Source organism: Burkholderia plantarii (genome assembly GCF_001411805.1).
Lineage (GTDB): Bacteria > Pseudomonadota > Gammaproteobacteria > Burkholderiales > Burkholderiaceae > Burkholderia > Burkholderia plantarii.
Genome location: NZ_CP007213.1, coordinates 629,591 through 744,933 on the forward strand (window position 1 = coordinate 629,591; position 115,343 = coordinate 744,933).

Annotated in this window: 89 protein-coding genes, 2 tRNA genes, 3 rRNA genes and 1 pseudogene (2 of these 95 running past the window's edge); 63 read left to right on the forward strand and 32 right to left on the reverse strand. The window is 66.8% G+C overall.

The features are described from left to right. From bpln_RS20260 to bpln_RS20305, 10 genes are all read left to right on the forward strand, one after another. Window positions 1-524: the 3' end of a TonB-dependent receptor gene (locus tag bpln_RS20260; RefSeq protein WP_055139810.1), read on the forward strand. Its footprint begins 1,945 nt before the window's first position; 524 of the gene's 2,469 nt are visible here — the last part of the coding sequence; the start codon falls outside the window, past its left edge; the stop codon is at window positions 522-524. A gap of 93 nt (window positions 525-617) precedes the next feature. Next, a complete protein-coding gene (sbnA, locus tag bpln_RS20265; protein WP_055139811.1) occupies window positions 618-1,652 on the forward strand; it encodes a 2,3-diaminopropionate biosynthesis protein SbnA in 1,035 nt (344 codons plus the stop codon). Between the two features lie 7 nt (window positions 1,653-1,659). Continuing rightward, a complete protein-coding gene (gene sbnB / locus bpln_RS20270) occupies window positions 1,660-2,682 on the forward strand; it encodes a 2,3-diaminopropionate biosynthesis protein SbnB (RefSeq protein WP_055139812.1) in 1,023 nt (340 codons plus the stop codon). Further along, on the forward strand, window positions 2,679-4,595 hold the full coding sequence (locus bpln_RS20275) for an IucA/IucC family protein (protein WP_055139813.1): 1,917 nt from the start codon (window positions 2,679-2,681) through the stop codon (window positions 4,593-4,595). Before sbnB ends, bpln_RS20275 begins: the two co-directional genes overlap by 4 nt. Beyond that, window positions 4,592-5,815, forward strand: a complete 1,224-nt coding sequence (locus bpln_RS20280; RefSeq protein WP_055139814.1) for an MFS transporter — start codon at window positions 4,592-4,594, stop codon at window positions 5,813-5,815. Before bpln_RS20275 ends, bpln_RS20280 begins: the two co-directional genes overlap by 4 nt. A 5-nt stretch (window positions 5,816-5,820) precedes the next feature. Next, the gene (locus bpln_RS20285; protein ID WP_082465514.1) at window positions 5,821-7,659 is read left to right on the forward strand and encodes an IucA/IucC family protein; all 1,839 of its coding nucleotides are present in this window, start codon (window positions 5,821-5,823) and stop codon (window positions 7,657-7,659) included. Further along, on the forward strand, window positions 7,656-9,425 hold the full coding sequence (locus bpln_RS20290; protein WP_055139815.1) for an IucA/IucC family protein: 1,770 nt from the start codon (window positions 7,656-7,658) through the stop codon (window positions 9,423-9,425). The genes bpln_RS20285 and bpln_RS20290 overlap by 4 nt, the downstream gene beginning before the upstream one ends. After that, window positions 9,422-10,261: an HpcH/HpaI aldolase family protein gene (locus bpln_RS20295; RefSeq protein ID WP_082465373.1), complete on the forward strand. Its 840-nt coding sequence runs from the start codon at window positions 9,422-9,424 to the stop codon at window positions 10,259-10,261. The genes bpln_RS20290 and bpln_RS20295 overlap by 4 nt, the downstream gene beginning before the upstream one ends. Next, a complete protein-coding gene (locus bpln_RS20300) occupies window positions 10,258-11,466 on the forward strand; it encodes a type III PLP-dependent enzyme (RefSeq protein WP_055139816.1) in 1,209 nt (402 codons plus the stop codon). The genes bpln_RS20295 and bpln_RS20300 overlap by 4 nt, the downstream gene beginning before the upstream one ends. Further along, entirely contained in the window at window positions 11,463-11,909 is a 447-nt protein-coding gene (locus bpln_RS20305; protein ID WP_148654103.1) for a ParB N-terminal domain-containing protein, read from the forward strand. Before bpln_RS20300 ends, bpln_RS20305 begins: the two co-directional genes overlap by 4 nt. 12 nt (window positions 11,910-11,921) lie before the next feature. Here bpln_RS20305 and bpln_RS20310 read toward each other — a convergent pair whose 3' ends face one another. The 4 genes from bpln_RS20310 to bpln_RS20325 all read right to left on the reverse strand — a co-directional run bounded on the left by bpln_RS20310 (window position 11,922) and on the right by bpln_RS20325 (window position 16,346). Beyond that, a complete protein-coding gene (locus bpln_RS20310) occupies window positions 11,922-12,938 on the reverse strand; it encodes a flippase-like domain-containing protein (protein ID WP_055139818.1) in 1,017 nt (338 codons plus the stop codon). A gap of 226 nt (window positions 12,939-13,164) precedes the next feature. Next, on the reverse strand, window positions 13,165-14,430 hold the full coding sequence (gene hpnI / locus bpln_RS20315) for a bacteriohopanetetrol glucosamine biosynthesis glycosyltransferase HpnI (RefSeq protein ID WP_082465374.1): 1,266 nt from the start codon (window positions 14,428-14,430) through the stop codon (window positions 13,165-13,167). Beyond that, the gene (gene hpnJ / locus bpln_RS20320) at window positions 14,430-15,851 is read right to left on the reverse strand and encodes a hopanoid biosynthesis associated radical SAM protein HpnJ (RefSeq protein ID WP_055139447.1); all 1,422 of its coding nucleotides are present in this window, start codon (window positions 15,849-15,851) and stop codon (window positions 14,430-14,432) included. The genes hpnI and hpnJ overlap by 1 nt, the downstream gene beginning before the upstream one ends. A 96-nt stretch (window positions 15,852-15,947) precedes the next feature. Further along, complete coding sequence (locus tag bpln_RS20325) at window positions 15,948-16,346, reverse strand: hypothetical protein (protein ID WP_055139819.1); 399 nt, start codon at window positions 16,344-16,346, stop codon at window positions 15,948-15,950. Window positions 16,347-16,865: 519 nt separating this feature from the next. On the opposite strand from bpln_RS20325, the gene bpln_RS20330 reads away from it, so the two are divergent. Together bpln_RS20330 and bpln_RS20335 are read left to right on the forward strand one after the other, a co-directional pair. Continuing rightward, window positions 16,866-17,528 carry a response regulator gene (locus tag bpln_RS20330; protein WP_055139820.1) on the forward strand — a complete coding sequence of 221 codons (663 nt, stop codon included), beginning with the start codon at window positions 16,866-16,868 and terminating at the stop codon, window positions 17,526-17,528. 59 nt (window positions 17,529-17,587) lie between these two features. Continuing rightward, window positions 17,588-18,913 carry an ATP-binding protein gene (locus tag bpln_RS20335; protein WP_063891358.1) on the forward strand — a complete coding sequence of 442 codons (1,326 nt, stop codon included), beginning with the start codon at window positions 17,588-17,590 and terminating at the stop codon, window positions 18,911-18,913. A 303-nt stretch (window positions 18,914-19,216) separates the two neighbouring features. On the opposite strand, the gene bpln_RS20340 is transcribed toward bpln_RS20335, so the two are convergent. Next, window positions 19,217-20,578, reverse strand: a complete 1,362-nt coding sequence (locus bpln_RS20340; protein ID WP_055139822.1) for an MFS transporter — start codon at window positions 20,576-20,578, stop codon at window positions 19,217-19,219. A gap of 285 nt (window positions 20,579-20,863) precedes the next feature. Between bpln_RS20340 and bpln_RS20345 the strand changes: the two genes are divergently transcribed. Then, on the forward strand, window positions 20,864-22,441 hold the full coding sequence (locus tag bpln_RS20345) for an aldehyde dehydrogenase (NADP(+)) (protein ID WP_042627171.1): 1,578 nt from the start codon (window positions 20,864-20,866) through the stop codon (window positions 22,439-22,441). A gap of 586 nt (window positions 22,442-23,027) precedes the next feature. Continuing rightward, window positions 23,028-24,113: a tryptophan--tRNA ligase gene (trpS, locus tag bpln_RS20350; RefSeq protein WP_042627172.1), complete on the forward strand. Its 1,086-nt coding sequence runs from the start codon at window positions 23,028-23,030 to the stop codon at window positions 24,111-24,113. A 239-nt stretch (window positions 24,114-24,352) separates the two neighbouring features. Here trpS and kdgD read toward each other — a convergent pair whose 3' ends face one another. Beyond that, window positions 24,353-25,270 carry a 5-dehydro-4-deoxyglucarate dehydratase gene (kdgD, locus tag bpln_RS20355; RefSeq protein WP_042626816.1) on the reverse strand — a complete coding sequence of 306 codons (918 nt, stop codon included), beginning with the start codon at window positions 25,268-25,270 and terminating at the stop codon, window positions 24,353-24,355. 220 nt (window positions 25,271-25,490) lie between these two features. Between kdgD and garD the strand changes: the two genes are divergently transcribed. Further along, window positions 25,491-27,041 (forward strand): galactarate dehydratase, encoded by a 1,551-nt coding sequence (gene garD, locus bpln_RS20360; protein ID WP_055139823.1) that lies wholly within the window; start codon window positions 25,491-25,493, stop codon window positions 27,039-27,041. A 143-nt stretch (window positions 27,042-27,184) separates the two neighbouring features. Here the strand turns inward: garD and bpln_RS20365 are convergent, their stop codons facing one another. Both bpln_RS20365 and bpln_RS20370 read right to left on the reverse strand, forming a co-directional pair. Then, window positions 27,185-27,748 carry a hypothetical protein gene (locus bpln_RS20365; RefSeq protein ID WP_042627174.1) on the reverse strand — a complete coding sequence of 188 codons (564 nt, stop codon included), beginning with the start codon at window positions 27,746-27,748 and terminating at the stop codon, window positions 27,185-27,187. Between the two features lie 226 nt (window positions 27,749-27,974). Then, on the reverse strand, window positions 27,975-29,084 hold the full coding sequence (locus bpln_RS20370) for an acyltransferase family protein (protein WP_052498398.1): 1,110 nt from the start codon (window positions 29,082-29,084) through the stop codon (window positions 27,975-27,977). A 414-nt stretch (window positions 29,085-29,498) separates the two neighbouring features. On the opposite strand from bpln_RS20370, the gene bpln_RS20375 reads away from it, so the two are divergent. Next, window positions 29,499-29,933, forward strand: coding sequence for a DoxX family protein (locus bpln_RS20375; protein WP_055139824.1), 435 nt, complete (start codon window positions 29,499-29,501; stop codon window positions 29,931-29,933). Between the two features lie 128 nt (window positions 29,934-30,061). Here bpln_RS20375 and bpln_RS20380 read toward each other — a convergent pair whose 3' ends face one another. Continuing rightward, the gene (locus tag bpln_RS20380; protein WP_042627176.1) at window positions 30,062-31,357 is read right to left on the reverse strand and encodes an MFS transporter; all 1,296 of its coding nucleotides are present in this window, start codon (window positions 31,355-31,357) and stop codon (window positions 30,062-30,064) included. A gap of 639 nt (window positions 31,358-31,996) precedes the next feature. Next, window positions 31,997-33,139 (reverse strand): branched-chain amino acid ABC transporter substrate-binding protein, encoded by a 1,143-nt coding sequence (locus tag bpln_RS20385; RefSeq protein WP_042627177.1) that lies wholly within the window; start codon window positions 33,137-33,139, stop codon window positions 31,997-31,999. A 340-nt stretch (window positions 33,140-33,479) separates the two neighbouring features. Between bpln_RS20385 and bpln_RS20390 the strand changes: the two genes are divergently transcribed. The 5 genes from bpln_RS20390 to bpln_RS20410 all read left to right on the forward strand — a co-directional run bounded on the left by bpln_RS20390 (window position 33,480) and on the right by bpln_RS20410 (window position 38,029). Next, window positions 33,480-34,445, forward strand: coding sequence for a 4-hydroxyproline epimerase (locus tag bpln_RS20390; RefSeq protein ID WP_055139825.1), 966 nt, complete (start codon window positions 33,480-33,482; stop codon window positions 34,443-34,445). Further along, the gene (locus bpln_RS20395) at window positions 34,445-35,572 is read left to right on the forward strand and encodes an NAD(P)/FAD-dependent oxidoreductase (protein WP_042627179.1); all 1,128 of its coding nucleotides are present in this window, start codon (window positions 34,445-34,447) and stop codon (window positions 35,570-35,572) included. The genes bpln_RS20390 and bpln_RS20395 overlap by 1 nt, the downstream gene beginning before the upstream one ends. Next, window positions 35,565-35,849 carry a (2Fe-2S)-binding protein gene (locus bpln_RS20400; protein ID WP_042627180.1) on the forward strand — a complete coding sequence of 95 codons (285 nt, stop codon included), beginning with the start codon at window positions 35,565-35,567 and terminating at the stop codon, window positions 35,847-35,849. The genes bpln_RS20395 and bpln_RS20400 overlap by 8 nt, the downstream gene beginning before the upstream one ends. Then, complete coding sequence (locus bpln_RS20405) at window positions 35,846-37,123, forward strand: NAD(P)/FAD-dependent oxidoreductase (protein ID WP_055139826.1); 1,278 nt, start codon at window positions 35,846-35,848, stop codon at window positions 37,121-37,123. The genes bpln_RS20400 and bpln_RS20405 overlap by 4 nt, the downstream gene beginning before the upstream one ends. Before the next feature lie 102 nt (window positions 37,124-37,225). After that, entirely contained in the window at window positions 37,226-38,029 is an 804-nt protein-coding gene (locus tag bpln_RS20410; protein WP_042627182.1) for an AraC family transcriptional regulator, read from the forward strand. A 268-nt stretch (window positions 38,030-38,297) separates the two neighbouring features. Here bpln_RS20410 and bpln_RS20415 read toward each other — a convergent pair whose 3' ends face one another. After that, entirely contained in the window at window positions 38,298-38,558 is a 261-nt protein-coding gene (locus tag bpln_RS20415; protein WP_042627183.1) for a hypothetical protein, read from the reverse strand. Between the two features lie 349 nt (window positions 38,559-38,907). Continuing rightward, entirely contained in the window at window positions 38,908-40,800 is a 1,893-nt protein-coding gene (locus bpln_RS20420) for a bifunctional sugar phosphate isomerase/epimerase/4-hydroxyphenylpyruvate dioxygenase family protein (RefSeq protein WP_055139827.1), read from the reverse strand. A 272-nt stretch (window positions 40,801-41,072) separates the two neighbouring features. On the opposite strand from bpln_RS20420, the gene aroQ reads away from it, so the two are divergent. The 3 genes from aroQ (at window position 41,073) to bpln_RS20435 (ending at window position 43,814) form a co-directional block, all read left to right on the forward strand. Beyond that, complete coding sequence (gene aroQ / locus bpln_RS20425) at window positions 41,073-41,525, forward strand: type II 3-dehydroquinate dehydratase (protein WP_055139828.1); 453 nt, start codon at window positions 41,073-41,075, stop codon at window positions 41,523-41,525. Then, window positions 41,522-42,376, forward strand: a complete 855-nt coding sequence (locus bpln_RS20430) for a shikimate dehydrogenase (RefSeq protein WP_055139829.1) — start codon at window positions 41,522-41,524, stop codon at window positions 42,374-42,376. Before aroQ ends, bpln_RS20430 begins: the two co-directional genes overlap by 4 nt. Window positions 42,377-42,446: 70 nt before the next feature. After that, entirely contained in the window at window positions 42,447-43,814 is a 1,368-nt protein-coding gene (locus tag bpln_RS20435; protein ID WP_055139830.1) for an MFS transporter, read from the forward strand. Window positions 43,815-43,933: 119 nt separating this feature from the next. On the opposite strand, the gene bpln_RS20440 is transcribed toward bpln_RS20435, so the two are convergent. Further along, window positions 43,934-45,043 (reverse strand): 2-aminoethylphosphonate--pyruvate transaminase, encoded by a 1,110-nt coding sequence (locus bpln_RS20440; protein ID WP_042629256.1) that lies wholly within the window; start codon window positions 45,041-45,043, stop codon window positions 43,934-43,936. 261 nt (window positions 45,044-45,304) lie between these two features. On the opposite strand from bpln_RS20440, the gene phnS reads away from it, so the two are divergent. From phnS to bpln_RS20505, 13 genes are all read left to right on the forward strand, one after another. Next, the gene (phnS, locus tag bpln_RS20445) at window positions 45,305-46,387 is read left to right on the forward strand and encodes a 2-aminoethylphosphonate ABC transporter substrate-binding protein (protein ID WP_055139831.1); all 1,083 of its coding nucleotides are present in this window, start codon (window positions 45,305-45,307) and stop codon (window positions 46,385-46,387) included. A 19-nt stretch (window positions 46,388-46,406) separates the two neighbouring features. Further along, window positions 46,407-47,504: a 2-aminoethylphosphonate ABC transport system ATP-binding subunit PhnT gene (phnT, locus tag bpln_RS20450; protein ID WP_148654104.1), complete on the forward strand. Its 1,098-nt coding sequence runs from the start codon at window positions 46,407-46,409 to the stop codon at window positions 47,502-47,504. Beyond that, a complete protein-coding gene (phnU, locus tag bpln_RS20455) occupies window positions 47,482-48,414 on the forward strand; it encodes a 2-aminoethylphosphonate ABC transporter permease subunit (RefSeq protein ID WP_055141151.1) in 933 nt (310 codons plus the stop codon). The genes phnT and phnU overlap by 23 nt, the downstream gene beginning before the upstream one ends. Beyond that, on the forward strand, window positions 48,404-49,270 hold the full coding sequence (gene phnV / locus bpln_RS20460; RefSeq protein WP_055139833.1) for a 2-aminoethylphosphonate ABC transport system, membrane component PhnV: 867 nt from the start codon (window positions 48,404-48,406) through the stop codon (window positions 49,268-49,270). Before phnU ends, phnV begins: the two co-directional genes overlap by 11 nt. A 159-nt stretch (window positions 49,271-49,429) precedes the next feature. Beyond that, window positions 49,430-50,743 carry a phosphonoacetate hydrolase gene (gene phnA / locus bpln_RS20465; protein ID WP_055139834.1) on the forward strand — a complete coding sequence of 438 codons (1,314 nt, stop codon included), beginning with the start codon at window positions 49,430-49,432 and terminating at the stop codon, window positions 50,741-50,743. 77 nt (window positions 50,744-50,820) lie between these two features. Further along, window positions 50,821-51,378: a phosphonate degradation HD-domain oxygenase gene (locus bpln_RS20470; RefSeq protein ID WP_055139835.1), complete on the forward strand. Its 558-nt coding sequence runs from the start codon at window positions 50,821-50,823 to the stop codon at window positions 51,376-51,378. Window positions 51,379-51,953: 575 nt separating this feature from the next. Next, window positions 51,954-53,486 (forward strand): 16S ribosomal RNA (locus tag bpln_RS20475). Between the two features lie 64 nt (window positions 53,487-53,550). After that, window positions 53,551-53,627: transfer RNA gene (locus bpln_RS20480), tRNA-Ile, on the forward strand. 37 nt (window positions 53,628-53,664) lie between these two features. Continuing rightward, window positions 53,665-53,740 (forward strand) — tRNA-Ala (locus bpln_RS20485). Window positions 53,741-54,032: 292 nt separating this feature from the next. Continuing rightward, window positions 54,033-56,912, forward strand: a 23S ribosomal RNA gene (locus tag bpln_RS20490). 138 nt (window positions 56,913-57,050) lie between these two features. Further along, a 5S ribosomal RNA gene (gene rrf, locus bpln_RS20495) occupies window positions 57,051-57,164 on the forward strand. The 16S, 23S and 5S rRNA genes sit together here with 2 tRNA genes alongside, the layout of an rRNA operon. Window positions 57,165-57,492: 328 nt before the next feature. Then, on the forward strand, window positions 57,493-57,735 hold the full coding sequence (locus tag bpln_RS20500; protein WP_042627193.1) for a DUF3717 domain-containing protein: 243 nt from the start codon (window positions 57,493-57,495) through the stop codon (window positions 57,733-57,735). A 252-nt stretch (window positions 57,736-57,987) separates the two neighbouring features. Then, on the forward strand, window positions 57,988-59,412 hold the full coding sequence (locus tag bpln_RS20505; protein ID WP_055139836.1) for a DHA2 family efflux MFS transporter permease subunit: 1,425 nt from the start codon (window positions 57,988-57,990) through the stop codon (window positions 59,410-59,412). 113 nt (window positions 59,413-59,525) lie between these two features. Here the strand turns inward: bpln_RS20505 and bpln_RS20510 are convergent, their stop codons facing one another. The 3 genes from bpln_RS20510 to bpln_RS20520 all read right to left on the reverse strand — a co-directional run bounded on the left by bpln_RS20510 (window position 59,526) and on the right by bpln_RS20520 (window position 63,157). Then, complete coding sequence (locus tag bpln_RS20510; protein ID WP_082465375.1) at window positions 59,526-60,311, reverse strand: 2OG-Fe(II) oxygenase; 786 nt, start codon at window positions 60,309-60,311, stop codon at window positions 59,526-59,528. 123 nt (window positions 60,312-60,434) lie between these two features. Further along, a complete protein-coding gene (locus bpln_RS20515; protein WP_042627195.1) occupies window positions 60,435-62,015 on the reverse strand; it encodes an inorganic phosphate transporter in 1,581 nt (526 codons plus the stop codon). Between the two features lie 254 nt (window positions 62,016-62,269). Next, window positions 62,270-63,157 (reverse strand): DMT family transporter, encoded by an 888-nt coding sequence (locus bpln_RS20520; RefSeq protein ID WP_055139837.1) that lies wholly within the window; start codon window positions 63,155-63,157, stop codon window positions 62,270-62,272. Between the two features lie 197 nt (window positions 63,158-63,354). Between bpln_RS20520 and bpln_RS20525 the strand changes: the two genes are divergently transcribed. After that, window positions 63,355-64,713, forward strand: a complete 1,359-nt coding sequence (locus bpln_RS20525) for an aminotransferase-like domain-containing protein (protein ID WP_042629259.1) — start codon at window positions 63,355-63,357, stop codon at window positions 64,711-64,713. Between the two features lie 198 nt (window positions 64,714-64,911). Here bpln_RS20525 and bpln_RS20530 read toward each other — a convergent pair whose 3' ends face one another. Together bpln_RS20530 and speB are read right to left on the reverse strand one after the other, a co-directional pair. Continuing rightward, window positions 64,912-66,270, reverse strand: coding sequence for an MFS transporter (locus bpln_RS20530; protein ID WP_042627197.1), 1,359 nt, complete (start codon window positions 66,268-66,270; stop codon window positions 64,912-64,914). A gap of 37 nt (window positions 66,271-66,307) precedes the next feature. Further along, window positions 66,308-67,264 (reverse strand): agmatinase, encoded by a 957-nt coding sequence (speB, locus tag bpln_RS20535; RefSeq protein WP_042627198.1) that lies wholly within the window; start codon window positions 67,262-67,264, stop codon window positions 66,308-66,310. A gap of 156 nt (window positions 67,265-67,420) precedes the next feature. Between speB and bpln_RS20540 the strand changes: the two genes are divergently transcribed. After that, window positions 67,421-68,335 carry a LysR family transcriptional regulator gene (locus bpln_RS20540; RefSeq protein ID WP_042627199.1) on the forward strand — a complete coding sequence of 305 codons (915 nt, stop codon included), beginning with the start codon at window positions 67,421-67,423 and terminating at the stop codon, window positions 68,333-68,335. Between the two features lie 84 nt (window positions 68,336-68,419). Here bpln_RS20540 and bpln_RS20545 read toward each other — a convergent pair whose 3' ends face one another. Next, window positions 68,420-68,884 carry an Lrp/AsnC family transcriptional regulator gene (locus bpln_RS20545; protein WP_042627200.1) on the reverse strand — a complete coding sequence of 155 codons (465 nt, stop codon included), beginning with the start codon at window positions 68,882-68,884 and terminating at the stop codon, window positions 68,420-68,422. A gap of 260 nt (window positions 68,885-69,144) precedes the next feature. Here bpln_RS20545 and bpln_RS20550 point away from each other — a divergent pair, with 260 nt between their 5' ends. The 3 genes from bpln_RS20550 to bpln_RS20560 all read left to right on the forward strand — a co-directional run bounded on the left by bpln_RS20550 (window position 69,145) and on the right by bpln_RS20560 (window position 73,806). Continuing rightward, on the forward strand, window positions 69,145-69,774 hold the full coding sequence (locus tag bpln_RS20550; RefSeq protein ID WP_055141152.1) for a LysE family translocator: 630 nt from the start codon (window positions 69,145-69,147) through the stop codon (window positions 69,772-69,774). Between the two features lie 532 nt (window positions 69,775-70,306). Continuing rightward, on the forward strand, window positions 70,307-71,890 hold the full coding sequence (locus bpln_RS20555; protein ID WP_055139838.1) for a S53 family peptidase: 1,584 nt from the start codon (window positions 70,307-70,309) through the stop codon (window positions 71,888-71,890). A 239-nt stretch (window positions 71,891-72,129) separates the two neighbouring features. Further along, window positions 72,130-73,806, forward strand: coding sequence for a S10 family peptidase (locus tag bpln_RS20560; protein WP_042627202.1), 1,677 nt, complete (start codon window positions 72,130-72,132; stop codon window positions 73,804-73,806). Window positions 73,807-73,929: 123 nt separating this feature from the next. Here the strand turns inward: bpln_RS20560 and oxlT are convergent, their stop codons facing one another. From oxlT to bpln_RS20575, 3 genes are all read right to left on the reverse strand, one after another. Further along, on the reverse strand, window positions 73,930-75,204 hold the full coding sequence (oxlT, locus tag bpln_RS20565) for an oxalate/formate MFS antiporter (RefSeq protein WP_042627203.1): 1,275 nt from the start codon (window positions 75,202-75,204) through the stop codon (window positions 73,930-73,932). 97 nt (window positions 75,205-75,301) lie between these two features. Continuing rightward, window positions 75,302-76,915, reverse strand: a complete 1,614-nt coding sequence (locus bpln_RS20570; RefSeq protein ID WP_244132142.1) for a gamma-glutamyltransferase family protein — start codon at window positions 76,913-76,915, stop codon at window positions 75,302-75,304. A 194-nt stretch (window positions 76,916-77,109) separates the two neighbouring features. Then, window positions 77,110-77,856 (reverse strand): GntR family transcriptional regulator, encoded by a 747-nt coding sequence (locus bpln_RS20575; RefSeq protein ID WP_055139839.1) that lies wholly within the window; start codon window positions 77,854-77,856, stop codon window positions 77,110-77,112. Between the two features lie 555 nt (window positions 77,857-78,411). Between bpln_RS20575 and bpln_RS20580 the strand changes: the two genes are divergently transcribed. The 14 genes and pseudogenes from bpln_RS20580 to bpln_RS38440 all read left to right on the forward strand — a co-directional run. Next, window positions 78,412-78,963, forward strand: coding sequence for a sigma-70 family RNA polymerase sigma factor (locus tag bpln_RS20580; RefSeq protein WP_042629261.1), 552 nt, complete (start codon window positions 78,412-78,414; stop codon window positions 78,961-78,963). Continuing rightward, complete coding sequence (locus bpln_RS20585) at window positions 78,945-79,919, forward strand: FecR family protein (protein WP_042627206.1); 975 nt, start codon at window positions 78,945-78,947, stop codon at window positions 79,917-79,919. Before bpln_RS20580 ends, bpln_RS20585 begins: the two co-directional genes overlap by 19 nt. A 130-nt stretch (window positions 79,920-80,049) precedes the next feature. Next, window positions 80,050-80,514 (forward strand): Lrp/AsnC family transcriptional regulator, encoded by a 465-nt coding sequence (locus tag bpln_RS20590; protein WP_042627207.1) that lies wholly within the window; start codon window positions 80,050-80,052, stop codon window positions 80,512-80,514. Between the two features lie 303 nt (window positions 80,515-80,817). Beyond that, entirely contained in the window at window positions 80,818-83,208 is a 2,391-nt protein-coding gene (locus bpln_RS20595) for a TonB-dependent siderophore receptor (RefSeq protein ID WP_226993790.1), read from the forward strand. Between the two features lie 31 nt (window positions 83,209-83,239). Beyond that, entirely contained in the window at window positions 83,240-84,001 is a 762-nt protein-coding gene (locus bpln_RS20600) for an energy transducer TonB (protein WP_244132141.1), read from the forward strand. 23 nt (window positions 84,002-84,024) lie between these two features. Beyond that, window positions 84,025-84,759, forward strand: coding sequence for a MotA/TolQ/ExbB proton channel family protein (locus bpln_RS20605; RefSeq protein WP_055139841.1), 735 nt, complete (start codon window positions 84,025-84,027; stop codon window positions 84,757-84,759). 13 nt (window positions 84,760-84,772) lie between these two features. Continuing rightward, window positions 84,773-85,195, forward strand: coding sequence for an ExbD/TolR family protein (locus bpln_RS20610; protein WP_082465376.1), 423 nt, complete (start codon window positions 84,773-84,775; stop codon window positions 85,193-85,195). Next, window positions 85,192-86,973, forward strand: a complete 1,782-nt coding sequence (locus tag bpln_RS20615; RefSeq protein ID WP_055139843.1) for an ABC transporter ATP-binding protein/permease — start codon at window positions 85,192-85,194, stop codon at window positions 86,971-86,973. The genes bpln_RS20610 and bpln_RS20615 overlap by 4 nt, the downstream gene beginning before the upstream one ends. 78 nt (window positions 86,974-87,051) lie before the next feature. Then, complete coding sequence (locus bpln_RS20620) at window positions 87,052-88,275, forward strand: thioredoxin family protein (RefSeq protein ID WP_055139844.1); 1,224 nt, start codon at window positions 87,052-87,054, stop codon at window positions 88,273-88,275. A gap of 45 nt (window positions 88,276-88,320) precedes the next feature. Beyond that, complete coding sequence (locus bpln_RS20625) at window positions 88,321-89,679, forward strand: metallopeptidase TldD-related protein (protein ID WP_055139845.1); 1,359 nt, start codon at window positions 88,321-88,323, stop codon at window positions 89,677-89,679. 3 nt (window positions 89,680-89,682) lie between these two features. Next, on the forward strand, window positions 89,683-91,164 hold the full coding sequence (locus tag bpln_RS20630; RefSeq protein ID WP_055139846.1) for a metallopeptidase TldD-related protein: 1,482 nt from the start codon (window positions 89,683-89,685) through the stop codon (window positions 91,162-91,164). 2 nt (window positions 91,165-91,166) lie between these two features. Beyond that, window positions 91,167-91,631, forward strand: coding sequence for a hypothetical protein (locus bpln_RS20635; RefSeq protein WP_055139847.1), 465 nt, complete (start codon window positions 91,167-91,169; stop codon window positions 91,629-91,631). 19 nt (window positions 91,632-91,650) lie between these two features. Continuing rightward, the gene (locus bpln_RS20640) at window positions 91,651-92,673 is read left to right on the forward strand and encodes a DUF2891 domain-containing protein (RefSeq protein ID WP_055139848.1); all 1,023 of its coding nucleotides are present in this window, start codon (window positions 91,651-91,653) and stop codon (window positions 92,671-92,673) included. A 318-nt stretch (window positions 92,674-92,991) separates the two neighbouring features. After that, window positions 92,992-93,523 (forward strand): annotated as a pseudogene (locus bpln_RS38440) (transposase); the annotation flags it as partial. Between the two features lie 82 nt (window positions 93,524-93,605). Here bpln_RS38440 and bpln_RS34265 read toward each other — a convergent pair. From bpln_RS34265 to bpln_RS34270, 4 genes are all read right to left on the reverse strand, one after another. Further along, on the reverse strand, window positions 93,606-94,475 hold the full coding sequence (locus bpln_RS34265) for a phosphotransferase enzyme family protein (protein ID WP_158512048.1): 870 nt from the start codon (window positions 94,473-94,475) through the stop codon (window positions 93,606-93,608). Window positions 94,476-94,537: 62 nt separating this feature from the next. Further along, window positions 94,538-96,082: an asparagine synthetase B family protein gene (locus tag bpln_RS35825; protein ID WP_148654106.1), complete on the reverse strand. Its 1,545-nt coding sequence runs from the start codon at window positions 96,080-96,082 to the stop codon at window positions 94,538-94,540. Window positions 96,083-96,388: 306 nt separating this feature from the next. Beyond that, window positions 96,389-97,633, reverse strand: a complete 1,245-nt coding sequence (locus bpln_RS35830) for a hypothetical protein (protein WP_148654107.1) — start codon at window positions 97,631-97,633, stop codon at window positions 96,389-96,391. 274 nt (window positions 97,634-97,907) lie between these two features. Continuing rightward, complete coding sequence (locus bpln_RS34270; protein WP_158512050.1) at window positions 97,908-99,446, reverse strand: ATP-binding cassette domain-containing protein; 1,539 nt, start codon at window positions 99,444-99,446, stop codon at window positions 97,908-97,910. A 705-nt stretch (window positions 99,447-100,151) separates the two neighbouring features. On the opposite strand from bpln_RS34270, the gene bpln_RS20645 reads away from it, so the two are divergent. The 3 genes from bpln_RS20645 (at window position 100,152) to bpln_RS20655 (ending at window position 104,870) form a co-directional block, all read left to right on the forward strand. Beyond that, window positions 100,152-101,333, forward strand: coding sequence for an efflux RND transporter periplasmic adaptor subunit (locus tag bpln_RS20645; RefSeq protein ID WP_055139849.1), 1,182 nt, complete (start codon window positions 100,152-100,154; stop codon window positions 101,331-101,333). Window positions 101,334-101,337: 4 nt separating this feature from the next. Continuing rightward, window positions 101,338-103,332, forward strand: a complete 1,995-nt coding sequence (locus bpln_RS20650; RefSeq protein ID WP_082465378.1) for a MacB family efflux pump subunit — start codon at window positions 101,338-101,340, stop codon at window positions 103,330-103,332. Between the two features lie 71 nt (window positions 103,333-103,403). After that, on the forward strand, window positions 103,404-104,870 hold the full coding sequence (locus bpln_RS20655; RefSeq protein ID WP_158512051.1) for an efflux transporter outer membrane subunit: 1,467 nt from the start codon (window positions 103,404-103,406) through the stop codon (window positions 104,868-104,870). Between the two features lie 97 nt (window positions 104,871-104,967). Here bpln_RS20655 and bpln_RS20660 read toward each other — a convergent pair whose 3' ends face one another. The 3 genes from bpln_RS20660 to bpln_RS20670 are packed head-to-tail and all read right to left on the reverse strand — an operon-like array spanning window position 104,968 to window position 108,609. Next, on the reverse strand, window positions 104,968-106,074 hold the full coding sequence (locus bpln_RS20660) for a porin (protein ID WP_055139851.1): 1,107 nt from the start codon (window positions 106,072-106,074) through the stop codon (window positions 104,968-104,970). A gap of 52 nt (window positions 106,075-106,126) precedes the next feature. Beyond that, window positions 106,127-107,455, reverse strand: coding sequence for a uracil-xanthine permease family protein (locus bpln_RS20665; RefSeq protein WP_042629263.1), 1,329 nt, complete (start codon window positions 107,453-107,455; stop codon window positions 106,127-106,129). Between the two features lie 38 nt (window positions 107,456-107,493). After that, the gene (locus tag bpln_RS20670) at window positions 107,494-108,609 is read right to left on the reverse strand and encodes an aryl-sulfate sulfotransferase (protein WP_055139852.1); all 1,116 of its coding nucleotides are present in this window, start codon (window positions 108,607-108,609) and stop codon (window positions 107,494-107,496) included. Window positions 108,610-108,713: 104 nt separating this feature from the next. Here bpln_RS20670 and bpln_RS20675 point away from each other — a divergent pair, with 104 nt between their 5' ends. The 4 genes from bpln_RS20675 (at window position 108,714) to bpln_RS20690 (ending at window position 112,462) form a co-directional block, all read left to right on the forward strand. Then, entirely contained in the window at window positions 108,714-109,670 is a 957-nt protein-coding gene (locus bpln_RS20675; protein ID WP_055141155.1) for a LysR family transcriptional regulator, read from the forward strand. A gap of 408 nt (window positions 109,671-110,078) precedes the next feature. Next, window positions 110,079-110,396, forward strand: a complete 318-nt coding sequence (locus bpln_RS20680) for a co-chaperone GroES (RefSeq protein WP_042629265.1) — start codon at window positions 110,079-110,081, stop codon at window positions 110,394-110,396. A gap of 74 nt (window positions 110,397-110,470) precedes the next feature. Beyond that, a complete protein-coding gene (gene groL, locus bpln_RS20685; RefSeq protein WP_055139853.1) occupies window positions 110,471-112,099 on the forward strand; it encodes a chaperonin GroEL in 1,629 nt (542 codons plus the stop codon). A 108-nt stretch (window positions 112,100-112,207) separates the two neighbouring features. After that, complete coding sequence (locus tag bpln_RS20690; RefSeq protein ID WP_042627223.1) at window positions 112,208-112,462, forward strand: hypothetical protein; 255 nt, start codon at window positions 112,208-112,210, stop codon at window positions 112,460-112,462. A gap of 423 nt (window positions 112,463-112,885) precedes the next feature. On the opposite strand, the gene bpln_RS20695 is transcribed toward bpln_RS20690, so the two are convergent. From bpln_RS20695 to nadE, 3 genes are all read right to left on the reverse strand, one after another. Next, window positions 112,886-114,058 (reverse strand): porin, encoded by a 1,173-nt coding sequence (locus bpln_RS20695; protein WP_055139854.1) that lies wholly within the window; start codon window positions 114,056-114,058, stop codon window positions 112,886-112,888. A gap of 329 nt (window positions 114,059-114,387) precedes the next feature. Then, window positions 114,388-115,014 (reverse strand): LysE family translocator, encoded by a 627-nt coding sequence (locus bpln_RS20700; RefSeq protein ID WP_080937339.1) that lies wholly within the window; start codon window positions 115,012-115,014, stop codon window positions 114,388-114,390. 28 nt (window positions 115,015-115,042) lie between these two features. Continuing rightward, a protein-coding gene (gene nadE, locus bpln_RS20705) for an ammonia-dependent NAD(+) synthetase (RefSeq protein ID WP_055139855.1) crosses the window boundary here: on the reverse strand, window positions 115,043-115,343 show its end. 563 nt of this gene lie beyond the right edge of the window; only the last 301 of its 864 coding nucleotides appear in the window; the start codon falls outside the window, past its right edge — the gene reads right to left on this strand; the stop codon is at window positions 115,043-115,045.

A 115,343-nucleotide genomic window follows, 5' to 3' on the forward strand; every position in this document is an offset into this window, starting at 1 on the left:
AACTCGGCGACGTGCAGAGCTTCAACAACGGGCTGATCCTGACGCGCACCGCCGAGCGCATCGCCGGCGTGGAGGCCAGCGTCGATTACCTGTCGGTCAGCGAGAAGTGGGGCCTGGGCGGCAGCGCGACCTACATGCAGGGCCGCGAGCGGCCGCAGGGCAGCCCGAACTACCAGGACATGACGGGCTACCGGATTCCGCCGCTCAAGCTCACCGCCTACATCGAATACCGCCCGACGCCGCACTGGAACACGCGCCTGCAGGGCACGTTCTACGCGGCGCGCGACTATCGGCTCAACGGCAAGATCGGCTTCGGCCGCCTCGACACGAGCAGCTACACGACGCTCGACCTGATGTCCACCTGGCAGGTGACGAAGCAGGACAAGCTGACGATGGGCGTGGAGAACCTGCTGAACCGCTATTACCTGCCGCTCTACAGCCAGCTGATGCGCAACAGCAACAACACCAGCCGGCTGCCCGCGGCCGGCGCCGTGCTGAGCGCGAGCTACACGCATCGCTGGTAATCCGGCCGGGCGCCGGAGGGCGCCTTGCCATTTTGATATGGAATGAGACGCAATCTCATTTTCATGATTAGTTATCCTCAACAGGAGGCAAGGATGATCGGCAACGATATCGTCGACTGCATCGGCGCCACGCCGCTGGTGCGGCTCGACCGCCTGACCGGCACGCGCGGCCAGGTGTTCGCGAAGCTGGAGATGCTGAACCCGGCCGGCAGCATCAAGGACCGCCCGGCGCGCTACATCGTCGAGCGCGGGCTGGCCGACGGCACCATCGCGCCGGGCGCGCACATCGTCGAGAGTTCGTCGGGCAACCTGGCGATCGCGCTGGCGATGGTGTGCCGCGTGAAGGGGCTGCGCTTCACGGCCGTGGTGGACCCGAAGATTTCCTCCACCAACCTGCAGATCCTGCGCGCCTACGGCGCCGGCATCGAACGCGTGACGACGCGCGACAGCCAGGGCGGCTACCTGGAGACGCGCATCGCGCGCGTGCGCGAGCTGCTCGCCGCCGATCCCGGCTCGGTGTGGATCAACCAGTACGGCAACCCGCGCAACTGGGAGAGCCATTACCACGGCGAGGGCACGGAGATCGCGCGCGCGCTCGGCGAGCCGGCCGACCTGCTGGTGCTCGGCGTCAGCACCTCGGGCACCATCCTCGGCCTCGCGCGGCGCTTGCGCGAGGCGTGGCCGAAGCTGCGCGTGGTGGGCGTCGACGCGGTGGGCTCGGTGCTGTTCGGCGCGAAGCCCGGCCCGCGCGAGTTGCCCGGCATCGGCGCGAGCCGCGTGCCCGAGCTGCTGTGCCGCGACGACATCGACGACGTGATCCACGTCGACGACTACGACGCCGCGCTCGGCTGCCGGCGCCTGCTCGCGGCCGAGGGGATTTTCGCGGGCGGCTCGTCGGGCGCGGTGGTGGTGGCGATCGAGCGGCTGCTGGCGCGTGCCGCGCGCCCGCCGCGCATCGTCACGCTGTTGCCCGATCGCGGCGAGCGCTATCTCGACACCGTCTACGACGATGCCTGGCTCGCGCGTGTCGCGGCCGCGCGTCAAGCCGCGCCGGCGCCGGCCGTGCTGCAGGCCGCCGCGTCCGTGTCCTCCTCGTCCTCTGTTTCCCGCTCCGCCGCGATCCACTGAGATCATCATGACCCAGACCCAATCCGAAACCGGCCTGCTCTATCTCGGCCGGCAAGACATCGTCGCGCTCGGCGGCGACCGTTCGCAGCCCTACGTCGAGGCGATCGTCGAGGGCCTCGCGCTGCACGCGCGGCGCGCCTTCGTGCAGCCGCTCAAGCCCTACCTGCGCTGGCCCGGCGCCGACCATATCGCCGATCGCATCATCGCGATGCCGTGCTACGTCGGCGGCGACGATCCGGTGGCCGGCCTCAAGTGGATCGGCAGCCGCCAGCACAACCCGGCGCGCTACGGCCTCGAACGCGCGAGCGCGGTGATCGTGCTGAACGATCCGGACACCAACTATCCGGTGGCGATCATGGAAGGCGGGCTGATCAGCGGCATGCGCACCGCCGCGATCAGCGCCGTCGCCACGCGCCATCTCGCGCGCCGCGGCTTCGACGAGGTGGCCTGCATCGGCTGCGGGCCGATCGCGCGGATGCAGATCCAGACGCTGCTCGAGCAGTTCGATTCGATCCGCCGCGTGCGCGTGTTCGACCTGTCGGCCGACGCGATGCGCGAGTTCTCGCGCCAGCTCACCGCGCGCTTCCCGCAGGTGGCCTGCGAGGAAGCGCCGAGCGCCGAGCGGGCCGTGCGCGGCGCGCCGGTGGTGGTGACCTGCACCGTCGCCGATGCGCCGTATCTCGAGTACGACTGGCTCGCGCGCGGCACGTTCGTCTGCAACGTCTCGATCATGGACGTCCACAAGGATGTGTACGAGCGCGTGGAGAAGGTGGTGGTGGACGACTGGGATCAGTCGAACCGCGAGAAGAAGATCATCAACCAGCTCGTGCTCGAAGGGCGCTTCTCGCGCGAGCGGCTGCATGCCGAACTCGGCGAGATCGTGATCGGCGAACGGCCGGGCCGCGAGAACGACGACGAGATCATCCTGCTCAATCCGATGGGCATGGCGCTCGACGACATGGTCTGCGCGCGCCACTTCCACCGGCTCGCGCTGCAGCAGGGCGTGGGCACGCGGCTCGCGCTGTCATGACGGCGGCGATTGCCGACGCGTGGTGCGAGACCGACCTGGCTGATGTGGCTTCGGCGGCGCGGTTCGCTGACGAAGCCGGGCGGCGGCTCGCGCAGGATCTGTTCGACGCGCTGTGGATGGAGAATCCGCACGGCTTTCGCGAGCGCGCGCGCTGCTCGGCCGAGGCCGCGCCGGCTTCGCTGGCCGTGCCGCTCGGTGACGGCCGCGTGCTGGTCTGGCGCGGGCGGCGCGTGGAAGGCTGGCGGCCGTTGCGGCTTGCGCCGGAGCAAGCCGTGACTCTGGTGGGTGAGGCGGATGCGAGCGCCGTGCCGCTCGACGCGGACGCCACGCTCGATCATCTGCAGAGCGCGGCCTGGTGGCCCGCGCTGGCGCGTCCGCTGGGCGGCCTGCTGCGCGACGCGCGGCGCCAGTTCGCGCGCACGCTCGCGGCCGAGGCGCGCTGGCTCGCGCGCCTCGACGCGGCGCCGCGTGCGCTGCTGGCATGGGAGGCGCTGTGCTGCCTGCGCGATCGTCCGTTCCATCCGTTCGCGCGCGCCAAGGTCTGGCCCGGCGAGCCCGGCGACGCGTTCGACGTGGAGAGCGGCCAGCCGGTGGCGTGGCACTGGCTCGCCGTGCCGCGTGGGCGCGTCATCGCCGGCACGGCGGGCGGCCTGGAGGGCGCCGACGATGCCGAACGGCAGCCCTGCGCGCATGCCCTGCTCGATGCGCATGAGTTCGCCACGCTGGCTTACCGCGCGCGAGAAGCGGGCGCCGATGCCGACGCGCTGTGGCTGCCCGTGCATCCATGGCAGATCGCGCAACTGCGGCGGCGGCAACCGGCGCTGCTCGACGGCTGCGTCGATCTCGGCGCCGGCCCCGGCACCGGCACGCCGACCGCGTCGCTGCGTTCGCTCGGCGTGGCGCGCGCGCCGTCGCTGCATCTGAAGCTCGCGCTCGGCGTGCAGGCGCTCGGCGCCGAGCGCGTGCTGCCGCCGCGCTATCAGCACAACGGCGAGCTGGCGCAGCGCTGCCTGCGCACGCTCGCCGAGCGCGACCGGTGGCTCGGCGCGCATCTGCGCTGGTGCGACGAAAGCGCGTGGTGGGTGCTCGGCGCGACGCCGGCGCCGCACGACGAGGCCACGCTGATCGCCGAACGCGGCGATCTCGGTTGCCTGCTGCGCCGCTATCCCGACGCGGACGGCGACAACTGGCTGCTGCCGATGGCCGCGCTGGCGGTGTGTACCTCGGACGGCCGGCTGCCGGCGCTCGACGCCGCGGCCGGCGCGCGGCCCGCTTCGCGCGAGGCGCGCCGCGCCACGTTCGCGCGCATCGCCGGGCTCGTGATCGAACTCGGCCTGCGCTGCCTGCGGTATGGCGTGATGCCCGAGCTGCACGGCCAGAACGTGGTGCTGCGAATCGGTGCCGACGGCGCGACCGGCATCGTGCTACGCGATCACGACACGCTGCGGGTCTGTCCGGCGCGGATGCGCGAGGCCGGCATCGCGACGCCTGACTACGTGATCGATCGCGGCTCGCCGAACACGCTGATCCTCGACGATCCGCTCGAACTGCTCGCCTACTTCCAGACGCTGGCGGTCGGCGTGAACCTCTACGCGATCCTCGCCGCGCTTGCCGATGTCGATACCGACGGCGACGAGGGCGATGGCGAGGCGGCCGGCTGGCGGACCGTGCATGACGCGCTGCGCGAGAGCGTGGCACGCGTGTTCGATGAGAGCGACGGAGCCGACGCCTCCACCACCGCGCTCGGCGTACGCGTGGCCGAGGCGCTGTTCGAACGTGACGCCTGGCCGTTCAAGCAGCTCGTGATGCCGCTCGCGGGCCGCGCGTCGGTCGGCACCGGCATGCCGAGCGGGCTCGGCGCGATCGGCAATCCGCTGCATCTCGCGGCAGCCCGCGCGGACGCGCCGCGATGAGCGCCCGAACCGGTCCGGCCGTCGTCACGCTGGTGGCCTGCCAGGGCGTGATCACACTCGGGCTGATGGTGCTGGTGCCGATCATGCCGTTCTTCATCCGCGGCCTGCTTGGCGCGGACGCCTCGCTGGCCGATGTCGCGCGCTGGACCAGCATCGCGCTCGCCGCGCCCGGTGTCGGCGCGCTGGCGGCGGCGCCGTTCTCGGCCGGCTGGTGTGAGCGCTACGGCTACCGGCGCGCGCTGCTGCTGGCGCTCGCACTGTTCGTCGCGAGCCTGCTCGCGATGGCCTCGGCGCGGCACCCGGCGCTGTTCGTCGCGGGCCGCGTCGCGCAGGGCGCGAGCACCGTGAGCGTGATCGTCACCGCCTATCTCGCGCGCGTCAGCGATGCCGCCACGCGCGGGCGCGCGCTCGGCTGGCAGGAGTCGGCGGTGGCCGCCGGCGCGCTGGCCGGCCCCGCGCTCGGCGGCATCCTGCAGGACCTCTGGTCGGTGCGCCCACTGCTCTACGCGGTGGCGTGCGGCACCGGCCTCGCCACCGCGGCGCTCGCGCTGACGCTGCGCGAGCCGGCCCGCGAGGCCGCCGGCGGCGACCATCGCGCCGCCTCGGCGGCCAACCGCGCCGCGCGCCAGGCGCTGTTCGCCGACCGCGGCTTTCGCCGCTGGGTGCTGGCCGGCAGCCTGACGCAGGCCGGCGCGTTCGCGCTCGTCAACGTGTTCGCGCTGTTCATCGACGCGCGCTTCGCCGGCCGCGCCGAGCTGGCGAGCACGGTCGGCCTGCTGCACGCGCTCGGCTGGTGCGCGACGCTGGCGGCCGGGCCGTTCTGGGGCGCGCGCAACGACCGGCGCGATCCGGCCCGCCACTTCGTGGCCGGCGCGCTGCTGTGCGCGCTCGCGCTGGCGCTGATGCCGTTCGCGGCCTCGCTCTGGCTGATCGCGCTGCTGCGGATCATGCAGGGCGCCGCCTACGCGGCGCTCGCGCAATCGATGTTGCTGGTATGCAGCCGCGCGGCACCAGTCGCGCTGCAAGGGCGCGTGACCGTGACCGCCCGCAGCGCGATGGTGCTGGGCCAGCTGTTCGGCCCGTTCGCGGTGCTCGCGCTGCTGCCGCTGCTCGGCCCCGCCGCGACGCTGTGGCTGACCGCGGCGATGTTCGTCGCCGCGGCCGGCATCGCGCATCGCGGCGCGGCCGTGTCCTTTTCCTCCGTGACCGAACCCAGGTGATCGCCATGTCATCCCTTACCCTGCCGCGCGCTCCGTCCGCGCACGATGCAGTCCACCCGCCGGCGCTCGCCACCGGCGCCGAACGCCATCGGCTCGCGCCGCTCGACGCGCGGCTGCTCGAACAGTATTTCAATACCTATTGCCGCGAGACGGGCCGCTTCGACCCGCGCGTGAGCGACGCGCAGCTGCCCGACGACGCGGCCCGCGCGATCGCGCGCGGCTGGCGTGAGGCCGGCTTCGTGGTGGCCGGCGTGACGTTCCCGCACGATGGCGGCGCGGTGTTCGTCGCGCTCGCCCATCATTCGGCGATCGGCTTCCACCGGCTCGCGCCGCACGCGTTCGGCTGGACGCCCGGGCGCGGCGTGCAGCCGTTCGACGGGCCGGAGGCGTTCGCCACGCGCATCGCGCGCGCGCTCGCGCACCGCGCCGGGCTCGATGCAGCCGGCTGGCCCGCGCAGTTCGCGGCGCTGATGCACGACAGCATCGAGCGCGTGCGCGGCTTCCATCGCGAGGCGCCGGACTCGCACGACGGCTCGCGCGGCGCTGCGGGCGCGGTGCCGCGCACGCCGTTCGTCGAGGCCGAGCAGTCGCTGCGTTTCGGCCATGTGTTCCATGTGAGTTCGAAATCGTCGAGCGGCTTCAGCGACGACGACGTGGCCGCCTACGCGCCCGAACGCGGCGCGGCGTTCCGGCTGCATTACTTCGCGGTCGCGTCGCGCTGCCTCGACGCGGCGACGATCGACGCCGCGCAGCCGCCGATCGATCCCGAGGCGATGCGCGCCGCGGCGGCGCTGCTCGGCGACAGCGAATACCGGCTGCTGCCGAGCCATCCGTGGCAGGCCGCGTTCCTGCTCGGCCACGACGAGGTGAAGGCGCTGCTGAAGTCGGGCGACCTCGTCTCGCTCGGGCCGATGGGCGAGCCGGCGTGGCCCACTTCGTCGGTGCGCACCGTCTGGCTGCCGAAGCAGCGGCGCTTCCTCAAGCTGCCGCTCGACGTGCGGATCACCAATTTCGTGCGCAACAACCCGCCCGAGCAGGCGGCGCGCGCGCTCGACGCGAGCCGCTATCTGGCCGCGCTGCCGCGCCGCTACCGCGCCACGCCGGGCTTCGAGATCCTGCTCGACACCGGCCGAGCCTCGCTCGCGACGGCCGACGCCGCGCTGCGCGCGAGCAGCCTCGTGATCCATCGCGAGCCGATGCGCGACGATCTCGGCGACCACGCGCGCGTGCTGGCCAGCGTGCTGGAGGAGCGCCCGGACGGCGCCACGCCGCTGGCCGCGCTGCTGCGCGAGGCGCTCGGCGCGGCGCCGTCGCGTGCGCGGCTCGCGAGTTGGTGGACCGCCTATCTCGACGTGATGCTGCTGCCGCTGCTGCGGCTGTTCGCCTGCGAGGGCGTGAGCCTGGAGGCGCATCTGCAGAACGCGCTGGTGGCGTTTCGCGGCGGCTGGCCCGCGCGCGGCTACGTGCGCGACATGGAAGGCGCGAGCCTCAGCCGGGCGCGCTGCCGGCAGCCGGCGCTGCTCGACGCCGCCAGCCCCGCGCTCTATGAAGAGGCTGAGGCGTGGAAGCGCTTCTGCTACTACGTGCTGGTCAATCAGGTCGGGCATCTGATCGCGAGCGTGGCGCGCGCTGGGTACGGCGACGAGGCCGCGCTCTGGCGCCTCACGGCCGAGGTCTGGGCGGCCACGCGCGAGCCCGAACTGGTCGCGCTGCTGGACGACCTCGGGCAGCGCCCGACGCTGCCGGCCAAGGCCAACATGTCGAGCTGCTTCGGCCGCCACGGCGAACTGCCGGCCTGGGTCGAGATCCCGAACCCGCTGTTCGGCACGGAGGTGCGCGCATGACACTCGCCGAATTCGACACGCTGGTCCACAGCGACGCTTATCGCGACGCAGCCGTGCGCGTGGTGCGCCAGCTGCTGGAGGCGCTGCTGTTCGAGGAACGCCTGCCGCTCGCGCGCCGCGAGGGCGACACGCTGACGATCGCCGCGACCGACGCTCACGGCGAGCCGGTCGCCTATCATTGCCGCGTGCTGCGCAGCGCGTCGTTCGCGCGGCTGCGGATCGTCTCGCCGGTGCTGCGCCGCGCCGGCGGCGGCGAGGCGCCCGCCACCGACGCGGCGTGCGTGGTCGCCGAGCTGGCCGGGCAGCTGGCGGCCGAGCCGGCGCGGCTCGCGCAGTTCGCGGCCGAGCTGCTGGCCACTCACATGAAGGACGCGCAGACGCGCCTGGCCCGCCAGGGCCGGCTGCTGCGCGGCAAGGACTACGACGAGGTCGAGGCCGGCCTGACCGGCGCGCATCCGTATCACCCCGGCTACAAGTCGCGGCTCGGCTTCACGCTGGCCGACAACCAGCGCTACGCGCCCGAGTGCTCGACCGGCGTCGCGCCGCTGCTGATCGCGGCGCGCCGCGACGTCTGCCGCTGGGCCGCCGGCCGCGCGGTGGCCGGGTGCGATCCGCGCAACCTGCTGGCGCCGGCCGAACGCGCCGCGTTCGAGGTGCGGCTGACCACGCTCGGCCTCGATCCGGACGACTACCTGCCGCTGCCGATGCATCCGTGGCAGTGGGAGACGATCGCCGAGGCCGGCTGCCATGCCGCCTGCGCGCGCCGCGAGCTGGTGCCGGTCGGGCCGCTGCAGGACCGCTACCGGCCGCAGCAGTCGATCCGCACGCTGGCCAACGTCGACCGGCCGCTCGCGCCGTCGATCAAGCTCGCGATGAATCTCGTCAACACCTCGACCTCGCGCGTCCTCGCGCCGCACACGGTGCGCAACGCGGCGCCGCTCAGCGACTGGCTCGACCAGCTGGTGGCCGACACCGCGTGGCCTGCTCCGCTCGCGCGGCCGGTGATCCTCAAGGAGACGGCCGGCGTCGGCTACGTGCCGGGCGCGCCGGTGGCCGGCCAGTACGGTGCGTTCGCCTGCATCTGGCGCGACAGCATCCATGCGCACCGGCGCGACGACGAACAGGCGCTGCCGATGACGGCGCTGCCACACGTCGACGCCGACGGTCGCCTGCTGGTGGCCGACGCCGTCGCGCGCCACGGCGTGCAGGCCTGGGTGCGCCGCCTGATCGAGCGTGCCTGGCTGCCGGTGCTGCACCTGCTCTGGCTGCACGGCACCGCGCTCGAATCGCATGCGCAGAACATGGTGCTGCTGCTGGTGGACGGGCTGCCCGAGCGCGTCGCGCTGAAGGACTTCCACGACGGCGTGCGCTACTCGCGGCGCTGGCTGTCCACGCCGCCGCCCGCGCTCGACGCGCCGCCCGCCGAGCACGCGAGCGTGAACCCGAACTCGTTCATCGAGACCGACGACGCCGACGAGCTGCGCGACTTCACCTGCGATGCGCTGCTGTTCGTCAACCTCGCCGAGATCGCCTGGGCGTTCGCGCGGCATCTCGGGTTCGACGAAGCGGCGTTCTGGGCGATCGCGGCCGACACGATCCGCGAGCATCAGGCGCGGCATCCCGAACTCGCCGAACGCTTCGCGCTGTTCGACTGCTTCGCGCCGACGCTGCAGATCGAGCTGCTGGCGAGCCGGCGCTTCCTGCCCGAGATCCGGCTGCGCACGCGCGCGGCGCCGAATCCGCTCGCGCAGGTGGTGCGCGTATGACGGCGCCGAACCTGCCGTCGACGTCGGCGCCGCTGCTTCCAGCGGTGGTCGAGGCCGGGCCGCGCGCGCTGAAGGCCATGCTGCGCGAGCCGTCCGGCGCGGCCTGCTTCGGCCTGTTCTGCTCGACGCCGGCGCCGCTGACGGTCGAGCTGATCGCGGCGGCCGGCTTCGATTTCGTGATCGTCGATCTCGAGCACACGCTGATCGACGGCGCGACGCTGGCGGCGATGCTGCTCGCGGCGCGCGCTGCCGGGATCGCGGCGCTGGTGCGGCCGGCCGCGCCTTGGCAGATCGCGCCGGTGCTCGACCAGGGCGCGCAGGGCATCGTCGTGCCGCGCGTGCAGTCGGCCGACGAGGCGGGGCAGGCGGTGCGGGCCGCGCGCCACGCGCCGCTCGGGCAGCGCGGCCTGAACGCCACCGCCGCGAGCCGCTTCGGCCGTGACGACCTGGCCGCCGCCGCCGCGCGCGCCGATGCCGACACGCTGGTGATCGCGATGATCGAGGACCGCACGGGCCTCGCCGCCGCCGACGCGATCGCGGCCGTGGACGGCATCGACGCGCTGCTCGGCGGCGCGGCGGACTTGTCCCAGGATCTCGGCCTGACCTGGCGAACCCGCGCGCCCGAAGTGCGCGAGGCGCTCGCGCGGATCGACGCGAGCGCGCGCGCGGCCGGCAAGCTGGCCGTCGCGCTGCCACGCGACGACGCCGAGATCGAGGCGGCGCGCCGCGCCGGCGCACGGCTCGTGATCGCCGGCGACGATCGCGGCATCGCGCGCCGCGCGTTCGCGGCGGCCTGCGACCACCATCACCGGATCTTCAACCCATCCCAGCCATGAATCGCGAATCCATCGAACGTTATCTGGCCGCGGCGCCGTCGCCGGCCTGCGCCTACCTCTACGACCTCGACCACTTGCGCCGCCGCGCCGCGCGGCTGGTCGCGGCGCTGCCGGACGGCTGCGAGCTGTTCTATGCCGTGAAGGCCAACAGCGACGCGCCGGTGCTCGGCGCGCTTGCCGGCGCCGTCGCCGGCTACGAAGTGGCCTCGCTCGGCGAGATCGAGCGCGTGCGCGAGGCAGTGGGCGCCGCGCGCATCGCGTTCGGCGGCCCAGGCAAGACCGACCGCGAGCTGCGCGGCGCGCTCGAACACGGCGTCGAGTTGATCCACGTCGAGAGCGAGCTGCAGCTGCGCCGGCTCGATGCGGTGGCGCGCGAGCATGGCAGCCGCGCGCGCGTGCTGCTGCGCGTGAACCCGAAGCCGTTCGCGGCCGACGACGGCGGCCCGGGGGCCACCGGCACGCTGACGATGGGCGGCCGGCCAACCCAGTTCGGCATCGACGAGGACGAGGTGCCGGCGCTGATCGCGCTGGCGGCGAGCCTGCCCGGCGTGCAGTTGGTCGGGCTGCATCTGCACGCACTGTCGAATAATCTGGACGCCGCCTCGCACCTGGCGCTGATGCGCCATTACCTGACGCTCGCAACGGCGCTGCGCGAGCGCCACGGGCTCGTGCTCGAGACGCTGAACGTGGGCGGCGGGATCGGGGTGGACTACGCGAACCCGGACCGCGAGTTCGACTGGCCGCTGTTCTGCCGCGGCCTGCGCGCGCTGCTGGCCGACACCGCCGCCGGCTGCCGGATCGTGTTCGAGTGCGGGCGCTTCGTGGCGGCCGACTGCGGCTGCTACGTGACCGAGGTGATCGACCTGAAGCGCAATCACGGCCGCCATTTCGCGGTGCTGCGCGGCGGCACGCATCATTTCCGGCTGCCCGCGTCGTGGCAGCACGATCATCCGTTCTTCGTGGTGCCGAACGAGGCGTGGCCCTATACATTCGCGCGTCCGCAGCTGGAGGACGGCGAGCTGAGCCTGTGCGGCGAGCTCTGCACGCCGAAGGACGTGCTCGCCGCGCACGCGCGCGTGGCGCGGCTGCGCGTCGGCGATCGCATCGTGTTCCGGCTGGCCGGCGCCTACGGCTGGCACATCTCGCACCACGATTTCCTGAGCCACCCGCATCCCGAGCGGATCTACCTCGGAGCCCCATCGTGATGACTTCCCTGCGAGCCTTGCCGCTGCGCTTCCTGGACCCGGCGCGGCTGCTGCCGCACGAATTGCACGACCCGGTACACGCGGCGGCGCTAGCCGATTCGATGCGTGAGAGCGGTATCTGGCGCGTGCCGATCGTGGTCGAGCGCGGCAGCCTGACGGTGATGGACGGCCACCATCGGCTCGCCGCGGCGCTGGCGCTGCGGGTCGCGCGGATTCCGGCGCTGCTGCTCGATTACGACACCGTGCCGGTCAGCGCGACGCGCGACGGCTACGAGGTCACGCCGGCCGCGATCGTGGCGCGCGCCCGCGCGGGCGAGCTGTATCCGGTCAAGACCACGCGCCACCGCTTCGCGGCGCCGCTGCCGGCCTGCCACGTTTCGCTGCGGCTGTTGTGGGCGGCGGCGCCGTGCGCGAGCGAGCCCGCGGCGCTGGTTGAGTCGTGAGGCGGCCGGCGGTCAGTCCTTCGTAGCCGCGTTCGCCGCCGCGTCCGCGTTCGCGCGTTCGCGGCCCGGTCTGCGCTCGGCCAGCTGCCAGACCGCGAGCCCGGGCAGGTAGAACAGCAGGTCGCGCAGCCGCCGCGCGCCGGCCAGCGCGAGGCAGACCGGCGGATCGAGGCCGAGCAGGCCGCCGATCAGCACGAAGCCGCCTTCCTGCACGCCGAGGCCGCCCGGCACCAGGAACGCGAGGCTGCTGACGAGCTGGATCAGCGCCTCGATCACGAGCGCGTCGGCGAACGACGCGTGCGCGCCGAGCGCGAGCAGCGCGAGCCAGATTTCGAGCGAGAAGCCGAGGAACTGCAGCGTCTGCCAGACCGCCAGATAGCGCACCACCACGCCGGTGTTGCGCCACAGCAGCATCACGAAGCGGTCGACGCGCGCGGAGGCGCCGAGCGTCTCGACGAACTGGCCGCTCGTGACGCGGTTCAGCAGCTGCGTGGCGCGCTCGAACGGCCGCGCGTGCTGCACCAGCGCGAACAGCAGCAGCACCGGCGCCGCGAGCGCGATGCCCACCGCCAGCCGCCCGACCAGGCGGCTCGTGTCGGAGGCCGAGTGTTCAAGCAGCCAGCCCACCGCGAGCAGCGCGAACACGAACTGGCTGATCAGCGTGAGCTGCATGTCCACCACGAGGCTCGCGATCGCCGTGGCCGGCTTCACGCGCAGCCGGCGCAGCAGGCGGTACGAGACGATCTCGCCGCCGATCCGCGCCACCGGCAGCAGGCCGTTCACCGACTCGCGGATCAGCACGAGCTTCAGCATCGCGCCGAAGCCGGGACGCGGCGCGCGCCGGATCAGCAGGCGCCAGTCGGCCGCGTTCGCGAGCATCGGCAGGATGTGCACCGCGGCGGCCAGCAGCAGGCCGGCGCCGGCCTCGCGCAGCAGCGCGAGGATCGCGGCGGGATGGTCGCGCCACACCAGCCAGATCGCGATGGCGAGGCCGAGCGCGGCCGCGACGGAGCCGAGCGATTTCTTCATGCGCGGCTCCGGTGGCGTGCGGCGAGGCGAGGCGCGATGGTGGGCATGACGGGGGATCGATTCATGACGGCAGGCCGGGCATGCGGCTGCGGGTTCGGCGGCAGGTTCGGCGTGCCGCGCGGCATGCCGGACCGCTGCGACGTCCGCTCGCGTCCACGGCAGGCGGCGCAAACGGGACGGGCAGCATCAACGACACGAACCGCGCGGGGCAGCGTACCACGCGCGCTCATTCGTCGAGGCGGGGCACCAGTCGGCCCGACGGGTCGACGCGCAGCCGGCGGCCGCGCCAGACCACGTCGGACATCCCGAAGCTCGCCACGAAGATGCCGAACTGCAGCAGGTCGTTGAGCGGCAGCAGCGCGAGATCGGCGAACGGCTGGCCTAACGCGCGATCGACGCGCCACTTCAGCGCGACGCGCGCGGCGAGCGCCGCGGCCACCAGCCACCAGGCGCCGTGCGCGCCGCCCGAGGCGAGCAACGCGAGCAGCGCGAACGGCAGCGGATGCATCAGTGCCGAGCCGAGGTGGCCGAGCGGGTCGGCGGCGCGGATGGTCCGGCTCCAGCGCAGCTCGTGTGTGAACAGCGCGCTGAAGGTCGATTCGATGCAGGCGTGATCGACGATCAGCGGCGGCACCGACACAGTCGCGCCGATGCCGCGCACCGCCTCGCCGATCGCGTGGTCCTCGGCGAGATGATGTACGAACGCGGCGAGCCCGCCGATCTGGTCGAGCGTGGCGCGCCGGATCGCGATGGTCTGGCCGAAGCAGGGCCGCGCCAGCTTGGTTGCGAGCCCGGTGACCACGCCGGGGAAGAACAGGTAGTTGGTCGAGGCGGCAGCCGCGCGCGGCCACAGGCCCGGCGCGCTGATGCCGCGATAGGCGCTCGTCACGAGCCCGACGCCGGGCTGCTCGAGCGCGCCGACGATGCGGTACAGGTAGTCGCGGCCCACGCACACGTCACTGTCCGCGAAGCAGAGCAGGTCATGTTCGGCCTGTTCCAGCATGTTGACGAGGTTGCAGATCTTGCGGTTCGGGCCATAGAGCCGTGCGTCGGCCACCAACGTGATGTGCGCCTGCGGATAGCGCTCGCGCAGCGTCGCGACGGCGCGCAGCGCGTCGTCGTTGGCGTCGTGGACGCCGAACAGGTATTGCACCGGCGCCGGGTAATCATGGTCGAAGAAGCTCGCCAGATGATCGACGAGCCGCCACTCGTCGCCATGCAGCGGCTTCATCAGCGTGACGGGCGGGTACTGCGTGGGCAGTGTCGGCGCGCGCGCGAAGAAGCGGCCGACCAGGCCGGCCGCGACCAGCGTATAGACGAGGCCGAATGCGGCGCAGAGGCTCGCGACCGTCGCGAGCGCATGGCCGAGCGTGAGGACGAACGGCAGGTGGTGGCGCGCCGCGTCGCTCAGCGCGATCGCGGCACCGACGATGACCGAAGTGGAGACGGCACGGCCCGCGTGGCCGCGCGTCCACGAACGCGGCTCCTGCATCACGCCTCGTGCGCGCGCAGGAAGCGGAAGAACTCGACGCCCTCGCGCAGGCGACGCTTCATCATGTCCCGGCTCGACAGCATCTCGCGCACGATCTCCCAGATCTTCGCGGGCCGGAAGTAGAACGCGCGGTAGAAGTGTTCCAGCTCGTGATAGATGGCTTCCCTCGACAGGTGCGGATAGCCGATCGCCGCCAGTTGCACGCCTTCCTTGCTGACCAGGTTGATGGTCTTGTTCTCCTCCATCCAGCCGTTCTCCACCGCCTGCTCGTAGAGCTTCGTGCCCGGATACGGCGCCGCCAGCGACACCTGGATCGTGTGCGGATTGATTTCCTTCGCGTATTCGATGGTCTTCTGGATGGTGTCCTTCGTCTCGCCCGGCAGCCCGAGGATGAAGGTGCCGTGGATCTTGATGCCGAGCTTCCTGCAATCCTCGTTGAAGCGGCGCGCGATGTCGGTGCGCAGGCCCTTCCTGATGTTCAGCAGGATCTGGTCGTCGCCCGATTCGTAGCCCACCAGCAGCAGGCGCAGGCCGTTCTCCTTCATGATCTTCAGCGTCGAGTACGGCACGTTCGCCTTGGCGTTGCACGACCACGTCACGCCGAGCCTGCCGAGCCCGCGCGCGATTTCCTCGACGCGCGGCTTGAAGTCGGTGAAGGTGTCGTCGTCGAACATGATCTCCTTGACTTCCGGCATGTTGTCGCGAATCCACTTCACCTCGGCCAGCACGTTCTCGACCGAGCGCACGCGGTAGCGGTGGCCGCCCACGGTCTGCGGCCAGAGGCAGAACGTGCATTTCGAGCGGCAGCCGCGACCGGTGTAGATCGAGACGTAGGGGTAATCGAGATAGCCGATGAAGTAATTGTCGATCTTGAGGTCGCGCTGGTAGACGGGGGCGACGAACGGCAGCGCGTCCATGTCCTCGATCATCGGGCGCGGGCCGTTGTGCTCGATCGAGCCGTCGGCGGCGCGGTAGCTCAAGCCGAGGATCCCGGCGAAGGGCTTGCCCTCGGCGACGTCGCGGCAGGTGTAGTCGAATTCCTCGCGGCAGACGAAGTCGATCGCGTCGGAGGCGGTCAGGGAGTTGTGCGGATCGACGGCGACCTTGGCGCCGACCATGCCGATCAGGACCGCCGGGTTGCGCTGCTTGAGGTCCTGGGCGAACAGGGCGTCGGTGGGGAACGACGGCGTGCTGGTGTGGATGATGACGAGCTCGTAGCCGGCGGCGATGTCGAGCGTGGCCGCGACGGACAGGCCGTCGGCGGGGGCGTCGAGCACGCGGCTGCCGGGCACGAGCGCGGCGGGCTGGGCGAGCCAGGTGGGATACCAGAACGAGCGGATCTCGCGCCTGGCCTGGTAGCGCGAACCGGCGCCGCCGTCGAAGCCGTCATAGGACGGGGCTTGCAGGAACAGTGTTTTCATCGTGTCGGAAGAGGGGAGTGCGGCGCAGGCGTTATCGGTCGGCGGCCGCGGCGTCGGATGTCTTGTTTTGCAGTCCTTCATGAAACTGAAAGACTGTCATGCGATCACGTTCCCGAAGCGGTCGCGGTGCAGGCGGATGTACAGCAGCACCAGCGCACGCAGCGGGCAGCGCGGCGACACCTGCACGGTGCCGCCCGGCGCCGGCTCGACGAGCACGTGCCCGCGCCCGATGCCGGCGCGGAACGCGAAATGCGCGCCGGCGCGCACCGCAGCCACGGCGACGACGAGATAGGCGAGTGTCGCGCAGCGAAATGTCGGCGTCGTGAAATCGCGCTGCGGAACATGCAGCACGCCCATCGACAGCAGCACCAGCGCCTGCGCGCCGAACGCGGCGAGCGCCGCGATCAGCAGATAGGTACGCCACGCCTCGATGGTGGGAAACGCGAAGCCCGGACCGGAGCCGGCCGACGTCGGAAGGCGAAAGAGGATTGGCACGCTGGACGGTCCTTCGGTTTGCTTACGTCGGACGAGACTTCGTCGGCCCCGCGCGCCGAGTTCAAAGGGCGCGGCGGGGTGCATGGCGATGCTACGGGGCTGAACCTGAAGGCAAGCTTAAGGCCCGGCCGTGGCAACCATGTTGCGATGGCGGTCACGAAATGATGGTGCCCGGCCGGCGGCGTCTGCGCGGATTCATCCGGCGTGGCGTGCGTCCCGCGCGGTTTCAGCAGCGCGACTGCTGGCACGAGCGGCCGTTGCGCGATCCGCGCCCGGGCCGACCGCCATCGCGAGCGCGATCCGCCGCTGCTCACGCGCGCCACACGGCGGCCGCTTCGGGCTGCGCCGCCGGCCGCGTTTCTGCCCGACTTACGCACTGAAAGCCGGTAACTGCCCGCTGCCGCCCAGGCTAAGCCGCCGCTAAGGATTGGCTGCCTATCATCCGCGCTTGATCCGGGCTTGATCGCGAGCCGCCGTCCGGTGGCCGCGCGACCGGACAGTCGACGAGGCAGGCAAGCCATGCGCGTATTGCTCGTAGAAGACGATCCGCTGATCGGCAGCGGACTCGATGAAGGACTCCGCCACGAAGGCTTCGCGGTGGATTGGGTGCGCGACGGCGACGCCGCGACGCTCGCGCTGCGCACCACGCCCTACGGGCTGCTGCTGCTCGACCTCGGCCTGCCGGGGCAGGACGGCCTGTCGCTGCTGGCTTCGCTGCGGCGCCGCGACGACGCGCTGCCGGCCATCGTGATCACCGCGCGCGACGCCGTGACCGACCGCGTCGCGGGCCTCGACGCCGGCGCCGACGACTACCTCGTCAAGCCGTTCGTGCTGGAGGAACTGCTCGCGCGGATCCGCGCCGTGAACCGGCGCCACGCCGGCCGCGCCCAGACCACGCTGACGGCCGGCGCGCTGAAGCTCGACCCGGTGCGCCACCAGGTCTGGCTCGCCGACGACGAGGTCGCGCTGTCGCCGAAGGAATTCGTGATGCTGCACGAGCTGATGCTCGACCCCGGCGCGGTGATCTCGCGCGAGCAGTTCGAGGAGCGGCTCTACAGCTGGGGCGAGGAAGTGGAGAGCAACGCGGTGCAGGTCCACATCCACAACCTGCGCAAGAAGCTCGGCCACGTCGCGATCCTGACCGTGCGCGGCGTCGGCTACCGGATCGGGGGCGCGGCGTGAGCCTGCGAGCGCGACTGTCGGCGCGGCGCTTCGTGACCTCGCTGCGCGGCCGGCTGCTGATGTGGCTGCTGCCGGCCGCCTGCGTGGTGGGCATCCTGGCCAGCGCCGGCACCTACTGGGCCGCGGTGCGCGAACTCGATTTCCTGCTCGACGACCAGATCCGCAGCGTGTCGCGGCAGGTGGAGATCAACCAGCATGGCCAGCCCGCGTTCGCGGGCCACGGTGCGCACGCCGCGCAGCCCCGCGAGCTCAACGATGCCGACGACGTGGTATTGCAGATCTGGCGCGGCGGCCGGCTCGAATTCACGACCGATCCGGGCATCGTGCTGCCGCCGCCCGGCGCGCCGGGCCTCGCCAAGCTCGACGCCGACGGCCAGAGCTGGCATACCTATGTGCGCGAGAGCGCCGGCACCACGATTCGCGTCGCGCAGCCGCGCACCGCGCGCTGGGACGCGCTCGCGCACATCGCGATCCACCTGCTGTGGCCGGTGCTGTCGCTGCTGCCGCTGCTCGCGATCGGGCTCTGGTTCGGCATCGGCCACGGCCTGCGGCCGCTGCGGATCATCACCTCGGGGCTGCGCCAGCGCCATGCCACGCGGCTCGATCCGCTCGACACCCAGGCCCTGCCCGACGAGGTCGAGCCGCTCGCGAGCGGCATCAACGACCTGCTCGCGCGGCTCGACGAATCGTTCACGCTGCAGCGCCACTTCATCGCCGATGCCGCGCACGAGCTGCGCACGCCGATCATGGGGCTGTCGATCCAGGCGCAGCTGCTCGGCCGCGCCGCCAACGACGCCGAGCGCGTGCGGATCGCCGCGCAGATCCAGGCCGGGGCCACGCGGCTCGGCCATCTCGCCGAGCAGCTGCTGACGCTCGCGCGGCTCGAACCCGATTCGCAGACGGCCGCGCTCGCGCCCGTCGATCTCGCCGCGCTGGCGCGCTCGGTGGTGGGCGATCGCGCGCGCGTGGCCGACGCGCGCCAGGTGGACCTCGGCGCCGTGGGCGGCGGCGCGCTGGTGGTGCCGGGCAATCCCGACACGCTGCGCGTGCTCGTCAACAACCTCGTCGACAACGCGATCCGCTACGCGGGCGCCGGCGCGAGCGTGGATGTGCGCACCGGGCGCGGCGTCGACGGCGTGCCGGTGATCGAGGTCCGCGATACCGGTCCCGGGATTCCGGCCAGCGACCGCGCGCGGGTGTTCGAGCGCTTCTATCGCGGCAGCGGCGCGCAGGGCGTGGCCGAATCGGGCAGCGGGCTCGGGCTGTCGATCGTCAAGCGGATCGCCGAGCAGCATCACGCCAACGTGGTGCTTGGCGACGGGCCGAGCGGGCGCGGGCTGTCGGTGGCGGTGCGGTTCGAGCGCGAGGCGGACGCGATGGTTTGAGCGGTGCCGTGTGCTGCGCCGCACGGTGAAAACTTTCCGAACGCGACGAGCGACTCGAACACCGGAACCGATGCTTCGAACGCTCGAACGCCTCGAACGGCCGGCACGCCACGGCATGCGTGCCCCGGACCGAGGTCCGACGCATCGGGCATCACGCGCAACCTGACGCGCCACGCCGCACCGCCCTCCAAAACGACACAGGCCGCGCTGGCATGGGCGGATCCTTGATTCGCCCATGCCAGCGCGGCCTGCCGCCTTGCCGGCGCGCGACCCTCGCCGCGCCGGCCAACCATCATCATCGCCTCAACGCCCGGGCGCCTTGCGCAGCGTCACGCGCGTGATGTCCTTCACGATCACGAGGTAGCAGAGCACCGTCACCAGCGCGTTGAGCCCGACGAACAGCAGCGCGCCGTTGAACGAGCCGCTCGCGCCCACCAGGTAGCCGATCACGATCGGCGTGACGATCCCGGCCGCGTTGCCGAACATGTTGAAGAGGCTTCCCGACAGGCCGATCGCTTCCTTCGGCGCCGTGTCGGCCACCACCGCCCAGCCGAGCGAGCCGATGCCCTTGCCGAAGAACGACAGCGCCATCAGCGCGATCACGAGCGCGGCGCTGTCCACGTAGTTGCAGCCGATGATCGCCATCGACAGCAGCATGCCGCCGATGATCGGGATCTTGCGCGCCCGCGTCAGCGACACGCCGCGCCGGATCATGCCATCCGACAGCATGCCGCCCAGCACCCCGCCCAGGAAGCCGCAGATGGCCGGCAGCGAGGCCAGCACGCCGGCCTTCAGGATCGACATGCCGCGCGCCTGCACCAGGTAGATCGGGAACCAGGTCAGGAAGAAGTAGGTGAGCACGTTGATGCAGTACTGGCCGAGGTAGACGCCGATCAGCATCCGGTTGCCGAGCAGCTGGCGCACGTAGAACCAGCCCGCGAGCCGCTCGGGCGCGCCGCCGGCGGGCGTCGCGCCGCTCGTCTCGATCACGCCGCCGCCCTGCTCGATGTGCTCGCGCTCGGCCTGGTTCACGCCCGGGTGGTCGGCCGGGCTGCGCACCACGCGCATCCACAGCAGCGCGAGCGCCATGCCGGCCAGGCCGAGCCACAGATACACCTGATGCCAGCTGAACGCGTGCGTGAGCCAGGCCATCAGCGGCGTGAACAGCACGGCCGCGAAGTACTGCGCCGCGTTGAAGATCGCCGACGCGGTGCCGCGCTCGCTGGTCGGGAACCAGCTCGCCACCACCTTGGCGTTGGCCGGGAACGCCGGCGCCTCGGCGATCCCCACCGCGAAGCGCAGCACGAACAGCGCGGCCACCGCCAGCGTGGCGCTGCCGGCGAAGCCGATCGTGCTCTGCAGCAGCGTGAACAGCGACCAGAGGAAGATGCTGCCCGCATACACGCGGCGCGCGCCGAAGCGGTCGAGCAGCCAGCCGCTCGGCAGCTGCGCGAGCACGTAGGCCCAGCTGAACGACGAGAAGATGTAGCCCATCTGCACCGCGTCGATGCCGAACTCCTTGCGCATCGAGGTGCCGGTGATCGACAGCGTCGCGCGATCCGCGTAGTTCAGCGTCGTCACGACGAAGATCATCAGCAGGATCCAGTAGCGGACGGCGGTCCGTTTGACCGTGGTGGCCGGATTGGCGGTGCGGGTCGCTTCCATGAAGTGTCCTGGCGAGAGCGCGAGAAGAATCTGTTTATTGGTCTGGGTACGACGGATCCGGCTGTTGACTGATATGTCGTCGTACAACTTGGGAGTGTAGGACCATGGTCGCGAGGCGCCTAGCAGGGTTTTCCCTCTGCCCGATCCTTCGCAATAATCCCTTTTCACTCAATGAAATGATCGGAGTGGACCGTGCTCCGGTCGTGGCGATTCTTCTAGTCAGTCATCGTATCTGTTGGGCTACAATGCGCGACACGAATCTTTTTCGACTGACGGAGCATAGCGATGCAATTGACAGGTGAGATGCTGATCGGCGCCGAAGCGGTGAAGGGCGCGGCCGGCACGATGCATGCGTTCGACCCGACGCGCGGCGAAACCATTGCCGAGCCGGCCTTCGGCATCGGTACCGAGGCTGAAGTCGAGCGTGCCTGCGCGCTCGCGCAGCAGGCGTTCGACGCGTACCGCGCCGAGCCGCTCGAGCGCCGCGCGGCGTTCCTGGAGGCGATCGCCGACGAGATCCTCGAACTCGGCGACGCGCTGATCGAGCGCGCGCAGGCCGAGACGGGCCTGCCCGCCGCGCGCCTGCAGGGCGAGCGCGGCCGCACGGTCGGCCAGCTGCGGATGTTCGCGCGCGTGGTGCGCGACGGCTATTTCCTGCGCGCCTCGGTGGACCCGGCGATGCCGGAGCGCACCCCGCTGCCGCGCGCCGACCTGCGCCTGCAGAAGGTGCCGCTCGGCCCGGTGGCCGTGTTCGGCGCCAGCAACTTCCCGCTCGCGTTCTCGGTGGCGGGCGGCGACACGGCCTCCGCGCTGGCGGCCGGCTGCCCGGTGATCGTCAAGGCGCACGAAGCCCACCTCGGCACCTCCGAGCTGGTCGGTCGCGCGATCCAGCGCGCCGTGGCGCGCAGCAACATGCCGGCCGGCGTGTTCTCGCTGCTGATGGGCCCGGGCCGCGTGATCGGCGCCGCGCTCGTCAAGCATCCGGAGATCAAGGCGGTCGGCTTCACCGGCTCGCGCCAGGGCGGCCTCGCGCTCGTCAACCTCGCGAACGCGCGCCCCGAGCCGATTCCCGTCTACGCGGAAATGAGCAGCATCAACCCGTTCGTGATGTTCCCGGCCGCGCTCGCGGCGCGCGGCGAGACGATCGCGCAGGGCTTCATCGATTCGCTGACGATGGGCGTGGGCCAGTTCTGCACCAACCCGGGCCTCGTGATCGCCGTGGACGGCCCCGAACTCGACGCGTTCTCGCAGGCCGCGGCCGCCGCGCTCGGCGGCAAGCCGGCCGGCACCATGCTCACGCGCGGCATCGCCGACGCGTACCGCAGCGGCCGCGCGAAGCTGCAGGAAGCGGCCGGCGTGCGCCAGCTCGGCACCGGCGGCGCGGGCGAGGGCGGTTGCGCGCTGTCTGGCGCGCTGTTCGACGTGGACGCGCAGACCTTCCTGCGCGAGCACGCGCTGCGCGACGAAGTGTTCGGCCCGGCCTCGCTGATCGTGCGCTGCCGCGATTTCGACGAAGTCGCGACCGTGCTCGAAGCGCTCGAAGGCCAGCTCACGGCCACGCTGCAGATCGACGACGCCGACGTGGAAGCGGCCCGCAAGCTGCTGCCGATCCTCGAACGCAAGGCCGGACGCCTGCTCGTGAACGGCTTCCCGACCGGCGTCGAGGTGTGTGACGCGATGGTCCACGGCGGCCCGTTCCCGGCCACCTCGAACGCGATGACGACCTCGGTTGGCGCGACCGCGATCGACCGCTTCCTGCGCCCGGTCTGCTACCAGGACTTCCCGGAATCGCTGCTGCCGGAAAGCCTGCGCGAGTCGAATCCGCTCGGCATCGCACGCCTGCGCAACGGCCGTTCGGAGTAACCCGGCCGTAACCCGGTCGGGACCGGCGCGGCGACGCTCTCCGAGGCTTGCGCGGCGCCGGTCCGGCTTTTGCCGGCTTCGATGCGGCGGCGTCGAAGCCGGCGCTTTTTGCGCGCCGCCGGCGGGATGGCGTGGCGCCTGCCTTCCGCCTTCTCCCTTCCGCCGCCTGCGTGATGCGCCGCGTGGCGCGGTTTCGCTCCGCCTGTCGTCGCGACGCGCGATCGGCCTGATGGTCCTGATGCTTCCCGTCCCTCCGCGCCGATGAACCACCCATGGCGGCGTTCGATCGAGTCACGAGGCATGACGCGTCGGCTCCCGCTGGCCGGCCTCCTTCGCAGCCCGAAGCATTGCAGCGGAAATCTCGCCCATCCTTGCGCGATGCCGGGCCGCGCGGCGCCGTTCTGTGGCACCCTAGCGCGATGCATACGATTCCGACCACCCGCAGCCTCGCTTGCCGCTGGCGCCGCTCCTGACGGCGCGGCATCGTCTTGTGTGAATCACGACCCTGTCCGCCGCGGTCTGGCCGACACGGATCTGGACATCCGTTGCCCCGGGCGCCGCGGCGGTTTTCTCCGGAGAGCCTTCCATGTCCGACCTCCAGGCACCCGCCACCCCGCTGCCCGTCGTGCTGACGGGCGACCGCCCCACCGGCCCGCTGCATCTGGGCCATTACGTCGGCTCGCTGCGCACGCGGCTGCAACTGCAGGACACCCACCAGCAGACCCTCCTGATCGCCGACACGCAGGCGATGACCGACAACGCGCACGATCCCGACAAGGTGCGCCGCAACGTGCTCGAGGTCGCGCTCGACTACCTGGCGGTCGGCATCGATCCGGCCAAAAGCACGATCGCCGTGCAGTCGGCGCTGCCGGCGCTGGCCGAGCTGACGCTGCTGTACCTGAACTTCGTGACCGTCTCGCGGCTGGAGCGCAATCCCACCATCAAGGACGAGATCCACGCGCGCGGCTTCGGCCGCGACATCCCGGCCGGCTTCCTCTGCTATCCGGTTGCGCAGGCGGCCGACATCACCGGCTTTCGCGCGCACGTGGTGCCGGTGGGCGAGGATCAGGCGCCGCTGATCGAGCAGACCAACGAGATCGTGCGGCGCCTGAACCGCCAGACCGGGCGCGAGCTGCTGCCCGAGGTCGAGGCGCTGATCCCCACGCTCGGCCGGCTGCCCGGCATCGACGGCACGGCGAAGATGAGCAAGTCGCTCGGCAACGCGATCGCGCTGGCCGCGCCCGAGGACGCGATCCGCGCGGCGGTCCGGCAGATGTACACCGATCCGAACCACCTGCGCGCGTCGGATCCCGGCACCGTCGAGGGCAACGTGGTGTTCACCTATCTCGACGCGTTCGACGACGACCTGGCCGAGGTCGAGCGCCTGAAGGCCGCCTATCGCGCGGGCGGGCTCGGCGACATGGTGGTCAAGCGGCGGCTGGAGGAGAAGCTGCAGGCGTTCGTCGGGCCGATCCGCGAGCGGCGCGCGCGGCTCGCGGCCGATCTCGGCTACGTGATCGAGGTGCTGGCCGAGGGCACCGAGCGCGCGCGAGCCGTCACGCAGGCCACGCTCGACGAGGTGCGCGCCGCGCTCGGCACGTTCTCGCTCGACACGGTGCGCGAGCTGCACGCGGCCGCCCGGCGCGGCGCGGCCGGCGAGCCGGGCGCCTGAGCGCGCGGCGCGCCCCTCGGTGCCGGGTGGCCGGCCCGGGTGATTCGGGCGGGCGCGAATGGCGGGCTGCGCGTCGAGCGCTGCCGGCGAGCCTTCGCCGCCGGCGGCTCCGTACAAAAACAAACCCCTCGCCTCCAGAAAGGCGAGGGGTTTTCCGGACGACGGCCGACGCTGCCGGCGGCCTTCGCCCGTGAGCCGCCAGGTGACCGATCGGCCGGCCCGGCGAGGCCGCGTCTGGCTTACTGCGCGCCGAGCTGCTTGATCAGCGCGTCGAGCTGCGCCAGTTCTTCCTCGTTCAGGTCCGTCAGCGGCGCGCGCACCGGGCCGGCGTCGTGGCCGACCAGCTTCGCGCCGGCCTTCACGATGCTCACCGCGTAACCGGCGCGGCGGTTGCGGATCTTCAGGTACGGCAGGAAGAAGTCGTCGATCAGCTTGCCGACCGTTGCGTGGTCGTCGGCCGCGATCGCGCGGTAGAAGTCCATCGCCGTCTTCGGGATGAAGTTGAACACGGCCGACGAGTACACCGGCACGCCCAGCGCCTTGTAGGCCGCGGCATAGACTTCCGCGGTCGGCAGGCCGCCGAGGTACGCGAAGCGCTCGCCCAGGCGGCGGCGGATGGTGACCATCGCCTCGATCTCGCCCACGCCGTCCTTGAAGCCGATCAGGTTCGGGCAGCGCTCGGCCAGACGCTCGAGCATGTCGGCGTTGAGCTTCGAGTTGGCGCGGTTGTAGATGATCACGCCGATGTCGGGCACGGCCTTGCAGACTTCCTCGGCGTGCGCGGCGATGCCTTCCTGGGACGCTTCGGTCAGGTAGTGCGGCATCAGCAGGATGCCGTTGGCACCGAGGCGCTGGGCTTCCTTCGCGTATTCGATCGCCACGCGCGTGGGGCCGCCGGCGCCGGCCAGGATCGGCACCTTGCCCTTGCAGGTTTCGGCGGCGGTGCGCACCACGTTCGAGTAGTCGTCACGCGTGAGCGAGAAGAATTCGCCCGTGCCGCCGGCCACGAACAGGGCCGAGGCGCCGTAGGGGGCGAGCCATTCGAGGCGTTCGACGTAGGTGCCGGGGCGGAAGTTGCCTTCGGCGTCGAAGTCGGTGACGGGGAAGGACAGCAGCCCTTCCGAAATGATCTGCTTGAGTTCCTGAGGCGTGGTCATGTTGGGTCGTCCTAGGTGCGCCGGGCGCGGGTTCATTCATTAACCGGATGTGTTGTATGTCATCGTACAACATCATTTTGGGTGGCGCAAGCCTCCCTCCGGCGTTTCCCCGATCGATTTCTGCCTTTCGGCATCAGGGTTTACGCACAATCACGGCGGCGCCGCCCATGTTGTATGATGACTGTTAATTCACCGCTCGTTGCAACGAGGATTTCCCCTGATGTCCCAGTCCCCTCTCTACATTCGCGTCCACCCGGACGACAACGTCGCGATCGTGGTCAACGACGGCGGGCTGCCCGCCGGCTCGCAGTTCGCCGACGGGCTGACGCTCTGCGAAGGCGTCCCGCAAGGGCACAAGGTTGCGCTGGTCGATCTGAAGGAAGGCGATCCGGTGCTGCGTTACCACGTCCTGATCGGCTACGCGGCGAAGGATCTGCCGCGCGGCAGCTGGGTGAACGAGCGCACGCTGCGCATGCCCGAGCCGCCCGGCCTCGATGATTTGCCGCTCGCCACCAGAAAGGCGCCCGAACAGGCGCCGCTCGAAGGCTACACGTTCGAGGGCTACCGCAACGCGGACGGCACGGTCGGCACGCGCAACATCCTGGCGATCACCACCACCGTGCAGTGCGTGTCGGGCGTGGTGGAGTTCGCGGTCGAGCGGATCCGGCGCGAGCTGCTGCCGCGCTACCCGAACGTCGATGGCGTGGTGGGGCTCGAGCACACCTACGGCTGCGGCGTGGCGATCGATGCACCCGGCGCCGAGATCCCGATCCGCACGCTGCGCAACATCAGCATGAATCCGAACTTCGGCGGCGAGGTGATGGTGGTCAGCCTCGGCTGCGAGAAGCTGCAGCCCGAGCGGCTGCTGCCGGCCGGCGTGATCCCGGTGACGGTGGACAAGCCCGACAACGGCGGCGTGGTGTGCCTGCAGGATGCGGCGCACGTCGGCTTCATGTCGATGATCGACTCGATCGTGACGATGGCCGAGCAGCATCTGGAGCGCCTGAACCAGCGCCGCCGCGAAACCGTGCCGGCCTCGGAGCTGGTGGTGGGCGTGCAGTGCGGCGGCAGCGACGCGTTCTCGGGCCTGACCGCGAATCCGGCGGTGGGCTTCGCGGCCGACCTGCTGGTGCGTGCCGGCGCGACCATCATGTTCTCGGAGGTGACCGAGGTGCGCGACGGCGTGGCCCAGCTCACCTCGCGCGCCGCGAACGAGGACGTCGCGCGCGAGATCATCCGCGAGATGGCCTGGTACGACGCCTATCTGCAGCGCGGCCGGGTGGATCGTAGCGCGAACACCACGCCCGGCAACAAGAAGGGTGGCCTGTCGAACATCGTCGAGAAGGCGATGGGTTCGATCGTGAAGTCGGGCAGTTCGGCGATCTCGGGCGTGGTGAGCCCGGGCGAGAGCGCCAAGGGCAAGAAGGGCCTGATCTACACCGCCACGCCGGCCAGCGACTTCATCTGCGGCACGCTGCAGCTCGCGGCCGGCATGAACCTGCACATCTTCACCACCGGCCGCGGCACGCCCTACGGTCTCGCCCAGGTGCCCGTGATCAAGGTCGCCACGCGCAGCGACCTGGCGCGCCGCTGGCACGACCTGATGGACGTGGACGCCGGCAGCATCGCCACCGGCGAGAAGACCATCGAGGAGGTGGGCTGGGAGATGTTCCGCCTGATGCTCGACGTCGCGAGCGGCCGCAAGACCTGGGCCGAGCAGTGGAAGCTGGCCAACGCGCTGACGCTGTTCAACCCGGCCCCGGTGACCTGATCGGACGAGGCCGGCGCGGCGTGGCCGGGCGCTCGGGCCGCCGCGTTCTTATCGTCCCATGGCAAGCACGCCCGCCGCGTTCCGGCGGGCGTTTTCACTGGCGCGCGCAACGCGAGTGGCGTGCCGGTCCACCTGGCTGTGGCTCAGCGGTTCGCGCCGAGCGAGCCGCGCAGCACGTCCATCAAGCGGTAATAGTGCGACTGGATCTCGTCGCCGGGCAGCACGTTCGCGATCGCGAAGCGCTCGGCCCAGCTCGCGTGCCACGCGTAGCTGCCATGCATGGTGCGATCGCCGTTCGGTCCGGTCACGAGCGAGCGGATCCGCGCATCGCGCCCGGCGCCCGAGTGCGTATCGAACAGCGCGAGCATCAGCGCGTGATAAGCGCGGTAGACCTCGTCGTCGAACAGATGCCGGTACACATGCAGCGTCCGGTCGAGATCGCGCTTGATGCGGATCACGTCGTCGGGCGAGATGTCCTTCCAGTAGCCGACCCACGTGTAGAAACAGAGCAGCGCGTTCAGTTGCGGGGCGACGACGTCGTAGATCGCGAGCCGCTTCTCGATCAGCTTCTGGTTGGTCCACTGCACGAGTTCGAGCCGCTTGAGCCGGCGGCTGATCAGCCAGCCGAGCGCGGTGACCGACAGCGGCGTCAGGACACTGATGGCGAGCCGGGCGATTTCGAGGGCGTTCGACGGGGACACGGACATGGACGCGAAGCGCCGGCGAAAGGGGAAGTGAAAGCCTAGCAGGCGCGCATGTCGTGTGGGAGGCGTTAGTCGCGTCCGAAAATTTTCTTTGCGCGGAAGGGGAGGCGGCGCGGTGTCGGGCGCCTGCATGAGGGCCTTGACGGCGCGCGGAAGCCGCTGAACGGCACCGCGGACGAGAACGGCGCGGCCCTTGCCGGACCGCCGTCGTTCGTCGTTTGTCGGCCGATCAGCTCGAGAGCGGCGCGATCGGCGTGATGATGCCGTCGTCGGCGGCGGCGGGCGGGGCCGCCGGCGGCGCGACGCGCAGCCGGCCCGTGCCGATCGCCTTACCCAGGCGCATTCCCGGTTGCTCGATCAGATACCACGAGATCACGCCGAAACCGATCGCGAGCGGCACGGCCAGCATCCAGTTGCCCATCGCACCCATGCTCGGGAATGCGGCATGGATCAACTGCTGCATGATCCATCCACTCAGATAGGTGCCGTACGAGAAGTCGCCGGGCAGGCGCAGCTTGCGCACGACGGGCAGCGTGGAGAGCCAGATCGCGCCGAGGAACAGCGTCGCGCAGGCGAAGTAGCGCAGCGCTTCGGTATCGCGGAACAGATACGTGGCGGCGAGCAGCGCGAGCAGGATCGGGCCGTTCAGCGCGACGCGGTCCTTCCAGGTGGCGAGCAGCACGCCGGCCACGAAGTAGATCACGATCGGGGCCGATGCGAGCGGCAGATACAGCCGCGGAACCACCTGCGGGTAGCGCAGCAGCACGGCGCCGAACGCGACGAACACCAGCGAGAACAGCACGCGGTTGCGCATGAGCCCCGTCAGGCTGACGGCCGCGAGCGCGACGTAGCAGAAGCACTCCACCGGGATGGTCCAGATCGCGCCGTTCACGCCTTTTTCGGGCGCGTTCTCGAACACGCCGGGCAGCACGTAATTACTGTGCAGCTTCAGGTTCTGCCACACGTAGAGCAGCGTCTCGTGACTGCCCAGATAGGTGCCGACCGGCAGCGTGGTGAGCAGCGGGCCCATCACGCAGGCGGTGAGCAGGATCACCACGATCAGCGCCGGGAAGATCCGCGCGATGCGGGCTGCCGCGAAACGGCGCAGGCTCGGGTTGGCCAGCAGGCTGTTGGTGACGACGAGGCCGCTCAGCAGGAAAAAGAACTTGACCGCGAGGCCGCCGGAATAGTCGAAACGCAAATACTCGAGTACGAAGTCGCGGCCGCTGGTGTCCCCGGAGAGATTGTGGGCATGGCCGACGATCACGACGCTGGCCGCGATCAGCCGCAGCAGTTCGAAGTTGTTCCTGTCGCGCTGCAGGATGTCTTTTAGAAGCATGTTGAGCAGGGAGCAGCGAATTGGCAAAATTTGCAGACACTCGCGCGGCGAGCAACTTTATTACCGATCGTTTTTAAAAATTACGTCGATTATAAGGTGATTGAATTCAACTGGGGTTTGAATTCGGTAATACCCGCATTGGCGGAGTGTTGATTCACCGATTAGTAATATTTTCTTTATTGGGGCGAGAATGGCAATTATTGCCGATTCAAATGCGGCGCAAATGGCCCATGAACCATCGCCACGGGCTTTCCCGGCAGGCTGGGCGTTTTGAGCAGGCCGCCATTCGCGCACCGGCGTAAAGATTTGCTACAACCTTTTGCTTGGAACCCCGCTTGGAATCTTCTTATTCTGGCGAATTTGCGAATCGCGGCAGCAAGTCATGGCGATTCGCCCGATTCAGAGGAGAAGAATATGACGCGTTCCGTCGATTCCGGCGTGATCTTCATCGCGAGGCTGTTGATGGCGGCCCTGTTCTTGTGGGGCGGCGTGATGAAGCTGTTCGGCTACGGCGAATTCGTCGCTTATCTGAAGCATCTGTACGTGCCGTTTCCGCAGTTCGCCGCGCCGCTGGTGGTCGCCGTCGAGGGGCTCGGCGCGCTGCTGCTGATCGTCGGCTATCGCGTCAAGCCGGTCGCGCTGCTGCTCGCGGCCTATACGATCCTCGCCGCCGTGGTCGGCCACAACTTCTGGGACGCGACGAACTCCGCCGCGCAGCACGATCAGGTGGTCCACTTCTGGAAGAACGTCGCGATCGCGGGCGGCTTCCTGCTGCTGTACGTGACGGGCGCCGGCGGCGCGAGCATCGACGCGATGCGGCGCCCGCACGGCTACGGGCTGCTGCGCTGAGCAACCGGCACGCGCGAAAAGCGCCCGGCCATGAAAAAGGGCGCCGCGAGGCGCCCTGATCGAACCACGAATCTGCCGCGAAAAATCTCCCGCGACGATGCACCGGAACGGCCGGTGCCGCCTGCCGCTCAGCGTGCGTTGCGCGCGCAGAGCGCGCCGAGCGCGCCGATCACGCAGACCGCGCCGACGTAGGCGGTCGGTGCGAACGGGTTCGATTTCATCATCAGCGACACGATCACCGGCGACAGTCCGCCGAAAATCGCATACGCGACGTTGTACGAGAACGAGATCCCGGAGAAGCGGATCACGGCCGGGAAGCTGCGCACCATCGCCGTCGGCACCGCGCCGACGGTGCCCACCAGGAAGCCGGTGAGCGCGTAGAGCGGCAGCAGCGTCGAGGCATCGGCGGCCACCTTGACGTACAGCGTGCAGAAGCAGGCGGCCAGCAGCAGCGAGCCCACTACCAGCACCGCCTTCGCGCCGAAGCGGTCGGCCAGCGCGCCGGCCGTCACGCAGCCGATCGTCAGGCACAGCGTGGCGATGCTGTTGGCGAACAGCGCGGTGGCCGCGGGGATGTGCAACTGCTTTTGCAGCAGCGTCGGCGTCATCAGGATCACCACCACGATTGCGGCCGACAGCATCCAGGTCAGCACCATCGAGACCAGCACGGCGCGGCCGTGGTCGCGCAGCACGGCCTTCAGCGGAATCTCGGCGGCCAGCGCCTTGCGCGCCTGCAGTTCGGCGAACACCGGCGTCTCGTGCAGCCAGCGGCGCAGGTAGACGGAGAACATCCCGAACACGCCGCCGAGCAGGAACGGGATGCGCCAGGCGTAGGCCGTGATCTCGGGCTGCGAGAAGTGCCCGGTGACGCTGGCGGCCACCAGCGAGCCGAGCAGGATGCCGGCCGTCAGGCCCGCCGTGAGCGTGCCGCAGGCGTAGCCGATCCGGCTGCTCGGCACGTGCTCGGACACGAACACCCAGGCGCCCGGCACTTCGCCGCCCACCGCCGCGCCCTGCAGGATGCGGAACAGCAGCAGCAGCACGGGGGCGAGGATGCCGATCGACTCGAAGGTGGGCAGCAGGCCCATCAGCAGCGTCGGGATCGCCATCAGCAGCACGCTCAGCGTGAACATCCGCTTGCGCCCGACCAGGTCGCCGAAGTGCGCCATGATGATGCCGCCGAGCGGGCGCGCCAGATAGCCGGCCGCGAAGATGCCGAAGGTCTGCAGCTGGCGCAGCCAGTCGGGAATGTCGTGCGGGAAGAACAGCTGCCCGATCGCCGGCGCGAAGAACACGAAGATGATGAAGTCGTAGAACTCGAGGGCGCCGCCGAGCGCCGCGAGGCCGAGAGTCTTGTAATCGCTGCGCGTGAGGGCGCGCTCGGCGGCAGCGGGTTGCGCGTGGCTCGTTTCGTATGCTTGCATGGTCAGGACGATCGATATTCGAGTATTGCGGCGGGCGCGGCGCGCGACGCCGTCAAGCGTCCCGGGCGGCGGGCCGGATCGGCGCGCGACACGGGCCGCGCGGCCGTGGATCAAGGCCACGCGGGGACGACTGTCAGGCAGGTCGCTGGATTCTACAGGATGAAACGCGGCGTTCCGACACAGGGAAAACCGCATGGTCGGCGTGAACCGAACGGTTAAGAAACGGGGCTCGGCGCATTGCCGGGCGCGGCGCTCCGGCCGAAAAACCAGGACCGGCGGGCGAACCGGCCGAAAAAATGAACGGGGAGGGCGGTGGACGGCGGAGGGGGCCGTTGCCGGTCGCGCGGAATGCGATGGCAACGGCGGCGGGGCCACGTCAGGAGTCCTTCGGGGGGACGCCGGACAGGCAACGTCCGATGGCAACGATGACATCGGACGGCGACTTCCATGAGGCGACGGCAAGGGACAACGGCAAGGGACAACGGCAACGAGCAACTACGATCAACAACGACGGCGCGGGCGACTTCGGCACGGCATCGTCAGCGGACGGCTTCGGAGAATCAAGTCCAGGCAAATCCGGCCGGCGGGCGGGCCGCGCCGCCGGGGCCATCGGGCCCGCGGCGGCCGCCCGCCCCGATCTCAGTTCCCGGCGATCGTATCGACAGCCTTGAACGCGCCGTGATCGACGCGGTAGATCGTGACCGGCGCGTCGCGCAGGTCGCCCTTCGAGTCGTAGGAGATGGTGGGCGCCGACACGCCCTTCACCGACACCTTGCCGACATACGGGCCGTACACCTTCGGATCGGTCGAGTTCGCGTTCTTCATCGCCGTCAGCAGCGCGATCGTGCCGTCATACGAGTACGGCGAGTAGGTCACCACGTCCTCGTGGAAGCGTGCCTTGTAGCGCGTCTCGAAGCCGGCGAAGCCCGGCATCTTTTCCTTCGGCAGGCCGCCCATGTAGACGATCGCGCCTTCGGCCGCCGTGCCGCCCACCTTCAGGAAGGTCGGCGACTTCGACATCTCGCCCGTCACGAACGCGGCCTTGATGCCGAGCTGGCGCATCTTGCGGATCATCGGCGAGGATTGCGCGTCGCCGCCGCCGTAGAACACGGCGTCGGGGTTCATCCCCTTCAGGTTGGTCAGGATTGCCGAGAAGTCGAGCGCCTTGTCGTTGGTGAAATCGCGCTTGATGATGGTGCCGCCGGCCTTCTGCACGGCGTCGGCGAATTCGTCGGCGATGCCCTGGCCGTAGGCGGTGCGGTCGTCGATGATCGCCACGCGCTTGTAGTGCAGCGTGTTGACGACGTAGTTGCCGACGATGCGGCCGGCCTGCGCGTCGCTCGTCAGCAGCCGGAAGGTGGTCTTGTAGCCGCGCGCCGTGTATTGCGGGGAGGTGGCCATCGAGATCTGCGGCAGCCCCGCGCGCTCGTAGAGGTCCGAGGCCGGGATGCTGGTGCCCGAGTTGAAGTGGCCGATGATCCCGGCGACGTTGCTGTCGATCAGCCGCTGCGCCACCGTCGTGCCGGTGCGCGGGTCGGCCTGGTCGTCCTGCGATTCGAGCACGAACGTGACGGGCTTGCCGCCGATCACGGGCCTGGTCGCGTTGAAATCGTCGATCGCGAGTTGCACGCCCTTCTGCATGTCGGTGCCGTAGTTCGACTGGGTGCCGGTCAGCGGCGCGGCGAAGCCGATCTTGACGGCATCGGCGGCCAGGGCCGGCGTGGCCGCGGCGACGAGGGCGGCGGTCGCGGCAAGCGCGATATGCGAGATCTTCACCTTCACTTTCGATTCCCCTTTTGACTGCTGTGGCCGGCACTCGTGCGCCGGCGTGTTGGCGATCGCGGGAGGGCGGCGTGCCGCTGCCCTCCACTGTGCTGAAATCGGCGAATCGCGGGATTGGCGCGGGCCTTGCCGCGTGACACGGGCTGGCTGGCGAGGAATGCCGCGAAACGAACGACTCCAGCGCAGTCTAGGTAGCGAAAAAGGTGGAGTCTTGCGTGTAACGTGCGCACAAAATGACGAAATCGGCATATGCACGGTTTCCCTGACTGTGCTGATTTCGTCATTGGGTGCGCGTAATGACGCCAAGACGCGGGGCGCTGCGCGTTCCTACGATAGCGGCATGAAAACACTCGACTTCATCGATTCGCACACGGGCGGTGAGCCTACCCGCCTCGTCGTGTCCGGGGGCCCGGATCTCGGCCGCGGCCCGCTCGCCGAACGGCTCGAACGCCTGCGCCGCGATCACGACGACTGGCGCGCGGCCGTGGTCACCGAGCCGCGCGGCTCCGACGTGATGGTGGGGGCGCTGCTCTGCGAGAGCGACGATCCGACCTGCGCGGCCGGCGTGATCTTCTTCAACAACGTCGGCTATCTCGGCATGTGCGGCCACGGCACGATCGGGCTGGTGGTCTCGCTCGCGCACCTGGGCCGGATCGGGCCGGGCGTGCATCGGATCGAGACGCCGGTGGGCATCGTCGAGGCGACGCTGAACGCGGACGGCTCGGTGTCGGTGCGCAACGTGCCGGCCTATCGCTACCGCCACGACGTGACGGTCGAGGTGCCGGGCCACGGCCCGCTCGCGGGCGACATCGCGTGGGGCGGCAACTGGTTCTTCCTGGTACCCGAGAGCGAGCACCGGCAGCGCGTCGAGCCCGCGCAGCTGAAGGCGCTGACGGCGTTCTCGGGCGCGACGCGCGACGCGCTGATCGTGGCCGGCATCACCGGCGCGCACGGCGCGCTGATCGACCATATCGAGCTGTTCGGGCCGCCGTCGCGGCCCGACCTCGACAGCCGCAGCTTCGTGCTGTGCCCCGGCGACGCCTACGACCGCTCGCCGTGCGGTACCGGCACCAGCGCCAAGGCCGCCTGCCTCGCGGCCGACGGCAAACTCGCCGAGGGCGAATCCTGGCTGCAGGAGAGCGTGATCGGCAGCGTGTTCGAAGTGCGTTATGCGCGCCATGCCGAACCGGTGGAAGGCGAGCCGGCGATCGTGCCGACCATCACGGGGCAGGCGCACGTGATGGCCGAGGGCCGGCTCTGTTTCGACGCGCGCGATCCGTTCGCGAACGGGATCCGGCTCGGCTGATGGCACGCGCGGACGTGATCGTGATCGGCGCCGGCATCGTCGGCGCCGCGTGCGCGGCCGAACTGGCCGCGCGCGGCCTCGACGTGGAAGTGATCGACGCGGGCGGGATCGGCGGCGGCACGACCGCGGCGGGCATGGGCCATCTGGTCGTGATGAACGACACGCCGGCCGAGCTCGCGCTGTCGCGCCGCTCGCTCGCGCGCTGGCGCTCGCTCGCGCCGCAGCTGCGCGAGCGCGACGCCTACCTGCGCTGCGGCACGCTGTGGGTGGCCGCGGACGACGAGGAACTGGAAGCCGCGCGCGCGATGCGCGACGGCTATGCCGCGGCCGGCGTGTCGGCCGAGGTGATCGACGCGGCCGGGCTGCGCGCGCGCGAGCCGATGCTCGCGACGGGGCTCGCGGGCGGGCTGTTCGTCGACGGTGACGGGATCGTCTACGCGCCGTCGGCGGCCGAATGGCTGCTGACGCAATCGCCCGGCGCCGCGCGAATCCGGCTGCGCCTGCGCAGCGCCGTGGTCGCGCTCGACGGCACGACGGTGCGGCTGGTCGGCGGCGAGACGCTGGCCGCCGCGCAGGTGGTCGTCGCGAACGGGCTCGCCGCGGCGCAGCTCGTCGATGGCGTCGCGCTGCAGCCGAAGAAGGGCCACCTGCTGATCACCGACCGGTATCCGGGCGCGATCACGCACCAGTTGCTCGAACTCGGCTATATCAAGAGCGCCCACCACGCGCAGGGCACCTCGGTCGCGTTCAACGCGCAGCCGCGCCCCACCGGGCAGATCCTGATCGGCTCGTCGCGCCAGTTCGACAGCACCGATCCGGCTGTCGAGATGCCGGTGCTGGCGCGCATGCTCGCGCGTGCGAAACAGTATCTGCCGGGTCTCGCGGACCTGAACGCGCTGCGTGCCTGGACCGGCTTTCGCGCCGCGACACCCGACGGGCTGCCGCTGATCGGCCCGGTCGCGGAGCGCCCCGGCGTGTGGCTCGCCACCGGCCACGAAGGGCTCGGCGTGACCACCTCGCTGGCGACGGCGGAGCTGATCGCCGCGCAACTGACGGGCGGCGAGCCGCCGATTCCCCCCGAACCCTACTGGCCGTCCCGGCCGCTTCCCGGAGCCGCCCATGCCTGAACGCGAGAGTACCCGCGCCGTCGCGATCGGCGTGATCATCGACGGGCGCGCCTGCCGCGTGCCCGAGGGTGCCACCGTCGCGGCCGCGCTCACGCTCGTCGAGGGCGTGCGCGGCACGCGCACGTCGGTCGGCGGCGAGCCGCGCACGATGCTCTGCGGCATGGGCATCTGCCACGAATGCCGGGTGTCGGTGGACGGCCGCGCCCACGTGCTCGCCTGCCAGACGCCGTGCCGCGAGGGCATGACGATCGACACGACCTGGAACTCTCCATCATGAAGCCGCATTACGACGTGGCGATCGTCGGCGCCGGGCCGGCCGGGCTCGCCGCCGCGCGGGCCGCCGCCGCCGAGGGCGCCCGCGTCGCCATCCTCGACGACAATCCGCACCCCGGCGGCCAGATCTGGCGCCAGGGGCCGATCTTTCCGGCCGCCGCGCCGCTGGTGGAGGCGCTCGACGCGCTGCGCGCGAGCGGCGTCGACCTCGTCTGCGGTGCGCGCGTGGTGGCCGCGCTGCCCGGGCGCACGCTGCTCGTGGATACCGCCTCTGGCGGCGCGACGCTGCACTACGGGCGCCTGGTGGTGGCCACCGGCGCGCGCGAGCTGCTGCTGCCGTTCTCCGGCTGGACGCTGCCCGGCGTGACCGGCGCGGGCGGCCTGCAGGCGCTGATCAAGGGCGGCGTGCCGGTGCGCGGCGAGCGGATCGTGATCGCCGGCAGCGGGCCGCTGCTGATCGCCGCCTACGCGACCGCGCGCGAGGCCGGCGCACGCGTGGTGGCGGTGCTCGAACAGGCGCCGGCGCGGGCCGTGCGCCGCTTCGGGCTGTCACTGCTGGCCACGCCGTCGAAGCTCTGGCAGGCCGCGAAGCTCACGCGCGGTTTCGCCGGCAGCGAATACCTGACCGGCAGCGTGGTGCGTGCCGCGCACGGTGAAACGCGCGTCGAAGCCGTGCGGATCGAGACGGTCGGCGGGCGCTCGCGCGTGATCGAGTGCGACCGGATTGCCTGCGGCTACGGGCTGCTGCCGAACCTGACGCTGGCGCGCGCGCTCGGCTGCGAGGTCCGTGACGGCGCGGTGGTGGTCGACGCGCGGCAGCGCACCTCGCTCGACGCGGTGTACGCGGCCGGCGAAAGCACCGGCGTCGGCGGGATGGAACTCGCGCGCGTCGAGGGCGCCATCGCCGGGCTCGCGGCGTCCGGCGTCGCCGAGGATGCCGCGCGCTTCGCGCCGCTCGTGCGCGAGCGCGAGGTCTGGCGCGGTTTCTCGGCACGCGTCGCGGCCGCGTTCACGCTTGGCGACGCGGCGCGCGCGCTGCCGCCCGACGACACGCTGCTGTGCCGCTGCGAGGACGTGACGATCGGCGCCGCACGCGCCCATGCCGACGCGCGCGACGCCAAGCTGCTGACGCGCTGCGGGATGGGCGCCTGCCAGGGCCGTGTCTGCGGCGCGGCGGCCGGCGTGCTGCTCGGCTGGCAGGAGGCCGTGCCGCGTCCGCCGTTCGCGCCGGTGCGGCTCGGCACGCTGGCGGCGCTCGCCGACGAGGCGCTCCGGTAGGGCGCTTCACTGTCACGCATCGACCGCCCGCTCCGATATCACGCCCCGACAGCACGCTCCGCTAGAATCGACGCACCCGCCGCCCCGGACTCCGCCTTCGCGATGACGCTTCCCGCCGCTTCCTCCGCCGCCTCGCCGCTCGCCGACGCGCTGTGCCCGCCGCCCGGCGCGGCCCAGGGGCTCGACGCGATGCTCGCGCATTTCTCGCTGCTCGCGCCGGTGCTCGACGCGCTGCCCGACGTCGCGTTCTTCGTGAAGGACGTACAAGGCCGCTACGTGCTGGCCAATCGCACGCTCGCGCAGCGCTGCGGCTTCAAGGAGAAAAGCGGGCTGTACGGCAAGACCACCGAGGAGGTGTTCCCGCGCCGCTTCGGGCGAAGCTATCTCGAGCAGGACATGGCCGCGATCCACGCCGGCCAGCAGCTGACCGACCAGCTCGAACTGCACCTGTATCCGGGCCGGCAGCCGGGCTGGTGCCTGACCACCAAGGAACCGCTGCGCGAGGCGGACGGCCGCGTGGTGGGGCTGGCCGGGATCTCGCGCGACCTGAAGGCCAACGAGGGTTCGCACCCGGCCTACAGCCGGCTCGCCGACGTCGTGCAATACATCCAGGAGCATTACGTGCAGCCGCTGAACCTGAAGCAGCTCGCGGAGATGGCCGGGATGTCGGTCGCGCAGCTCGAACGCTACTTCCACAAGGTGTTTCACCTGACGCCGCGTCAGGTGCTGCTGAAGACGCGGCTCGACGCGGCCACCGCGCTGCTCGTCAAGCACGACAAGGTCACCGATGTCGCCGCGCTGTGCGGCTACACCGATCACAGCGCGTTCTCGCGCCAGTTCAAGGCGACCGTCGGCGTCACGCCGACCGAATACCGGATGACGCTGCAGGCCGAACGCGGCGCTTGAGACGCCGGTCCTTCGAGGCGGCGACGGCGGGAATGAGCGGAGCGATTCGCGCGGCTGGCTTCGAGCGCGACGCGTGCCGGCCATCTGCGATTGAGTGCAACTAACGGTCAATCCGGCCGGCGCCCTGCTGGCATTGTGCTTCTGACCCGGCAGGGGGGCAACGGAAGGCCGGCGGGAAGCGGGCAGGCAACACGCGCCCGGGTGCGCGGCGTTTCAAACGGAAATTCAAACGGAAAAACAAACGGGAGCACGCGCCGCGGATGGCGCGTCAGCGATAGCCGAGGCCCTTCAGCACGGCCGTGCCGTCGGCCGTCAGCCGGAAGGTCGGCGCATCGGCATCGTTGCCGACCATCTCGACGAGGCCGGCTTCCTGCAAGGCCGGCAGTTCGGGTTTGGCATTCGCGCCGATGGGCGCGTGCAGCAGCACGAGCAGCGTCGCGATTTCATGATGGCTGAGCAGACGCCGCAGCATCGTCTTCGGACGCGAGAGGGGGCTGGCCGGGCGGCCGGGTGCTTCATTGGCGCTCATTGCAAACCTCCTGTTTGATCTTGAGAACGATTGGTGGCGAAGTGTGACGATCGAGACTTAAACGATTCTTAAAATCGGCCCGGGTGCGGGAATGCCCGGGGGGCGCGGCGTTACGGCTTGTCACGGCGGCGGCCGACGGCCGACGGCCCGGCATGCCGCGATGCGGTGGCACGCGGGACGCCGACGGGCCGGAGCGACGCCCGCGGAGGCACATTTTCGCAAGGCAACGGCTGCGCGCGCCGACCCGCCGGCCCGCGGCCTGCCGGCGCGAAGGCGAGGGCGCTGCGGCCCCGGCGGATGCCTCCGCCGGCGTCGCCGTTTCCCGATCAGCCGGTCAGCGCCGCTGGCCTCACTTCCTGCGCTGCGCCTGCGCGGCCAGCCGCACCGCCGTGTTGGCCGCGCCGTAGCCGTCGTAGCCGCCGCGGCGCTCGACGATCTCGAACGAGAAGCGCTCGTCCACCAGCGCCGTGTATGCATGCAGGAATTCGCCGCCGTGTTCGTCGCGGTCGTACAGCAGGTGATGGCGACGCAGCGTGTCGACGAAGGCATCCGGCAGCGCGTAGCGCGCGGCCAGGTCGTCGTAGTAGTTGCGCGGAATCGCGAGGAACGTCACGCCGTCCGCGACGGCCTCGGCCACCGCCCCGACGATGTCGTCGGTGCGGAACGCGACATGGTTGAGCCCCGAGCCATGATAGCGGGCCAGCGACTCGAACACGGCCGTGTGGCGGTCCACCGACGCGTTCAGCGCGATCCGCACGCTGCCGTCCGGGCTGCGCACGGCGCGGCTGCGCATCAGCCCGTACGGGTCCGGCACCAGCCAGCTCTTTTCCGCCTCGAAGCCGAACGCGGTGCGCAGGTACAGCACCCAGGTATCGAGCGCGTCGGCCGGCAGCGCGAGGCAGACGTGGTCGATGCCGGTCAGCGGCCCGACCTCGCCCGGCTCGTCCATCCCGGTCAGCACGAAATCCGATTCGTAGAGCGTCGGCGCGTCGGGACGCTCGTCGACGAAATAGTGCAGGCTGCCGTCCGGCGCCTGCACGCCCGGCACCACGCGCTCGTTCGGCCCGATGCGCCCCGAGAACGGCGCGAAGCCGAAGCTCGCCGCGCGTTCGAACGCGAGCTTCGCGTCGTCCACCTGGAACGCCGAGGCGCACAGCGACAGCCCGTGCCGCTGGAAGAACGCGTCCGCGAACGAATCGGGCTCGGCGTTCAGCACGATCGACGCGGCGCCGTGCTGGTAGAGCGTGACGTGCTTCGAGCGGTGCCGGCCCGCCAGCCGGAAGCGCAGCCGGCCGAGCCAGCCGGCCACCTTCTCCGCCGCCGCCGCGTCCACCGCGAACTCGATGAACTTGAAGCCGACGTGCGCCGGCGCGGCGGGCGGCGCGAACAGCGGCTGGCCTGGCGCCGGCGCGCGGCCCTCGGCGGCGAGCCGGGCGCGCGTGACGTCCTCCAGGTGCAGCAGCGAGCGCAGGCCGTCGGCGGCCGTGATCGCGGTCGGCGCGGCGCGAAAGCCGTCGTTGAAGATCTCCAGCGACAGCGGCCCCGTGAAGCCCGATTCGATCACGCGCGCCGTGAAGCGCGCGAGGTCGAAGTCGCCCTGACCCGGGAACGAGCGGTAGTGGCGGCTCCATTCGAGCACGTCCATCGCGAGCCTCGGCGCGTCGGCGATCTGCACGAACGCGATCCGCTCGCCCGGGATCGCGGCGATGCCGTCGGGATCGTCGTCGAGCGAGAGCGTGTGGAAGCTGTCGAGCGCGAGGCCCAGGTGCGGGCTGTTCACGGCGTTCACCAGCCGCCACGCGTGGCCGTAGGTCTTCACCACGCGGCCCCAGGCCAGCGCCTCGTAGGCGGCGATCACGCCCGCGCCGCGCGCGGCCTCGGCGAGCGCGCCGAGCTGGTCGGTCAGCAGCGCGTCGTCGGCGAGGGTCTGCGGCGAGACGTTGCTGCAGACCAGGATCCGGTCGGTGCCGAGCGCATGCATCAGGTCGAACTTGCGCCGCGCGCGCTCGAGATTGCGCGCGAGTTGCGCGGCATCGACGCCCTCGAAATCGCGGAACGGCTGGAACAGCACGATCTCGAGGCCGAGATCGGCCGCGATCCGCCGCACGTCGGCGGGCGAGCCGTCGAAATAGAGCAGGTCGTTTTCGAAGATCTCGACGCCGTCGAAGCCGGCCGCGGCGATCGCGTTGAGTTTTTCGACGAGCGTGCCGGACAGCGACACAGTGGCGATCGAGCGCTTCATGGATGAATCCCTGCGAGGAATCGGGCCGCGGCGAAGCTGCCGGCGAGCCGGCCACGAACCACCGGGTTGATCCGGCCGCGTTCGCGGATCGCGCAGCATCCCGATTTTATTGAGACGTGGAGCCGGATTATACAAACTAACTAGGTGGTACAAATAAGCATAAACCCCGAAAGACAAGCATCGCGCCGAACGTGCAAACTTGCGCCACATCAAAAAGTCGTGCGCGATGGTGCGTCATCGTCAGTCGATCCCTGTTTCCGGAGTCGTTCTTCATGTCGAAATCGAAGGTCCTGGTGCTCAACGGGCCGAATCTCAACCTGCTGGGCACGCGCCAGCCCCATATCTACGGCGCCGAGACGCTGGCCGACGTCGAGCGCCGCTGCGCCGCCGCCGCGGCCGCGCTCGGCCTCGAGATCGAATGCCGCCAGTCGAACGCCGAGCACCAGTTGATCGACTGGCTGCACGAGGCGCGCACGCGCATCGACGGCGTGGTGATCAATCCGGCCGCCTACACGCACACCTCGGTCGCGCTGGCCGACGCGCTGGCGGCGATCGACAAGCCGGTGATCGAGGTCCACATCTCGAACGTCCACCAGCGCGAGGCGTTCCGCCACCATTCGTATGTGTCGGCGGTGGCGCGCGGCGTGATCTGCGGCTGCGGCACGCAAGGCTACGAGTTCGCGCTGCAGCGGCTCGCGGCGCTGCTGAAGGAGACGGCGCGATGAGCGGCACGTCGTTCCTGATCGGCCTGATCGGGCAGGGGATCGGCGGCTCGCTGTCGCCGGCCATGCACGAGCGGGAAGGCAGCCTGCAGGGCTTCAACTATGTTTACCGGCGTCTCGATCTCGACGCGCTCGGCCTCACCGTGGACGCGCTGCCCGAGCTGCTCGACGCCGCCGAGCGGATGGGCTATGACGGCCTGAACATCACGCATCCGTGCAAGCAGCGCGTGATCGCGCATCTCGACACGCTGTCGGACGACGCGCGCGCGCTCGGCGCCGTCAACACGGTGCGCTTCGCGGGCGGCAGGCGCAGCGGCCACAACACCGACTGGTCCGGCTTCGCGAAGTCGTTCCGGCGCGGCCTGGCCGGCGCGCCGATGGAGCGCGTCGTGCAGCTCGGCGCGGGCGGCGCGGGCGCGGCGGTGGCCCACGCGGCGCTGATGCTCGGCGCGCAGGCGCTGACGCTGTTCGACGTCGAACCCACGCGCGCGGCCGCGCTCGCGGACGAACTGCAGGCGCGCTTTCCGGCGGCGCGCGTGACGGCGGGCGGCGCGCTCGACGCGGCGATGGCATCGGCCTCGGGCCTGATCCACGCCACGCCGACCGGCATGCTCAAGCACCCCGGGCTGCCGCTGCCGGCCCATCTGCTCGCGGCGCGGCCGTGGGTGGCCGACATCGTCTACTTCCCGCTGGAAACCGAACTGGTGCGCGTGGCGCGCGCGGCGGGCTGCCGGACGCTGCCGGGCGGCGGGATGGCCGTGTTCCAGGCCGTCGACGCGTTCGAGATCTTCACCGGCCGCGAGCCCGACGCCGAGCGCATGCTCGCGCACTTCGAGACGCTCGTCGCGCGCTGAGCCGCCCCGTCGTGCCGCTACCGCCACTGCCGTCATCACACTGCCGTCATCACAATAACCAGGAGACACGATGCAGCACTCACCCCAACCGTCCGCGACCGCCGCCGCCTCCGCGTCGGCGGCCGGCACCGCGCGCCGCTCCTCGGCGCGCTACCGGATCCTCGCGCTGCTCGCGATCGGCACGATGATCAACTATCTCGACCGCACCGTGCTCGGCGTGGCCGCGCCGGCGCTGACCAAGGAACTCGGGATCGGCGCCGCGGTGATGGGCATCATGTTCTCGTCGTTCTCGTGGACCTACGTGCTCGCGCAGGTTCCGGGCGGCCTGTTCCTCGACCGCTTCGGCAGCAAGCTCACCTATTACCTGTCGATGACGTTCTGGTCGCTGTGTACGCTGCTGCAGGGCTTCGTGAGTGGAGTCGGCACGCTGCTGGCCTGCCGGCTCGGCCTCGGCTTGAGCGAGGCGCCGTGCTTCCCGACCAACAGCCGCGTGGTGGCCACCTGGTTCCCGCAGAAGGAACGCGCGATGGCCACCGGCACCTACACCGTGGGCGAATACGTCGGCCTCGCGTTCCTGAGCCCGGTGCTGTTCGCGCTGATGGGCGCGTTCGGCTGGCGCTCGCTGTTCTGGGTGGTGGGCGGCGTCGGCATCCTGTTCGGGCTGGCCTGGCTCAAGTTCTATCGCGAGCCGCGCGATCATCCGGGCGCGAACGCGGCCGAGCTCGCCTACATCGCCGAGGGCGGCGGCCTGATCGACGGCGAGGCCGGCGCGGCGAAAGCCGCGAGCGAAGCTGGCACGGCGAAGGGCACGCCGGCCCGCTTCAGCTGGGCCATGGCCGGCCGGCTGCTGAAGAAGCGCCAGCTCGCCGGCATCTGTCTCGGCCAGTTCGCCGGCAACTCGACGCTGGTGTTCTTCCTGACGTGGTTTCCGACCTATCTCGCCACGGAACGCCACATGGCATGGCTGAAGATCGGCTTTTTCGCGGTGCTGCCGTTCATCGCGGCCTCGATCGGCGTGATGTTCGGCGGCATCTTCTCCGATTATTTGCTGCGAAGCGGCAAATCGGCCAACGTCGCGCGCAAGCTGCCGATCATCGCCGGCCTGCTGCTCACTTCGACCATCGTGCTGGCCAATTACGTGCAGAGCAACGAGGCGGTGATCGCCATCATGTCGGTGGCGTTCTTCGCGCAGGGCATGGCCGCGCTCGGCTGGACGCTGGTCTCCGACATCGCGCCGGAGGGGCTGCTCGGCGTGACGGGCGGGATCTTCAACCTGGCCGCGAACCTGGCCGGCATCATCACGCCGCTCGTGATCGGCCTGATCGTCGCGGCGACCGGCTCGTTCGTCGGCGCGCTGGCCTTTATCGGCGTGATCGCGCTGATCGGCGCGCTGTCGTACATCTTCGTGGTCGGCGACATCAAGCGCATCGTGCTGTAGCCGCCGCGCCCGACCGGCACGGCAAGCCCGGCCCCGCTTCGCGCGGCGCCGGGCTTTTTCATGCATGCGCAAAGCGCGCCGCGTTCAGGCGCCGCTGCACCGGCCCGGTGGGCGCGCCGTCAGCGCACCGCGATGCCGAGCGCGCGCAGCGCGCCGTCGATCGCCGCGACGGCGCGGCGGATCTGCTGCGCGTCGATCGCGCCGATGCAGCCGACCCGAAACGTCTCGACCTGCGTGAGCTTGCCCGGATACAGCACGAAGCCGGCGTCGCGCACGGCCGCGTAGAACGGCGCAAACGCATAGGCGGGGTCGCGCGGGGCATGGAACGTGACGATCACGGGCGCCTGCACCTCGGCGGCGAGGAACGGTGCGAAGCCGAGCGCGCGCATCCCGTCGAGCAGCGCCGCGCAGTTCGCGGCGTAACGCGCGCCGCGCGCCGGCTGGCCGCCCTGCGCATGGAACTGCGCGAGCGCCTCGTGCAGCGCCGCCACCACGTGCGTCGGCGGCGTGAAGCGCCATTGCCCGGTGCGCTGCAGGTAGGCCTGCTGGTCGTGCAGGTCGAGCGCGAGCGAGGGCGAGCGGCCCTCGCACCGCGCCAGCAGCGCGCGCCGCACGATCACGAATCCCATCCCCGGCACGCCCTCCAGGCACTTGCCGCTCGCCGAGACGAGCGCGTCGATGCCGTTGGCGGCCACCTCCACCGGCAACGCGCCGAACGAACTCATCGCGTCGACGATCAGCCGCGCGCCGCGCCGCGCGCAGGCCGCGGCGATGTCCGCGAGCGGGTTGAGGATGCCGGCGCTGGTTTCCAGATGCACCAGCGCGACGTGCGTGATGCGCGGCCCGGCGGCGAGCCGCGCCTCGATCGCCGCGGCGCTGGCGGCCTCGTGCTCGGCGAACGGCAGCTCGACGGTTTCGATGCCGAGCCGCTCGAGGATCCGCACGATGCGCGCGCAGTACGCGCCGTGATTCGGTACCAGCACCACGCCGTCGCGCGGCACCAGCGTGCCGAGCGCGGCCTCGACGGCGAACGTGCCGCTGCCCTGCAGCGGCACGCAGCAATAGGCGTCGTCGCCGCCGGCGATGCGCACCAGATCGGCGCACACGTCCTGCGTCAGGCGATTGAAGGTCGCGTCCCACGAGCCCCAGTCGCGTTGCATGGCGCGGCGCGTGGCCGGCGAGGTGGTCAGCGGGCCGGGCGTCAGGAGAATCGGGTCGTTGTCGGAAATCACGTGGCCTCCGGGGCGGGAGAAGGGCGGCGCGCGGCGGGCGGCGCACCGGACACGGCCTATCGTAGTGGCAAAATGTGTCATTTGTTGGAATTACGTGGTGACGTCATGGAGTTGTCATCGAACGCTGTGATCCTTCGCTTGCCGCCGGCGCGATGGACGCGCCGGGCGGCGTGAAGCCGGGCCGCAGGCAGGCCCCCAGAGACGACAGGCGCCGGCAGGAGTCCGGCCCGAGATGTTTCCGCCCTACGGAGAAGCGAGATGACATTCCAGAATTCGTTCGGCACGACGATGCGCAAGCTGGCGCTCGCGGCGTGCGCCGCCGGCCTGCTTCAGGCGCTCGCGATGCCGGCGCACGCGGCCGGCGCGGTCGTGCTGTACACGGCAGACGGCCTCGAGAACCTCTATCGCGACGTGCTGCCCGCGTTCGAGAAGAAGGAAGGCGTGAAGGTGAACATCGTCACGGCCGGCAGCGGCGAGGTGGTGAACCGCGCGAACGTCGAGAAGGGTTCGCCGAAGGCCGACGTGCTCGTCACGCTGCCGCCGTTCATCCAGCAGGCGGGCCAGCTCGGCCTGCTGCAGCCGTACCCGAGCGCCAACTACAAGAACGTGCCGGCGATCGCGAAGGCGGCCGACGGCTCGTGGGCGACTTTCGTCAACAACTACTTCTCGTTCGCGCTGAACCCGGACGTGGTGAAGAACCCGCCGAAGACGTTCGCCGACCTGCTCTCGCCCGACTACGCCGGCAAGATCGCCTACTCGAACCCGGCCACCGCCGGCGACGGAATGGCCGTGATCATCCTGACCTCGACGCTGATGGGCGAGGACGCCGCGTTCGACTACCTGGCCAGGCTCGAGCGCAGCGCGAAGTTCCATACCAAGGGCACCGGCTACCTGAACGTGCTGCTCTCGCGCAACGAGATCAGCGTGGCCAACGGCGACCTGCAGATGGATCTCGACGACGCCGAACACGGCGGCCTGTCGGTCAAGCCGGTGTTCCTCTCGGCGAAGGCGGGCGAGGCGCCCACCACGTTCCAGCTGCCCTATGCGATCGGCCTGATCAAGGGCGGCCCGAACGCCGACGAAGGCAGGAAGCTGATCGACTACCTGATGTCGACCGACGTGCAGGCCAAGGTGCCCGACATGTACGGCATCCCGGGCCGCAGCGACGTGCCGCTGACGGGCAAGAACGGCGAGGCGGTCAAGCGCGCGATCGCGGGCGTGAAGCTGATTCCGGTGGACTGGAACGCCGTGATGGCGAAGAAGGCCGGCTGGACCGAGCGCTGGAAGAAGGACGTGATCGGCAGCTCCGGCAAGGAGACCGAAGTCGTCAAGCCGAAGTGATCGGCCACGAGGGATGCCCGTGAATATCGCCAGCCTGACCCATCCCGGCGCCCTCGACCCGGCGCGGCCGCACGCGAGCCTGCGTGCGGCCGCGCCGGGCGGCGTGCAGATCGAGCACCTGAGCGTGCGCTACGGCGCGCGCACCGTGCTCGACGATCTCTCGCTCACGATCGGCGCCGGCGAACTGCTGACCGTGCTCGGCCGCAGCGGCTGCGGCAAGACTACCCTGTTGCGCTTCATCGCCGGCTTCGTGAAGGCCGACGGCCTGAGCGGCACGCTGACGGTGGCCGGCCGCGACCTGACGCATGCGCCGCCGCACAAGCGCAACCTCGGCCTGCTGTTCCAGAACTACGCGCTGTTCCCGCACCTGTCGGTTTTCGAGAACGTCGCGTTCGGGCTGCGCGCGCGTCGCATGGGCTCGGGCGAGATCGCGCGGCGCGTGGCCGACGCGCTCAAGCTCGTGCAGCTCGGCGACGCCGGCCACGTGATGCCGGCACAGCTTTCCGGCGGCATGCAGCAGCGCGTGGCGCTGGCGCGCGCGCTGGTGATCGAGCCGGACGTGCTGCTGCTCGACGAGCCGCTCTCGGCGCTCGACGCCAACCTGCGTGCCTCGGTGCGCACCGAATTGAAGGCGCTGCACGAGCGGCTGCCGAACCTGACGGTCGTCTGCGTCACGCACGATCGCGACGACGCGCTGGTGCTGTCCGATCGCGCGCTGCTGATGCGCGACGGCCGCATCGCGCAGATCGGCACGCCGCAACAGCTCTACGACACGCCGCGCGACGGCTTCGTGGCCCGCTATCTCGGTGCCGCGAACCTGCTGCCGCCGCACGTGGTCTACCCGATCGGCGATCCGCTGCACGACGTGCGCGACCGCGTCGCCTGCGTGCGGCCCGAGCGCTTCACGCTCGAGCCGCCCGGCGGCGGCGGCCTGAACGGTACGATCGCGTCGGTGGAATGGCACGGCTCCGAGCTGTCGGTCTCGGTGATGCTCGACGCGGCCGCCGATGCGCCCGTGCTGGTCACCATGCAGCGCGGCCGCGGCCTGACCCCGGCGCGTGGCGCGCGCGTTTCCCTGCATTGCGAGGCGGATGATGTCGTCCTTATCGAGCCCTGACCTCGACGGCGCGGCCGCCGCCGCCGCGCGCCGCGAGGCGTCGACGGCCGCCCACGCGCGCGAGGCGCGCCGGGCCGGGCGCCGCGCGCGGCTGCATCTGCTGGTGCTGGCGCTGGTGGTGCTCGGGCCGCTCGTGCTTTATCCGCTCGCGCGCCTGCTGTTGCTCAGCGTGACGGGCGACCACGGCTTCACGCTTGCCGCCTATCGCACGTTCTTCGGCAACCCCGACACGCGCGGCGTGCTCGGCACCACGCTGTGGGTGCTGTGCGTGAGCGCCGGCAGCGCGTCGGTGCTCGGCGTGCTGCTCGCGGCGCTGCTGTTCTTCCGGCCGTTTCCGGGCGCCTCGCTCGTCACGCGTTTCCTCGAACTCTACGTGGCGTTCCCGTCGTTCCTGGTCGCGTTCACGCTGATCTTCCTGTACGGCTCGCAGGGCTCGATCAGCATCGCCCTGCAACGGCTGTTCCATCTCGATGCGCCGCCGCTCGACTTCCTGTTCGGCATCGGCGGCGTGATCCTGGCGCAGACCGTGTTCTACACGCCGTTCGTGGTGCGGCCCACGCTCGCCTCGTTCGCCACGCTCGACCTGCGGCTCGTCGAGGCCGCGCGCAGTCTCGGCGCGAACGGCTGGATGCTGGCGCGCCGCGTGATCCTGCCGATCGCGTGGCCCGGCATCGCGGCCGGCACGATCCTCTGCTTCCTGCTCACGCTCAACGAGTTCGGGATCCTGCTGGTGCTCGGCAGCGCGCGGCTCGTCACGCTGCCGGTCGCGATCTACACCAGCGCGTCGGTCGATCTCGACATGCCGACCGCGGCGGCCGGTGCCGTCGTGATGCTCGCCATGTCGCTGTCGCTGTATGCGCTTTATCGCCGGATCAATCGCCGGGCGATGGGAGGGCGGGATGTCCGCTGATGCACGCCTGAATGGCGGTCCGGCCGGCGCGCCGGTGCCGCGGCATGCCGCCGGTTGGTCCGACACCGTATTGAAGACCGCCGCGCGCGTCGCGCTGGCGCTGGCCGCGTTCGCCTGCTTCTGGCTGTTCGTGCTGCCGGTGGTGGTGGTCGCGCTGTCGAGCGTCGCCAGCCACTGGTCCGGCACGATCCTGCCGACCGGCTACAGCCTGCGCTGGTTCTCGCGGCTCGGCGAGCCCGAGTTTGACGCGCTCGCCACCAGCCTCGAGATCGGCTTCGGCGTGGCCGTGATCGGCACCGCGCTCGGGCTGTGGCTCGCGCTCGCGCTGGAAGGGCGCGTACAGGGGCGCGCGGGAGCGCTCGTCGACGCGCTCGTGATGTTGCCCAACGGCGTGCCGAGCGTGGTGTTGGGACTTGCGGTGCTGATCGCCTATCATCAAAAGCCGGTCGACCTTTCGAGTTCGGCCGCGATCGTCGTGCTCGTGCAGCTCGCGCTGATCCTGCCGTTTTGTTATCGATGCGCGGCCGCCGCGTTACGACCCGAATTGACGGTGTTGCGCGAGGCCGCCGCGAGCCTCGGGGCGCCGCCGTCGATGGTGCTGCGCCGCGTGCTGCTGCCGCAACTCGTGCCGGCGCTGCGCGCGAGCCTCGCGCTCGGTTTCGCGCTGTCGCTCGGCGAGCTGGGCGCGACGATGACGGTGTATCCGCCGGGCTTCGCGACCGTGCCGATCGTCGTGATCGGCGAGGTCGAGCGCGGCTATTACCTGCCGGCCTCGGCGCTCTCGCTGCTGATGCTGGTGGCTTCGCTCGCGGCGCTGATGCTGATCGCCGCGCGGGTGCCGCGGCTGCGGCGCTGATTGACGGATTGATTGAAGCGCTGGACAACAGACGGGATTGACGGGCTGGATTCGTGGATTGGCCTCGTGGATTCGACTCGCGGCGCGGGCCGCCGGGGCGGATCGCGCGACGGCACCGGCGGCCGTGCGCGCCGAATCGAAGCGATAACAGGAGGAGTCATGCTGAACCCGACGAACCAAACGATCGAGGTCAATGGTCGCCACTATCGCCTGCCGCCGGGGCGGACCGCCATCGTCTGCCTCAGCGGCGGATCGCCCGACTATCTCGAGGCGGCGGTCGCCGACGGCGTCGCGCCGTTCCTGGCGCGAATGATGCGTGACGGCGCGGCGCTCGGCGCCGACGGTGTGATCCCGTCGCTGACCCACGCGAACCAGCTGTCGATCGTCTGCGGTGCGCCGCCCGCGCTGCACGGCATTTGCGGCAACACGATTCACGACGCCGGCGCGCAACAGGGCGATGGCGCCGATATCGCGCTGAACCGGGCCGCCGACCTGCGCGCGGATACCGTGCTTGCCGCGGCGGCGCGCGCCGGGGCGCGGGTGGCGGTCGTCACGGCCCGCGAGAAGCTGCGCCGGTTGCTCGGCACCGGCTTGCGCGGCATCTGCTTCTCGGCCGAGAAGGCCGGGCAGACTTCGCTGGCCGAGAACGGCATCGCCGATGCGCTCGATTTCGTCGGCCTGCCGTCGCCCGACGTTTATGGCGCGGCGCTGTCCGAGTTCGTGCTGGCGGCGGGCGTGCGGCTCGCGAAGACGCGCCGCGTCGATCTGATGTATCTGGCCACGCACGATTACGTGCAGCGCAAATGGGCGCCCGGCAGCACGCAGGCGAACGCGTTCTATGCGGCGATCGACCGGCATCTCGCGCAGCTCGACGCGCTCGACTGGGTGATCGCCGTGACCGCCGACCATGGTACGGGCGCCAAGCACGATCCGCGCACCGGCGCGCCGAACGTCGTCTATCTGCAGGATGCGCTCGACGGCTGGCTCGATTTCCCGCGCACGCGCGTGGTGCTGCCGATCGCGGACCCGCACGTCGCGCATCACGGTGCGCTCGGCTCGTTCGCGACGGTCCATCTGCCGGCCGGGCTGGACCCCGACGACGTGGTGGCGCTACTGCGCGGCCTCGACGGCATCGCGCTCGCGCTGGCCCGCGACGAGGCCGCCGCCTGCTTCGAGCTGCCGGTGGACCGGATCGGCGACGTCGTGGTGGTCGCGCGCGACGACACCGTGCTCGGCCGGCGCGAACGCGAGCATGACCTGTCCGCGCTGACGGCGCCGCTGCGCTCGCACGGCGGGTTCGGCGAGCAGGCGGTGCCGCTGCTGTTCAACCGGCGCGTGGTGGCGGTCGATCCTGGCCGGCGCTGGCGCAATTTCGACGTGTTCGATCTCGCGCTCAATCATCTGGTGCGCGGCGACGATTTCACGTTCGAGCGCACGCGGCGCGTACCGGGACCGGTGATGCATGCGCAGTGAGGGCGTCGCGCTGGATCGGCGGCGGGCTTTTCGATGAGGCGTGCGCGCGGCGGACGCCCGATGCAGGGAGTGGTGACGTGGCATTGACGCTGGAAGACATCCGCACGCTGTTCGAGCAGCGCGGCGACACGGCCTATAGCGGCGAACCGGTGACGCAACTCGAGCACGCGTTGCAGAGCGCGCAGCTCGCCGAGGATGAGGGGGCGGGCGACGCGCTGGTCACGGCGGCGTTGCTGCACGACCTTGGCCATTTGCTGAACGAGCAGGGCGAGACGCCGACCGCGCGCGGGATCGACGATCTGCACCAGTATTACGCACTGCCGTTTCTGCGCGGCACGTTTCCCGACGCGGTGCTCGAGCCGATCCGGCTGCATGTGGACGCGAAGCGCTGCCTCTGCGCGATCGAGCCCGGCTATGCGCAGGCACTGTCCGAGGATTCGCTGCGCAGCCTGGCGCTGCAGGGCGGAGCCTATGACGAGGACGAGGCGCGCGCGTTCCTGCTGCGCCCGCATGCGGCCGACGCGGTGCGCCTGCGCCGCTGGGACGACGGCGCGAAGCTGGCCGGCGGCGTCACGCATTCGCTCGATTACTTCATGCGGATCGCGTCGCGAGTGGCACACGATGCGCGTGCGTAGCGCGGGGCATTACGCCTGGTCGCGCGTTCTTCGTTTGGTATCAACGGTTTGCCGCCAAGGGCGCCGCGCGAGCGGCGCCCTTGGCGCTTTTCTTTTGCATTTTCTTCACGAAAGGGCTTGCAGGAAGCGGGATCGGTGCTTAGAATCACGCCTCTTTCGCGCTAACGGAAACGCGGCGCGGAAGGGGAAGTAAGGCAGGACGAACGCAGCGCCGAGTGTTGGCCGCGTGTTGGTGTTGCCGGAGGTAAATGATCAACAAAGCAGGTTGATCGCAGCGTGAAAAAAGTAGTTGACGCGCTGCGAAACGTTGATCATAATCTCGCTTCTCTGCTGCTGACAACGCAGCGCTGCTGGGAAGGCCAGAAAGTCCGGTCGGTTCAGCGGAAATGCTCTTTAAAAATTAACAGCCGATAAGTGTGGACGCTTGATCGACGCGGTCCTGATCTTTGGATCAGGTCAGCAAAAGTATCAAGAGTCTCACACAAAAGTAAGTCAGGTTTGTGAAGCAATTCATAACCTGTCAGCTTTGAGTGAGCGACCGGTTCTTAACGGAACCGAAAACAGTAACAGGAATTGAACTGAAGAGTTTGATCCTGGCTCAGATTGAACGCTGGCGGCATGCCTTACACATGCAAGTCGAACGGCAGCACGGGTGCTTGCACCTGGTGGCGAGTGGCGAACGGGTGAGTAATACATCGGAACATGTCCTGTAGTGGGGGATAGCCCGGCGAAAGCCGGATTAATACCGCATACGATCTACGGATGAAAGCGGGGGATCTTTGGACCTCGCGCTATAGGGTTGGCCGATGGCTGATTAGCTAGTTGGTGGGGTAAAGGCCTACCAAGGCGACGATCAGTAGCTGGTCTGAGAGGACGACCAGCCACACTGGGACTGAGACACGGCCCAGACTCCTACGGGAGGCAGCAGTGGGGAATTTTGGACAATGGGCGAAAGCCTGATCCAGCAATGCCGCGTGTGTGAAGAAGGCCTTCGGGTTGTAAAGCACTTTTGTCCGGAAAGAAATCCTGAGGGCTAATATCCTTCGGGGATGACGGTACCGGAAGAATAAGCACCGGCTAACTACGTGCCAGCAGCCGCGGTAATACGTAGGGTGCGAGCGTTAATCGGAATTACTGGGCGTAAAGCGTGCGCAGGCGGTTTGTTAAGACCGATGTGAAATCCCCGGGCTCAACCTGGGAACTGCATTGGTGACTGGCAAGCTAGAGTATGGCAGAGGGGGGTAGAATTCCACGTGTAGCAGTGAAATGCGTAGAGATGTGGAGGAATACCGATGGCGAAGGCAGCCCCCTGGGCCAATACTGACGCTCATGCACGAAAGCGTGGGGAGCAAACAGGATTAGATACCCTGGTAGTCCACGCCCTAAACGATGTCAACTAGTTGTTGGGGATTCATTTCCTTAGTAACGTAGCTAACGCGTGAAGTTGACCGCCTGGGGAGTACGGTCGCAAGATTAAAACTCAAAGGAATTGACGGGGACCCGCACAAGCGGTGGATGATGTGGATTAATTCGATGCAACGCGAAAAACCTTACCTACCCTTGACATGGTCGGAATCCCGAAGAGATTTGGGAGTGCTCGAAAGAGAACCGATACACAGGTGCTGCATGGCTGTCGTCAGCTCGTGTCGTGAGATGTTGGGTTAAGTCCCGCAACGAGCGCAACCCTTGTCCTTAGTTGCTACGCAAGAGCACTCTAAGGAGACTGCCGGTGACAAACCGGAGGAAGGTGGGGATGACGTCAAGTCCTCATGGCCCTTATGGGTAGGGCTTCACACGTCATACAATGGTCGGAACAGAGGGTCGCCAACCCGCGAGGGGGAGCTAATCCCAGAAAACCGATCGTAGTCCGGATTGCACTCTGCAACTCGAGTGCATGAAGCTGGAATCGCTAGTAATCGCGGATCAGCATGCCGCGGTGAATACGTTCCCGGGTCTTGTACACACCGCCCGTCACACCATGGGAGTGGGTTTTACCAGAAGTGGCTAGTCTAACCGCAAGGAGGACGGTCACCACGGTAGGATTCATGACTGGGGTGAAGTCGTAACAAGGTAGCCGTATCGGAAGGTGCGGCTGGATCACCTCCTTTCTCGAGCTAATACCGCATACATTGAGCGTTCACGCTTATCGGCTGTTGATCAAGACAGACTCAGGGGTCTGTAGCTCAGTCGGTTAGAGCACCGTCTTGATAAGGCGGGGGTCGTTGGTTCGAATCCAACCAGACCCACCAATTGTCTGACACGGAAACCTGAGACGTCTCTGTACATGGGGGCATAGCTCAGCTGGGAGAGCACCTGCTTTGCAAGCAGGGGGTCGTCGGTTCGATCCCGTCTGCCTCCACCAATCTTCAATGACAAACGTTCAGTCATACTGAGTTTTTGTCATTGGCGATTGAGCCAGTCAGAGGATAAGTCAGAAGTTGCACTTATCGGCTGTCGTTCTTTAACAATCTAGAAGAAGTAGTAATTTGGATAGCGGAAGCGCTTATTTGAGATGGGCGTGGAAACTATCCGGGTTGTGATTGTATCGATGTATCTCAAGAAGATTCGAACTTAAATGTTCGGCTCAATTGGAATACGGCACAAATGCGAGAACTCAACCTGTAACGGCTGTCGAGAAGACAGACCCGTTATAGGGTCAAGCGAACAAGTGCATGTGGTGGATGCCTTGGCGATCACAGGCGATGAAGGACGCGGTAGCCTGCGAAAAGCTACGGGGAGCTGGCAAACGAGCTTTGATCCGTAGATGTCCGAATGGGGAAACCCACTCCTTTTGGAGTATCCATGACTGAATACATAGGTCATGTGAAGCGAACGCGGTGAACTGAAACATCTAAGTAACCGCAGGAAAAGAAATCAACCGAGATTCCCAAAGTAGTGGCGAGCGAAATGGGAAGAGCCTGTACTCTTTATTTGTATTGTTAGCCGAACGCTCTGGAAAGTGCGGCCATAGCAGGTGATAGCCCTGTAGGCGAAAACAGTATGAAAGAACTAGGTGTACGACAAGTAGGGCGGGACACGTGAAATCCTGTCTGAAGATGGGGGGACCATCCTCCAAGGCTAAATACTCGTGATCGACCGATAGTGAACCAGTACCGTGAGGGAAAGGTGAAAAGAACCCCGGGAGGGGAGTGAAATAGATCCTGAAACCGCATGCATACAAACAGTCGGAGCCTCGTAAGGGGTGACGGCGTACCTTTTGTATAATGGGTCAGCGACTTACGTTCAGTAGCAAGCTTAACCGAATAGGGCAGGCGTAGCGAAAGCGAGTCCGAATAGGGCGTTCAGTTGCTGGGCGTAGACCCGAAACCAAGTGATCTATCCATGGCCAGGATGAAGGTGCGGTAACACGTACTGGAGGTCCGAACCCACTAACGTTGAAAAGTTAGGGGATGAGCTGTGGATAGGGGTGAAAGGCTAAACAAACTTGGAAATAGCTGGTTCTCTCCGAAAACTATTTAGGTAGTGCCTCGTGTCTCACCTTCGGGGGTAGAGCACTGTCATGGTTGGGGGGTCTATTGCAGATTACCCCGCCATAGCAAACTCCGAATACCGAAGAGTGCAATCACGGGAGACAGACATCGGGTGCTAACGTCCGGTGTCAAGAGGGAAACAACCCAGACCGCCAGCTAAGGTCCCCAAATATAGCTAAGTGGGAAACGAAGTGGGAAGGCTAAAACAGTCAGGAGGTTGGCTTAGAAGCAGCCACCCTTTAAAGAAAGCGTAATAGCTCACTGATCGAGTCGTCCTGCGCGGAAGATGTAACGGGGCTAAGCTATATACCGAAGCTGCGGATGCACATTTATGTGCATGGTAGGAGAGCGTTCCGTAAGCCTGCGAAGGTGCATTGTAAAGTGTGCTGGAGGTATCGGAAGTGCGAATGCTGACATGAGTAGCGATAAAGGGGGTGAAAGGCCCCCTCGCCGTAAGCCCAAGGTTTCCTACGCAACGTTCATCGGCGTAGGGTGAGTCGGCCCCTAAGGCGAGGCAGAAATGCGTAGCTGATGGGAAGCAGGTCAATATTCCTGCACCATTGTTAAATGCGATGGGGGGACGGATCGCGGAAGGTTGTCCGGGTGTTGGAAGTCCCGGTCGCTGCATTGGAGAAGGCGCTTAGGCAAATCCGGGCGCGGAATTCAAGGATGTGGCGCGAGCTTCTTCGGAAGCGAAGCAATCGGAAGTGGTTCCAAGAAAAGCCTCTAAGCTTCAGTTTAACAGTGACCGTACCGCAAACCGACACAGGTGGGCGAGATGAGTATTCTAAGGCGCTTGAGAGAACTCGGGAGAAGGAACTCGGCAAATTGGTACCGTAACTTCGGGATAAGGTACGCCCCTGTAGCTTGACTGGCCTGCGCCAGAAGGGTGAAGGGGTTGCAATAAACTGGTGGCTGCGACTGTTTAATAAAAACACAGCACTCTGCAAACACGAAAGTGGACGTATAGGGTGTGACGCCTGCCCGGTGCCGGAAGATTAAATGATGGGGTGCAAGCTCTTGATTGAAGTCCCGGTAAACGGCGGCCGTAACTATAACGGTCCTAAGGTAGCGAAATTCCTTGTCGGGTAAGTTCCGACCTGCACGAATGGCGTAACGATGGCCACACTGTCTCCTCCCGAGACTCAGCGAAGTTGAAGTGTTTGTGATGATGCAATCTCCCCGCGGCTAGACGGAAAGACCCCATGAACCTTTACTGTAGCTTTGCATTGGACTTTGAACCGATCTGTGTAGGATAGGTGGGAGGCTATGAAACCGGAACGCTAGTTTCGGTGGAGCCGTCCTTGAAATACCACCCTGGTTTGTTTGAGGTTCTAACCTTGGCCCGTGATCCGGGTCGGGGACAGTGCATGGTAGGCAGTTTGACTGGGGCGGTCTCCTCCCAAAGTGTAACGGAGGAGTACGAAGGTACGCTAGGTACGGTCGGAAATCGTGCTGATAGTGCAATGGCATAAGCGTGCTTAACTGCGAGACCGACAAGTCGAGCAGGTGCGAAAGCAGGTCATAGTGATCCGGTGGTTCTGTATGGAAGGGCCATCGCTCAACGGATAAAAGGTACTCTGGGGATAACAGGCTGATACCGCCCAAGAGTTCATATCGACGGCGGTGTTTGGCACCTCGATGTCGGCTCATCTCATCCTGGGGCTGTAGCCGGTCCCAAGGGTATGGCTGTTCGCCATTTAAAGAGGTACGTGAGCTGGGTTTAAAACGTCGTGAGACAGTTTGGTCCCTATCTGCCGTGGGCGTTGGATATTTGAAGGGGGCTGCTCCTAGTACGAGAGGACCGGAGTGGACGAACCTCTGGTGTACCGGTTGTCACGCCAGTGGCATCGCCGGGTAGCTATGTTCGGAAGAGATAACCGCTGAAAGCATCTAAGCGGGAAACTCGCCTTAAGATGAGATATCCCCGGGGACTTGATCCCCTTGAAGGGTCGTTCGAGACCAGGACGTTGATAGGTCAGGTGTGTAAGCGCAGTAATGCGTTCAGCTAACTGATACTAATTGCCCGTAAGGCTTGATCCTATAACCGGTCTGTTTTGCACCAGTCTTGCTGGTGCGCAGCGGTTGGATTCTTGACATGCCGTGCCGTACAAGCACAACCCAAACTACTTCTTCCAGATTGGTCGTGGCGCGACACACGCGACGCGACAACCCTCTTAGCCTGATGACCATAGCGAGTCGGTCCCACCCCTTCCCATCCCGAACAGGACCGTGAAACGACTCTACGCCGATGATAGTGCGGATTGCCCGTGTGAAAGTAGGTAATCGTCAGGCTTCCTCCTTCGAAACCCCCGCTGCTCACGCAGTGGGGGTTTTGTCTTTTCCAGGACGGAAATCGCATGCACGCGGGAATGCATGCCTGTTTATCCCGCTTCAAGCATTTGTCCAATCAAATACGCACCGTCTTAATCCAGCTGCAAAAGCCCCGGCAATTTCCCGATCGAAAGCCCGATTGAATGCGTCACTCGGTTGATCGAATGGTATGCTACGCGTCCCCGATGCGGAGCGAGCGGCATTTGTGCTCCTGTCATTTAATCGACCTGGCGGATTCGGCATTCGATAATCAACTGCCGCAATTGACCGGGGCCTCCAGCAAGGAACCATGACTGCAACTTCCAGCGATAAGACGACCCAGCCGATTTCCATCGTGAGGATCGAATCCGCGATCAATGCATGGCGTGAAGTTCACATTCACGCGTCGATCGACGATGACTACGCGCTCGACAGCGCGAGCAGTTGTCTCGCTGAAGTGTATGGTTCGATGATTTTCCACGGCGAATCGAGTGTCGAGATCGCTGCGCTGACGGCCGACCAGCGCGACGCGCTGCTCGCCACCGAAGTCTGAGCTGGCCGGGCAGGCAACCGCCTGGACCGTGCCCGACGCGGCAGCCGCCGGGTCGAGCGCCGCCCTTCATCCTGCCAATCTCACTGCCGGCAACCGCCGAAAACCGCCTCGGCCCGGCGGCGATCGTGCCGCAGCGGCGACAAATCGGAGTACCATCGACGCCTCAGCCATGCGGTGCCGACGGCCAGTCGGCCGGCGCCGGTTGGTCTGCCGCTTTCGCACCTCTCCGATTTTCTCCGCCCGCTATTCCGCATGACCGACACTCGCGTCGATCGCCGTCCGACGACGGATTTCCTCCCGTATCTCGTGGCCGCGACGTTCTTCATGGAATATCTCGACACGACGGTCATCGCGACCGCGCTGCCGCAGATGGCGAAATCGTTCGGCGTCGGCCCGAACGCGCTGAGCCTCGGCATGACCGCCTACATGCTCGCGCTCGCGGTGTTCATCCCGATCAGCGGCTGGATTGCCGACCGCTTCGGCTCGCGTACCGTGTTCGGTTCGGCGATCGCGATCTTCACGATCGCCTCCGTGCTGTGCGGGCTGTCGAACGGCGTCGGGACGTTCACCGCCGCGCGGCTGCTGCAGGGCGTGGGTGGCGCGATGATGGTGCCGGTCGGCCGGATGATCGTGGTGCGCAGCACCGACAAGGCGAAGCTGATGCGTGCGATCGCGACGATCACCTGGCCCGGCATCGTGGCGCCGGTGGTCGGGCCGCCCGTCGGCGGCTTCATCACGACCTACGCCTCGTGGCGCTGGATCTTCCTGCTCAACGTGCCGCTCGGCATCGCCGCGTTCGTCTGCGTGCTGCTGCTGGTGAAGAACGAGCGCGCCGAGCAGGCACGCCCGCTCGATTGGCTCGGATTCGTGTTGTCGGGCGTAACGCTGACCTGCATGCTGTGCGGCACTGAAGCGGCCGGGCAACAGGATGCGCATTTCATGGAGGCGTTCGGGCTGATCGCGGCGGCGATCGTGTTCGGCGCCGCGGCGCTCTGGCATGCGCGACGCACGCCGCATCCGCTGCTCGACTTCACGACGCTGAAGGTGCCGACATTCTCGGTCACGGTGTTTACCGGCTCGATCACGCGCGTGGCGATCAACGCGGTGCCATACCTGCAGCCGCTGCTGTTCCAGGTCGGCTTCGGCATGTCGCCGTTCCAGTCCGGGCTGCTGCTGCTCGCGAGCGCGACCGGCAACCTCGGGATGAAGGCGCTGACCTCGTGGATCCTCGATCGCTTCGGGTTCCGCCGCGTCGCGCTCGTCGACGTGACGATCGCCGGCGTGGCGACGATCGCATGCGGCTGGCTCACCGCCTCGACGCCGCTCGTGATCACCTTGTTCGTGGTGTTCGTCTACGGGCTGTCGCGCTCGATGCAGTTCTCGACATTGGCCACGCTCGCGTTCGCCGACATCCCGCCGCAGCAGACCAGCGCCGCCAGCACGCTGTCGAGCGCGGCGCAACAGATGACGATCGGCATGGGCATCGCGTTCGGCGCGATGTCGCTGCGGCTCGCGTCGATGCTGCGCGGCGACACGACCGGCACGCACTACGTGCTGGCCGACTTCCGCTGGGCGTTTCTCGCGGCCGGCGTGCTGGCCTTGCTGACGCTGCCCGGCTATGCGCGGCTTGCCGCGAATGCCGGCGACCGGCTGCGCGCGAGCGTCTCGAAGGGCTGAGCGGCGCCGTCGTTTCGTTGCGCGCGCATCGAACGAATTCACCAGGCGCACGCATGGCGGGCGGCGTCGTCAGCGCGTGGCGCCGGCTCGCGCCAATCGCTGTCGCGCCGCGCTCACCGCGCGTCGTGAAAGATCACGCCGAGCGTATGCCGATGCCCCGACCGCAACCGGCTCACGCCGTGCCGCAGGTTGACGCGATACACCCCGCGCGTGCCCTGAACCGGCCTCGTGTGGACGGCGAAGATCGCGGCATCGCCGCGCTCCAGCGGCACGACTTCCACGCGCGACTGCATGCGCGGCCGCTGCTCGGTCAGCACGAATTCTCCTCCCGTGAAATCGACGCCCGGCCGTGACAGCAGGACGGCGACCTGCAGCGGAAACACATGCTCGCCGTACAGATCCTGGTGCAGGCAGTTGTAGTCGCCCTCACGGTAACGAAGGATCAGCGGTGTCGGCCGAAGTTGTCCGGCTTCATTGCAGCGGCGCACGAACGCGTCGTGATCGGCCGGATAGCGCGTCCCGATGCCCATCGCGCGGTTCCAGTCGTTCGCGATCGGCGCAAGCGGCGCATACAGCTCGCGCCGCAGCGCGGCGAGCCCGGGCGGCAGCGGATAGGCGTAATAGCGATATTCGCCGCTGCCGAAGCCGTGGCGCGCCATCACGATCCGGCTCCGATAGCGCGCCTCGTCGTCGTAGGCGGCGATCAGCACATCGCAGGCCTCGGGATCGAGCAGCCGCTTCACCACCGCCACGCCGTCACGCCCGAGCGCCTCGCGGATGGCCGGCCAGTCGAGCGCGGCCGGCACGAGCGCGCCGGCGAACGCATCGGCGTCGTCAAGCCAGGGGGACGGCGGAATGGACGACGGCGCGGCACCGCGTCGTTCGGGGCTGGGGGACATCGCGGCGCTCCGAATTCGTCATGAGGAGGCCATCGTAACGGAGCCGCGCGCGCGCGCCGCTCCGTTTCTTGCGCGACAACTCCAGGCCGGGTCGATGCGGGATCGACCCGGCGCGCGGCAGGTTCAGAACAGCGCGTGGAATACCCAGTAGAGTCCGCCGGCCAGCACGATCGAGGCCGGCAGCGTCAGCACCCAGGCCAGCACCAGGCTGCGCACGGTCGACCATTGCAGGCCCGAGCCGTTGGCCGCCATCGTGCCGGCCACGCCCGACGACAGCACGTGCGTGGTCGAGACCGGCAGCCCGTACATGTCGGCCGCGCCGATCGTGACCATCGCGACGACTTCGGCCGAGGCGCCCTGGCCGTAGGTCAGATGCTGCTTGCCGATCTTCTCGCCGACAGTGATCACGATCCGCTTCCAGCCGACCATCGTGCCGAGGCCGAGCGCGAGCGCCACGGCGACCTTGACCCAGGTCGGGATGAACTTGGTGGCGTGATCGAGCATCGCGCGATAGTTGTTGATCGCGGCGCGATCGTCGGCGGAGAAGGCCGGCTGCTTGGCCTTGTCCATCAGGCGGATCGCTTCCGACTCCAGGTACATGGTGTTGCGCAGGTTGTCGACATCGCCCTGCGGGGTGCTCGCGATCGAGCCGGTCGAGCCGACCGCGGCCGCGAGCGAGTTCGACAGCTGCTGCACGGCGGGTACGGTGTCCGGCGTCATCTGGCGCGTCTGCACGTAGGTCTCGACCACGCGGCGCGAGTTGACGGGCGCCGCGGCGCCGTTGGTGTACTTGCCGAAGGTCGCGGCCGCCTGGTGCGCGACGGCGATGAAGGTCTGCGATTCGGCCGGCGTGACCGCCTTGTTCAGCGCGTAGGCGGTGGGAACGGTGCCGATCAGGATCAGCATGATGAGGCCCATGCCCTTCTGGCCGTCGTTCGAGCCGTGCGCGAACGACACGCCGGTGCAGGTCAGGATCAGCAGGCAGCGGATCCAGAACGGCGGCGTCTTGTCCTTCGGCGGCTCCTGATAGAGCTGCGGCACCTTCACGAGCCCCTTGAGCAGGAGCAGCAACAGGCCCGAGAGCACGAAGCCGACGATCGGCGAGAACAGCAGGGACTTGCCGACGCCCAACGCCTGGCTCCAGTCCACGCCGCTCGTGCCCGAGGCGCCGTGCATGAGCTGGTTCATCACGCCGACGCCGATGATCGAGCCGATCAGCGTGTGCGAGCTCGATGACGGCAGGCCGAAGTACCAGGTCGCGAGGTTCCAGACGATCGCGGCGATCAGCAGCGCGAACACCATCGCGAAGCCGGCGGCGCTGCCGACCTGCAGGATCAGCTCGACGGGCAGCAACTGCAGGATGCCGAACGCGACGGCACCGCTCGAGAGCAGCACGCCCGCGAAATTCCAGAGCCCGGACCAGACCACGGCCACGTTCGGCGTCAGCGAATGCGTGTAGATCACGGTGGCGACCGCGTTGGCCGTGTCGTGGAAGCCGTTGACGAATTCGAAGCCGAGCGCGATCAGCAGCGCGATGCCGAGCAGCACGTAGGGGAACACCGAATGCTCGCCGACCGGCGCGAGATCGGCCATCAGGTGGGAGAGCACATACGCGCCGCCGGCGACGAGTACGACGAGGAAGACCACCAGGCCGAATTGCCGTGAGCGGCCGGGATCTGCGGTGGGTGACGCGGATTGGTTCATGGCGGGCAGGGAAGGGGGTGGGGGGAATCAATCGCCCGATCCTAGCGCCGCGACTTAGGCAGTTTGATGACATGACGGGATGTCGTCGGTGATCTTTCAACTCTCTTGCGCCGGGCCGCCTGACGGCCGCGCGGCATGCGTTCCCGCCCGGCGGCCGCGTCGACGCGTACACACGCTTCCGGCGGCGGCCCGGCATGCCGCCCCGGCGGGCATGCATGTGGAGCGTCAAGTCCCGCGCGGCACGTGCCCCCCGCTCACCGCGCCGCGCGCGTGGCCGGTGCCCCCGCGAAGCGCCGCGCGCAGGCCACGCAGCCGACCACGACCGTCGTCACGCCCACCATCGCGGCCGGCACCGGCTCGTGCAGCAGCCACGCGGCGAGCAGCAGCCCGAAGAACGGCTGCAACAGCTGAAGCTGGCCGACGCTGGCGATGCCGCCGAGCGCGAGCCCGCGATACCAGAACACGAAACCGATCAGCATGCTGAACAGCGACACGTAGGCGAGGCTCCACCAGGCCGGCGCTTCGATCGTGGCGAACGAGGCGGGCCGGACCGCGAGGGCGAGCGGCAGCATCACCGGCAGCGACAGCACTAGCGCCCACGAGATCACCTGCCAGCCGCCGAGCCGGCGCGACAGCCGCGCGCCTTCCGCATAGCCGAGCCCGCAGGCGACGATCGCGGCCAGCATCAGCAGGTCGCCGAGCGGTGACGCGCGCAGGCCGTCGCGCAGCGCGAACGCCGCCACGGCCGCGCTGCCGAGCGAAGAGAACAGCCAGAACGCGGCGCGCGGGCGTTCGCCGCCGCGCAGTACGCCGAACGCGGCGGTGGCGAGCGGCAGCAACCCGACGAATACGATCGCATGCGCCGACGTGATGTGCCGCAGCGCCAGCGCCGTCAGCAGCGGGAAGCCGACCACCACGCCGAGCGCGACGATCGCGAGCGGCACCAGATCGGCGCGCGCCGGGCGCCGCTCGCGGAACGCGGCCAGCAGCGCGATCGCCACCAACCCGGCGATCGCGGCGCGCGCGAGCGTCAGGAACACCGGGTCGAAACCGTGGACGGCGATGCGCGTGGCCGGCAGCGAGCCGCTGAAGATCACGACGCCGAGAAAACCGTTGAGCCAGCCTTGCGTGGAGGTCTGCATGGATGCGTGGGCCGAGGCGAAAGGAGAGGGAAAGGCCGAGCATCGCACGCGGCCACCGGCGGGTTAAGCTACGGAGCAGCACAATCCGGGCAAACTGTACTGAATAGGGAGCCGTACAGATGGCGGTAAACGGTAGCGAGATTCCTGTCGGAGCCGCCGTGCCGGCGGAGGCCGACGGCACGCGCGTCGCGCGCGTGATGGCGGCGTTGCGCGCCCGGATCGCGGGCCGCACGCTCGGGCCGGGCGCGCGCGTGCCGTCGATCCGGGCCATGGCCGAGACCTGCGGCGTGTCGAAATCGACCGTGGTGGATGCCTACGACCGGCTCGTCGCCGACGGCACGCTGGCCGTGCGGCGCGGCTCGGGCTTCTTCGTGGCGGGCCACGCGCCGCCGTTCGCGCTCGCCGAGGTCGGCCCGCGCCTCGACCGCGAACTCGATCCGCTGTGGCTCACGCGCCAGTCGCTCGAAAGCGGCGGCGACGCGCTGAAGCCCGGTTGCGGCTGGCTGCCCGCGTCGTGGCTGCCCGACGACGGTCTGCGCCGGGCGCTGCGCGCGGTCGCGCGCGACGCGCAGGCCGAGCTGGCCGACTACGGCGCGCCGCGCGGCCTGCCGGCGCTGCGCCAGCAGCTGACCTGGCGGCTCGCGCAGCACGGCATCGACGCGCCGCCCGACCAGATCCTGCTGACCGACGGCGGCACGCACGCGCTCGACCTCGTCTGCCGACTGCTGCTGGAGCCCGGCGACACGGTAGTGGTCGACGATCCCTGCTACTTCAATTTCCAGGCGCTGCTGCGCGCGCATCGCGTGCAGCTGGTGGGCGTGCGCTATACGGCGAACGGGCCGGACCCGGCCGAATTCGCGCGCGTGCTGGCCGAACACCGGCCGCGCCTGTACGTGACGAACGCGGCGATCCACAACCCGACCGGCGCGGCGCTCGCGCCGGCCGTCGCGCACCGCGTGCTGACGCTGGCCGCCGAGCACGACGTGCTGATCGTGGAGGACGACATCTTCGCGGACTTCGAAACCGAACCGGCGCCGCGGCTCGCCGCGTTCGACGGCCTGCAGCGCGTGATCTCGATCGGCAGCTTCTCGAAGACGCTGTCGGCGGCGGTGCGGTGCGGCTACCTCGCGGCGCGGCGCGAGTGGATCGATCCGTTGATCGACCTGAAGCTCGCGACCACCTTCGGCAACGGCGGGCTGAACCCGGCGGTGGTCCACCGGCTGCTGGTGGACGGCAGCTACCGGCGCCATCTCGACGGCCTGCGCGCGCGGCTCGGCGATGCGATGGGCGAGACGCGGCGGCAGCTGGCGGCGGCCGGGCTCGCGGTGCGGATCCGGCCGCGCGCCGGGATGTTCCTGTGGGCCGAACTGCCGGCGGGACTCGACGCGGCCGTGGTGGCGCGCCATGCGTTGGACGACGGCGTGGTGCTCGCGCCCGGCAACGTGTTCAGCGTCTCGCGCACGGCCGCGCGTTACCTGCGCTTCAACGCCTCGCAGAGCAACCGGCCGGCCGTCTACGCGGCGCTGCGGCGCGCGATGGAGCGCGCCGCCGGCTGAGCACGGCGGCGGGCGCATCAGGCGCGAGCGGCGGGCTGTGAGTGTGATCCACGCCCGCACCAGCGAAACCACGCCGCAACCCACCACGAAAAACGCGGAATGCCGGCCATCGCCCGCATTCCGCGTTTTCCATGCGACTCGCCCGGCGGGTCGCGGCGCCTGCGGTGCCGCCACCACCGCGGGCGCGTGAAGGCGGCATCAGCCTCCCGTCGCGGCGGCCCGGGCGCCGCGCATCGCGCGCGCCTGATGCGGATCACGCGGCTCGCGCACGCCGCGATCGAGGCGGCCGGCGTCGCTGCGGCGCGCGATCCGCACCACGCAGATCGCCGATAGCACGGCCGCCGCCGCGTACTGCAGCGCGAGCGGCCACCAGTGCGGCGCGCTGCGCTGCGCGATCAGCGTCGCGACGAGCGGCGTGAGGCCGCCCGCCAGCGCGCCGCAGACCTGATACGAGATCGAGATCGCCGTGTAGCGGATCCGCGCCGCGAAGATGCCGCTGACGAAGCCGGCCACCACCGCGTAGTAACCCGACTCGGCGACGGTCGCGAGGCCCACGCCGAGCGTGATCGACAGCGGCGTGCCGGCATGCACGAGCGGCAGCATCACGAACGGCACGATCGCGGCCCAGGCGGCCGTGGCGAGCAGCACGCGCGTGGTGCCGAAGCGCTGCGCGATCCACGCCGCGCCGAGCTGCACCACGAACTGCAGCACCGCCACGATCGTCATGCAGTGCAGCACCATCGAGCGGTCGAGCGCGAGGAACTGCGTGGCGTAGCTGATCATGAAGATGTTGCTGAAGTAGACGCCGGCGATCCCGTAAACGTTCGCGCCGATCGCGAGCAGCAGCAGCGGCCACTGGCGCAGCGCCTCGCGCACCGGGTTGGCGGGCGTGTCGCCGCTCGCCTTCACCTCGGCGAACTCCGGCGATTCGGACACGCTCGCGCGGATCGCGAAGCCCACCACCAGCAGCACCGCGCTGGCGAGGAACGGCAGCCGCCAGCCCCAGCTCATCATGTCTTCCTTCGGCAGCGCGCTGATCGCGCCGAACGCGAGCATCGACAGGATCAGGCCGCTCGCGCTGCCCAGCTGCGCGAACGACGCGAAGAACGTGCGGCGCCCGGCCGGCGCGTGCTCGCCGGCCAGCAGCACGGCGCCGCCCCATTCGCCGCCCACCGCGATGCCCTGCAGCACGCGCATCAGCACCAGCAGCACGGGCGCCCAGGCGCCGGCCCGCGCGTAGGTGGGCAGCAGGCCGATCGCCACGGTCGCGCAGGCCATCAGCAGCAGCGTGGCGAGCAGCGAGCGCTTGCGGCCGTAGCGGTCGCCGAGATGGCCGAACAGCACGCCGCCGAGCGGCCGCGCGAGAAAGCCGACCGCGAACGACCCGAACGACGCGAGCAGGCTGACGAGGCGGTTTTCGCCGGGAAAGAACAGCGGACCGAACACGATCGCCGCGGCGGTCGCGTAGCTGTAGAAGTCGTACCACTCGATGGTGGTGCCGACGAACGACGCGAGCGCCGCCCGCCGGGGTTGCCTGACCGGCATCGTGCTGGACATCGGGATCTCCTCCTGGTTGTTCTGGTCCGGCGCGGCGTCAGTCGCGGTATCGCACGCCGGGCAGCGCGCACAGCAGCTCGTAGGCGAGGTTCGCGCCGAGCAGCGCGGTGGTGCCGAACGGATCGTAGGGCGGCGCGACTTCCACCAGGTCGGCGCCGACGATGTTCAGGCCATAGATGCCGCGCACGATCTCGAGCGCCTGCGGCACGGTCAGCCCGGCGATCTCGGGCGTGCCGGTGCCGGGCGCGTAGGCCGGATCGATGCCGTCGATGTCGAAGCTGACGTAGACGGGCGTGTCGCCGATCTGCTCGCGCACCTCGCGCATCAGCGGCGCGAGCGACTGGTTCCAGCACGCCTCGGCCTGCACCACGCGAAAGCCCTGCTGGCGGCACCAGTCGAAATCCTCGGCCGCGTAGCCGGTGCCGCGCAGGCCGATCTGCACGACGCGGTCGGTCACGAGCAGGCCTTCCTCCACCGCGCGGCGGAACGGCGTGCCGTGCGCGATCTTCTCGCCCATCATCGTGTCGTTGACGTCGGCGTGCGCATCGACGTGGATCAATGCGACCTTGCCATGCTTGCGGTGGATCGCGCGCAGGATCGGCAGCGCGATGGTGTGGTCGCCGCCGAGCGTGATCGGCTTGCAGCCGTGCGCGAGGATCGCGTCGTAGGCCGCCTCGATGCGCGCGATCGAATCGTGCAGGTTGTACGGATTGATCGCGACGTCGCCGACGTCGGCGATGCGCAGCGAATCGAACGGCGCGGCGCGCGTGGCCATGTTGTAGGGGCGCAGCAGCACCGATTCGGCGCGGATCTGGCGCGGGCCGAAGCGCGCGCCGGTGCGGTTCGAGGTGCCGAGGTCGAACGGCACGCCGACGAAGCAGGCGTCGAGGCCGGCCGCGTCCGGCACGTGGGGCAGGCGCATCATCGTGGCGATGCCGCCGCTGCGCGGCATTTCGTTGCCGCCGAGCGGCTGGAAGTAGCGGGGATCGTTCATGGAGGCGTCTCGATGATTCTCTTTCGTGGGGAACGGTTGCCGTATCATTCGACGCGGCGGGACGCACAGTTGTACGCGTTTTGCCGGACTGGAAAAATGCCAAGGTTTCGACGTCAACATCGATCGAAATCGATGTAATCAACGGGAGTGCAATCAGTGCTGGGGAATCTGTCGACGCTGGATCTGCGCCTGATCCGCGTGTTTCTGGCGGTGGCCGACGCGGGCGGCGTGACGGCCGCGCAGGCGGTGCTCAACGTCGGGCAGTCCACCATCAGCGCGCAGCTGTCGTCGCTGGAGACGCGGCTCGGCTACCGGCTCTGCGAGCGGGGTCGCAGCGGCTTTCGCCTCACGCCGAAGGGCGAGCGCTTCCAGGCCATGAGCCGCAAGCTGCTGGTGGCGCTCGACGAGTTCGGCAGCGCCGCGCGCCACATGGACCGGCAACTGGTGGGCACGCTCAACATCGGCCTGATCGGGCACACGCCGATCAGCCAGAACGCGCGCATCGCCGAGGCGATCGCCGCGTTCCGCACGCGCGACGAGGCGGTGAAGTTCTCGATCTCGGTGCGCCCGCCCGGCGACCTCGAGGAAAAGCTGCTCGGCGACGAGATCCAGATCGCGGTCGGCTATTTCTGGCATCGCGTGCCGGTGCTCGACTACACGCCGCTGTTCGTCGAGCGGCAGGTGGCCTACTGTGGGCGCGGGCATCCGCTGTTCGAGCGGGCGGGCGGCCTGTCTGCCGCCGACGCGGCCGGCCACGAATGGGCCTGGCGCACCTATCCGCTGCCCGAGGCGCAGCTGTCCACCTCGCCCGACCGCGTGACGGGCACCGCCGACAACATGGAGGCCGTCGCGCTCTTGATCCTGTCGGGCCACCACCTCGGCTACCTGCCCGAGCATTTCGCGGCGCCCTACGTCGCGCAGGGGCTGCTCGCGCCGCTGAATCCCGAGCTGCTGAATTACGACGTGACGTTCCACATGGTCGTGTCGCGCCGCGCGAAGAAGGATCCGATCGTGGCCGCGTTCCTCGAGGATCTCGCCGGCGCGCATCTGCGCGTGCCGGCCGCGCGCTGAGTCTTCATCGCGCGCGAGGGGCGCGCGGGTGCGCGCCGTGCTTCACCTGCTCCCGTTTTGCATGCTTCGATGCCGGGCGTCCCGTCACGGCATCGGCAGGCCCGCGTCGGCCTTCACCTCGCGCAGCGACAGCACCGACTCCACCGACGTCACGCCGGGCAGCACGCGCAGCGTGTCGCGCATGAAGCTGCCGTAGTCGTCGAGATCGCGCGCGATCACCTGCAGCAGATAGTCGGCCGAGCCCGACACGTTGTGGCACGACAGCACGCGCGGCATCGCCAGCACCTCGCGCTCGACGCGGTCGGCGAGCGTGCGGTCGTGAACGGCGATGCGCAGCAGCACGAACGCCACCACGCCGTAGCCGAGCCGTTTGCGCGACAGCTGTCCGCGGTAGCGCTCGATGTAGCCTTCGCTTTCCAGCCGCTTGAGGCGCCGCGCGCACGGCGTTTCGCTAAGGCCGACCGATTCGGCGAGCCGCGCGATCGGGATGCGCCCGTCGCGCTGCACGGCAGCCAGGATCGCGCGGTCGGTTTTGTCGAGGTCGAGCATGATTGGCGGATTCCAGTTTTTCGTTACGAAAATATAGAGGATTCCAGCTCAGTCCGTGTGATCCGGATGGGTAGATAGCTCAGAAGCGCTCCGGCAACTTCGGCAATATGGAACCAGTCGCGTGCCTTGGCGCGATCCGGTTCCCGCACCGCCGCCGGGTGCGTTTTCAGTCGGTTTTCAATCGGTTTTCAGCGACGTTGCCACTCGTTTCGAACCTGTTCGCCGCGTCCGTCCTCATCTTCGTTCCGTCCGCCCACGCCATGATCTCGTCCCATCTGCTCGCCCTCTACATCGCGGCGCTCGCCGCCGTCTATGCGCTGCCCGGCCCCGACATGGCGCTGCTGCTGCAGACCAGCATCGCCCGCGGCGTGCGCCCCGGCTTCGCGGCGGCCGGAGGCCTCGCGCTCGCGCGGGCCGTTCACGTCACGCTGTCGGCTTGCGGCGTCGCGGCGCTGCTGCGCAACGCGCCGTGGCTCTACGACGTGGTGCGCTACGGCGGCGCGGCCTATCTCGCCTACGTGGCCTGGCAGGTATTCCGCTCGCCGCCGTTCGCGGTCGCGGGCGACGCGCTGGCCGCGCGCGCCGGCGTGCCGCTGCGCCGGAACTTCGCCAAGGGCCTGCTCACCAGCCTGCTGAACCCGAAGGCGCTGCTGTTCTGCTCGGTGCTGCTGCCGCAGTTCGTCCGGCCGGCCGAGGGCGCGGTGGGCTGGCAGGTGACCGAACTCGGCGTGGTGCTGCTGGTGGCTGGCGCGCTGTTCGATTCCGCCTACGTGATCGGCGCGTCGCGGATCTCGGGCTGGATGCGCGCGCATCCGCTCGCGCAGACGCTGCAGCGCTGGACCTTCGCCGCCGCGCTGTTCGCGTTCGCCTGCCGGCTGTCGATCGACTGACGCCGCGCGTCGGCTCGCGCATCGGGGCGGCGCTCGACGCGAGTGCCCGCTTGCCGATTTCCGAATCCCGCTTGCGCCCGCCCGCCGGCCGTTCATCGCTCGCCGGCGCCGGCGAGCGAGCGGGCGCGAGCGCGGCCGACCCAAATCGGTGCAAAAAATATTTTGCGCGTGCGCCGCGCAACGAATCGATCGCAGCGCGTCGTTTTCCCGCCTGTTTTCCACCTGACGCACCGCGTCCCGGCCGTCGCATCCGGCTTGCCGCCGTGCCCGCCTGCGCCGGTTTTTCCGGCCGCCGACATCGCAGCCAGCCCGCCGCAACGGTTTGTTGCACATGTTGCGTTCCGCAAGCCGAGCCGGCCGCGAACTCGCGCGCGCGATCGCCGCTGCTGTTTTACACTCGTCTGGCCGTTTACTTCAGATCGATCGATCCGGCGCCTTTGAGAGCGGCGCCGGCGGCCCGCCACCGAGGCATCCGGCGGGCCGGATCGGATTTTCCGTAGTCCGTACATGCGGTAACTTGGAGGGTCATAACATGGCAAGGCATCTTCACGCTGGCAGCGAGCCGAAGGTCGTCACCGAATCCCGATGCGTCGGCGCGTGCGATCCCGCCGAGCGGATTCACGTGACGGTGATGCTGCGACGCGAAGGAGAACAGGCGCTCGATGCGCTCGTCGACCGGCTCGCGAGCGGCGACCCGGCGGCGAAGCCGGTGTCGCGCGAGGATTTCGCCCAGCGCTTCGGCTCGCGCGAGGACGACGTCAAGCACACCGAGGCGTTCGCGCGCGAGCATCACCTGACGGTCGAGCGCGTCGATCCGGTGGAGAGCGTGGTCGTGCTGGCCGGCACCATCGAGCAGTTCGAGAGCGCGTTCGGCGTCAAGCTGCAGCAATACGAGCACCATGCGGTCGGCACGTTTCGCGCGCGCACCGGCGCGATCGCGCTGCCCGACGAACTGCACGACGCCGTCACCGCGGTGCTTGGTCTCGACACGCGCCCGCAGGCGCATCCGCATTTCCGCTTCCGCCCGCCGTTCCAGCCCGCGCGCGGCACCACCGGCATCACCTACACGCCGGTGCAGCTCGCCTCGGTCTACAACTTCCCGGCCGGCGACGGCGCGGGCCAGTGCATCGCGCTGATCGAACTGGGCGGCGGCTATCGCAAGGCCGACATCAACGGCTACTTCGACCAGCTGGGCCTGCCGCATCCGACGCTCGTCGACATCGGCGTGGCGGGCGGCAGCAACGCGCCGACCGACGATCCGAACGGCCCGGACGGCGAGGTCGCGCTCGACATCGAGGTGGCCGGCGCGATCGTGCCCGGCGCCACCATCGCCGTCTATTTCGCGTCGAACAGCGATTCGGGCTTCATCCAGGCCGTGAACCAGGCGATCCACGACACGAAGAACCATCCGTCGGTGGTGTCGATCAGCTGGGGCGGCCCCGAGGCCGGCTGGACCCAGCAGTCGATCCAGGCCTTCAACAACGTGCTGAAATCGGCCGCCGCGCTCGGCGTGACGATCTGCGCGGCCTCCGGCGACAGCGGTTCCAGCGACGGCCTGCAGGACGGCGCGAACCACGTCGATTTCCCGGCGTCGAGCCCCTACGTGCTCGCCTGCGGCGGCACCACGCTCGACGCGCAGGCCGGGCAGGGCATCCGCAGCGAGGTGGTGTGGAACGACGAGGCGGCCAGCGGCGGGGCGGGCGGCGGCGGCGTGAGCGCCGTGTTCGACGCGCCGTCGTACCAGAAGGGCCTGTCGGCGAAGCTGACGGGCGGCGGCAGCACGCCGCTCACGAAGCGCGGCGTGCCCGACGTGGCCGGCGACGCCTCGCCGACCACCGGCTACCAGATCTCGGTGGCCGGCACCACGGCCGTATTGGGCGGCACCAGCGCCGTGGCGCCGCTGTGGGCCGCGCTGATCGCGCGCATCAACGCGGCGGCGGGCAGCCCGGTCGGCTGGGCCAATCCGAAGCTGTACGCGCAGCCGCAGGCGTTCCACGACATCACGCGCGGCAACAATGGCGCCTACGCGGCGGCGGCTGGCTGGGACGCCTGCACGGGCCTCGGCAGCCCCGACGGCATGAAGATCGAAGCCGCGCTGCAAGGCGGGGCGCAGTAAGCGTCCGGTGCCCGGTCCGCAACGTGCCGTGCCGCATGCCGGCGCGGGCGGCGCCGGGTGTCCGGCGAACGGACGCGGGCCGGCGGCGCCGGGCGAGGCCGGCGATTTCGGGCCGGTCCGCGGTGGTTAATCGTGGTGGGTAGTGATTCGATTCGCGGTAGCGCGGATGCGATGAGCGGTTCGCGGTGGTTCGCGGTGGTTCGTTCAGGCAGATCAGACAAAATCACAGGAGCGGCACGATGAGCAACGATTCGGGTTCCTCAGCAAGCGGCGGGACGTTCCCGCTGCACCATGGCGCGCACAATTCGCACGGCGTGCCGCCGACCGTCAATCCGGTGGCGCTCGCGCACGGCCGCGACGCGCCGTTCTTCGACCCGGTGGCCTACGGCAACGGCCCCGACGATTCGGTCAGCGACACGACGGAAAGCGCCGCCGTCACGCATCACACCACCACCATCGACGGCAAGCGGATCGCCTACACGGCCACCGCCGGCCATCTCGTGACGGTGGACGCGAGCAGCTCGCAGCCGAACGCGAAGCTGTTCTACGTGGCGTTCACGCAGGACGGGCAGAAGGAGGAGGCACGCCCCGTCACGTTCTTCTACAACGGCGGGCCGGGCTCGTCGTCGGTGTTCGTGCTGCTCGGCTCGTTCGCGCCGCGCCGGATCCGCACCTCGATGCCGAGCTTCACGCCGCCCGCGCCGTACCAGATGGAGGACAACCCGGACAGCCTGCTCGACAAGAGCGACCTGGTGTTCGTGAATCCGGTGGGCACCGGCTACTCGGCCGCGGTGGCGCCGTTCAAGAACCGCAACTTCTGGGGCGTGGACGAGGATGCCGACTCGCTCAAGCAGTTCATCAAGCGCTACCTGACGAAGAACAACCGCTGGAATTCGCCGAAATACCTGTACGGCGAGTCCTACGGCACGGCGCGCAGCTGCGTGCTGGCCTACAAGCTGCACGAGGACGGCGTGGACCTGAACGGCATCACGCTGCAGTCGTCGATCCTCGACTACCGGCAGGCCGGCAACCCGGTGGGCGCGCTGCCGACCGCGGCCGCCGACGCCTGGTACCACAAGCGGCTCGGCGTGACGCCGACGCCGACCGATCTCGGCGCGTTCTCTGAGGAAGTCGCGCAGTTCGCGCGCACCGACTATCTCGACGCGCTGCGCAAGTTCCCGCAGACCGATGCGGCGGTGGTGCAGAAGCTGTCCGACTACACCGGCATCGACACCACCACGCTGCTGTCGTGGAGCCTCGACGTGGCCAGCTACGACGCGCGCGGCAACTCGGTGTTCCTGACCACGCTGCTGCGCGCGCAAGGGCTCTCGCTCGGCTCGTATGACGGCCGCGTCACGGCGATCTCGAGCGGCATCGCCGGCAACATCGATCCGAACTCGGGCGGCAACGATCCAACCATGACGGCCGTGACGGGCGTCTACACGGCGATGTGGAATTCGTATCTGAACGAGCAGCTGAAATACACCTCGAACTCGGCGTTCACCGACCTGAACGACCAGGCGTTCGCGAACTGGGACTTCAAGCACACCGACCCGACCGGCAAGGAGGTCGGGCTCGATTCGAAGGGCAACGTGATCCTCTACACGGCCGGCGACCTGGCCGCCGTGATGGCGCTCAATCCGGACCTGAAGGTGCTGTCGGCCAACGGCTTCTACGACTTCGTCACGCCGTTCTACCAGACCGTGCTCGACCTGCAGCAGATGCCGCTGGAGGACGAGAGCGTGCGCAAGAACCTGTCGGCGCGCTTCTATCCGTCGGGGCACATGGTCTATCTCGACGGCGGCTCGCGCACCGCGCTCAAGCACGACGTCGCGGCGCTCTACGAGCGGACCGTGGCCGATACCGGCGCGGTGATGCGGATTCGCGCGCTGCAGGCGAAGAAGCGGGGCGGTTGAACGAGAAAGCCGGGAAGCCCGGCCTCGTGCATCTTTGGAGCGGCACCCCGAACGTTGGACGTCGATCCGGCGTTCGGGGTGTTTTTCATGGCGAGGCACGCTCGCGCGTGGCCTTCGCCGGACTCAGGGCCGTGTGCCCGCCGCGAGAAAGCGGGCTCGCGTTGGCTTGAGAACGAACATCGCCAGCAGCGCGGTGGTGAGATCGAGCACGATGGCGCACGTGAAGACCGGGATCCAGCTGCCCGTGTGCTGATGCAGGAGCGCCGCGAGCGGGCCGCCGAACACCGAGCCGATGCCGAACGACAGGTACAGCCAGCCGTAATTCGCGGTGGCATAACGCGTGCCGAAGGTGTCGGTGAGCGTCGAGGGAAACAGCGAGAAGATTTCGCCCCACCCCAGGAACACCACGCCCGACAGCAGCACGAACAGCACGACGTTGTCGCGCGTGAGCAGCCACAGCAGCATCGCCACGCCTTCCAGCGCGAAGGCGAAGGTCATCGTTTTCTCGCGGCCGAAGTGGTCGGATACCCAGCCGAACAGCGGCCGCGTGAGGCCATTCGTGAAGCGGTCGATGGTCAGCGCGAGCGGCAGCGCCGCGAGCCCGAACACGAGTACCTTGCCCACGCCGAAATCGGCCGCGAAGCTCGCCATCTGCGAGGTGACCATCAGGCCCGAGGTCGCCATCATCGTCATCATCGCGAACATGAGCCAGAACAGCGGCGTGCGCAGCATCTGCGCCGGGCGCCAGTCCGGCACCGACGACGCGCGGCCGGCGGCGTCGGCGCGTGCCGGGTTGGCGGCGGGCACGCGCAGGCCTTGCGAAGCGGCGAAGCCGACCACGGCGAAAATGAGGCCGAACAGGCCGAGCGTGCCGTCGATGCCGCGCGCCGCGAGCGCCGAAGAAATGGGAAACGTCGTCACGATCGCGCCCATGCCGTAGCCGGCCGCCGCCACGCCCGCCGCGAAACCGCGGCGATCGGGAAACCAGCGCACCATCAGCCCCACCACGCCCACATAGACGATGCCCGTGCCGAGGCCGCCCACCCCGCCGTAGGTGAGGTAGAGCATCAGCGCGCTGTTCGCGTGCGCGGCGAGTATCCAGCTCAGGCCCGAGAGCAGCGTGCCGATCGAGATCAGCACGCGGGGGCCGAAGCGATCGATCAGCGCGCCCTGGAACGGCGAGCAGAACGCCTGCAACAGCACCAGGATCGAGAACGTCACCTGCAGCTCGGGAAGCGCCACGCCCAGCTTCGCCATCAAGGGCTTGGTCATCAGCGTCCAGACATATTGCGGACTCGAGATCGACATCATGCAGACCAGGCCGAGAATCAGCTGCGTCCAGCGGCGCCGCATCGCGACGCCCATCGGCAGCGCCGACGGGGTGTTCAAGGTATTCATCTACTGTTCTCCGGGATGAAAGGCACCCGCCGCGCGCGAGCCGGCGGGCAATGCGGGTGTCGCGGGCAATTCGATCAATGCGGACAAGGCGGGAAAGTCACCAGCTCGCCACCGAGCCGTCGCTGCGCGGGTCGCTGCCGCCTTCGAAGGTGCCGTTCGCGTGATGCACGATCGCGCCGGCGTGGCCCATCGCTTCGTCGTAGGCGCCGAGCATGTCGACCTCGTGGCCGAGCGCGCGCAGCGCGTCGACCGTGCCGGCGGGAAAGCGTGCTTCCAGCTTGAGCGTGTCGTTGGTCGTCCCCCAGGTGCGGCCGAGCAGCCAGCGCGGCGCGGCGATGGCGTCTTGCGGGTTCCAGCCGAACTGCGCGATACGCGAGAACACCGCGCTTTGCGACTGCGGCTGGCCATCGCCACCCATGTTTCCGTACACGAGCGTGCGACCGTCGTTGAAGCGGGCGAGGGCGGGATTCAGCGTGTGGAACGGGCGGCGCAGCGGCATCAGGGGATTGCGCGAGCGCGGATCGAGCGAAAAGCTGCAGCCGCGGTTTTGCCAGTTGATGCCCGACTGCTCCAGCACCACGCCGCTGCCGAACTCGTGATAGATGCTCTGGATGAAGCTCACCGCCAGGCCGTCGCGATCGATCGCGCCCATCCAGACCGTATCCGCCGGACCGAGGCCGTTGCCCCAGGGCGCGGCCCGCGACCGCTCCACCTTCGCCGCGAGCGCGTCGAGCGCGGCCGGCTCGAGGAAGCTCCGGGCATCGACGTCCATGTAGTCGGGGTCGGTGATGTGCCGGTCGCGCACCGCGAAGGCGAGCTTGGTCGCCTCCACGCAGGCGTGGACGAAATCGGCGCCGACCGGGTCCATGCCGGGCTCGAGCAGCCGGTCCAGCACGCCGAGGATCATCAGCGAGACCAGCCCCTGCGTCGGCGGCGGCATGTTGTAGACGGTGCCGAACGAATGCGCGAGCGCGAGCGGCGTGCGCATGCGGGCCTGGTGGCGTGCCAGGTCGCTGGCCGTGACCAGGCTGCCGAGCGCCCGCAGATCGGCGGCGATGCTGTTGGCGAGGTCGCCTTCGTAGAAGTCGCGCAGGCCCGCGCCGGCGAGCTGTTCGAACGTCGCGGCCAGCTTCGGCTGCCTGAACAGCGCGCCGGTTTGCGGCGCCTCGCCCGTTTCGGCGTCGAGAAAGGTGCGCGCGAAACCGGGGATCGCGGCCAGCTCGCCGCGTTTCTGCGCGGTGCAGCGGGCCTGGCTGCGCGTCACGGGGATGCCGTGGCGCGCGTAGTGAATCGCGTCTTCGAGCAGGCGCGACAGCGGCAGGCGGCCACCTCGCTCCCGTGACCATCGATGCGCGCACTCCCAGCCCGAGACGGTGCCCGCGACCGTGTTGGCGGCGAGCGGCCCGCGAAACGGAATCGAGGCGAGACCGCGCTCGCGATAGGCATCGATCGACGCGGCGCCGGCGGACGCGCCGCATGCCTCGATGCCGACCGGCTCACGACCGGGTGCCGAGATCAGCCAGAAGCCGTCGCCGCCGATGCTGTTCATGTGGGGATACACGACCGCGATGGTCGCGGCGGCGGCAATCATGGCCTCGACGGCGTTGCCGCCCTCGCGCATCACGGCCATGGCGCTCTGGGAGGCAAGCGCGTGGGGCGCGACGGCCATGCCGCGCGTGCCTCGTACTGGGTTCAGATGGGTGGTCGACATCACGCTCCGGGCTACGCTCAAATTGCTTGTGTACGTACTTGTCGACAAAAGCAATAGATGTGCCAGTTTGGATGAAAATGGCGTGATGCCGGGCGGGATCCTTTACGGCGCGGGGGTTTGCGGGGGAGGCGGGGTGCCGAGGAAAAACGGTGGGCGCGGGGAAGCCTGGCGGCTGGCGACGTTGCCGTGGTGCATTACATCGCTGACTTGGTGCGAACGCTGTGCAGTCGGTGCAGGGTGAGTTTGCGCACTTCGGCGCGGCTTCCCTGGATGTGCGCTTCCATGCTGGCCAGCGCCACGGGCAGGTCGGCGGCGCGAATCGCGTCGAGAATCGCGCCGTGCTCGGCGTAGGTTTCATCGAGGCAATCGCCATGCACGAGATCGAGCCAGCGCACGACGCGGATGCGCGCCGTGACGCGTTCGAGCGCGGCGGACAGTTCGTCGTTGCCGGTCGCCGCGACGAGCGTGTAATGAAACGCCTCGTCCAGCTCCGCCACCTTGCGGCCGTCGCGTTCGCGCGCGGCGGGGGCGACTTTCCAGATCGCGTCCAGTTCATCGATCGCGCGGCGCGCCATGTCATCGGACGGTGCGGTGCAGAGCTTGCGGATCGCAAACGTCTCGATCAGTTCGCGCATTTCGTAGAGATCGTCGAAGCGCTTGAAGTCGATCGGCACGACTTCCCAGCCGCCGCGGACGTAGCCTTGCATCAGGCTGTCGCTTTGCAGGCGTTGCAAGGCCTCGCGCGCGGGGGTGCGTGATACGCCGAAGCGCTTCGCGATGGTGCCTTCGGTGAGCCGTTCTCCCGGCAGCAGGCGCAGTTCGAAGATGTCGTCGCGCAGCTGCTGGTAGACGGCTTCGGCGCGCGAGACGCCGCGGGCGCCGGGAGCCGGGGAGGGCGATGGATCGCGGGAGGCGAAGAGGGCGGCGTGGAGATCATTCATGAGCGGTGAGGATACAAGATTCGTGGGGGCCAAAGAAAATATGTGGGGCTGGAGGGGCGCGAGGCGGGCGGGGAGCGGGCCCAGGTGCGCTGGCCCGCTTGTCGTCGGCGTGTTCGTCGTCGGACTCGTCGCGGTCGAGATCGGCGTGGCGTCGGCCCGACGCGAGCATGCGAGTACGCGAGGGCGGCGGTGGATTTCGAAGAGGCGCTGTCGTACCGGAACGATTCGCGCCATTGAGCGTAAGGAAATCCCCCAGGCGCGCCGGCCGCGACGCGGCACTCGAGGCGCGATCGAACCGCGGAGCGGGAAATTGCGCGAGGCCCACGGCTGGCCGCCGGCCCGTACGGACATCGAAACGTCTTACGGTTGCCGCGGCAGCGGGGCGCCTGCCGAACGACCGACGGCTTCGGGTTTTGGATGGGTATCGCGCCGTTACCCGACGATTTTGAAATGGCATACTAAGACATCGACCCAGCGGGGCATGACGTTGCATTCGGGCGGAATCGGCATCTTGCAGCGCACGCCCGTCGCGTCATCGCCTTTGGGAAATGTCAGATGAGTACCGGCCCGACTGTACAGCCGATCGATACGATGGAAAGGCGCGACGACGACCCGGCCCGTTTGCGCTCGGCCTGGCTCGCCAACGAGTTCCGGGTCAGCTATGGATGGCTGAAGGCGAAACTGCAGCGGCGGGTCGGATCGCCGGCGGATGCCGAGGATCTGGCCGCGTCGTCGTTCGAGGCGCTCGCCGGCGTCGACGATCCGCCGGCCATTCGCGAGCCGCGAGCATGGCTGACCGTCATCGCCCAGCGTCTGACCTTCGAGATGTGGCGCCGCCGGGATCTGGAGCGCGCCTATCAGAATGCACTCCTCAACGTCGAGGCGCCGCTCGCCCCGTCCGCCGAATCGGTCGTCGAGATTTCCCAGGCCCTGTTCCTGATGGATCAGGCGCTCGACGGCTTGCCGCCGAAAGTGAAAAGTGCTTTCATCTACAGCCAGATCGACGGCCTCACCTATGCGGAGATCGCCGATCGACTCGGCGTCTCGAGCAGCATGGTCCGCAAATATATCGCCCAGGCACTTGCCCAATGCTTTCTGAACCCGTGAAGGCCTCACGCGGCGCCGGCGCGCTCGACTCCGTCATGCGCGAAGCCGTCCAGTGGGAGGTCCGGCTGCGTGCCGGGGATGCCGCGCGCGAGGAGCGCGATCGGTTCGAGGCGTGGCGCCGCGCCGATCCCGCTCACGAACAGGCGTGGACGCGGCTGCAGGGCGGCCTGGCGCGGTTTTCTCCATTGCACGGCACGTCCGGCACGGCGGTGCGAAGCGCGCTGAACGAACCCTCCCATGCGAGACGCCGCCTGCTGAAAGCGGGCGGCGCGGCAGGCGCGCTGGCCCTGGCCGCGATCGGCACGCGAGAGCTGGTGCAACGCTACTCCCTGGATGCCGATTACCACAACGCGGGCCTCGCGCCCCAGGTCGTCGCGCTGAAAGACGGCTCGCCGCTGCTGCTCGGGGCGTCGGCACGCGTGTATTCGACGGACGACGGGGCGGCCCGCGACGTCTACCTTGCATCCGGTCAGATCCTGACGAGCCTGGCCGTGACAAGCCGCTCCCCGGTGGTCGTGCGCACGCGCGACGGCAGCGCGATGACGACCGGCGCGCGCCTGAGCGTCGACGCGCTCCGATACCACACCGTGGTCGCGGTACAAGGCGGGGACGCCACCCTTGCGACGCCGCACGGCGGCAGTCTGCGCGTCGGCAACGGTTCGGCCTGGTCGATCTCGCCGCAGCGCATCGCGCGCATGCCCGAGACGGCCGAGGACATCTTCGCGTGGAAGCGCGGCATGCTGGTGGTCCTCGACCGTCCCGTGCCCGACATCCTCGAGACGTTGGGCCGCTACTACGGCGGCTACATCCGGTTTCCCCAGGAAGCGCTCTCGCGCCGGGTCAGCGGCGTGTTCGCGCTCAATGACGCCGAGGCGGCGCTGCGCCAGCTCGCCAGCGGCCTGGGGCTGTCCTTCGTGACTTACGGCAAGGTCCTGGCCGTCGCCGCCGAGGCCTGACACGGCGCTGCGCCGATTCGTGCCGCAAAAAAATATTTTCGTTTCCCGGTGTCACTTTTTCCCCGTCGTTGCACAAGGTGAATGAAGGCGTCCATGTCCGTGACGCCTACTTTGTCCCGACGGGGGAACCGTGATCGACCATATCGATAAAGCCATCCTGACCGTTCTGCAAGACGACTGCACGCTTCCCGTGGCGGAGCTTGCCGATCGCGTGCATCTGTCGACCACGCCATGCTGGCGCCGCATACAGAAGCTCGAGCAGGACGGCGTCATCGCCCGCCGCGTGGCCTTGCTGGACGCCGAAAAACTCAACGTCGGCGTGACCGTGTTCGTCGAGATTCGCACCGCCCAGCACACGGCCGCGTGGCTCAAGCGCTTTTGCGAGGCGGTGGCCGACATTCCGGAAGTGGTCGAGGTGTACCGCATGAGCGGCCATGTCGACTATCTCCTCAAGGTGGTCGTGCCGCACATCGCCGCCTATGACGGCGTCTACAAGAGCTTGATCAGCGAGCTGGAAATCTTCGACGTGAGTTCCAGTTTTTCGATGGAAACCATCAAGTCCACCACGAGCCTGCCGCTCGCCTACGTTGCCTGACTTCGTGGTCTGAGGACTTGGCGTGCCGAACGGAATTTTCAGGGACGTCGCGTTCGGCGGGAATGAAATTCCAGAAACGGCACGAAAGACGAATTCTTTAAAAAAAGCATTCCGGACAGGATCGCTAGACTTTTTCGTGTGGGCAAGGCACCGGCAAGTTACTCGAGTCAGTGGCTGCGAGCGAGGCCCGCAGCGGAAAGCCGGGAGGGTTTCCGCCACGGTCGCATCGGTGGCAGACGATGCCGGACCGGTTCGCTCGGGTAGGTGAAGTCAGGCGTCGTGCCAAAAACAACCGACATGTGGATGGGGTGTATCGTGGGCATCAAGTTCGACAACAAGGGTATGGTCCGCAATCTCGCGGCAACGGCAATCGCCGTGGCACAGGCGTTCGCGGCGTCCGCCGCCAGTGCGCAGCCGGCGGAGCAACACACCTACCACATACCGAGCGGCCCGCTGGACCGGACCCTGGTGGAGATCGCCAAGACCGCGCAGCTGCCGTTGAACTACGACGCGGCGCTGGTGCGCTCGCTCGAGTCGGCGCCGGTGGACGGCCAATACTCGGCCATGGACGCAATCCGCGCGGCCTTGCGGGGCACCGGCCTCGACGTGGTGCCGACGGCCAACGGCGGCTACACGCTGACCCGCGCCAAGGCCGATGCGAAGCGGGCGGCACCGCAGCCGGCCGCCGCCGGCCCGGCAGGCAGCCAGGCCGACACCACCTTGCCGCTCATCAGCGTGGCGGCCAGCCGCGATTCCGGCGGCACCGGCTTCGTCGCGGAATCGTCGTCCACCTATGCGCGCTCGGACGTGCCGCTGAGCGAGACGCCGAAATCGGTCAGCGTCATCAATGCCGCGGTGATCCAGAGCCAGGCCGACCAGTCGCTCTCCGACGTGCTGAGGAATGCTTCCGGCGTCGTCACGCGCCCGGGGCCGCTCGGCGTGCCGCAGTACACGATTCGCGGGTTCACGGCACAGAACCTGACTTCGGACGGGCTCGCCACGGTCGGGTCCGCACCCAACGTCACGCCGACCATCGCCATCTCGAGCGTGGAAGTGATCAAGGGGCCGTCGGCGATCGTGAACGGCAACAGTCCGCCGGGGGGCGTCATCAATCTCGTCAAGAAGGCGCCGCAGGCCGATCCCTTCCACGAAATCCAGGTGGGCTACGGCTCCTACGGCGACGAGCAGATCGCGCTCGACAGCACGGGCGCGATCACCGACGACAAGAAGCTCCGCTATCGCTTCATCGTCTCGGGCGAGCGGGTCGGTCAGAATTCGATGGGATACGACGGCGAGAGAAACTTCTACTTTGCCCCGACCCTGCAATGGAAGGATTCGACCACCGATTTGACGGTGGGCTATGAGCGCACGGTCAATCGCGAACCGGTTCCCCCATTCACGATCGGCTATGCCGCGGGCGATATCTACCGGAACTATATCGACAAGCCGCTCGGTCAGGCGTCCGACCATTTCGGCGCGCAAACCGACAATATCTTCTTCCATCTCGAGCAGAAACTGTCGAAGTCGTTCACCCTCGTGAGCAAGGTTTCCTACTCGCGGACCCAGCAAACGCAGCAGGCCTGGGCAACGGCCACGCCGCTCTCGGCGACCAATGGCGCGGCGTTCTTCAACTTCGATTCGATCTCGGACTATTACAGCTGGAGCTTGCAGAACTACGTGCGGGCCAAGTTCGACATCGGTGCGGTGAAGAACACGGTGATCGCGGGTTGGGACCTTCTCCACTACAACCAGTATCAGGTCGACACCACAACATCGGCATTCGTTTCGGTACCGAACATTTTCGCGCCGTATTCGCTGCCTTCATCCGATACCGGAAACCTGGCGCCGACATCCGCCTCCAGCTTTACGCAAACCGGTTTGTATCTTCAAGATCAGTTTTCCTACCGGAATTTCCACGCACTTGCATCGGTGCGCCGGGATAGCTACACGACGATCACGACGGGCGCTGGAGGTGTTTCACCCGGAAACCATCAGGACGCTTATAGCCCGAGCCTCGGCCTGCTCTACGAACTGACCTCCGAGGTCGCGGCCTACGCCAGCTACAACCGCGGCTTCCAGCCGGGCACGGCGCCTCAATTTGGTGGCGGTTTGCTTCCCCCGCAGACCAGCCAGCAGGTCGAGGTGGGCATGAAGTTCAATCTGCTCGACGACAAGCTGGCCATCACGACCTCGGCCTACCGCACCTCGTTCAGCAACTACAACGTCGCCGACCCGATCCATCGCGGTTTCTATCTGCCCGCCGGCGGCGCCGTCAGCCGCGGATTCGAAGCGGAGATCAGCGGCCAGCCGCTGCCCGGCGTCAACCTGGTGGGCAGCTACACCTACAACGACTTCGTGCAGCCCTCGGGCGCCAAGCTGGCGGTCAACCTGCCCAAGAACAGCGCCAGCCTGTGGGCCACCTACAACTTCCGCTCCGAGAAGCTCCAGGGCTTCGGTGTCGGCGCGGGGCTGTTCTTCGCGAGCGGGCAGTACGTTGGCACGGGCTCGGCGTACCGCATCCCCAGCCAGGTGGAGACGGACCTCGGCGTGTTCTATCGGAAGAAAGGCTACGGCCTGAATCTTTCGGTCAAGAACGTATTCAATCGCAAGCTCTACTACAGCAGCACGACGTCTACCCTGATCCCGATGGGACCGGCGCGGACCGTCATGCTCACCGGTACCTATGATTTCTGACACCCTCGAGACCCGGCCCTGGCGCGGCGGCATGTCCGGCTCCGAGCACCTGGCGAATTCGCGGTTGCGCTACAGGCGCGTGGCGGTCGCGCTTGCCGTGCTGCTGGTGCATGGACTGGGCCTGTACCTGATCGTTCATCACAGCGTGCGGCTGATCAGGCTGGAGGCCGACCGGGCCTCCGGCGCCTCGGTTCAGGTCAGGCTGGTTGCCGCGCCGACACCGCAGCCCGTGGTGAAGCCCGAGCCCAGGCCGGAGCGGCCGCCGGAACCCAAGCCCAGGCCGATCGAGAAGCCGGTGGTTCGGAAGACGGCACCCTTGCTGTCCTCGGAGGCGCCGGCTGAGCGCACCGTCGCGCCCGCCAAGACCGAGCCGGTCGAGCCGGCGCCACCGCCGCCGGTGCCGACGCCCAGCGCGGCACCGGCCCCCGCGCCGACGCCGCCCGCACCAGCACCCGCACCCGCACCCGCACCCGCACCCGGGCCCAAGCTGCTCGACACCCCGAAGCAGATCAGCGGCGCGGAGCTCAAGCAGCTCGGCTGCCGGATCCCGAGCCCGGACTATCCCCCGAAGGCCCGGCGGCTCGAGCAGGAGGGCACGGTGGTGGTGCGGCTGACCATCGGCGCGGACGGCGCGGTCAAGACGGCGCGAGTCGCACGAAGCAGCGGCTATCCGCTGCTGGACGCGGCGGCGCTGACGTCGATCGAGGCCGGGCGTTGCCAGCCCTATACGACCGCAGGCATCCCCCGTGCCGTCGAGGCCGAGCAGCCGATCGCCTTCAACCTGAATGACTGACCTGGAATCAACGGAGCAAAAAAATGGAACAGTACGGCATCGCCAACGTCTGGCAACAGGGCGACTTCATCACCCGGTTCATCTTTGTCTTTCTTCTCGGCATGTCGGTCGTGTCCTGGTTCGTCATCGTGACCAAGGGACTGGCGAACCGGCGCCTCGAGACCATGGGCAAGCGTGCGCAGACGCGCTTCTGGTCCACTCCGTCCTTCGACGAGGGCATCAAGGCCCTGGGTGACGGCGCCGACAATCCCTATCGCGCCATGGCGCTGGCGGGCCGCGAGGCGAACGAGCAGCAGGCGGGCGGCGGCGCATCGCTGCAAGGCAGCCTGAGCGCCAGCGAGTGGGTGGCCCGCGGCCTGCGCAACGCCTTCGACGACGAGGTCGCCCGCCTGCAGAACGGCCTGGCCGTGCTCGGCTCGATCGGCAGCACCGCACCCTTCGTCGGTCTGTTCGGTACCGTGTGGGGCATCTATCACGCGCTGATGGCGATCGGCGCGTCGGGCCAGGCCAGCCTCGATCACGTCGCCGGCCCGGTGGGCGAGTCGCTGATCATGACGGCGATCGGCCTGTTCGTGGCGATCCCCGCCGTGCTCGGATTCAACTACGTCAATCGCGGCAACAAGCGTGTCAGCCATCGCCTGAACCGGTTCGTGCATGAACTGCACGTGTACTTCATCACGGGCGCCAAGGCTCACGGCGAGGTTCGCCAGGCGCCCGCGGCGCCGGTGGCGAGCAAGCGCGTCGGCGCCGCCGCCTGATCGGGAGCCCATCGTGTCGATTCTCATGGATGGCAACAACGACGAAGGCGTGATGAACGACATCAACATGACGCCGCTGATCGACGTCATGTTGGTATTGCTGATCATTTTCATCGTGACACTGCCCGTCATCAACAAGGCGGTGAAGGTCGATCTGCCGAAGGCGGCGGCCCAGCCCGCCGAATCGAAAACCCAGGACATCGACCTGTCTATCACGGCCGACAAGACGGTGCTGTGGAACAAGGACGTGGTCGACGACGCGGCGCTGAGGCTGCGTGTCGCCGCGGCCGCGAAACAGGGCGATCCGCCGGCCGTCAACATCAACGCCGATCAGCACGTCGAGTACGGCAAGGTCGCCGCGATCCTCGCGGCGCTGCAGGGCGGAGGGCTGAACAAGATCAATTTCGTCATGCAGCCGGACAAGGGAACGCAATGATCAGGAATCGGGCATTCCCGACCGACCGCGCCGAGGATCGGGAGGCCAGGCGTCACTTTCCCACCGTCTGGAAGCTGATCAAGCCGTACTGGACCACCAGGGACGGCATGCTGTCGGCGTTGATGCTCGCCTACGTACTCGGTGCGGGCTGGAGCCACACCTATATCGCCATCTGGCTCAATCGATGGATGCGCACGTTCTACGACGCCGTGGGAACCGGCAGGTTTCAGGCGCTGCCGTCGATGCTGTTGCAATTCCTGCTGGTGTCGATGGCCGCCGCCGCGCTGACGGTGTCCACGGTGGTGGTGCAATCGATCGTCGAGATTCGCTGGCGGCGATGGCTGACGACCTGGCTGGCCGAGCAATGGCTGGCCCGCCATACCTACTATCGCATCGAGCGCGACCGCTCGCTCGAGAACATCGATCAGCGTATCGCGGAGGACGCGAGGCAGTTCGTCAAGGACACCTTGCAGCTGTCGATGAATGCGCTCCAGGTACCCGTGAGCATCGTGAGCTTCAGCGTGATCCTGTGGTCGATCGGGCATTCGCTGGATCTGAATCTCGGCGGCCATCGCTACAGCATCCATGGCTATCTGGTCTACGCCGTCTTCATCTACCAGGGGCTGTTTTTCTGGGCCACCCATCTGCTGGGGCGGCGCCTGATCACCCTCAACGCCAAGCAGAACCGCGTGGAAGGCGATTTTCGCGTGCTGATGGTGCGGGTGCGCGAGTTCGCCGAGCAGATCGCCTTCTTCAATGGAAGCGGCGCGGAACGCACGCGATTGAACGGGTCCTTCCGCCAGGTCGTGTCGAACCTCTATGCGCTGCTTTGGGTCAACACGCGGGTCTCGTTTTTTACCAATATCGTCGGGCAATTCAGCTCGGTGGTGCCGGTGGTGCCTACCTTGCTGGTTCTGCCGCAACTGATGACGGGCGGGATGACGTTGGGCGGGCTGATGCAATCGAACGCGGCGTTCAGTTCCGTGTCGAATTCGCTGTCGTTCTTTCCCCAGGCCTATCTGGGATTCACCGCCTGGCGCGCCGAGGCGAACCGGCTTCGCGAATTTCTCCATGTGCATGCGCACGAGCCGCAGGCAGGCGTCACGCTGGCCGCCGCGGAGCAAGGCGCCGTGGCCGCGAGGGGCGTGGTGCTGCGCGACGCGGGCGGCATGGAGCTTGCCCGCGTGCCCGACTTCTCGCTCGCGCCGGGTTCGCGCTGCCTCATCCGCGGGCGATCGGGGAGCGGAAAGAGCACGCTGCTCAGGGCCCTTGCCGGCCTCTGGCCATACGGAGAGGGCGCGATCACCCGCTGCGCCGGGAGCGCCATGTTCGTGCCGCAGCGCAGCTATCTCCCCGCCGGCACGTTGAAGGCGGTGATCGCCTACCCCGGCGAAGCGTCGGCATACACCGACAGTGAGTGCGCGGACGTGTTGCGGGCCTGCGGCCTGGGCGCCTACGTCGAATCGATGCTCGATGCCGATCGCTGGAGCGACCGGCTGTCCGGGGGGGAGCAGCAGCGCGTGGCGTTCGCGCGCGTGCTGCTGGCCCGCCCGTCGACGATCTTCCTCGACGAATGCACGTCGGCCCTCGATCCGCACAGCGAGCGCCATCTCTACCAGTTGCTGATCGACCGCCTGCCTCAGGCCACGGTCCTCAGCGTCGCGCATCGCAACGAACTGCTGGTCTTTCATCAGCAGGTCATCGATTTTTCGCCGGAGCCGCCATCCGCGGAGCCGGGAGGTCCGGCCAAGCCGACGCCGTCCGCCTGTCCGGCATGACGCCGTGGTGGCGTCGCGACGATGTCCGGCGCGTCGGGGCGGCAAGGACGGGATTGATCTTATGAACAGGAATCTGAAATGAGCGATTTGAAAAGTGTGACCGAAGCGAGCTTCGAGGCCGATGTGACGCTGAACGGCCGTCCGGTGCTGATCGACTTCTGGGCTGAATGGTGCAGACCGTGCAAGGCGCTGGCGCCGACGCTCGAGAAAGTGGCGCAGAATTTCGAAGGGAAGGTCGACGTCGTCAAGATCAACGTCGACGAACATCCCGCCTTCCGTGAGCGCTTCGGCGTGCGTGGCATTCCCGCCCTGGTGCTCATGAACGGTAGCCAGGAGCTGGGCCGTATCGTGGGCCCCCGGTCTGCCACGCAACTGGCCAGTTATCTCGATGCGCATCTGGGAATCGCCACGCAACTGGCGAAGCCCGATGCCACGCTCTCCGCGTTCGGCGGTGATGCGCGGATGAAGGCGGAGCGGATCGCACGTTTGCGTGATCATCTGGCACGCATGCAAGCCACGCCGGAGGCCCCCATGTGGCCGGAAAAGATCAATGGTGCGCTCGCCTTTGTCGTCGGCTCGTCCGATCCGGATGAATGCGCGTTCGTGCTGGGCATGCCGACCGACGTGCTGGAGGCCGTGGCGATACTCTCGACCTACCGGGGCACCCATTTGAATGCCGCGATGTTCGTCGCCGACTGGCTGGAGAGCGTACCGGTGGGCGCTAACCTCTCGGCGTTGCCGGGCCGGCTGCTGAATGCCATTCTGACCAGTCCGATCGTCTCGGACACGTTGGGCGGGGACGCGGCGTTGCTGGCGATTCGGGACGAACTGGCCGCGCTGCATGCCGCGGAGGCGGACGGCGCCCGCGAGGCGGACGCGAGGTGGGCGGCCGTGGCGCAAGCGGCCGCCGAGGCGGCCGCCCAGCCCGCCGAGGGTAACCGGGCAAGGGCCGCCGCCGTGCTGCTCGCCGCGGCGTCTTCGTTGCCCCGGAATCCGGACATGCTGAAGGAGTTCGTCGGCGCCGTTTGCCAATTCGTTCAGGCGTGCCTGAAGGCCAAGTGCCACTGGGGTGCCGAGGACGAATCCCGCCTGTTCAAGTTGATGGACGGCATCTTCAAGCATGCGCTCGACACCGGCGCCGAGCCGCCGAGAGGCCCCGCCATGATGAAACACGTCGCCGAGATCGATGCCCGGCTGGTGGAGCGGTTCCTGTCCCATAACGAAGAAGGCCAGCGCGCTTCGCACGAGCGGGGCGGCGCGATCGGCGACATGCTGATTGCGCTCACCCGGCAGTTCGTCTGAGGCATCCCGATACACGATGCCTTATGGCGAAGGAGGAGCAGGCTGATGCAATCGAGCCGCATGCAGTGGCAGGAGGTGGCCGCGGAACTGGAGGGTTTGACCGAGGGCGTGATCGAGCTCGCGCGGCGGGCCGGCGCACAGGGCACCCGGGTCGAGATCGAGGCCGCCGAGTCGAGCGCCGTGACCGTGACGAACGGGGTGCGCACGGAACGCAGCTTTTGCGGCACGCGGGAGATGACGGTCACGATCCTTCGTGACGGAAAACGCGCGTTTGCCAAATCGTCGGACCTGTCGGACGACGGACTGAAGAAAGCCGTTCTCGCGGCAATCGACGGGACCGCCGCAACCGAGGCCGACCCCGCGGCCGGCCTGGCCGATCCGGCGCAACTGGCCACGGACTTTCCGGACCTGGATCTGTATCACCCGCTGGACTGGTCGCTCGACGACCTCGGCAACCACGCGCAACGTGCCGAGGACGCGGCGCGCGCGCACGATCCGTCGATCAGCACGTCGAAGGGCGTGACGGTACACACGGCGTCGGGCACCTCGCTGCTCGCGACCTCCGCGGGATTCCTCGCGGCAGCACCCTGGTCCGTCCATTCGATCGGCTGCGCCCCGGTCGCGTTCCGGGCCGGCGAACGGCAGATCGGCTTCTGGAGCGATGCGAGCCGTGCATTCGACGATCTCGCGCCGCCGGAGGCAGTCGGCGTGGCGGCCGCCAGGCGCGCGGTGGCGGGGCTTGGCGCCACGCAAATTCCGACGCAGCAATGTCCGGTGCTTTTCGAGCCGTCGGCGGCCCTCGGGCTGCTCTCGGATCTGGTGTCCGCGGTCTCGGGCGATGCGCTCTACCGCAGCGGCTCGTTCCTGAGGGGCTGCCTCGACGCCCCCCTGTTTCCCTCCCACGTGCGGCTTCGCGAGGATCCGTTCGCGAAGCGCGGCATGGCCAGCCGCTGCTTCGACAGCGACGGCATCGCGGGGCAGCGCCGGAGCGTGGTGGAGGACGGCTGCCTGCGTGGCTATTTCCTCGGACTTTACGCGGCGCGCCGCTTGAACCTCGCTCCCACCGGCAACGGCTACGGGCCGAACAACCTCGAGATCAGCAGCACGCGTACACGGGCGGAGGACGACTTCGCCGCGATGCTCGGCATGCTGCATCGCGGGCTGCTGGTCACGGAGATGGTCGGTGGCGGAGTGAACGCGTTGACGGGAGATGTTTCGCGGGGCGCCAAGGGGTTCTGGGTGGAGAACGGCGAGATCCGGTTTCCGGTGAGCGGCATCACGATCGCATCCAATCTCGGGCGGATGTTCGGCGGGCTGCAGGCGATCGGCGGCGATGCGCTCACCCGGGGATGGGCGACGTCGGGATCGTGGCTGATCGATGCAATGAAGGTCGGGGGAGCGTGAGACATGAGTGATGCAGAGCAGTTGGGGGTGCAACCTGCCACGCGCGAACAGATGCGTGCGCTGGCGCATGGCATTCTGCTGGAGCGGCATGGAATCGGCGAGGCCGCGCTGTTTTCCGCGATGGGATCGGCCCTCGGGCAACGCGGCGATTTCGTCGACATCTTCCTGAAGGAAACGACGGTGGAATCGTGGTCGCTGGAAGGCGGCGTCGTGCGTGGCAGCTCGTATCGTCGCGATGCCGGCTTCGGCATTCGCGTGTTGAAGGGGGAGGAGGCGACGCAGGCGAGTTCGCAACGGATCGACGCGGCCGCGCTTCGGCATGCCGCGGCCCGGCTGCGTGGCACAGCCAGTGGCGTTTCGCTGCACGGCTTGTCGGCCTCGCCCGTGCAGGCGCCATCGGCGCGGCCGCTCTACGATGCGGCCCACCCGCTGGAGGCAATGGGGGGCGCGGACAAGATCGCGCTGCTGAAGACACTCGACGAGGCCGCGCGGGCCGCCGACCCGCGCGTGATCGAGGTGCACGCCGTGCTGAGCGCCGTGCATGAAACGGTCTGGGTGGCGCGATGCGACGGCCTGAGCACCGGCGACGTGCGCCCGCTGCTGGCGCTCTGGATCAACGTTCGCGTCAGGTCCGGCGCGCGCGAGGAGAGTGCGAGCGGTGGCATGGGCGGGCGCTACGGGGTCCGGACATGGTCCGAGGGCGAGCTTCGCGCGTTAGCGCACGAGCGGGTGGCGGCCGCGCTCACCAAACTGCAGTCGCGGCCGGCGCCGGCCGGGAAAATGACGGTGGTGGTCGGGCCGGGCTGGAACGGCGTGCTGCTGCACGAGGCGGTCGGCCACGGACTGGAGGCGGATGGCGTGCGGCGCGGGACCTCGGCCTTCGCGGGACGCCTGGGGGAGCAGGTCGCCTCGCCGAACGTGACCATCGTCGACGATGGCACGCTGCAGGGCGGGCGCGGTTCGCTGCATATCGACGACGAAGGGTGCGAGACGCGGCGCACGACCCTGATCGAGAACGGCGTGCTGCGCGGATACATGCACGACCGGCTCAGCGCGCGCCTGATGGGGATGGCGCCGACCGGGAACGGCCGGCGCGCGGGCTATGCCTCGCCGCCGATGCCGCGCATGACGAACACGTTCATGCTCAACGGCGATCGTGATCCCGAGGAAATCGTCGCGTCGGTGCGGCACGGCATCTACGTCTCGGGCCTCGAGGGTGGCCAGGTCGACATTACGAGCGGCCAGTTCGTGTTCGAGGCATCGGAAGCCTACCTGATCGAGAACGGCAGGATCACCGCGCCCGTCAAGGGCGCGACGATCACGGGGCGCGGTCCGGACACGATCCGCCACATCAGCATGGTCGGCAACGACCTCGCGTGCGATCCCGGGAAGGCGTCCTGCAGCAAGGCGGGGCAAGTGATTCCGGTGGGCGTCGGCCAACCGACCGTGAGGGTGGACGAGATGATCGTCGGAGGGACGGCGTAGTCATGGTTTCGAGGCGTGCGACACCGGCGCGACCGCCGGCCAACCAGTGGGCCTATCGTCTGCATCAGTCCAGTTACCGGCAGCGGGAGGCCAAGACGGAGTTGCTGCCGTTGCCGAGGCCGATACGCGATGCATTGTCGCTGGAATACCACCTTCAGCTCGAGGCGCTGCACGCCGGCGTCGGATCGCTGGTCGCGCTGCAGATCCTGATGCGGGTGGTGATTGCCACCGGCATCCTGTGCGAATTCGGTTACGGGGATGTCGAGGGCGCGTCGTACAAGGACCTGGAAGCGATCGCGAACCAAGCGTTTTCCTCGGGCATTCAAGGGCATTTTCATTTCAACCACGACGCGGTTCGTCTGTTCTCCAAGGTTTTGACGACGCATGACCTGCAGCTGGAAGTTGCTCCCGTCAAGGTGGTCGACGAAGTCGCGAAGCGTTTGGAACGATACGCCAGGTCCGCCTGATTCGATTGGAACCACACCCATGTCTTCCAGTTTGACCCGTGAGCTTGCCGATCAATTCTCCCGCCTGACGCTTGGCCACGTCACGCGCGAATACCCTTGCAGTCCGGGCCACGTATGGTCGGGGCCGGACGACAGCGGTACGCCGCGGCAGCTTCATCCGGTGTTCTTCGGCAGCTTCGACTGGCACTCGTGCGTGCATGGCTACTGGCTGCTTGCCCGGCTGCTGTGCGAGTTTCCCGACCTTGATGCCGGGCCGCGCATTCGTGAGCTGTTCGATGCCTCGCTGACGGCCCCGAAGGTCGCACGGGAATGCGAGTACTTCGGCGACCCGCTGAGGCAAAACTTCGAGCGGCCTTATGGCTGGGCGTGGTTGCTCAAGCTTTCCGCGGCACTCGGCGCGCACCACGATTCCGGCTGGGCGCAGGCGCTGGCGCCGTTGGCGCGGTTGATCCGGGAGCGTTTCGAGGAGTTCCTGGCCAAGGCCACCTACCCGAACCGGGCCGGAACGCATCACAACACGGCGTTCGCCGTCCGGCTCGCGCTCGATTATGCGGACGCCGTCGGCGATGCCGCGTTCAGGACCCAGCTGGCTGCGGCGGCGAAGCGGTGGTATGGCGACGATGCGGACTGTCCGGCATGGGGCGAGCCGAGCCTCGACGATTTCCTTTCCCCCTGCCTGATGGAGGCCGAATGCATGCGGCGCACCCTGGACGCCGGAGAATTCGCCGCCTGGTTCGAGCGGTTCCTGCCACGTCTGGCGGCAAGCCAGCCATCGTGCCTGTTCACCCCTGCCGTCGTGAGCGACCACGCCGATGGCCGCATCACCCATCTCAACGGACTGAACCTGAGCCGGGCCTGGTGCTTTCGATCGCTCGCGAGCGCGCTGCCCCCGGACGACGCGCGCGCGCGGCTGATGCGCGAAGCGGCGAGCCGGCATGGGGCTGCCGCGTTGCCGCACGTCAGCGGCAACTACATGGCGGAGCATTGGCTCGCCACCTACGCGGTGTTGATGCTTACTGGCGATGACGTAGCCGGCGCTTGACAGGGAAGTTCGCCGCATTGAACTGGCGCGCCAAGGCCAACGCCAGCGGTTATCCGATGAAACGACGACGGCCCTTGACTAAAGCGCATCTGCTGCCGTTACCTCTCCTACGAATACGGCAGCAACAACTGCTACATCTCGTGGCGTGGTGCCTGCGGCTCGGCCAGCATGCCGAACCGAAGCAGCTTGCGAAAACCGCTTCGTGTCCCGAGCCATCGATACCTGTATTGGCCTAATGAATCCGGACACTGATTCAGTACCACAGCCGGAGATTTCCTGTCGTAACAAAAATGATTAGGACAACGTTGTAGGCAAGCGATGCATTCGACTGCAAAGGTGTGGGAAGGTGAACTGGACTCGCTGCATCAACGGCTTGGTGAGTTATTCGAGCGTCCGGAGCCCAAACAACGGCGGGCAGCTCGCCGAATGGATCGGCGAATCGACACCCGGCGGCGTGCAGCACCTGTTGGAGCGGGCGCGGCCTGATGTCCACACCGTGCCGGATATATTGCGGAAGTATGTTGTCGAGCACTTCGGTGTACGTGACGCGGTGCTGATTGTGGACAAAACCGGCTTCCTCAAGGAGGGCTAGCGCTCGGCTGGTGTTTAACGCCAGTACAGTGGCAGTGCCGGCCGTATCGAGAACAGCCAGGTCGACGTGTTCCTCCGTTATGCGGATCGTCGCGGGAGTGTGTTTGTCGGCCGCGAATTTTTTTACGTGCCCAAGGCATGGACCGATGTCTGGGTACGCAGCGAGGCAGCAGGCATCCCCGAATCGGTGTAATTCGCAACAAAGCCGCAACTCATCAAGCGCACTGTGCTCGAGCGTGCGCCTGATGCCGGTGTGCCGCGCCCTCGTGCTGGATTTGGAGGGTCCGCGCTGAGTTACGCCTTATCACGTTACGCATGTGGAAAAGACATAAAAATTTTTATTATAAATTGAGCAATGTTTTATTCATTCTTTCCAATACTTCGCTTGTTCGAATAAAAACTGTCGGCCACATCGCAGGCGGGATGAGGCAATTCCTAGAAAGAAATGCAATCGATCGTATGCACTTTGCAAACACGGCGCTTGGCAGAACTGCAACCTCGGTGGCACCCAACGCTTTGTAATCTTGATAGCTGCGAAGAATGCTCAGCACTAGGGGCCTTGAGTTTTCGCAGCTGCTTTCATTTGAGAATATTGAAAGCAGAATGGCTGCGATATCGAACAATAGCGGGCCGTTAAAAAGCATCTCAAAATCAAAAAAAGAACATCCATTTCCGTGGAGACGGATATTTAGAATATCCAGATCCCCGTGGATTATCCCGCACTCAAGGTGCTTATTTTCAACGGATCTGACATAATTTTTTGACCTTTCCGTAAGGAAAATTTTAAAATCATCAGGTATGTCGGATTTGACAATAAAATCAAGCGACACATCTATGATGTGGGGGATATCAAGGCTGGACGCCCTTGCGCCAGACCAGGAGAGTTGCTCATGAATTTCGGCAACCGCTCGTCCGACAATACACATCTCTTTTTCGGTTAATGCGACAGCCGTGCCCTTCGCCTCACTGTATATACTCAATAGGCGAAGCTGTGAATTAACGCGAATCCAGCGGAATGAGGCGCCATCGCGAGCAATAAGTGGCTTGCTAACGGATGCTCGCTCTGTATCGTTAAACTCAAGCAGTAGTTTGTGAGTCAGTTTAATGTGCTCGATGGTTTGATCGTGTGAATATAATTTGGCATAGTAAATTACCTCGTCATGGTTAATCCGAAATGTGTGGTTAACGCCGTGAATTATTTCGGTAACCATCTCGGGGGAAAATCCATACCATTTCTCACAGGCATCGCGAATTACATCTAGATTCCCATTGGTCATAGTAACGCCCGCAGTATGAGTTCGACATCGAGAATGCTCAGTATCAGAAACTTCAAATCATTCCTGGGATTGGCTAAGAAGTCATCAAACATTGACATCAATGCGGCCCCATTCACAATTTCAAGATCCACCAGTCGGGATGAGGAAAAGATGCTTCTTATTATATTTTGCTTTAATTGGATCGCGTGAATGGCAAATAAATTGAAGCTTTCAGGCTCGGGAAGCGCTTTAAACGGATCGTATGCCCCTAGAATTTCAAGAGATCTTCGAATGATACGCTTGTCGGTTCTCATGGAATCCGGAAGTAGCGAAAAAAAATGAACAATTGCAGGATCGTTTAGTGGCGCAATAGATAGTATGCCTTTTTCTATTAAAAATGGTGATTGATTGGCGGCTGCCAGCAGCCCAGTCTTCGTGCAATACCCCGGAGAATAATCTCCCACAAACACATCTTTAAGAAGTTCAATGGCATTTTTTGTAAGAATTTTGTGATGGCTTGACCACAAATCAGAAAAAAGCACTTGCTGGGATGTTGAGCAAATTTCGTCGCCACCGATGCCGGAAAATCTAAATGACCGTTCGTCATTTTGCGCCATTCGCCAAAGTTTTTCAAAGATGCAGTGGAAATACTCTCCCCACAAAGGCGCGGTGTCTTCGATGAAGTTTGAAGAAAAATCGAATGCTTCGAGCTCTCGCGAATGAAATCCGAAAAATCCAATTAGACTTGTCCTGCGCGGAGTATCAGTGCGGAAAAACACACTATCGGTATGAATCGACAGCGCAAGCGGGTCGGTGCCATAAATACATTTCAAGACTGCGGATACCATGGCAGAATCAATCCCGCCACTCAGCTCGGTGCAAATATCAGCGGCCCTCAGCGGGCGCCTGGCAATTCTGGTTTTTAGCGTTTCGATGAATAATTCAGCGGCGGCGTCAATCGACAGTGGGGATTTTTCATAACCACCATCGACAATGCAAGGGCCTGGAAACTGAAAATCAATGCCGTTGGCCGTCATGTAGAGCGATGACCTTTCTGTCAATGCCACAACGGAAGATAGCATCATCCTTGGACCATAGCGAAAATCCCCTACCAGTCTATGACATACTGCCTTAAGATCGATTCGCTTACTTGGGCATTGAGTTAAGATTCGACGATAATCCCATGTTACTGTCAGAGCACTTTTTTCTAGATAGGCGTAAACCGGGAGAATCCCCATGGGGCCCGATAAAATACGAAGAGTTCCGCCTTCCTGAGTGCTGGTCCATTCTACCGCCAGATAATCAAGATCAAAGTTTTGGAGTGATTCAAGCTCATTCCAAATTTCGCCCACAGTCACGCCATAACTGATGTCACAGGCCAATTGCTCAAGGCACTCTCTCTCACGAACCACCAGCAGCCAGCTTTCAGAATGACTGATGAACCGAACCACTAATCCCTGATGCGAAACAGGTGCAATAAAACTATTGGAGAAACAAATCGATCCGTCGCGCCACTCCGGCGTCGCAGCCAGGTCGGCCAGGTCAAGCGATGCCTCAATCATATACCTCCCATTTTTATTGAACCCCTCCGGAGACATCTTCGGAGGGGTATTTTTAATTCAACTTAAAAAAATCCAAACATGTTGCTATCGGAATGTACGCCGCCTTTTGAGCCCCCGGTGTTTGAATTCGCCCCTTGATTTTTATTGACCACTAGTGGGACGCAGGAGAATTTCTCAGTCTTTACTTCCAAGGATTCTTTGATTGATTCAAGCAAATTTTTCATGATTTTCTCTAGAAATTGCCGAATTGGGTTTCGGCGGCCCATTTCAAATGGCTAAAATGAAACCAGCCCTTGAAAATTCAAATCAGACATATCTGTCTACGAAATTTTTGATTTCGTAATCAACATCGGTTGTTGAAAGCCTGCCTTGCATTGACTGGAATGCCAACTCCGCGGAAAAGGCGCGTGGCTCAGTCTGCATCCGTGATTGCTCCGAGAAGCCGAGGAATTCCGCTACGCTCTTGTCAAGCACTCTCATTGAAGATAGAGTTTTTAATGAATTTTCGATCCCGTCCACTATGAATTCCGACAAATCCAATACGGTGCCGCAGAGTGCGCCTTTTGAGGCATCGAGTTTATACTTTAAAAATATGGAATCTTGTCGTTCACCAAAATAAAAATGGCCGAAGTCCACAATTTCAACCCTGAACGGACTCACTTTGCTGGTGCAGGTTAATTGGACATTGAAATATGAAACATAACCCTCGATCGAGTTGCCGATATTCGACGTTAGCTCGCTGACTGGACCAAGTATATCGAGGGGATGAGCCAGCTTTCCGTCTGCCTTTTGTAGCCTGCATTGAGGTCCGGCAAAAATACCCATTTGTTGCAGGATGCATCCAGTCAATATCGAGATATTTTCCCATTCCAGTTTTTCTACCTCTCGTGATTTGCTAAAAAATTCTGGGCGCAAATTTGCGGCTCGGACGGTTAGTCCACATGGTGTGAAAGAGGAATTGGGGCTTTCGAAAACTCCCCGAAACCCCGCATCGATAACACCATATAAAGTTGCGCCATAAATTTCGACATCCGACAGTCTGCATTTTTTTTCCATTATTCGTTGGACCAAGACGTCATACAGCGCTTGTACCAGTGGCAGCAAACCCGAGCGATGGATAAATGGTTCCGCCACAACCCCTTGCGCGACGCCATGACCTTTCACATCAAAGAACTTGATATCATCCAAGTCTGTTTCAGACGAAATTTCGATTAAACCGGCTCGACCGTAGGTCTTCGGGCGCCACACACGGCATACATTACCCCCCACCGGTATCTCGGTATTTACTGAATTTGGTATGAGTTGGGAATTGGAGATGTACGCGGATTTTCTTAAAAACCAATCGTCCATCTGCGCATCTGACATGGATCGAACACAATTTCCCTCGAATACGTAATCACCAAAATCTCTTCTAACCGCATCGCGATCTATCCAAACTACGCGTGCATCACTGAGTTGATGAGCAGTCTCAAAAGGGAGTGGTGAATTAAGCTCGAAACCGTCGGATAGTTTAATCGGAGAGCTTTTTAATAGATGATGGTACGGATTCATTTCAGCGGACATCCGAAAGTGAGATGCGAAATGAGGTGAGGGAGTTTGCGATTGCGCGAATTTGATTCAGCAAACGATCTACTTCATTGATGGTGGATTCACTAATCGAAGAGTCCGTTTTCACGGCTTGCAATATGGCCGAGCAAGTGATGTTCAAGTGTGAGGAGACGGCTCGAATTAAAGGGGCAGGCATGTCCAGTTGCCGATATTGAGATTCTTCAGTCAATCTCTTTGCAAATGCCTCGATGGACTGTGATGTCGATTCACGCATAATTCACTCCTCATTTGAGAAAAATTGCTCAGCATGAGTATTAAATAGGTAATGGTAACCAGATCGAAGTGACATGAGTTCGTCATGTGAGCCAATCTCCGAAATGGTGCCCTCGGAAATTAACGCAATTTGATCCGCCCGCCTTACCGATCCGAATCGGTGTGAGACCAAGATAACGGTCTTCGATTTTTTTGATAATAGAAATTCATTGGTCAGACGCATCTCGTTTACAACGTCTAGTGACGCCGTCGGTTCATCGAGAACTAAGACGTCAGCATCTGGTGCGTATGCCCGCGCCGCAGCTATGCGTTGCCACTCACCACCTGACAGATCGATACCGCCTTTGAACGCTCTTCCGAGCTGTGTGTCAAGTCCGGCCGGCAATTTCTTTATTAAATCTGACGCGGATGCACATTCTGCTGCCCACCAGAGGCGTTCTTCTCGCGGTTCTCCCACCGCACCTATTCCAATGTTGAGGTCAACTGGGAACTGATACTTTGCGTAATCCTGAAATATTGCCGACATTCGAGTTCTCAAATAGGCTCGGTCTATTGAGTAGATGTCAACACCGTCCAGCCGCGCTTGTCCTCGCGTCGGCTTGTAAAGACCGCAAATCAGTTTCAGAAGAGTGGTTTTACCAGCGCCGTTTATTCCTACAATAGCGAAGGAGGATTTTGGTGGTATGCAAAAATTAATATTGCATAGGCAGTAATCTTCGGTGTCAGGGTATTTAAACCATACGTTTTCAAAGACAATTCCTTTTTCCTCGCTACTTATGCAAGGCAAGGCTGGCCGGTTTGCTGCCGTGTTTGGATCATCCAATATGTACTGTGGAACGGAACTGGCCTCTGTCAATTCGCTTTGCAACGAAGAAATCGTAGTCAGGAATAGCGAAAAGCTACTTTGTACCTGGCGACAGCATAAAAGAATCGATGCTGCTGATCCGATGCTGACTTTTCCCTGTGCTGCAGCAACTGCGGTGGCGCAATATACAGCATAAACGGAAATCACTCCCAGAAAATCAGACGTAAATAATGTGTAGATCGCGAACCATGAATGGTCATTGGTTTTTTTGTTTATTTTGTGATTATACGCGTCGTACAGATTTATTAGTTTATCTTTTAATCCAAAGAATAAAACTTCTTTTGCATACAAAAGATTTGTTAGTAGTAGCTCTATGTACGAGGACCTTGCGTAATCTTCATGGAAATTATTTTGCATTCCTCTTTTCTTGCTTTCCACTGCCGCGGTCAAGAAGAAAGTCGGCAGGGCGAACAGGATGACAAAAATTCCAGCGTACGGGGATGTTTTCATTGTGACAAGCGTTGCTCCTCCCAATGAGGTGAGAGATGTCGCAAGTGAGGTAATTCGTGTCGGCAAATAAACCGCGCGTGGAATCCCGTATCGCGTCACAAAATCGTAGGCTTGCTTGCTTTTTGAATTTTCCCGCTCTGACAGTTCAAGGCTTGCCGTCTTGATTAGGACTCGGCGTGTCAACTCTTGCTTGGTTTTTGTGGTTTCCGATCCAGTTAAGGCAGACATGAATCGTTCTTTAATAATGATAAGCAAGGATATGGCCGCCTCGGATCCTATTAAAAATATCACGTACCAAGTTGATTCGGATCGTGTGGCCGATGCCGTTGTAATTGCATTCACGAGCAGCGCAGTTATTATTGTTATAAGAGTTGGCAGGAGTCCTCCTAGCAAACCCGAAGCAATGGAGAGTGTGGCAAATTTCTTATTTATCGATATTATAAAAAATAATGTGGCAAGGTGTTTTTTCATAATAACGTGGCCCGTTATATTTTCGTTGTGCTGATGGTCAAGTCGCAAACCAATCTTTTTTAGAGAGGTGGTGTGGGCTCAACCCAAGTCTTTCCTCTTTCAATCTGTAAATATCTGCCGATTCATTGATATGATGAAGATAGCAAATGAGGGTGGAATATTTTTGCTTTTTCAAAGAAATCAAAGCGATGCATTAGAAATTTTTTCTTGCACGAGACGATTGCCGCTTCGCATGAAGTGGTTTGCGGCGTCAGATGTTATGCCGCTCACGGTGGCGTCGGCGGCCGATTTCGATGGGATGGTGAAATAGCAAAATTATTCTAATTCGCATAGGGTAATCTATTTGCTGCGCAGCGATCGGCTATCGATTTGATCGCTTGGTTCCGGGGTAACCGGTCCTCAAGTGGACGTCCAATAACATGAAGGAACGGGCGCGAAAGAATTTTGAAAGGATTTTGGCGCTTGAACAACAAAATTTTCACATATGGTGTCGCGACGCTGTGCATCGCTGTGGCCGCCGTCTCTGTATATCGGTATGCACGGCATGACAAGCCGAATATTCAATACCTTACCGTTCCTGTCTCGTATCAGGACGTCGAATCCACCGTCGAGGCCGTAGGTACGATCCGCGCGGCCGATCTCGTGAGCGTCGGCGCGCAAGTCAACGGACAGATCAAGTCGTTGCACGTGGCACTTGGCGACCACGTCAGGAAAGGTCAGCTGATCGCGGAAATCGACTCGAAGCCACAGATCTACGCATTGGACACGGCGCAGGCGCAATTGCAAAGCGCGGTGGCCACGCTGCATTCGAGCGAGGCATCGCTTGTCCAGGCCAGGCTCGCGCTGGAACGGCAGAAGGAACTCGTTGAACACGACGCCGGTTCGCATGCCGATTTCGAAACGGCACGGGCGGCCTTCGATGTGGCTCGCGCCAACGTCGAAACGAGCCATGCCCAGATCAAGGTCGCGCAGGTCAACGTGGATACCGCGCGCGTCACGCTCGGCTACACGCACATCGTTGCGCCGAGCGACGGGGAGATTGTCGCCATGCTCGCCGTCGCGGGCCAGACGGTGAACGCAAACCAGACCACGCCCAATCTGGTCAAGATCGCACGCCTGGACACGGTGGAGGTCAAGGCGCAGATCTCGGAGGCCGACGTCGTGCGGCTCAAGCCCGGTCTGCCCGCCTATTTCACGATTCTCGGCGACGCGTCCCATCGGTATGAAACCACGCTCAAGGCCATCGAGCCCGCACCGGACTCGATCCTGACCGACACGACGACGAGTGCCAACACCACTTCGTCGGCAACGAATACGGCCGTCTACTACAACGGCCTGCTCGACATGCCGAATCCCGATAACCGGCTTCGCATCTCGATGACGGCGCAGGTGTCGATCGTGCTTGCACGGGCACGACACGCGACGGTCGTGCCGGTTGCGGCGCTGGTTGCACCGGCACACGACGGACGGGCAACGGTGCGGCTCCTGGGGGCCGACGGCAACGTCGCCAGCCGGGCGATACGAACCGGCATTGCCAACGATACCGTCATTCAGGTTCTCGGCGGGCTGGGAATGGACGATCGAGTCATCGTCGGCCAGGCCTCGGGCGCGGGGACGCGTGATCCGTACAGCATGTCGAGGTAACGGAATGTCCATGCCACGTGTCGAGTCGTCGAACGCTCCACTGATCGACCTCACGAGTGTGAGCCACACCTATGGCGCGGGAGAGGCGGCGGTCGACGTCCTGCACCAGATCAATCTGCGCATCGAGCGGGGCGAGATGGTGGCGATCGTCGGGGCATCGGGTTCGGGAAAATCGACGTTGATGAATATTCTTGGCTGTCTCGATACGCCGACGTCCGGTAGTTACCGGATCGACGGCGTCGAGACCCAGTCGCTCGACGCGGATGCGCTCGCACGGTTGCGCCGGGAGCATTTCGGCTTCGTATTCCAGCGCTACCAGCTGTTGAACGATTTGACCGCTCTCGGCAACGTCGAGGCGCCCGCCATCTACGCCGGCCTCGACGCGGAGCAAAGGGGCAAGCGAGCCAGGCAGCTGCTCGCCCGTCTGGGCCTCGGCGAGCGCCTCGATCATCGGCCGACGCAGCTCTCTGGCGGGCAGCAGCAGCGAGTGAGTATCGCGCGCGCCTTGATCAACGGCGGCGAGATCATTCTTGCCGACGAACCGACCGGCGCACTCGACAGCCAGAGCGGCGACGAACTGATGGCGCTGTTCCATGAGCTCAACGTGCAAGGCCATACGATCATCATCGTCACGCACGACATGAACGTCGCCCGGCATGCGCGCCGTATCATCGAGATCCGCGACGGACGCATCGTCGGCGACCGTTCGTCCGGGTCGAGCCCTTCGGCCAACCCCGGCGATGCGCAAACGGCGCCGCCCGTCGGGCGCGCGATCGCGCTTCGGCGCAAGAACGCGCAGCCGTTCGCATTCGGCCGGTTCGTCGAGGCATTCCGGCTCGCCATGCGTTCGGTGGCCAACAACCGCCTGCGCTCGTTCCTGACAATGCTGGGCATCATTGCCGGCATTGCATCGGTCGCCTGCATGGTCGCCCGTGGCGAGGGAAGCCGCAGAACGATCATGGACCAGATCAGGCAGTTCGGTACGGACACGATCAGCATCTATCCAGGACGTATGGCGGGCGATCTGCGTGCGAGCTCGATCCATACGCTGAGTCTCGCCGACGTGCGTGCGCTGCAGGCGCAGCGCTACATCGATAGCGTGACGCCGGAAGTGACGAGTTTGGGAACGATCCGTGTGGGCAACAAGGACGTATCCGCGACCGTTCACGGCACCGGAGCCGACTATTTTCGGGTCCACGGCATCGCCATGATCGAAGGCCGGCCGTTCGACGAATCGCTGGTGGAATCGAACGCTCCCGTTGCCGTCATCGACGAGAAGACGCGACAAACGCTGTTCGGCACCGATTCGCCGATAGGGAAAGTCGTACTGGTCGGCAACCTGCCGTGCCACGTGATCGGCGTCGCGGGTTCGAACGCCATGTCGTTTGCACCCGGTACGCTCGGGCTCTATATGCCGTACACCTCGGTCATGTCGCGCATGACCGGATCGTACAACCTCCAGAGCGTGACGGTCCGGCTCGCCGACGGCGTACCATCGAGCGCCGCGCTGGCCGGCATCGACAAGGTCCTGGCGGCGCGCCACGGCGCGATCGATTTCACCACCTTCAACTCGGATGCCTTGTTCCAGATCGCGACGGCATCGAATGAATCGTTCCGCGTCTTCATTTCGTCGATCGCATTCATTTCGCTGCTGGTCGGCGGGGTCGGCGTGATGAACATCATGCTCGTCTCGGTGACGGAGCGCACCCATGAAATCGGGATTCGCATGGCGATCGGTGCTCGCCGTTCCGACATTCGCGATCAGTTTCTCATCGAATCCGTCTGGCTGTGCGTTGCAGGTGGGGTTGCCGGCGTGGCGCTCGCGATCGGCGTCGTCAGTTTCTTTTCGGACCCGCGAAGTCATTTCTACATGGTCCTGTCGTTCGACTCGATCGCTACGGCATTCGCCAGTGCCGCACTCGTGGGCGTCGTGTTCGGTTATTTCCCGGCGCGTCAGGCCGCACGCCTGCGCCCGGCGGAAGCACTGACCCGCGAATGAAAATGTTCCCTCGTTCACTGCATGCCGTGTCGACACGTACGGTCTCACGGCGGCCCGGAAGGTCGAAATCAATGTCACGATTCACCACGCCAGCCTTGTTGATTGTCTCCCTAGCCGTGGCGGCATGCGGGACGCTGACGCGCACGGCGTGGACGCCGCCGGCGGTGACGATTCCGCAGCATTGGCAGGCAGTGTCTGCTGCCGCGGGGCCGACCGCGAGTTCCATGATGGTCGGCACGCCCGGCACCCGGAGCGACGCGTCCGGCTCGTCCACGCCTTCGCCGGCTAAGGCCGAAGCGACGTCGAGCGCGGATACGGATATCGACCCCTGGTGGCAGGCATTCGGCGATCCGGAACTGGACCGGCTCGTCGCGCGGGCCCTGGCCGGTAATCACGATCTGAAGACGGCCGTCGCCAATCTGCGCGCGGCGCAATTCGCCGTCGATCTCGCCCGCGCCAATCGATTGCCCACGATCAACGCAAGTGCGGGACAGTCGGATTCTCATTCGCTGCACGGCGCACATGTCGTGTCACACGCGAATTCACTTCTCGCGTCGGCCAGTTATGTCGTCGATCTATGGGGGGCGCTGGCGAGTTCAGTCGATGCGGCCCGCTGGGAGGAACGGGCAACCGAGCAGGACGAACGGACGGCCAGGATGACCGTCGCATCGTTGGTTGCCGACGAATACTGGTTGCTTGCCCTGCTCACCGAACAGATCGAACAGAGCGACGCATCGATTCAATACAACGAAAAAACGCTGGCGTTGACGAATATCCGGTACAGGTCGGGTGCGGTGACGGCAGTGGATCTGCTGGCCGCTCGCCAATCGCTCGCGTCGCTACGCGCGTCGCGCTACGCTTTGCTGGTGCAGCAAACCCAGGCTGAAAATGCACTCGCCATCCTGCTCGGTCAGCCGCCGGGCGAGGTGTTCGTGGTGCCTTCGGCGCGCCTGATGACGCCGTTGCCCGCGGTCGACCCGGGGGTGCCGGCCTCCGTACTGGCTCGCCGTCCGGACGTCAGGTCGGCGGAATTGCGAACGCGCGCCACGCTCGCGACAGTCGATGCGACGCGGGCCAGTTTTTATCCCAACCTCACGTTGACGGGCTCGGCGGGTACCTCGAGCGATGCGTTGCGCAATGTGTTGCAGAACCCGATCGGTACGATCGCAGCGAATGTCGCCGCCCCGTTTCTGAACGTCTGGACGATGAAAGCACAGGTGGGTTCGGCGCGTACCGCCTACGATGCCGCGTCAGTCGCGTTCGCCAAGGCGTTCTATCAGGCACTTGCCGACGTGGAGAATGCCCTTGCCGCACGCGCCGACTACGAGGTCGAAACGACGCAATGGGCCGACGCGCTCGACGCAGCACGACAAAGCGAGCAGCGCATCGGCTGGCAATACCGCGCGGGTTCCATACCGCTACAGAACTGGCTCGACGCCCAGCAGGCGACCCGCAATGCCGATGCCGAACTCGCGAGCGTGCGCTATGCGCTGCTCGTGAATCAGGTGGCGCTGTATGTTGCGCTCGGCGGAAGATAGCGTTGATCCCGATGCGACGGTGTCGAAAGGCCGTGATCGTCGTGCGGGTCTGGCGGGCTGTTTCGCGTGCGTGCGCGGCGCCGGCGTATGTGCCGGCTCAGAACAGGTGATGAATTCCGCCGAGAAACACCGTCTGCCGTCCGTTCGACGCCGCGCCGATCCCGAGCGTATTGGCCACCGCGCCGCCGCCCGCGGTTTCCAGCATCAGATCGGCGTACACCTGCGTGGTCTTCGACAGCGAATACACGTTGGCCACCGTGAACTGCGTCCAGCGACGCCCGGCGAGTGTCGCGGTCCATGCACCCGCCGCGACTTCCTCGGCGGGCGTCAGACGCAGATTGGCGCCGCCGTCGAAGCTGCGAAAGTGTTCGCTGCCGCCGTTCGAGGCGATCCGTACATCGGTGGCGAGCGCGTGCAGCGTCACACGTTCGAACCGGTACGATCCGCCAACGCCCATGTCGCGCACCTGTTTCGCGTTGAAGTTCGCACCGGACGCGAGCGCCTGCCCTTCGAACGAAGCCAGCCCGAGCCCGTTCGAGAGCGGCAGCAAGCGGTCGCGATACTCCGAATACACCGCCACCAGCTTGAGCGGCCCATTCGCGTAGTTGGCGCCGAAGCTGATGCTCCGCCCATTGGTATTGCTGGCCGTCGCGCCGGGAAATCCATACAGCGCGCCGAGCGTCAGGCCGCGATAGTTCGCGCTCTTCCATTTCACCGTGCTCGACAACTGCACGGGCAGGGTGCTGCCGAGACCATCCAGATTGCCCGGGTGAAAGGCGGAGAAATCGCCGAGTAATTGCCCGGTCGAGACCGATCCGAGCCAATCGAAATTCCAGTCCGTCTGGCGGCCGAGCGTCAGGGTGCCGAACGTTGGATCGGCGAGGCCCACGTACGCCTGGCGATTGAAGAACGTGCCGCTGCTGGCCGAGGCCCCCGTCGTCGTGACGAAACCGCTTTCCAGCCTGAATACCACCGAGCGGCCCGCGCCAATCCCTTCGGTACCCTGAAAGCCGAAGCGGTCGGCCTGCAGGGTGCCCTGTTCCGCAATATATGCCGGCGAGCCGTGCAGGTTGCTCACGTAACCGAGGCCGGCATCGAGACTGCCATACAGCGTGATACTGCCCTGCGCGAAAGCGGCCGGGGAAACGACGAGCGCAGCCAGGCCCGCGACGCGCGTCGCGTGGAAAGCGAGTTTGCTTTTCATGACGTATGGGTGAAGCGTGGGAAGGAAACTGCGAGGGTCCGTCAGGCCGAAATCAGGTGGCCCGGGTTGTCTCCACCGGCGCGAGGCGCCACGCGCCGAACACCAGATTGACGACGATGGCCGTCAACGTGCCGGCCGCCATGCCGTTGCCCAGCACGATCTGCAGCGAGGCGGGGAACGACGCATAGACGTTGGGCACCAGTACCGGGATCAGCCCGGCCACGAGCGCCGCCGCCAGCGTGTATTGATTGCCGCGAGCATGCAGGTCGACCGTGCCGAGCAGATTGATGCCCATCACGCCGATCATCGCGAACACGATCAGCGCGGTGCCGCCGACGACCGGCGCGGGGATCGCGTACGCGAAACGCCCGAGCGGCGCGAACAGCGCGATCAGCAGCAGGATCGCGCCCGCCGTCGCGGTGACGTAGCGAGAGCGCACGCCGGTGGTCTGCACGACGCCGATATTCTCGGCACTGGTGATGATGAGCGAAGTGCCGAGCAGCGAGCCGATCAATGACGCGAGCGCGTCGCCGCGAATCGTCCGCGGCACGTCGCGGCGCATATCGATCTTCCTGCCGGTGATTTCGCCGACGGCCACGGTTTGCCCGGTCGCTTCGGCCATCGAGATCACGCAGAAAATCAGCATGGGCAACGCGGCCAGCACGTCGAAGCGCGGCATGCCGAACGGCAGCAGACCGGGCAGCGTGAAGAGCGGACCGCTCCACAAGCCGCCTGCCGACATCAACCCCATCGCCCAGCCGGTGAAGGTGCCGGCCACGAGCCCGAGCAGCACCGCAAGCCTGCCCGCGGTGCCCTTGAACAGACGCGCCACCGCGAGCGTGGCCACGATCGTGATGAGTGCCAGGCCGAGCGACTGTGGGCGTGCGAAGCCCGGCGTGCCCGGTTGCCCGACCACAATGCCGGCGTAGATCCTGATCAGGTTCACCGACACGAGCAGCAGCATCGCGCCAACCACCACGCGCGGAAAAAGCCGCAGGCATCGGGCGAAGACCGGCAGCACGATCCAGTAGAACAGGCTCGCGAGGATCGCGGCGCCGGCGGCCGTGCGCAAGTCCGTCTGCGTTGCGGTCACGGCGAACAGCATGGCGGGCGCTCCGCCGGGCACCATCACGAACGGCAGCCGCGCGCCCACTGCGCCCGCGCCGAGCGACTGCAGCAGCGTGCCCACGCCGCACACGAAAAAGGTCCCGCCGATCAGATGCACGGTCGTGTCCGACGGCAGCGACAACATGTGCGACACCAGAAAGACCGCGGTGACCGGCGAAGCGGCCATCGACAGGACGTGTTGCAATCCGAACAGCACCAGTTGCCACGCGGGCAGGCGCGCATCGACGCTGTGAATGGCGGGGTTTGAATTCACGTTTCCCTCGGAGTTCGAAGCACGATGATGCGCCTGGCTCACGCGTGCAACCACGGCAATTGCTCGCGGCGGTAACGCAGTGTCTGGAACACGCTGTTCAGCTGACCCGGACCGGTTCGGCGCGCCGCCTCGTCGGGGTATTCGCCGAACCACGGAATCACGTATTCCCACACCACTTCGCCCGCCGGCGTCACTTCGAACAGGCGCCCGCTGGCCGATTCCGTGATGTGGGTGTTGCCGTTCGGGAGGCGCTGCGCGTTGCCCATGAACGCGCTGTAGAACATGTTCACCATGTCGTCCGCGTACGACCACACCACCTCGCGGCTCGCCGGGTCGATCTCCAGCACGCGCGAGAACGCCACATGCGCGCCGGTGCGGAAGTTGCCGTTGTCGAAGGTGAGGATGTTGCCGTTGGCGAGCGCGACGGGCGCATGCTGATGCGATACCAGGCTCGGCGGGATATGCATGGTCACGCCGCCCGTCTGCCTGTCGACCGCGATAATGCCCGACGTGGTGCGCAAGCTCATCAGCACCTCGCCCCTGGCGTTGACGCCGAGTCCGTTCACCAGCGGCCAGTGATAACGGCCGAAGCCTGGCGCAATCGGAAAGTCCTCGGGGTTCAGATGTTCCCAGGCCTTCCATTCCCACACCAGTTCGCCGGCGCGATTCACCTCGCGGATCACGTCGCCGTACATCACCTCGCCGGGTGCGTGCGCCGTGCCGCCGGGCACGCGCTCCGCGAAGCCCGACGGCACCGCCGAGCAGGCGGCGTACAGCAGGTTGCCGTTCGGCAGCCACTGCGCGTCGTGATGATGAGCGGTGTCCTGGTAGCGCCAGACCACCTCGCCTTGCGGCGTGACTTCGTAGAAGTCGCCGCCATGCCACATCGACCACGATGCGTAGCGGTCTTCCGAGTCCACATGACTGCCGTTGTAGCCAAGATTGCCGTTCGGCAGGATCACCGCATGGCGGCCGGGGCGCACCGGCATCTGCCACTGGTGAACGACCTCGCCCCCGATGTCGACGAGGTACACGCGGCCACCCGCCGTTTGCGGCGCGATCAGCGTGTAGCCGCCGGCGCACAGGTCCGGGTCGTGAGCAATCAGGCCGACGCCGCGGCGCCGCTGGGTGACTTGATCGACTTTGGTGGTCACATTTCGCTCCGTTAAGATGACGGAGCAGAATCTAGGCTATTCGTGGTGTCAGGAAAATATGATTGTTCTATACGGGCCGTATGGAAAAACCATACGGCAAATTCATGCGTCCAATATCGCAGACGTTCCGGTGTTTCGACGAGGTGGTCAGGCGCGGTTCGATCCGCAAGGCGGCCGAAGCGCTGCACCTGACCGCCGCCGCGGTGCATCAGCAGATCCTCAATCTGGAAGAGCAGGTCGGCTCGCCGCTGTTCGACCGCTTGCCGCGCGGCATGCAACTGACCACGGCGGGCGAGATCATCATTGCCGCGGTGCGGCGCAGCCAGCGCGATTTCGACAATGCGATGACGCAGGTCGAGGATCTGCGCTCGCTGCGTCGTGGACACGTGAATCTCGCGGTGTCGCCCTCGTCGGCGGAACAGCTGGTGCCGGACGCGATCCAGGCCGCGATGAAGCGCTATCCGGGGGTGACCTATAGCGTGCGATCGGGCAATGGCGAGAGCATCCTGAAGTGGGTCGAGACAGGCGAGGCGGATATCGGCTACGGCCTGCGCCGCAAGCCGCCGCTCGGCGTCGTGGAAGTGCGCGCGTTCGCGCAGCATCTCGGGCTCGTCACGCCCCCGGGACATCCGCTCACGACGCTGCAGCGACGTCCGCGTTTGCGCGAGTGCCTCGACTATCCGCTCATTCTGATGACGCCGGATACCGAATTGCGCTTGATGGTGGACCAGATCGATCACCGGGAGCGCCGCAAGGCGCGTCCGCTGGTGGAGACCAGTTCGGTTTCGATGGTGCGCCGGCTCGTGGCGGACGGCGTGGGCATCGGCTTTCTGATCGCGGAGAACGTCGCGGAAGATGTCGCCCGGCGCAAGCTCGCGTGGACACCGCTCGCCGACACGGGCGCCCAGTCGTTCAGTTGCCTGTATCAACGCTCGGATCTGACGACCACGGTCGCGATGAGCATGTTCCTGCAGTTTCTCGGCCAGGCGATCGAGACCATCAACGATCACTTTCACGCCGCGACGCAACCGGCCCGCAAGCGCGGCACCCGGGCCACCTGAATCCTTGGCGCGCCGGGGCCCGCGCGCTGCGCCGCGGCGGCGTCCTGGTGCCGCTACGTTTGCCTTCCTGCCCCGGCGTGCTGTCGCCGGGGTCCTCGTGCTCGTCGGAATTGCCTTGCCCGGTGCGGGGCGGGTCCGTGGGCATGATGCGTCTCCTCATGGGGTGGGGGGCCATGGAAATGGGCATGCCGCGTGCCAGCCTTCCGACCTCGGCGCGGTCCACCGCACCCGGCCGTCGCGTCGAAACAATCTGTTACAAACTGCCGTTTTCGGCCCTCTTGAAGGGCGCGCCGGCCGACTCTATTTCGCTTTCCGCCAGACACTGGCTCGGCTGCGCCGCGGCGCATCGCTCCCGGTACGCAGCCGGATTCCCTTATTGGTGATCCTTTCATCGCTCAGGAGATGGAAATGCAGATTCGTCCCCTCTACGACCGGGTTATCGTCAAGCGAATCGAAGCTCAACGGACGACGGCCTCGGGCATCGTGATTCCCGATTCGGCGACGGAAAAGCCCGAACAGGGCGAAGTCGTCGCGGTGGGCAGCGGCCGGCTGCTGCAGGATGGCGCGCTTCGTGCGCTCCAGTTGAAGGTCGGTGACCAGGTGCTGTTCGGCAAATACGCGGGCCAGACCGTCAAGATCGATGGCGAGGAACTGCTCGTCATGCGCGAGGAGGACGTGATGGGCGTCCTCGAGACCGGCGCGGGCGCCGCCCGCAAGGCCGCCTGAACCTTCGACCGGTCGCGGGCGGCCGCCCGGTCGCCCGCGACGCGTCGAGTCAACGACTTCACCGGAGCAGCAACATGAGTGCAAAAGACGTCAAATTTCACGACGGCGCCCGTGCCCGCATCGTCAAGGGCGTGAACGTGCTGGCCGATGCCGTGAAGGTCACGCTCGGCCCGAAGGGCCGCAACGTGCTGATCGAGCGAAGCTTCGGCGCGCCGACCATCACGAAGGACGGCGTGTCGGTCGCCAAGGAAATCGAGCTGAAGGACCGCTTCGAAAACATGGGCGCGCAGGTGGTGAAACAGGTTGCGTCGAAAACCGCCGACGTGGCGGGGGACGGTACCACCACGGCAACGGTGCTGGCGCAGGCGATCGTGCAGGAAGGCATGAAGCACGTCGCCGCCGGGATCAATCCGATGGACCTGAAGCGCGGCATCGACAAGGCGGTGGCCGCCGTGCTCGACGAACTGCGCAAGCTGTCCAGGCCGATTTCCACGAACCGGGAGATCGCGCAGGTCGGCTCGATCTCGGCGAACTCCGACGAGGCGATCGGCAAGATCATCGCCGAGGCCATGGAGAAGGTGGGCAAGGAAGGCGTGATAACGGTCGAGGACGGCAAGTCGCTCGAGAACGAACTGAACGTGGTCGAGGGCATGCAGTTCGACCGCGGCTACCTGAGCCCCTACTTCATCAACGATCCCGCCAAGCAGGCCGCGTATCTCGACGACGCATTGATCCTGCTGCACGACGGCAAGATCTCGAGCGTCCGGGACCTGCTGCCGGTGCTCGAGGCAGGCTCCAAGGCCGGCAAGCCCCTGCTGATCGTCGCGGAGGACGTCGACGGCGAAGCGCTGGCCACGCTGGTGGTCAACGCGATGCGCGGCATCCTCAAGGTGGCCGCCGTGAAGGCGCCCGGTTTCGGCGATCGCCGCAAGGCCATGCTCGAGGACATCGCGATCCTCACCGGCGCGACCGTCATCTCCGAGGAAACCGGCAAGCAGTTGCAGAAGGCCACGCTCGAAGACCTGGGCCGCGCCAGGCGCGTCGAAGTGCGCAAGGAAGACACGATCATCATCGACGGCGCGGGCGAGCAGAAACGCATCCAGGAGCGCGTGCAGTCGATCCGCAGGCAACTGGAAGACACGACGAGCGACTACGATCGCGAGAAACTGCAGGAGCGCGTGGCGAAGCTCGCCGGTGGCGTGGCCGTCATCAAGGTGGGCGCGGCGACCGAGGTCGAGATGAAGGAGAAGAAGGACCGCGTCGACGACGCGCTGCACGCCACGCGCGCGGCCGTCGAGGAGGGCATCGTGCCGGGCGGGGGCGTCGCGCTCGTGCGCGCGCGTTCGGCGTTGGCGAGCCTCAAGGGCGCGAACGGCGATCAGGACGCCGGCATCCGGATCGTGCTGCGTGCGCTCGAGGCGCCCATGCGCGTGATCGCCTCGAACGCCGGCGACGAGCCGTCGGTGGTCATCGCGAAGGTGCTCGAAGGCAGCGGCAATTTCGGCTATGACGCGGCCACCGGCGAATACGGCGACCTTGTCGAGGCGGGGGTGGTCGATCCCACCAAGGTCACGCGCACGGCACTGCAGAACGCCGCATCGATTGCCGGCCTGATCCTGACGACCGATGCAACCGTGGCCGAGGCGCCGAAAGACGAGAAGCCGGCGCCGGCTTCCGCTCCCGCACCGGAGTTCGACTACTGACCCGGCAGTGTTGTCCGCATGCGCCGGCCGGCAGCGCGGCCGGCGCGATCCGTTCGGCGCCGCATGCCTGTTGCGTTGCGCGGGGCCGCCTTTCGTGCAGGAACGGTCATGAAACTGACGCTCCATATTGATTCGAAGCCGCTGGAAGTCGAGATCGACGACGTCGTGGCGGGGCTGCTGGCCGCGCGCCTCGACCTTCCCGCCGGTGGAGACAACCAGGACGCCCTCGCCCGTTATCTCGGCGAGAAGGGCGCGCCCTGGACGCTCGACGAGGAGCACATGCGCAGGCGCATCCTGCGCAGGCTCATTCTGGACATCGCCGACCCGGCGCTGGTGATTCGCCATCTGATGGCCGACGAGTGAACCGGGCAGGCCGGGCCGGGCGGGAAGTCCGGCATGGCAGGCCGCCGGCCGGCCGGGGGCGTCGGGGCACGGTGGCCATGATCCCGCCCGCCAGTCCGGCTGACGGCACAGCGGGCGTCGGTGGCATCCGCCCGACAGTCGGCAATCCGGACGAGATCAACGCCAGCCCGACATCCGCCTTGTCGTGGACGGCGCTCGTCCATGCCGGATCATACTGGGCCGATGCCAGGATGCCGACCACGCCCGCGTCGGCACCCGCCACGGTGGTTTGCATGCTCGCGCGCTGGCGCGCGCCCGTCCGGGCCGGCAGCGCACCGACCGGTACGGGGAAGGCCCGCGGGAAATGGCGCCCGGCCTGGCGCCCGGCGGCGTCGAGCCGCCGATCCGGCCATGCGGCGGGCCGGGCGCGCGCGTCGCCCCGCCTTAGAACCGATGCATCATCCCCAGCCGCACCACGGTCTGGTTCACGCCCGACGAAGCCCCCGCCGACGCGTCGATGATCTGCGCATCGTCGAAGCTGGTACCGGTATGCGCGCTGACCGCGTGCTGATACGCCGTCTGGATGTACAGCGAGGTGCGCTTGCTGAGGTCGTAGTCGAGCATCAGCGCGAGCTGGTGGTACTTCGGCGTGTAATCACCCTGCTGCGAATGCAGGTGCGCGATCGTGAACGTGTAAGACGCGCCGAGCCAGAACGCCGAGTTGAAGTAGTACTGCGAATTGAACTCGATGTTGTCGAACTTCCAGGCGTTCCAGGCCGCGCCGTTCGACGGCGTGCTGTTGGCGAGCCAGACGTTGCTGGTGGGGTTGTAGACGTCGACGTGCGAATACGAGGCCGCCACCTGCACCTTCGTGAAGCGGTAGGACACCGCCGCGCCGATGTTCTGCTCCGACGTGCCGTCGAACAGGTCGCCCGCCGTGACCGCGCCGCCCGCCGTCGAGCCCTGGTTGTTCATGCGCAGGTACGAGGCCGCCGCCGTCAGGCCGCCGTTCTGGTAGTTGACCGTCGCGCCCCACAGGCGGTTGTTCGAGAAGCCGGTCTGGTTCGAGAAGCCGTACATCGCCTCGACGGTCAGCCCGTTCCAGGTCGGGCTCACGTACTTGACCGAGTTGTTGACGCGGAAATCCCAGTCCTCGTTGTTGTTGTCGAACGGCACGGTGGCGATGTCGCCGGCCCAGTTGCCGGCGGCGGTCAGCGACGCGAAGCCGAGCGAATCGACGGTGATGTCGTACTGACGGCCCAGCGTGACGGTGCCGTAGCGGTCGCTCGCGAGCCCCACGTAGGCCTGCCGGCCGAATTCGCTGCCGTCCTGGCCGAGCTTGCCGTTGTTGATGTTGAAGCCGTTCTCGAGCAGGAACACGGCATGGTTGCCGCCGCCCAGGTCCTCGTTGCCCTTCAGGCCCCAGCGGCTGCCCGCCGTGTCGCCGCTCGAGAGCTGGTAGGCGGAGTGGCCGCCGGCGTTGCTCGTGAAGTTCAGGCCTTCGTCGATCAGGCCATAGAGCGTGACGCTCGATTGCGCGTGCGCGGCGCCGGCGAACAGCGCGGTAACGGCGGTGACGATGCCGAGCGCGGTGTGCTGGAGCGATGTGGTCTTCATGTTTTTCCCTTCCTGAAGGTGATCGTTATGGGGCCGTCACGCGACGGATGACGGAGTGTAGGTAGCGGGAAAAACGTGTCGGGAGGGAACCGTGAAATTCAGAGTTCCGGTCTTTGCAAGAGCACGCGGCACGCCCGGTGGCGCGCAATTCGAGGGAAACGGGAAACGGCCGGCGCGATTGTTTCGTTGTATTTATGTTTCGCGGCCCTTGACGGCCGGATTTTTCTTCGCGGGGGAGGCGGGCGGCGGCTCTCGCAGCCGCAGGAAAGGGCGGGGCGGCACGCGAGCCGCCCGTCGGGAAGCCGCCCGCGAGCGGGGCGGCGCGTCCCTCAGCGCACCAGCTGGCGCACGCCGAGCGCGATGATCACGCCGCCGCAGGCGCGATCGATCCAGGCCTTGCCGCGCCGGTAGGCGCCGGCCACGTCCGGGTGCGAGAGCACCAGCGCGACGCAGCCGTACCACGACGACGACACCACCAGCACCACCGACAGCATCACGCCGAAGGTCGGCCACGCAACGTGCGCGGGCGTGGCCGAGGCGAACACGGCCGCGAAGAACGCGATCGACTTCGGGTTGGCGATGTTGGTGGCCACGCCCTGCACGTAGGCGCGGCGGTGGCTGGTATCGGTGGCGCTGGCGGCCAGCGGGTCCACGGCGGGCGCGGCCGTGGCCTTGACGATCAGGCGCGAGCCGAACCAGATCAGGTAGCCGGCGCCGGCCACCTTCACCACCAGCGCGATCCACGGGAACGCGGTAAACACGATGCCGACGCCGAGGATCGCGCAGCTGGCCCAGAACAGGTTGACCGAGACGATCCCGCCCACCAGCGCGAGCGCGGCCGGGCGCGTGGACGAGGCGGCCTTGTGCGCGACGGCGACGAAGTTCGGCCCGGGCGCGACCACGCCGACCACGTACACGGACAACACGGCGACGATCGCGTGCCAGTCGATCAGCATGACGGCGCCTCCGTGAACGGCGCGGCGCTCATGCCACGCCGCCTTGCGGGTGCGGCCAGTCGAACGGCGTGTAGGGCAGCGCGCGCTTGTGGCGCGTCAGGTCGTAGAAGCGCAGCACGGTTTCGTAGACGTGATCGTCCACCGGCTTGCCTTCGAGGAAATCGTCGATCTGGTCGTAGGTCACGCCGTAGGCGGTCTCGTCGGGCAGCAGCGGGCGCAGCGCCTCGAGGTCGGCGGTCGGCACCTTCATCACGAGCGCTTCCGCGCCGCCGAGGTGGCGCGCCACCGCGCGCACGCGGCGCTTGGTCAGGCCGGCGAGCGGCAGGATG

Coding starts and splice junctions, on each gene's coding strand:
- sbnA (WP_055139811.1), top strand. CDS start 618: ATGATCGGCAACGATATCGTCGACTGCATCGGCGCCACGCCGCTGGTG.
- sbnB (WP_055139812.1), top strand. CDS start 1,660: ATGACCCAGACCCAATCCGAAACCGGCCTGCTCTATCTCGGCCGGCAA.
- bpln_RS20275 (WP_055139813.1), top strand. CDS start 2,679: ATGACGGCGGCGATTGCCGACGCGTGGTGCGAGACCGACCTGGCTGAT.
- bpln_RS20280 (WP_055139814.1), top strand. CDS start 4,592: ATGAGCGCCCGAACCGGTCCGGCCGTCGTCACGCTGGTGGCCTGCCAG.
- bpln_RS20285 (WP_082465514.1), top strand. CDS start 5,821: ATGTCATCCCTTACCCTGCCGCGCGCTCCGTCCGCGCACGATGCAGTC.
- bpln_RS20290 (WP_055139815.1), top strand. CDS start 7,656: ATGACACTCGCCGAATTCGACACGCTGGTCCACAGCGACGCTTATCGC.
- bpln_RS20295 (WP_082465373.1), top strand. CDS start 9,422: ATGACGGCGCCGAACCTGCCGTCGACGTCGGCGCCGCTGCTTCCAGCG.
- bpln_RS20300 (WP_055139816.1), top strand. CDS start 10,258: ATGAATCGCGAATCCATCGAACGTTATCTGGCCGCGGCGCCGTCGCCG.
- bpln_RS20310 (WP_055139818.1), bottom strand. CDS start 12,938: ATGAAGAAATCGCTCGGCTCCGTCGCGGCCGCGCTCGGCCTCGCCATC.
- hpnI (WP_082465374.1), bottom strand. CDS start 14,430: ATGCAGGAGCCGCGTTCGTGGACGCGCGGCCACGCGGGCCGTGCCGTC.
- hpnJ (WP_055139447.1), bottom strand. CDS start 15,851: ATGAAAACACTGTTCCTGCAAGCCCCGTCCTATGACGGCTTCGACGGC.
- bpln_RS20330 (WP_055139820.1), top strand. CDS start 16,866: ATGCGCGTATTGCTCGTAGAAGACGATCCGCTGATCGGCAGCGGACTC.
- bpln_RS20335 (WP_063891358.1), top strand. CDS start 17,588: ATGTGGCTGCTGCCGGCCGCCTGCGTGGTGGGCATCCTGGCCAGCGCC.
- bpln_RS20340 (WP_055139822.1), bottom strand. CDS start 20,578: ATGGAAGCGACCCGCACCGCCAATCCGGCCACCACGGTCAAACGGACC.
- bpln_RS20345 (WP_042627171.1), top strand. CDS start 20,864: ATGCAATTGACAGGTGAGATGCTGATCGGCGCCGAAGCGGTGAAGGGC.
- trpS (WP_042627172.1), top strand. CDS start 23,028: ATGTCCGACCTCCAGGCACCCGCCACCCCGCTGCCCGTCGTGCTGACG.
- kdgD (WP_042626816.1), bottom strand. CDS start 25,270: ATGACCACGCCTCAGGAACTCAAGCAGATCATTTCGGAAGGGCTGCTG.
- garD (WP_055139823.1), top strand. CDS start 25,491: ATGTCCCAGTCCCCTCTCTACATTCGCGTCCACCCGGACGACAACGTC.
- bpln_RS20365 (WP_042627174.1), bottom strand. CDS start 27,748: ATGTCCGTGTCCCCGTCGAACGCCCTCGAAATCGCCCGGCTCGCCATC.
- bpln_RS20370 (WP_052498398.1), bottom strand. CDS start 29,084: ATGCTTCTAAAAGACATCCTGCAGCGCGACAGGAACAACTTCGAACTG.
- bpln_RS20375 (WP_055139824.1), top strand. CDS start 29,499: ATGACGCGTTCCGTCGATTCCGGCGTGATCTTCATCGCGAGGCTGTTG.
- bpln_RS20380 (WP_042627176.1), bottom strand. CDS start 31,357: ATGCAAGCATACGAAACGAGCCACGCGCAACCCGCTGCCGCCGAGCGC.
- bpln_RS20390 (WP_055139825.1), top strand. CDS start 33,480: ATGAAAACACTCGACTTCATCGATTCGCACACGGGCGGTGAGCCTACC.
- bpln_RS20395 (WP_042627179.1), top strand. CDS start 34,445: ATGGCACGCGCGGACGTGATCGTGATCGGCGCCGGCATCGTCGGCGCC.
- bpln_RS20400 (WP_042627180.1), top strand. CDS start 35,565: ATGCCTGAACGCGAGAGTACCCGCGCCGTCGCGATCGGCGTGATCATC.
- bpln_RS20405 (WP_055139826.1), top strand. CDS start 35,846: ATGAAGCCGCATTACGACGTGGCGATCGTCGGCGCCGGGCCGGCCGGG.
- bpln_RS20410 (WP_042627182.1), top strand. CDS start 37,226: ATGACGCTTCCCGCCGCTTCCTCCGCCGCCTCGCCGCTCGCCGACGCG.
- bpln_RS20415 (WP_042627183.1), bottom strand. CDS start 38,558: ATGAGCGCCAATGAAGCACCCGGCCGCCCGGCCAGCCCCCTCTCGCGT.
- bpln_RS20420 (WP_055139827.1), bottom strand. CDS start 40,800: ATGAAGCGCTCGATCGCCACTGTGTCGCTGTCCGGCACGCTCGTCGAA.
- aroQ (WP_055139828.1), top strand. CDS start 41,073: ATGTCGAAATCGAAGGTCCTGGTGCTCAACGGGCCGAATCTCAACCTG.
- bpln_RS20430 (WP_055139829.1), top strand. CDS start 41,522: ATGAGCGGCACGTCGTTCCTGATCGGCCTGATCGGGCAGGGGATCGGC.
- bpln_RS20435 (WP_055139830.1), top strand. CDS start 42,447: ATGCAGCACTCACCCCAACCGTCCGCGACCGCCGCCGCCTCCGCGTCG.
- phnS (WP_055139831.1), top strand. CDS start 45,305: ATGACATTCCAGAATTCGTTCGGCACGACGATGCGCAAGCTGGCGCTC.
- phnU (WP_055141151.1), top strand. CDS start 47,482: ATGTCGTCCTTATCGAGCCCTGACCTCGACGGCGCGGCCGCCGCCGCC.
- phnV (WP_055139833.1), top strand. CDS start 48,404: ATGTCCGCTGATGCACGCCTGAATGGCGGTCCGGCCGGCGCGCCGGTG.
- phnA (WP_055139834.1), top strand. CDS start 49,430: ATGCTGAACCCGACGAACCAAACGATCGAGGTCAATGGTCGCCACTAT.
- bpln_RS20500 (WP_042627193.1), top strand. CDS start 57,493: ATGACTGCAACTTCCAGCGATAAGACGACCCAGCCGATTTCCATCGTG.
- bpln_RS20505 (WP_055139836.1), top strand. CDS start 57,988: ATGACCGACACTCGCGTCGATCGCCGTCCGACGACGGATTTCCTCCCG.
- bpln_RS20510 (WP_082465375.1), bottom strand. CDS start 60,311: ATGTCCCCCAGCCCCGAACGACGCGGTGCCGCGCCGTCGTCCATTCCG.
- bpln_RS20515 (WP_042627195.1), bottom strand. CDS start 62,015: ATGAACCAATCCGCGTCACCCACCGCAGATCCCGGCCGCTCACGGCAA.
- bpln_RS20520 (WP_055139837.1), bottom strand. CDS start 63,157: ATGCAGACCTCCACGCAAGGCTGGCTCAACGGTTTTCTCGGCGTCGTG.
- bpln_RS20525 (WP_042629259.1), top strand. CDS start 63,355: ATGGCGGCGTTGCGCGCCCGGATCGCGGGCCGCACGCTCGGGCCGGGC.
- bpln_RS20530 (WP_042627197.1), bottom strand. CDS start 66,270: ATGTCCAGCACGATGCCGGTCAGGCAACCCCGGCGGGCGGCGCTCGCG.
- speB (WP_042627198.1), bottom strand. CDS start 67,264: ATGAACGATCCCCGCTACTTCCAGCCGCTCGGCGGCAACGAAATGCCG.
- bpln_RS20545 (WP_042627200.1), bottom strand. CDS start 68,884: ATGCTCGACCTCGACAAAACCGACCGCGCGATCCTGGCTGCCGTGCAG.
- bpln_RS20550 (WP_055141152.1), top strand. CDS start 69,145: ATGATCTCGTCCCATCTGCTCGCCCTCTACATCGCGGCGCTCGCCGCC.
- bpln_RS20555 (WP_055139838.1), top strand. CDS start 70,307: ATGGCAAGGCATCTTCACGCTGGCAGCGAGCCGAAGGTCGTCACCGAA.
- bpln_RS20560 (WP_042627202.1), top strand. CDS start 72,130: ATGAGCAACGATTCGGGTTCCTCAGCAAGCGGCGGGACGTTCCCGCTG.
- oxlT (WP_042627203.1), bottom strand. CDS start 75,204: ATGAATACCTTGAACACCCCGTCGGCGCTGCCGATGGGCGTCGCGATG.
- bpln_RS20570 (WP_244132142.1), bottom strand. CDS start 76,915: ATGTCGACCACCCATCTGAACCCAGTACGAGGCACGCGCGGCATGGCC.
- bpln_RS20575 (WP_055139839.1), bottom strand. CDS start 77,856: ATGAATGATCTCCACGCCGCCCTCTTCGCCTCCCGCGATCCATCGCCC.
- bpln_RS20580 (WP_042629261.1), top strand. CDS start 78,412: ATGAGTACCGGCCCGACTGTACAGCCGATCGATACGATGGAAAGGCGC.
- bpln_RS20585 (WP_042627206.1), top strand. CDS start 78,945: ATGCTTTCTGAACCCGTGAAGGCCTCACGCGGCGCCGGCGCGCTCGAC.
- bpln_RS20595 (WP_226993790.1), top strand. CDS start 80,818: ATGGGGTGTATCGTGGGCATCAAGTTCGACAACAAGGGTATGGTCCGC.
- bpln_RS20600 (WP_244132141.1), top strand. CDS start 83,240: ATGTCCGGCTCCGAGCACCTGGCGAATTCGCGGTTGCGCTACAGGCGC.
- bpln_RS20605 (WP_055139841.1), top strand. CDS start 84,025: ATGGAACAGTACGGCATCGCCAACGTCTGGCAACAGGGCGACTTCATC.
- bpln_RS20615 (WP_055139843.1), top strand. CDS start 85,192: ATGATCAGGAATCGGGCATTCCCGACCGACCGCGCCGAGGATCGGGAG.
- bpln_RS20620 (WP_055139844.1), top strand. CDS start 87,052: ATGAGCGATTTGAAAAGTGTGACCGAAGCGAGCTTCGAGGCCGATGTG.
- bpln_RS20625 (WP_055139845.1), top strand. CDS start 88,321: ATGCAATCGAGCCGCATGCAGTGGCAGGAGGTGGCCGCGGAACTGGAG.
- bpln_RS20630 (WP_055139846.1), top strand. CDS start 89,683: ATGAGTGATGCAGAGCAGTTGGGGGTGCAACCTGCCACGCGCGAACAG.
- bpln_RS20635 (WP_055139847.1), top strand. CDS start 91,167: ATGGTTTCGAGGCGTGCGACACCGGCGCGACCGCCGGCCAACCAGTGG.
- bpln_RS20640 (WP_055139848.1), top strand. CDS start 91,651: ATGTCTTCCAGTTTGACCCGTGAGCTTGCCGATCAATTCTCCCGCCTG.
- bpln_RS34265 (WP_158512048.1), bottom strand. CDS start 94,475: ATGGTTACCGAAATAATTCACGGCGTTAACCACACATTTCGGATTAAC.
- bpln_RS35825 (WP_148654106.1), bottom strand. CDS start 96,082: ATGATTGAGGCATCGCTTGACCTGGCCGACCTGGCTGCGACGCCGGAG.
- bpln_RS35830 (WP_148654107.1), bottom strand. CDS start 97,633: ATGAATCCGTACCATCATCTATTAAAAAGCTCTCCGATTAAACTATCC.
- bpln_RS34270 (WP_158512050.1), bottom strand. CDS start 99,446: ATGTCTGCCTTAACTGGATCGGAAACCACAAAAACCAAGCAAGAGTTG.
- bpln_RS20650 (WP_082465378.1), top strand. CDS start 101,338: ATGTCCATGCCACGTGTCGAGTCGTCGAACGCTCCACTGATCGACCTC.
- bpln_RS20655 (WP_158512051.1), top strand. CDS start 103,404: ATGTCACGATTCACCACGCCAGCCTTGTTGATTGTCTCCCTAGCCGTG.
- bpln_RS20660 (WP_055139851.1), bottom strand. CDS start 106,074: ATGAAAAGCAAACTCGCTTTCCACGCGACGCGCGTCGCGGGCCTGGCT.
- bpln_RS20675 (WP_055141155.1), top strand. CDS start 108,714: ATGCGTCCAATATCGCAGACGTTCCGGTGTTTCGACGAGGTGGTCAGG.
- bpln_RS20680 (WP_042629265.1), top strand. CDS start 110,079: ATGCAGATTCGTCCCCTCTACGACCGGGTTATCGTCAAGCGAATCGAA.
- groL (WP_055139853.1), top strand. CDS start 110,471: ATGAGTGCAAAAGACGTCAAATTTCACGACGGCGCCCGTGCCCGCATC.
- bpln_RS20690 (WP_042627223.1), top strand. CDS start 112,208: ATGAAACTGACGCTCCATATTGATTCGAAGCCGCTGGAAGTCGAGATC.
- bpln_RS20695 (WP_055139854.1), bottom strand. CDS start 114,058: ATGAAGACCACATCGCTCCAGCACACCGCGCTCGGCATCGTCACCGCC.
- bpln_RS20700 (WP_080937339.1), bottom strand. CDS start 115,014: ATGCTGATCGACTGGCACGCGATCGTCGCCGTGTTGTCCGTGTACGTG.